Here is a 107873-nt window from a genome sequence, read left to right on the forward strand (position 1 = left end):
CAGCCGATCGCCTGGGCGAGCCGGGTGACCGAGGCGTCGCTCGTCTCGGTGTGGGCGGCCAACTGACCCATCGTCATCGGCACGATGGCCTGCGGGTCGGCCAGCACTGCCCGGCCCACCTGTGCCGGGCCGCGGCTGAGGGTCGGCACGAGCGAACGCAGGCGTCCCAGCAGCGCCGCTGGGGCGGGTGGATGAGCCCGCTCCGACATTGAGGAGTTTTTCTCCACAGAATTGGACATAGACTGAAGTTTTCCACCTGACCTATGCTGTGTCAAAGGTCACAGCGCCATCCGATCGCGTCAGTTCCCGCTGCAGCGGGCTCCGCGGTCTCTGGAATGAGCGGAGCAGCCAGCAGGCGCGCACGTCAGAGGCGAGCAGAATCAGGCGCCAGAGCAGAAATCGGGCGCCAGAGCAGAAGGAGGCAGACATATGCGAGGCATCGGAGCCAGTGAGGGCTGCGCCCTCGGGCCGGTCCATCACGTCGATCGCAGTATCGTCGAACCATCGGCTGAGCAGCGGCCAACCGAATCCGATCCCGCCGCTGAAGTCACCCGCTTCACCGAGGCCACCGGCAGCGTCGCCGCAGCGTTGGAGACCGCCGCTGCCAGCGCCTCCGGGGAGGCCGCCGAGATCCTCTCGGCCACCGCCCAAATGGCCTCCGATCCGGCCCTGGCCACAGCGGCCGCCGGCCTCATCCGCGATGAGAACCTCACCGCCGAGCGCGCCGCCTGGGTGGCAGCCGGGCAGCTGCGCGAGCGGCTCGAGCGGCTCGGCGGCTACCTCGGAGAACGGGCTGCCGACGTCGCCGATGTCCGCGACCGGATCATCGCGTCCCTGCGCGGCGAGCACAGCAGCCTGGAGTCACCTGATGAACCATTCGTCCTCGTCGCCGAATCGCTCTCCCCTGCCGACACCGCTGACCTCGACACGACTCTCGTCCTAGCGCTGGTCACCGTCCAGGGCGGCCCGCAGTCCCATTCGGCGATCCTCGCCCGCGCTCTCGGCATCCCCGCCGTGGTCGGCACCGATCCCGCGATCACCGAGCTGGCAGCCGGAACCGAGGTCTTCGTCGACGGCACAGCCGGAACCATCACCACCGAGCCCGGAGACGAGGAGAAGGACCGGGCGGCACAGTGGCGGGCCAGCCGTGCCGAGACGAGCGCCTTCTCCGGTCGCGGCGCGCTCGCCTGCGGTCACCGGGTGCGGCTGATGGCCAATATCGGTTCAGCCGCCGACGCCGAGGCAGCGGCGCAGGCCGGTGCGGAGGGGATCGGGCTGCTGCGCACCGAGTTCCTCTTCCTCGACCGCGACGATGAGCCCAGTGTCGAGGAGCAGGCCGAGGCCTACGCCGCGATCTTCGCCCACTTCCCCCACCAGCCGGTCGTCATCCGCACTCTCGATGCCGGTTCGGACAAGCCGATGCCCTTCATCACCGCAGCGCGGCGCGGCGATGCCGGCAGCCAGGTGAGCGAGCCGAATCCCGCGTTGGGGATGCGCGGGTTTCGCACTCACTCCTTCGCCCCACAGGTGCTGGAGCGCCAGCTGCAGGCCATCGCCCAGGCCGCGCAGCAATCCGACGCCGAGGTGAAGGTGATGGCCCCGATGATCACGACGGCTGAGGAGGCGGCCCGGTTCGCCCAACTCGTCACCGCCGTCGGACTGCCGACCGCCGGGATCATGGTCGAGACCCCGGCAGCCGCGCTGTGCGCCAACGCGACGCTGGTGCCCGTGGCCTTCGCCTCGATCGGCACGAACGACCTGACCCAATACACATCGGCCTTCGACCGCGAGCTGCCCGACTACGGCGGACTGCAGTCCTCAGCCCACCCGGCCGTCCTCAGCCTCATCAGCGCGACCGTCCGCGGTGCAGAGCAGGCCGAGGCGCAGGCAGCCGACGGCACTCAGCGCACCGTGGGCGTGTGCGGAGAGGCTGCAGCTGACCCGCGCCTGGCCGTCATCCTCGCCGGACTCGGTGTCACGTCACTGTCGATGTCGGCCCCAGCGCTTGGCCGGGTTGCCACGCAGCTGTCCGAGGTCACGCTCGCCGAGGCTCGTGCAGCTGCCGCAGCAGCGCTTGAAGGCTCGGTCGTCACCGCACCCGCCGCCGCTTCAGACAACATCGGCGCAGACAGCAACACCGCAGACAGCAGTGCTGATGCCGAGGCTCCCGCCGCCTCGGGAGCAGAAGCACTCCACGCCCCCACCGCCTCGGGAGCGGAGGAGGCCGAGGTGCGCCGCACCATCGAGGTGACCGCGCCGACCGGTCTGCACGCCCGGCCGGCCGCCGTGCTGGCCAAGGCGCTCAAGGCACTCGACGCCCGCGTGCGGATCACACACGCCGCCAGCGGCAGCACCGCCGACGGCAGCAGCGTCATGGAGATGATGGCACTCGGCGCCGATTCCGGCGACACGATCGAGATCCACGCTACCGGCCCGGCCGCAGCCGAAGCGGTCGACGCCGTCGAGGCCGCAGCCACCGGAGACGCGTGAGCCGGCGCTGAGTTCTCAGCACCGGCTCACGGAAGGGAACAGACAGTGATCAGGGAAGCAGCTCCTTGATGTCGTCGACGAGGATGTCGGCCTCCGGGCCGACGACAACCTGGACGATCTCGCCCTGGGCGACCACGCCGAACGCGCCGGCGGCCTTGAGCGCACCCTCATCGACCTGGCTGCCGTCTCCGACCTCGACGCGCAGGCGGGTGATGCAGGCCTCGATGTCCTCGATGTTGTCTGCACCGCCGAGGCCGACGACGATCTGCTCTGCCTTATCCATCTGTGACTCCTCTGTCGTAGGTGTGGGTGCCCGAATGCGGTCCCCGCCCCGGGCATCGTGTGCTTCAGTCTACGACCGCTGACGTCACCGGCGGCGCAGCCGCGCCTCTGAGCCCAGCGGGTCGCACCACCCGCGTTTCGCCGCTCCCGGCGGGCGCTCACCTCGAAGGGAAGGACACCGATGTCTACCGAAACAGCCTCCGGCGCAGGCAAGAAGAAGCGCCAGATTCCCGGTTTCGCGCAGCTCCAGCGGGTCGGCCGCTCGCTCATGCTGCCGATCGCCGTGCTGCCTGCTGCCGCCCTGCTCATGCGCTTCGGCCAGCCCGACATGCTCGGCGCCGACGGCCTGGCGCAGTACGCCTCCTGGCTGCAGCCGGTCGCCGAGGTGTTCGCCGCCGCCGGCAGCGCCCTGTTCGACAACCTGGCGCTCATCTTCGCCGTCGGTGTGGCGATCGGATTCGCGAAGAGGGCCGATGGGTCGACGGCGCTGGCCGGGGTAGTCGGATACCTCGTCCTCACCAACGTCTTCGATGCCCTGGCACCGTACTTCGGCTCCGATGGCGGGGACGGTGAGAAGGTCATCAACTACGGCGTGCTCGCCGGCATCATCATCGGCATCATCACCGCGGTGCTCTACCAGCGCTACTACCGCATCAAGCTGCCTGACTACCTCGGGTTCTTCGGCGGTCGCCGCTTCGTGCCGATCGTCACCGCCGTGGCCGCGATGGTCACCGGCGTCATCATGGCGATCATCTACCCGATCTTCGACGCCCTCATCAACAAGGGTGTCGGCGGGTTCCTCATGGAGCACGGCTCGAACCCGGCCACCGGGTTCATCTTCGGTACCATCAACCGCTTGCTCATCCCGTTCGGCCTGCACCACCTGCTCAACAACCTGCCATGGTTCCAGCTGGGCTCGTGCAAGAACGCCGCCGGTGAGACGCTGCACGGCGACATCACCTGCTTCTACAGCGGTGTCGACGGCACAGCTGACTGGACCGGTTCGTTCATGACCGGGTTCTTCCCGATCATGATGTTCGCCCTGCCGGCTGCAGCCCTGGCGATCTACCACACCGCGCACAAGTCCCGCCGCAAGCTGGTCGGCGGCATCATGCTCTCGGTGGCCCTGACGGCTTTCGTCACCGGCATCACCGAGCCGCTGGAGTACGCGTTCGCCTACGTGGCGTTCCCGCTCTACGCCGTCCACGCTGTGCTGACCGGCACCTCGCTGGCGCTGGTGAATGCGCTCGGCATCAAATCCGGGTTCGGGTTCTCCGCCGGGGCGATCGACTATCTGCTGAATCTGGGCCGAGCCGCGGAGCTCTCCGGCGGGTTCGGCAAGGTGTTGCTGCTCATCGTCATCGGCCTGGTGTACGCCGCGATCTACTACTTCCTGTTCCGGTGGGCGATCGTGAAGTTCAACCTCCACACGCCCGGCCGTGAAGAAGATGGCGACGCCGGTGAGGGCGCGCCGTCGGTCTTCGATGAGGCACAGGAGGCCGCCGCCGAGTCCACCGGCAAGACTCGGGCGGAGAAAGAAGGCAGGCAATAGGGCCAGAACGGCTCACCCGAGCCGCTCCACTGACCTGCTGAAGAAAAGTTTGCAAAGTTATTCACGGTTCCGGCACTGAAAACCGTGAATAACTTTGCAAACTTTTTCGGCAACCGGCGGGACGAGTTCGGCAACCGGCGGGACGAGGGCAGCAGGTGATCAGCGCCTGCAGGCACCTCAGTCCGCCTCGCGTTCGCGCTGCGTCGCGACCTCCAGCCTGGCTGCCAGGCCATTGTCGCGCGTCTGGGTACGAGAAGAGCCCCCTGTCAGACTCGAACTGACGACCTTCGCTTTACAAGAGCGGTGCTCTACCAACTGAGCTAAGGAGGCGCGCTCACCGCAGTGAGCCTAAGACAGTGTAGAACATCGGCCTGCCGTCCGCCACGCACGCGCGATTCCCCGCCCCGCTCGTCTCGGCACCAGCACGTCCAGACGCACCGGCTGCGACTGACGCCCACCTCACTCCCCCGTCAAAACCAGACGCCCGCCGAATCTCACATTGTGTGACCGACGGGCGTCTTCAGAGCAGAGCGCTCAGGTGATCAGTTGCCGCCGGAGGCGCGCAGCACCTCGAGCGCGAACTTCTGCGGATCCTCTTCACTCCACGACTGCGTCTCCTGACCGTTGATGAGCACACGCGGGGTGCCGGAGAGTCCGCGGTCGTCGAACGCAGCCTGCGTCTCCTTCTCCACGGACTTCGCGAAGGCCTGCTCGGTGATGCAGCTGCGCACGTCCGAGGCGTCGGAGTCTTCGGGAGCCACGGCCGCGCTGACGTCGACGCCAGCTTCCTCAGCGATCGAGATGATCTGGTCGTCCTCCATGCCCTCAGCACCTTCCTGCGGCTGCTGGGCGAACATCGCCATGACGAAGTCCGAGTATCCCTGCACCTGGCCGGAGTCAGCGACGCAGGCTGCGGCGTTGGCAGAGCGAGTGGAGAACTTGTTGCCGCCTGAGGCGTTGTCGAGGAACGCGACCGGCGCGTACTGCAGGGCGATCTTGCCGTCCTCGACGAGCTTGTTCAGGGTTTTGCCGTGGGTGTCCTCGAAGGCTTTGCAGGCCGGGCACTGGAAGTCGAAGTAGACGGTCACCACAGCGGCGTCGGAGCCGAGCGGAGACTCGGCGATCGGGGGCGGCGGGTTCTCGCCGGGCTCCTCGATGCCGGGTGCGGTGTAGGCCTTGAGCTCGTCGCCGTCCTTGACCACGGTCATCGTGCCCTCGGCATAGTTGCGCGGGCCGGCCACCGGCTGCAGGCTCTGGAAGATGAGGAAGCCGACGACGGTGATGAAGGCGACGACGACGATGCCGACCGAGGTGAAGAGGATCGTCTTGGCCTTCTTCTCCCGCCGTGCGTCGTTCTCTGCGATCTGCCGCGCCTTCTCGCGCGCTGCCTGTCGGCGATCGGCGGCCGATGAGTTCTTCGCCATGTTTCCTCACGTGATGTCGGTCGCTGCGCAGGCTTCGGCGCAGCGGCTTACTGGTTCGAGGGTTATCTTAGATCCTCGGCCATCCTACGGGGTTCAGCCGTTCTTCAGGGCATCCGCTCCCGAGGCGGTGGCTGGGTCTCAAAGTTCGGAGGCGCGTGGGATGAGCTCGAGTGGGTTGAAGGTCAGCGGCCACCAGGTGACGCCTGCGGTGGAGAGGATGACGCTGACGGCCATGACGAACAGCAGCGCGAGTACCCCGAACATGATCCATTCGCCGGTGCGGTTGCGGGCGACCGAGGTGAGTGCAGCCCGAGAGCCGACGCGCAGGTTCGCCGCGCCCGGCCCGAACCACAGCACGAGCGCATAGGACAGCCCAGCCGCCCACAGAGTCCATTCGAAGGACCGGCCTGAGGGGATGATCCCGGCGATGTCGAGGCGCATGAGCACAGCCACGGCGACGAAGGCGACGGCTGGCAGGATCATCGAGAACAGCGAGGTGAACAGCGACCGGAACAGCGCGCCGGGCAGACTGGCGATCGAGGACCACACTGACACACCGGAGGGGCCGTCGTTGAACTGCCGCCAGTTGCGCACCTGGGCCATCGAACCGGTGGTGCGGGCGGCGACCTGCCACGCGTAGGAGGCGATGAGCATGATGATCGGTCCGAGCGCTACGAGCGTGACGGCCAGCAGATTGAGCATGAGCAACGGCCAGGCCCCGCCGAGGCGCTGCGGGCCAGGCGGGCCAGGCGGTCGCAGCTGCTGGGGCTGCCAGGGCTGCTCGGCCGGCACCGGGGCGCCGGCATGCTGGTAGCGTTCGACCTGCTGATGCGGCTGGGGCCGCGGGTCGATGCCGAGCGGGCCGTAGGCCGGCGGTGAGCCGACGGCCGCGTGCGCCGGACCCGAGGCGTGTGCCGGACCAGAAACGTGTGCTGAACCTGAACCGGCCGGCTGGCTGCCCGGTATGCGGCCGGGTTGGCTGCCGTAGGGGGCTGCTCCCCCGTAGACGCTGCCACCAGGTGTGCCAGGCGAGGGCTGGACAGGCTGCGGGCGACCGCCGGGAGCGTTGCCGTGGCGGGGAACCCCGTGCTGGTCGGGGCGGTGGCCGGCGAAGCCGCTGGCCTGGAAGCCCTCCATGCCGCCGGGCTCGCCGCCGAGCTGGTAGGCGCCACCGGGTCCGGTGCGTCCCATCGGGCCGGTCGGCGGGGCCAGTGGATCATAGGCTGCCCCGGCTGCAGCACCGGCAGCTCCTGCCGCACCGACGGCAGGCAGGTCGACCCGGGTGCCGCCAATATCGCCGCGGCCGGGTCCGGCTGCGTGGCGGGGGCTGCCGAGTGCAGGCAACTGCCCAGATTCGATGTCGACGAGGGCGTCGAGGATCATAGCCCCCGATGGCCGCCGTTCGGGTTTGGGGTCGAGGCAGGCCTGCAGCAGCGGCACGAACAGCTCCGGTGCCCCTTCGAGGTTGTGCCGCCCGGTGGCCACGCGTCCGAGCACTGCTTCGAGCGGGCCGGAGCCGTACGGGTTGCGGCCGGTGGCCGCAAACGCCATCGTCGCCGCCCAGCCCCACCAGTCGGTTTTCTCGCTGGCTTCGCGGCCGTCGGCGATCTCGGGGCTGAGATAGCCCGGGGTGCCCATGACGAGGCCGGTGGCGGTGACCTTGACCTCGTCGGCGGCCTGGGCGATACCGAAGTCGATGACCATCGGCTCACCGTCCATGATCATGACGTTGGCCGGCTTGAGGTCGCGGTGGATAACGCCGGCTTCGTGCACGGCGTTGAGCGCATCGAGCAGCGCATGGCCGAAGTGGACGAGCTCGTCTTCGGCGAACGGGCCGTTGTCGCGCACATCGTCAGACAGCGTCTGCCCATCGACGAACTCGGTGATGATGAACGGCTGGGCGGTTTCAAGTTCTGCGTCGAGGACTGCTGCGATCCGCGGATGCTTGATCCGCCTCAGTGTCCGCACCTCACGGGCGAGCCGCTTGCGGGCGGTCTCGTCGTTGGCGATGTGTGCGTGCAGCACTTTGACGGCGACCGGGTTGTTCTCAGCATCCACCCCGAGGTGGACGACGCCCATGCCGCCGGAACCGAGTTCATTCAGCAGCCGGTAGCCGCCGAGTTCCTGTACTGCCACTCAACCCAGGTTAGCTGAGGCGGTAGAGTTTCTCATGAGGATCGAGTGCTGATAGGAGTAACGTGATTCACACCTCCGCCCCGTTGGAAGCTCGTTCAACCCTGGTGGCCCCGCCGGAGGATGGGGCCGACTTCATCGTCGTGGCCAACCGGCTCCCAGTGGACCGCGATACCTCAGGTGAGACGCCGTCCTGGCGCACCTCACCTGGAGGTTTGGTCACCGGCGTCGCCCCGGTCATGCAGACCCACAAGGGCGCTTGGATCGGCTGGGCCGGAGTGGCAGATGAGGAATTCGATCCGTTCGACATCGACGGCATGCACCTCGTGCCGGTGCCGCTGAGCTCGGAGGAAGTCCGCCGCTACTACGAAGGCTTCTCCAATGCCACGCTGTGGCCGCTGTACCACGACGTCATCGTGCCCCCGGAGTTCCACCGCACGTGGTGGAACAGCTACCGGACGGTCAACCGGCGCTTCGCCGCGGCGGTGGCGCGCACGGCCTCGGAAGGGGCGACGGTGTGGGTGCACGACTACCAGCTGCAGCTGGTGCCCTATCTGCTGCGCGGCATGCGCCCGGACGTGCGCATCGGCTTCTTCAACCACATCCCGTTCCCGCCGTGGGAGATCTTTGCGCAGCTGCCGTGGCGCGCCCAGATCCTGCGCGGGCTGCTCGGCGCCGACCTCATCGGCTTCCAGCGCCCGGCCGATGCCCAGAACTTCCGCCGAGCCGTGCGGATCTGCTTGGGCCTGCCGAGTTCGGGCAACCTCGTGAAGATCCCGGCTGCGGAGGACCCGGCCAGCGAACTGGGCGATACGACGACGATCACGCGCACCGCCGAAGCCAGCGCGTTTCCGATCTCGATCGACACCGAGCATCTGGCCCAGCTCGCCCGCGATCCGCAGATCCGCGCTCGCGCCAAGGAGATCCGCGCCGAGCTCGGCAACCCGGAGACGATCCTGCTCGGTGTCGATCGGATGGACTACACCAAGGGCATCCGCCACCGGCTCAAGGCCTACGGCGAGCTGTTCAACGACGGTGTGCTCGATCCGGGCACGGTGACTCTTGTGCAGATCGCGACCCCGAGCCGTGAGCGCATCGACCAGTATCAGCAGATCCGCACCGATGTGGAGCTGGCGGTCGGCCGGATCAACGGCGAGCACTCCGGGATGGGGCATCCGGTCATCCACTACTTCCACCACTCCTACCCGCGCGATGAGATGACCGCGCTCTACATCGCCGCCGACGTCATGCTCGTGACCGCCCTGCGCGATGGCATGAATCTGGTGGCCAAGGAATACGTCGCCTGCCAGACTGACGACGACGGAGTGCTCGTGCTCTCCGAGTTCGCCGGTGCCGCCGAGCAGCTGACCCAGGCGGTGATGGTGAATCCGCATGACATCTCCGGGCTCAAGTCCCGCATCGCCGCAGCGGTGACGATGGATCCCGGTGAGAAGCGCGCCCGCATGCGGGCCATGCGCGAAAGCCTCGCCGAGGAGGACGTGCGCGCCTGGTCCGATGCCTTCCTCACCCGCCTCCAGCAGACCGACCGGGCCGGCCTGGCCGAGGCCGCAGCCCACATGCGCACCGACCAGCACCCGACCGACGCTGATGCCCAGCCGGATTCCGCACCCGGGTACTCCTCCCCGGAGGACATCGACATCACCGCACTGGCAGCGGCCGACCGGCTGCTCGTCGGCCTCGACTTCGACGGGGTCATAGCCCCGCTGGTCGACAATCCGATGGACGCCGCGCCGCTGCCGGCCTCGGCTGCCGCGGCCGCGGCGCTGGCTGCTGAGCCGAACACGGTCGTCGGCTACATCTCCGGGCGCAACCTCTCGGTGCTCAAGCAGCTGTCGAACGCACCCGAGGGTGCGATCTTCATCGGCTCGCACGGGGTGGAGAGCGATTTCAGTGCAATCGGCGGGGAGGACATCGGCGCTGCCGACGGTCGCCGCTCGGGCGGCAATCCGGCCGCAGGCACCTACGCGAGCGGGCCGAGCAATGATGAGCAGGCGCTGCTCGATGAGCTTGATGCCGCCTTCACCGACATCCGCACGCGCACCCCCGAGGAGGGCCACGGGCTGCTGCGCATCGAGCGCAAGCCGCTCGGGCGGACCTTCCACACCCGCGGATGCTCGGATAACCGCACCGCCTTCTATGCGACCGAGCTCGAGGCGCTGGCCAAGCGGCTGGGCCAGCTGCGGTTCCTCACCGGGCACGAGATGTTCGAGTTCGCGCTGCGCCACCAGACCAAGGGCAACGGGCTCGAGCGGATGATCCGCCGGACCGGTGCGACTGCCGCGCTCTACATCGGCGATGACCGCACGGATGAGGACGCCTTCAAGAAGCTGCGCACCTATCCGGAGGACTTCCCGCGCCTGTCGATCAAGGTCGGGCCCGCCGGCACCGCCGCCGAGGTGCGCCTCCAGTCCCCCGATGACGTCGCCGTGTTCCTCGGCCGGCTCGCCGCCGCCCGCGCCGGCCGCTGAGTGCAGGCCCGCGCCGAACGCTGACTGCGCCGCCCCGCCGGGCGGTTGCAGGGCGGGTCCGCGCGGGCGGTTGAAGGACAGACCCACCGGGCGGTTGCAGGACGGAGCCGGCATTGCGACGCGCAGGCGCGGCACGCTCGATGCCAGCAGGCTCAGCGCCGGCCGATGGCCCGTTCGGAGGCCCGGAGCACGAGTTCGGGGCTGACGCGGTAGTCCGGCAGCCGGGGCGTGCGCGCACTGCCGGCTCCGGGTCCAGCAGCTGCCGCACCATCGGCGCTGGCGCGCATGAGCCGTTCGAGTTCGCGCAGCGCAGCCTCAGCCAGGGCGGCCCAGTCGAAGGTCACCTGTGACATCGGCGGGTGAATCACCTCGGCGTCGGGCATGTCCCCGACCGTCAGCAGCGAGAAGTCCTGCGGCACCGCCAGGCGCAGCCGGCGGGTCGATTCGAGGAACCCGAAGGTGATCGCCGGGGCACAGCTGATCGCTGCCGAGCACTGCGCCTCCAACAGCTCATCGGCGGCCTGCGAACCGGCGAGGATCCCAGGCCCGGCGACCACAACGGGAGCCTGGTCGCGGGTGGCGGGGATGTGCAGCACATCGGCCATCGCCCGCCGAAACGCACTCACCCGGGTGGAGGCCGCCGAGTCCTCGGGCACGACGAGCCCGATGCGCCGGTGACCGAGGTGGATGAGGTGGCGGACTGCGGTGCGGATGCCCTCCCCGGAGTCGAGGACGAGCTGGGCGAAGCCTGCGTGCCGGGCGTTGGAGACGCGGATGACCGGCACCCCGTGGGCGGCGAGCCGTTGCGCCTCGGGACCGGCCGAACCGCCGCCGAGCACCACCGCGCCGGCGACGCCGAAGGACTCGAGCACCTCGGCGGCCGAGGCGAGGTCCGGGCCGGTCTGGATGCGCACGGCCACCCAGCCGAGGGCGAAGATCCGCTCGACGATCTCCAGGTAGAGGCTTTCGAACGGGTCGACGTCACCAGCGAGCGGGGCGGCGTGCACAACGGCGATGACCGTGCCGGTCCGGGCCGCCTCCTCCCCGTGCCGCACCCCGAGCGTGCCGAGCGCCACGGCGACGGCACGGCGGGCGGCTGCCGAAGTGCCGGGCTGCTCTCTGAGCACCCGGGAGACCGTGGAGACCGACAGCCCGGAGGCCGCCGCGATCTGCTTGAGCGAGATGTCCGAGCGCATCAGGTCCTCGCCGCCGCAGTCGACTGGCGGGCCAGGAGCCTCGGCCGCAGCGTCGGCGGAACCGAAGCAAGCTGCCGGCCGGGCAGGCCGAGCACGCTGCGCACCCCTGCGGCCAGCGCCTCGGCCAGCGCCTGATTGTCAAGCCGGAGCACGGTGGCCGGCGGGTTCGTGTAGCGCATCGTCGAGAAGTCGCCGAACCCCACAACGGACAGGTCGCGCGGGATCGCCAAGCGCCAGCGGCGGACGGCGGCGAAGACGCCGTGCAGCTGCAGAGCGGACTGCACGATGACAGCCGTGCAGGTGGCGTCGCGCAACTGGGTGGCTGCGGCGATGCCGCCGGAATGGGACTTCGGGACGGCAGCGATCCACTCATCGAGCCGGTCGGTGACATCGCGCATCGGATGCTCGCGCCGGAACCGGTTCTTCAGCTGCTCGGCCAGCGCACCGGAGTCGTTGCACACCAGGCCGATGCGCCGGTGGCCGAGCGCATGCAGGTGCTCGAACGCCAGGCTCATCCCACCGGACAGGTCGACCCGGGCGGCGATCCGCTCAGCATCGACAGCCCGGCCGGCCCCCGGCTCGGGGCCGGCGCTGCCCGTGCTCGAGGCGGGACCTGCGCTGCCCGTGCCCGAGGCGGGGCCGGCGCTGCCCGTGCTCGAGGCGGGGCTCACCTCGGGGCCGGCGGTCGCGGCGGGCCAGGCGGCGGTTGCCTCGGCGAAGCGGACGACCGGGACGTCGACATCGAGCGAGGTGAAGGTCGGTGTGACGACGAGGGCGGCGCCGGCGTCGATGCAGGCGCGGACCTCGGCGATGTCCTCATCGAGGAACGGAGTGGCAGCGATGATGCCGGCGTCCTGGAGCTGCCTCGACAGCGAGCGGCACACCTCGATCTGCCAGTGCTCCGGCTGGGCCGGTGCGCACACGGCCACGAGCCGGGCCGCCTGCCGATGCAGCAGGGTCGAGCGGTCGTAGCCGAGGTCCCGGACGGCGTCGAGTACCCGGGTGCGGGTCGCCTCGGCGACAGTGCCGCGGCCGCCGAGCACCCGCGAGACCGTCGTGACCGACACGCCCGCCGCCTCGGCGACATCCTCCAGCCGAACTCTCATAGCGCCAGTCTACGGCGGACGCACCGGCAGCAGCGGCGACGGCAGCGGCAGCCCGGCCTGCGTGCACGGCGGCCCGGTCAGGGGTTTCGCTACGATGGAAGCGCAGCTGCGGTCGCCGCCGCCTGGCGGCCGGCTGGCGTGCGGGAGGACACGTGAGGATCCACGCCGATCAGTTCGCTGAACTCGTCGAGGCGCTGCCGTGGGATGTGCCGCTGGCGCGGTGGAAGCCCGAGCTGCTCATCGGCCTGCCGCGCGGCATCTCCCGGCATGTGGTGCGCTTCGTCGAGTTCGAGGGCACGATCCTGGCAGTCAAGGAGACCCAGGACGCGATCGCGATGCGCGAATACGAACTGCTCACCGCGCTCGCCGATCTCGACGCGCCTGCCGTGCGGCCGCTGGGGTACGTCACCGGGCGAACCGATGCCGACGGCCAGCCGCTGCCCGGGGCGCTGCTGACCCCGCATCTGTCGTATTCGCTGCCGTTTCGCGATCTGTGCGGCAAGTCCGTGCCCCCGCAGATGGCCGACCTGCTCGTCGACGCCCTTGCTGTGCTCATCGTCAGGCTGCACCTCGTGGGGTTCTTCTGGGGTGATGTGTCGCTGTCGAACACGCTGTTCCGCCGCGATGCCGACGCGCTGGCCGCCTATCTCGTCGACGCCGAGACCGGGGAGTTGCACGACTCGCTGTCAGCCGGGCAGCGCAGCCACGACCTCGACCTCGCGCGCACAAACATCGCCGGGGAGTTCCTCGACCTGCAGGCCGGGGGCCTGGCCGACCCGGATGTCGATCCGATGGCGATGAGTAACCGGCTCAGCGAGCGCTATGACGAGCTGTGGGCCGAGCTCACCACCGTTGAGACGTTCAACATGTACGAGCGCTGGCGCGTCGACCAGCGCATCGAACGGCTCAACGAGCTCGGCTTCGACTTAGGCGAACTGACGGTCACGACCGACCTCGACGGCGTCACCACCCGCATCGAACCCAAAGTCGTGGCACCGGGGCACTTCCAGCGCCGGCTCAGGCGGCTGACCGGAATCGAGGCGGAGAAGCAGCAGGCCCGCCGGATGCTCAACGACCTCGATGTCTACCGGGCGGCGAAAGGGCTCGATGATGAGGACGAGGTGATCGTCGCCGAGCGCTGGCTGGCCGATGTCTACCGGCCGGTGCTCGAGGCGATCACCGATGAGTACAGCGGCCGGCTGGAGCCGCCGCAGGTGTTCCACGAGTTCCTCGACCACCGCGCGGAGATGGCCGAGGCCGCTGGCCGGGATGTCTCCACGCCCGAGGCGGTGGCCGCCTACCGCGATGAGAAGCTCGCCCATTACCCGCGCGAGGCCCACCTGCTCCGCGATCCGGACACCGCAGTGCTGCGCCGGCTCGCAGCGGCAGAATTAGCGCAGGCAGACCCTGACCCGGCAGAATCAGCGAAGACAGATCCTGCCCCCGCAGAGTCAGGGCACGTGCAGCCGGAGGCACCGCAACCGCCGGCTGCCGCAGATGAGACGAGAGAAGGACCTCGATGAGCGCATTCCCCCGCATTCCCGACCTGTTCGACCTGACCGGGCGCACCGCCGTCGTCGTCGGTGCCGCCTCGGGCCTGGGCCAGGCCTCGGCAGTCGGGCTGGCCGACGCCGGCGCCCACGTCGTGTGCGCTGACCTCGACCTCACCGGTGCCGAAGCGACCGCCATGATCATCGAGCAGCGCACCGGCAGTGCCGCTGCCTCCGTCGAACTCGATATCACCTCGACTGCAGCTGTCGACGCCCTCGTTGAGCGCTTCCCCGCTGCCGAGGTGCTCGTCATGACCCCGGGCATGAATGTGCGCAAGCGGATGACCGAGACGACCGATGACGAGTTCGACCGGGTCATCGACATCAACCTCAAGGGCACCTACCGGCTCATGCGCGGTTTCGGCCGTGAGATGGCCGGCCGGCAGCGCGGCTCGATCATCACATTCGCCTCCTTCCGCGCGATCGTCGTCGAACCCGGGCAGGGGATCTACGCCGCCGCCAAGGCCGGGGTCGTGCAGCTGACGAAGACGCTGGCCAGCGAGCTCGGCACCGCAGGAGTGCGGGTCAACTCGATCCTGCCCGGGCCGTTCGAGACCCCACTGACCGAGCAGATCAAATCCGATGAGGAGTGGTGGGACGCCTACGCCCAGAAGGCCGCGCTCGGGCGTTGGGGCCTGCTGCACGAGATCGCAGGACCGGTGCTGTTCCTCGCATCGGATGCCTCCAGCTACGTCACCGGGCACTCGCTGCTCGTCGACGGCGGCTGGATGGCCCAGGACGGGCGCTTCACCCCGCGCCTATGACACCTCGGGACCGGCGACTGCGACCGGTGACTATGACCCACGTCTCATTCAGTGGGACACGGGGAGCAGGGGGACGCCGGCGGCGATATACCTGACCGAAGCCACCGCGGACGGCGGGCGAGGGCAGGATCTGCACTCACTGCCGGGCCGCGCACTTCTGCCGACAAGGACCACCCGCCGATGACGATGCCCCCATCCTCCGCCCCGACCGCAGCCGGCGCCGAGCTGCGCAGGCGAACCCTGCGCAAGGTCGCCCTGCGTCTCACCCCGTTCCTCGGTCTGCTGTACTTCATCAACTACCTCGACCGGACGAACATCGGCTTCGCCGGGCCCAACGGCATGAACGAGGAGCTGGGGTTGACCCAGACGATGTTCGGTCTGGCCTCCGGTGTGTTCTTCATCGGTTACCTGCTGCTGGAGGTGCCCTCGAATCTTGCGCTGCACAAGTTCGGGGCGCGACGGTGGATCGCCCGCATCCTCGTCACCTGGGGCATCATCGCCGCGCTCATGGCGTTCGTGCCGACCGGAACGTGGCTGGGGCTCGGCGGCGAGTGGTGGCTCGTCATCCTGCGGGTGCTGCTCGGCATCGCCGAGGCGGGTTTCTTCCCCGGCATCATCCTGTACCTGACATTCTGGTTTCCCAAGCGGGAGCGGGCGAAGGCGATCTCGTTCTTCATGCTGGCCATCCCCGCCTCCTCAGTGCTGGGTGCACCGCTGTCGGCCTGGCTCATCGAACACGGCGACGGCCTGCTGTGGGGCCTGTCCGGCTGGCGCTTCATGTTCCTCATCGAGGGTCTGCCGGCGGTGCTGCTGGGCTTCATCTGCTGGTTCTTCCTCACCGACCGCCCGCACGATGCGAAGTGGCTGGCCGATGACGAACGCGCCTGGCTCAAAGCCGAGATGGACCGCGAGGAGGAGGAGACCGCGGCGACCTACCATGTGCCGCTGCGCACCTCGCTGACCAGCGGACGGGTGTGGGCGCTGGCGTTCGTGTACTTCGGCGTGGTCTACGGCCTGTATGCCATCAGCTTCTTCCTGCCGACGATCATCGGCGGATTCCAGGAGCGCTTCGGCGTCGAGTACTCGCTCATGGAGCGCGGCCTGCTCACCGCCGTGCCGTTCGCCTTCGCCGCAGTTGCCATGGTGTTCTGGGCCCGCCACGGCGACAAGACCGGCGAGCGCGTCTGGCATGTCGCCCTGCCGACCCTCGTGGCTGCCGCCGTCATCCCGGTGACCTCGTTCGTCAACTCGCCGTTCCTGGCGATGGTGTGCGTGTCGATCTTCGCCTGCGGTGTGATGTGCGCACTCGCGACCTTCTGGCCGTTGCCCACCGCGTTCCTCTCCGGTGCCGCCGCAGCTGCCGGTGTCGCCCTGGTGAACTCGATCGGCAACATGTCCGGCTTCTTCGCCCCCTACATCACCGGCTTCCTCGCCGACACGACCGGTTCGCAGTCTGCCGGCATGTGGGCGATCAGTGCAGCGATGGTCATCGCAGCGATCATCACGATCTCGCTCGGCGCGCAGCCGAAGACCGCCACCCACACGAGGGCCCCGGCGGCCGATCCGCGCAACGTCGACGCGGGCTGAGCTGGGGGCTGACCTGGTGCGGGCCGGGCGATCGTCGTTGAGTGCAGAATCCACGACACAGGATCTTGCACGCAGCGCGGTCTGGGGAAGTGGCCGACGGCTGAGCCCTAGCCCCAGCTCTAAGCCCTCAGCCCCCGGCGAGCCCCTCGGCCCGGCGGGCGCGGGCGACCTCGTAGAGACTCACGGCCGCGGCGACTCCGGCATTGAGGGACTCCATCTGCCCGGCCATCGGAATCGACACGATCTGATCGCAGATGTCGCTGATGAGCCGGGACAGCCCCTTGCCCTCGGACCCGACGACGATGCACACCGGCTCCCGGGCGAGCGCGACCTCGGGCAGCTCGACGCCGCCGCCCATATCAAGGCCCAGCACGAACACCCCCTGCTTCTTCAGCGCCTGCAGCGCGCGGGCGAGGTTGACGACCTGGGCGACCTGGATCCGCCCGGCGGCACCGGCAGCGGTCTTCCACGCCGAGGCAGTCATGCCGGCGGAACGGCGCTCGGGGATGATCACCCCGTGGCCCCCGAAGGCCGCGGTTGAGCGCACAATGGCGCCGAGGTTGCGCGGGTCGGTGATCCCGTCGAGAGCGACGAGCAGCGGCGTCTCGACAGCCTCGGCAGCAGCCTCCATGAGGTCGTCGGGGTGCGCGTACTCGTAGGCCGGCACCTGCAGGGCGATGCCCTGGTGGACGGCGCCGCCGGTGAGCCGGTCGAGATCCATCCTGCCGGCTTCGAGCATCGGGATACCGCGGTCGGCGGCCAGGGCGATCGCCTCGCGCACCCGGTCGTCGGAGTCGGCCTTGTGAGAGATGTACAGCGCCGTGGCCGGCACGGTCTCGCGCAGCGCCTCGACGACGGAGTTGCGTCCGGCGATGATGTCCGAACCGGGGTCCTTGCGCCGCCGCTTGGGCTGGGTGGCCTCTCGCCTGAGCTTGGCCTGCTTGGCCTTGTGCGCCTTGTGATAGACGCGGTCCTCGGCTTTGGGGGTCGGTCCCTTGCCAGCCAGCTTGCGGCGGCCGTGGCCACCGGTGCCCTTGGCAGGGCCCTTCTTCGTCGCCATTGCGGCTCCTTCGGTTCGTGTCGGTGGGCTGGGGTCGTGCGGCCGGCCTGTCACCCGCAGCCGGCCTGTCACCACCGCTGGTCTGTTTCTGCGGCTGGTCTGTCTCTGCGGACGGTCTGTCACGGCCGGCCAGCAGCGGCCAGGTTCGGCGCCGGCCGGCGGGCACCTCAGCCTTTGAGGCTGTAGCGGTAGCCGCCGGGGGTGTCCTCCAGCTGCACGCCGGCGCGGGTGAGCAGATCGCGGATCTCATCTGCCCGCGCATAGTCCTTGGCCTGCTTGGCGGCCAGGCGCTCAGACGCCAGCTCCTCGACGAGCACGCGCAGCCCGGTCTCAGCAGCGCTGTCCGCGCCCGAGGTGGCAGTCCAGTTGGCAGCCAGCGGGTTGACGCCGAGCACATCGAGCATGAGCTCGAGTTCGGCCACCGTACGGCTCAGCGCCCCTCGGTCGGGGTCCCCGGACTCCAGCAGCCGGTAGCCCTCGCCGACGGCGCTGAACGCGACTGAAAGCGCCTTGGGCACCGACAGGTCGTCGTCCATCGCGGCGGCGAAGTCAGCGGGCACATCGACGGCGCGACGGCGATAGCCGTCCTCCACCTCGGGAGCCAGCGGAGCGTCTTCGCCGAGGATCTCTCGGGCGCGGGTGAGGAAGTTCTCGAAGCGCTCGAGCGCATTCTCCTGCGTGGCGACCAGTTCTTCGGAGAACTCGAGCACTGAACGGTAGTGCGCGGTCGAGAGCGCATAGCGCACTGCCAGCGGATTGGAGGCGGCGAAGAGCTCGTGGGCGAAGACGGAGTTGCCCAGAGACTTCGACATCTTGTCCCCGCCGACGTTGAGCAGTCCGGAGTGCATCCAGATCCGGGCGAAAGGATCGCCGGCGGCATTCGATTGCGCGCGCTCGTTCTCATGGTGGGGGAAACGCAGGTCGAGCCCGCCGCCGTGAATGTCGAACTCCGCGCCGAGGTACTTCGTCGACATCGCCGAGCACTCGATGTGCCAGCCCGGCCGGCCGCGCCCCCACGGCGACGGCCACGAGGCGGTGAGCGGATCACCGTCCTTGTGCGCCTTCCACAGCGCGAAGTCCCGCGGGTCCTTCTTGCCGCGCAGCGGGGCGTCATCGGCTGCGGTCATGTCGTCGAGCTGCTGGTTCGTCAGCGAACCGTAGTCCGGCCAGGACCGCGCATCGAAGTAGACATCAGCGGAGCCGTCGAGGGCCGGATAGGCGTGGCCGGCTGCGATGAGGCGGTCGATGAGCTCGATCATCTCCGTCATGTGCCCGGTGGCCAGCGGCTCATAGGTCGGGCGCAGCACGCCGAGGGCGTCGTGTGCGGCCGTGAATTCCTGGAAGTAGTGGTAGGCGTGGGCCCACCACGGGCGGGATTCCTCGACCGACTTCGCCAGGATCTTGTCGTCGATGTCGGTGACATTGCGCACAAATGTGACGTCAAAACCGCGGTAGAGCAGCCACCGACGCAGCTGATCGAACACGACGGCGGTGCGCATGTGGCCGATGTGCGGCGAACCCTGCACGGTGGCCCCGCAGACGTAGAGCCCGGCATGCCCGTCGGTGACGGGGGTGAAGGGTTCGAGACGGCGCGTGGCGGTGTTGAAAAGCTTTATAGTCACAGCTCCAGTCTAGCCAGGCGCGCGGGTCTGCGGCGATGCGCTCTCAGATACCCCCGACGCGGCGGTGACCGACGCGTATAACTTTTCGAGCTCAACTCGCAGTGCCCGCCATCTGAGAAGTGACAATCCCCGCCCACCGAGTTAGCTTTAGTGTGAGTTCGATCTCAGCTGTGAATTTCGTGAGCATCCTCGCGGAATCCTGGACTGCGAGGGCCGGGTCTGCTTCAGCCTGCTGGACACAGCGCAGTGTCTGTCCTCGCTCACCACCAGAAAGGACACCATGTCGAATAAGTCGCTACAGCGCGAGGTATTCCCGACCCGGATGGCTTTCATCCTGGCCGCCGTCGGCTCTGCCATCGGCCTGGGAAACATCTGGCGCTTCCCATACGTCGCGTTCGAAAGCGGCGGCGGCGCCTTCCTCATCCCGTATCTCATCGCACTGCTGACAGCAGGCATCCCGATCCTGTTCTTCGACTATGTGCTCGGACATCGTTCGCGGTCTTCGGCTCCGATGTCGTTCCGCGTCATCTCGAAGAAGTTCGAGCCGCTGGGCTGGTTCCAGACCGGCGTCGCCACGGTCATCGCGATCTACTACGCGGTCATCATCGGGTGGGCACTGAGCTACACCATGTTCTCCGTGACCGAGGCCTGGGGCGATGACGCCGGCACGTTCTTCGAGGCCACCTATCTGCATGCCGGTGAGCTCTCGCTGGGCAGCGCCTTCAGCTTCGTGCCCGGTGTGCTCATCCCGCTCATCATCGTGTGGGTCGTGGTGCTGGGCATCCTGTTCCTCGGTGTGCAGGGCGGCATCGCCCGGTTCTCGAAGATCTTCATCCCGGTTCTCGTCGTGCTGTTCCTCGCACTGGTCATCCGCTCGCTGTTCCTGCCCGGCGCCGTTGACGGCCTCAACGCCCTCTTCACCCCGGACTTCGCAGCACTGGCGGATCCGCAGGTGTGGGTCGCCGCCTACGGTCAGATCTTCTTCTCGCTGTCGATCGGCTTCGGCATCATGATCACCTACGCCGCCTATCTGCGCCGGCGGACGAACCTCACCGGTTCCGGCCTTGTCGTGGCGTTTTCGAACTCCAGCTTCGAGATCCTCGCCGGCGTCGGTGTCTTCGCGGCCCTCGGCTTCATGGCCCACTCTGCCGGCACCGGCGTCGAGGACGTCGCCGCCGGCGGTGTCGGACTGGCATTCGTCGGCTTCCCGACGCTCATCTCGCAGATGCCGGGAGGGGCATTGTTCGGCGTGCTGTTCTTCCTCAGCCTGGTGTTCGCCGGCCTGTCCTCGCTCATCTCGATCATCCAGGTGCCGATCCAGGCAGTGGCGGAGAAGCTGGGCATCTCCAACCGCGCCTCGCTCGGCATCGTCGGCGGCGGCATGGCAGTCGTCTCCCTGCTGTCGATGCCGACGGCCACCGGCCTGACCGTGCTCGATGTCGTCGACGCCTTCGCCAACAACATCGGCATCGTCGGCGGCGCGCTGCTGTCGATCATCCTGGTCGTCTGGGCCAAGCGCGCCACCCCGCTGCTGCGCGATCACCTCAATGCGATCTCGTCGTTCCGCATCGGCACGGTGTGGACCGTCTGCCTGGCCGTCATCACCCCGATCGTGCTCGGCTTCATGCTGATCTCGCAGATCATCGCCTTCATCACCGAGGGCTATACCGGCACCTCGGCCGATGCGATCGGCTGGATCGTGCTGGCGGTGCTCGCAGTGGCAGCCGCGGTGTTCACATTCATCCCGTGGCCGAAGGCCTCGCTGGACTTCACCGCACGGGCCGTCGAGGCCAACGACGCCGACACCAAGAAGTATCCGGAGCTCTACACTCCGGCGCGGATGACCGGACACGACGACACCCCCGGCGCCGCCGGCACCACTGACCCGCAGGCGGCCGAGCGCCGCACGGAAGGAGACAACCGATGACACCGGAAGCACTCATCATGATGATCCTGGCGCTGGTCATCGTCTGGGGTGGACTCGTCGCCTCGCTCGTCCATCTCAAGGCACACCCCGACGAGGGCGGCACCGACGACATCATCTGATCGGCTGAATCCGCCGCTCGCCTGCCGCGCTCGGCCCGCCTGAGAGCACGCGGCCAGCGCAACCGCGCTCGAGGCGCCGGGAACCCGCCGCGGTTCCCGGCGCCTCAGCGGTGGTCGGGCCCGTCCCGTGGCGCAGGCTGAGAGCCGGTCGCGCACGACGGGAGCCCGCACGGGAGCCCGACGCCATGGGAGGCGGGCTTCTGCTCCACGCCGCCGAAGGCGGGTTCCTGCCCAGTGAGTTGGAAGGCGGGTTCCTGCCCAACGCCGCGGAAGGCGCGTTCCTGCTCGGTGAGAATGCGACCGGCTTTTCCTGCACCCGCGACAGGGGTTTCGTAGACTGACACATGTACGCATGTGCACCTGCTGATCTCTGCTGAAGGAGGATCCATGCCCACAACCGTCAAGGGCATCGTTGCCACGGCCAAAGGCGAACCGGTCGAGCTGACTGACATCGTCATTCCCGATCCCGGGCCCGGAGAGGTCATCGTCGACGTGAAGTCCTGCGGTGTGTGCCACACCGACTTCCACTACCGCGAAGGCGGGATCGGCGATGACTTCCCGTATCTGCTCGGCCACGAGTCCGCCGGCATCGTCGCCGAGATCGGCGAAGGCGTCACCAATGTCGATGTCGGCGATTTCGTCATCCTCAACTGGCGTGCGATCTGCGGCGAGTGCCGGGCCTGCAAACGCGGCGAGCCGTGGTACTGCTTCGACACCCACAACGCCACCCAGAAGATGACCCTGACCGACGGCACCGAACTCGAGGCGGCGTTGGGAATCGGGTCGTTTGCCGAGAAGACGCTTGTGGCCGCCGGCCAGTGCACGAAGGTCGATGAGGCCGATCCGGCTGTCGTCGGACTGCTCGGCTGCGGCATCATGGCCGGCATCGGCGCGGCCATCAACACCGGCGAGGTCACCCGCGGCGACTCGGTGGCCGTCATCGGCTGCGGCGGCGTCGGCTCGGCTGCCGTCGCAGGCGCCCACCTGGCTGGAGCCAGTCCGATCATCGCCGTCGACTTCGATGAGCGCAAGCTCGATGCCGCACGTGAGCTCGGCGCGACCGACACGATCTGCTCGAAGGGCATGAGCGAAGACGAACTCGTCGCAGCTGTCCAGGAGCTGACCGGCGGATTCGGCGCCGATGTCGTCATCGACGCCGTCGGCCGTCCTGAGACCTGGCGGCAGGCCTTCTACGCCCGCGTCTGGCCGGCACCGTCGTGCTCGTCGGCGTGCCGACCCCGGAGATGGAGCTGAACGTCCCGCTGCTCGACGTGTTCGGCCGCGGCGGCAAGCTCAAGTCCTCCTGGTACGGCGACTGCCTGCCCGAACGCGACTTCCCGATGCTCACCGAGCTGTACAAGCAGGGCCGCCTGCCGCTGGAGAAGTTCGTCTCAGAACGGATCACCGTTGACCAGGTCGAGGAAGCCTTTGACAAGATGGGCCGAGGAGAAGTCCTTCGATCGGTAGTGGAGTTTTCATGAGCGCACGCATTGATCACATCGAGACATCCGGCACGTTCTCGCTTGACGGGGGCACCTGGGATGTCGACAACAATGTCTGGATCGTCGGCGACGACTCCGAGGTCGTCGTCATCGACCCGGCCCACTCGCCAGAGCAGGTCGCCGAGGCCGTCGGTGACCGGAAAGTCAAGGCGATCCTGCTGACCCACGGCCACGACGACCACATCCGCGCGGTCGCTGAGACGCAGAAGCTGCTGGGCAGCCCGCCGGTCCACCTCAACCCCGAGGACATGGTGCTGTGGGAGATGGTCTATCCGGATCGCAAGCCGGAGGAGCAGCTGGCCGATGGCGAGACGATCACCGTCGGCGGTGCGACCCTGACGGCGATCCACACGCCGGGGCACTCGCCTGGGTCGACGTGTTTCTATATTGCTGATGGAGTCGCCGTTCCCGAGGTGGCCGCGGAGGCCGCGGAGAAGGTCGGGGCGGGTGCGACGAACCCGCTCCTGATCTCCGGTGACACCCTGTTCCAGGGCGGACCGGGCGCGACGGGTCGGTCGTATTCGAGCTTCGAGACGATCATCGACTCGATCTCAACCCGGCTGTTCCAGCTGCCGGCCGAGACGGTCGTGCTCACCGGTCACGGGCCGGCTACGGCGATCGGGCTGGAGAAGCCGCATCTGCAGGAGTGGATCGACCGTGGCGAGTGAGCCGCTGACCGGACCGCTGAGATTCTGACAGACCGGCGGGGAGAGCGCAGCAGCGTTCTCCCCGCCGATTCTGTGTCTGGATCCACCGCCGGCGTCCGCGCGGGGGGACATCGGTCACGACGCCCCGCGGGGAGGTCGTTGGCTCAGGGGTTGCGCATGAGCTGGGCTGTGAGATGCCGTTTCATCTCACAGCCCACGGCGGCCATCGAGAAGTTCATTGTCAGGTCGTTGCCTGCGAAGACGAAGCGCCGTTTGGTCATCTCGACGTTCTTGGCCGTCGAGGTGTTGAGCACTCGGCCTGTGAGCTGCAGGACGATGCGCTCGTCGGTCAGATCGATGTGACCTTCGAGCAGTTCGGCCTGGCCGGTCGGCTGGGCGATGGTGAATTCCGCCCAGTCGCCGACCAGCCGCAGGTACCCGGTCTCGACGTGCATCGGCGTGCCGTCAGGTGACCAGGTGCGCTGGGAGTAGGCTAGGAAAGGCTTGCCGACGTCCCCGAACTCCGTCTCCTCCCGGTATTCGAAGTCGTCGATCGTCGGGTATTCGCCGAAGCCGCTGCCGCTCCAGGTGCCGGCGATCCGTTCGAAGGCGGGGTGTGAGGTCATATCAGAATCGTATCTGCGGTCTTGCCCGGCCGGTAGACCGAGGTGCCGGGAGCCCCGGTCTGGGTCCCGGTTTCGGGCATGTGGCGCGGATGGATCCGACCCGCCCGATGGGAAGCAATCGGGTCGTGAAACCGTTGTACCTGACAGCTGCTGTTCATCGTCCCAGCGGCTCCGTCCCCACCGGCGGTGTGCGAGCACCGCTTCGATCGCTAGGAGTGATTCCGTGAGCACCCCGCAGACCCCGCTCAGCCGCAATGAGCAGATGTGGGTCACCGAACGCGTCAACGCCCCCGGCTGGGGTGTGTTCTACGGAATCGTCGCGATCGTCTTGGGCATTGTGCTGGCGATCTCGTCCTGGATGGCCGACATCAGCCAGGTTGCGCTCATCATCTGCCTCATCGCGTGCGCCCTCATCACCGGCCTCGGCGTGTGGATCGCCCTGCGCGCAGCCACCCGGATCACGCCGCTGCAGCGGTTGCGCAAGGGACGCGAACCCGATCACGTCGATGCCGTCGAGATCGTCTCGATCTCCGACCTTCGCGGCATCGTGCTGCGCTACGCCAACGGCGGAGAGGTCACTCTGCGCGGTCCGGCCCCGACCCCGGCCGAGGGAAAGGACACTGTGCCGGTCAGCATCGGTGAGACGGTCAAGCTGAACTCGTGGGTGCCGGCCAACAGCAGTGCCCCGATGATCGGCCGCGTCGACTTCAGCGATGGCGCCCGGGCGATCGGCGAGCTCGAAGAACCCCTCTGAGCGCAGAGCCCCTCTGAGCATCGAGCCGCCCCACCTGCACAGCGGCGGGTTCAGCTGCGCTTGACAACGATGGCGGTCGCGATCGCCGCGACCCCCTCGCCGCGGCCGGTGAGGCCGAGCCCATCGCTCGTCGTGCCGGAGACCGCGACCGGAGCACCGACAGCAGCTGAGAGAACCTGCTGCGCCTCGTCGCGGCGGCTGCCGATCTTAGGCCGGCTGCAGATCGCCTGCACGGCGATGTTGCCGATGGCGAATCCTGCCGCCCGCACGAGCCGGGCGGCCTCCGTCAGGAGCTCCGCTCCCGAGGCGCCGGCGAGTTCCGGACGGTCGACGCCGAAGTGCGCGCCCAGGTCACCGATCCCGGCGGCGGTGAAGAGGGCATCGCAGCAGGCGTGCGCGACAGCATCGGAATCGGAGTGGCCCTCAAGCCCGGTCTCACCCTCCCACAGGAGGCCGGCCAGCCACATCGGCCGGTCGGGATCTTCCGAGTAGGCATGGACGTCGGTGCCGATGCCCACGCGCGGCAGGATAGGGGCGTGCTCGCTCATCGTGTCTGCCCTCCAGCAGTCGCGTCGTCCAGCAGCAGTTCGGCGATGCGCATGTCGAGCGGGTGGGTGATCTTCAGCGCCCGCTCATCGCCGGCAACAGCACGCACCTCGTGGCCGAGGCGCTCGGCGAGCATCGCATCGTCGGTCGCGGTGATCGGGTCGTGGGCCTGCAGCGCGTGGGCCTCTTCGAGTACCTCAACGGCGAATCCCTGCGGAGTCTGCACTCGCCGCAGCTGCTCGCGGTCGACGTTGCCGATGACGCGTTCGCCACCGGCGGCCGCGCATGGGCTTCGCAGCGTCTCGACGCGCTTGATCGTATCGGTCACCGGCATCACCGGCACGACGGCCGGGGCACCTGCGGCCAGGGCATCGCAGACCCGGGTGAAAACGGCAGCCGGTGTCAGGCAGCGGGCGGCGTCGTGGACGAGCACGGCGTCGATGCCGGGGCCGGACTGCTGGGCTGCCGCCAGGGCCTGCCGCACGCTGGCGACGCGATCAGCGCCGCCTGCCACCACCTCGGCGGCGGTGCCGAGGATCTCACGTGCCGCAACGAGGAACGCCTCGGGAACGGCGACCACGATGTGATCGGCGACTCCCGAGGCGAGTGCACCGCGAACGCAGTGCTCAAGCAGGGTCGTTCCGGCCAGTTCGGCGAACGCCTTGGGAATGCCGGCTCCCAGGCGGGTGCCCGAGCCAGCGGCCGGAATGACGATGCAGGTTCTTATGATGCGAGGACCTCGTCGAGCAGGGCCTCGGCTTCTTCCTCTTCCTTCTTCTCAGCCAGGGCGAGCTCGGAGACGAGCACCTGGCGGGCCTTGGCGAGCATGCGCTTCTCGCCGGTGGAGAGCCCACGGTCCTGCTCGCGGCGCCACAGATCGCGGACGACTTCAGCTACCTTGATGACGTCGCCGGACTGGAACTTCTCGAGATTTGCTTTGTAGCGGCGGGACCAGTTGGAGGGCTCTTCCGAAATGTCAGCCCGGAGCACCTGGAAGACCTTCTCCAGCCCCTCTTCACCGACCACATCGCGCACGCCGACGAGATCGCAGTTCTCGGCTGGCACTTCGATGGTCAGATCGCCGTGGGATACCTGAAGCTTCAGATAGAGCTTGTCTTCACCCTTGATCGCCCGAGTCTTGATCTCCTGGATTGTGGCTGCTCCGTGGTGCGGATAAACAACTGTGTCGCCGACCTGAAAACTCATGTTCTTCATTTTCCCCTTTCGCGGACTTCCAGTTTACCACGAACACGCCGTTTCAGACGGTGTGCCGGGGGCGCAATCGTGCTAGGGTGCACGCCTTGCATCGCCCGGATCCAGACGGTACGCGGGCGCGCCTCGGCACACCGGGCCGCAGGCGGCGGGACCGATCGGCCCCTTGCCTGGTCGGCTGCTGGGTCGTCGGCCTGGTCGGCTACCTGATCGGCTGCCCGGCCGTCTGCCTGGTCGGCGTCCACCAGCCCCGTCACCGAGGTGGTGGCCGGCATCCCGTGCGCGACCGCCTCGGGACCGGGGCTGGGATGGGGATTCCGGCGGCGGGTGAGTTCTACGTGCGGTCAAAAAACAGGTAGGATATCCAGTGATTCTGTCATTTCACTCCGTCGTCACTCCAAGGAGCTTGAACGTGAAACGGTCCACTCGTGCGGCACTCGCTGCCGCTGCCGTCGCCCTCGTGATCCCTGCCAGCGGCTGTGCCAGCCTGCTGTCGGCGCAGCAGACCGCGGAGTATCAGTACAACGGCGGCGACGGAGCCTGGAACGTCGAGAACGAGCAGGTCAAGGTCCGCGGACTGCTTCTCATCGCCAATGACGACGATGTCGCACAGGTGTTCTTCACCGTCGTCAACAATTCCGATCAGGACGCCGACGTCGAGATCTCCGTCGGCTCCGCCACCGCTTCAGAGACCGTGCCGGCCGGCGGCCGCTGGGTGCAGAACCCGGAGAACGCCGCTGCTGAGTCCGAGCCGCTGCTGACCGAGAACTACGGCGGCAAGCCCGGCGACAAGGTCGATGTTGAGGTGACGATCAACGGTGAGACCGAGATCGTGCGCGCCCAGGTGCTCAACGGCGCCCACCCTGACTACCAGGATCTCGAGCCCACCGGCGCTCCCGGTGACGATTCCGCCACCGGCGTCGTCGAGACCCCCGGACCGGAGGAGTCGCCGGCTACGGCCCCCTGATCCGCTCAGACACACAAAGGGGCGGCAGAGCAGATGCTCTGCCTCCCCTCTTTCTGTGCCGTGGGCCGGTTCAGCGCCGTGGGCCGGTCCCGGGGCGTGAGTGCGGTTCGGCGCCCTGGGGCCGGTCCGGCGGCTGGGCTCAGCCTTCGAACTTGTACCCGAGGCCGCGGACGGTGACGAGCAGCTGCGGGTGGGACGGTTCGACTTCGACCTTGGCGCGCAGACGCTTGATGTGCACATCGAGGGTCTTGGTGTCACCGACGTAGTCCTGGCCCCAGATCCGGTCGATGAGCTGGCCGCGGGTCATGACGCGGCCGGCATTGCGCACGAGCATCTCCAGGAGTTCGAACTCCTTGAGCGGCAAGGACAGCTCCTCCCCGCGGACGCTTGCGACATGCCGGTCGACGTCGATGCGCACCCCGCCGGCTTCGATGACGGAGTCCATGAGGTCATCGGGTTCGGCATTGCGGCGCAGCACGGCGCGCACGCGGGCGAGCAGCTCACGGGAGGAGTACGGCTTGGTGACGTAGTCATCAGCACCGAGCTCAAGGCCGACGACCTTGTCGATCTCGGAGTCCTTGGCCGTGAGCATGATGATCGGCACGTTCGACTTCGCGCGCAGCTGGCGGCACACCTCGGTCCCGGATGCGCCGGGCAGCATGAGGTCGAGCAGCACGAGGTCGGCGCCCGCCCGGTCGAATTCGGCGATGGCCTCCAGGCCGTCGGCGGCAACGGTGACGTCGAATCCTTCCTTGCCGAGCAGGTACGACAGGGGGTCGGAGAATGACTCTTCGTCTTCGACGAGCAGAATGCGGGTCACGTCGTCTGTTTCCTTTGTTCTTCAGTTGTCTCACGGTCGACCGTGCCGTCCACGGCGCGTCCGTCTTCTTCCTTCGCCGGTGCCGGGCCCGGGCGGGCTTCCGGTTCGTCGGCGATGAGGATGCCGGATTCGGCAGCCTCGGCGATCACCGGATGCTCCTCGGTGTGAGCCAACGGTAGCACCACGGTGAAGGTCGATCCCTGCTTGGGCTTCGACCATACGCGCACTTCGCCGCCGTGGGTGGCGACGATGTGCTTGACGATCGACAGTCCCAAGCCGGTCCCTCCGGTCGCTCGGGAACGTGCCGGGTCGACGCGGTAGAAGCGTTCGAAGACCCGTTCGGTCTCTTCGTCGGTCATGCCGATGCCCTGGTCGCTGACGGCGATGAAGACCCGCTCGTCGCTGACCCTCACCCCGATGCCGACCTGCGTGCCGGCGTTGGAGTAGTTCACGGCATTGTCGACGAGGTTGCGGATCGCGTTGGACAGCAGGTCCGGGTTGCCTTCAACGGCCCAGGCCGATGGGCAGTCGACGGTGAGCGAGATGTTCTTGGCATCAGCGGCGGTGACTGCACGGTCGACGGCATCGTCGATGATGTCGGCGACCGGGATGATCTCACCGGAATGCGCTTCGTGGTCCTGCACGGCTGAGAGATCGATGATCTCCTGGACGAGCTGGGACAGCCGGTGGGATTCGCGCTGCATCCGCCCGCCGAAGCGCTCGACAGCCTCGGGGTCGTCGGAGAAGTCGGTGACCGCCTCGGCTAAGAGCGCGATCGCGCCGATGGGGGTCTTGAGCTCATGGGAGACGTTGGCGACGAAGTCGCGGCGGACCGCCTCCAAACGGTGGGCGTCGGTGTGGTCGTCACACAGGACGAGGACGAAGGCGGCACCGAGCGGGGCGACGCGGGCGTGGAGGTGGCGCCGCGCCTGGCGGGAGCGGCCGCGCTGGGTTTCGAAGTTCATCTCCTCGATGAGCCCGCGGGTGCGGACCCGGTCGATGACTGCGGCCAGTTCGGAGGCGGCAATGCGGTGGCCGCGGACGAGGCCGAAGGTGTAGGCGGCCGGTGAGGCCTTGATGACGTCGTTTCCGGCATCGACGACGATTGCCGCACTCGGCAGCACGGCGAGCACCTCGGCGATGCCGTCGGGGAGCTCGTTGTTCGAGTGCAGATCGGCGGAATCGCGCGTGCGATCGGAGAACCGGAACGCCATGATGGCGACGATGCCGATCGCCAGACCCACGAGGCCGGTCAGTGCAGCTATGAACAACGGATCTTCCACACACACCAGCATAGGGGCCTGCTGAAGACGGGCCGGTCCGATATAATGACGACGGTTCTGACATTAGCGAAGTGTTCACCCGGCCGTCAGTGCTGATTCACTGCAGACTGGGAAGGTGGGAACGATTCTCGGCCCCGTGGCCGCAGCCGCACATGCGCTGCCGCCAGGGGTCTGACGCTTCAATCTGAAAGGAAGCATTCCGAATGCGCGAGGTCTTCAAGGCTGAGCTCGAGAACATCGCCGACGAGCTCGTCGAAATGGCAGCCAAGGTGAGCGAGGCGATGCGCTCAGCGACTGAAGCTCTTGAGAACAACGACCTGGAGCTGGCGGAGAAGGTCATCGACGCCGATACCGAGATCGACAATATGACTGCCGATCTCGACCAGCGCTCTGCTGAGCTGCTGGCGCTGCAGGCACCAGTTGCCGCTGACCTGCGTGTCGTCATCTCCGCACTCAAGATGAGCGTGGCCCTCGAGCGGATGGGCGACCTCGCCCGTCATGTCGCCTCGCTGGTGCGCATCCGCCACCCGCAGCCGGCGCTGCCGGAGGGATTCCGGGACGTGTTCCTGCGCATGGGTGAGGCTGCGATCCGGATCGGTGAGGAGACGGAGCAGCTGCTCGACAACCCGGGCCTGCGCGGCGTGCCGCTCATCAATGCCATCGACGAGGAGCTCGACCAGCTGCACCTGCGAGTCTTCGCGCTCATCGCCGAATCCGACCACGGCATCCTCTCGCCCGCCCAGATCGCTGACATCACCCTGCTCTCGCGCTACTTCGAGCGCTTCGGCGATCAGGCCGTCAACGTCTCCAAGCGGGTCGAGTACCTGCTCACCGGCAGCTGGGTCCCGGATCTGTCCGCCAAGGACTGAGGCTGCCGGCTGAGCTGCGGCTCAGCTGCCCGCCGGCTCGCCACCATCGTCAGGGTCGCACTCGATCTGAGTGCGGCCCTGACGCTTCTGTGTGCGTCGCCGGCCGAGGATCCCGGTGGTCACGGCCACCCCGAGCAGCAGCAGGCCGCCGCCTGCCACCTCGGCGGCGGTCGGCACATCGCCCTTGACCACCCACGCGGAGGTGACCCCGACGACGGGGACGAGAAGGGTGAACGGTGCGACATCGGCGGCAGCGTAGCGGCCGAGCAGCGTGTTCCAGGCGACGTAGCCGATGAGGGATGCACACAGCGCGGTGTAGGCCGTCGATGCGACGACACCCCAGGTGGGGTTCGCCAGCGCGGTGCCGACGGCGACCGGTCCGTCGATGATGAGGGAGAGGACGAACAGCGGAATCGGCACCACGGTCGCCGACCAGATCGTCAGGCTCACCCCACCGACCTCGGCACCGCGGGCGGCGACGTTGCCGATGCCCCAGGACAGCGCCGCGCCTAACACGACGACCACCGCGATGGCCGGGACGCCTGCGGTGCGCCCGGCGATGATGACCGCAAGCCCGGCGACGCCGATGAGGACACCGATGACGGTGCGAGCCCTGGGCCATTCGCGCAACACGATGACGGCGATGACCGTGGTGAACACCGCCTGCATCTGCAGAAGGATCGAGGCCAGGCCCGGTGGCAGGCCCAGGGACATGGCGACGTAGAGCAGTCCGAACTGGCCGGCGGACATGAACAGGCCCACGAGCATCACCCGGGCGAAGCGGCCGCGCGGGAACGGGACGAAGAAGACAGCGGGGAAGATGATGACGAGGAAGCGTACGACGACGAGCAGCAGCGGCGGCCAATCCTGTACGCCGAGGTCGATGAAGAGGAAGTTGATGCCCCACAGCACGACAACGCCGAGGGCGATGAACACATCGCGAACGCTCATGCCCTGAGGCTACACCCGCCTGGTGGGACGCGAAGACGCCATCTCACCTGCGGTTGTGCTCGCGAGGTGAGATGGCGCCAGTACTGCTTGGAGTGGTTCAGCGCCCCTGGTTGGCGACCTGGCCGATCGCCGCTTCTGCGGCCGCGGCGTCAAGGTAGGTGCCGCCGGGGTTGAGCGGCGCGAAGCTCTCGTCGAGCTCGTAGTGCAGCGGGATGCCGGTGGGGATGTTGAGGCTGGGGATGTCAGCGTCGGAGATCCCGTCGAGGTGCTTGACGAGGGCACGCAGGGAGTTTCCGTGGGCGGTGACGAGCACCGTGCGGCCGAGCTGCAGATCCGGCACGATCGAGTCGTACCAGTACGGCAGCATGCGCACGATGACATCGGCGAGGCATTCGGTGCGCGGGATCGAATCCCCGAGGTTCGCATACCGCGGGTCGCCAGCCTGGGACCATTCGGAGGAGTCGTCGAGGACCGGCGGCGGAGTGTCGAAGGACCGGCGCCAGGTCATGAACTGCTCCTCGCCGAACTCGTCGCGGATCTCCTTCTTGTTCTTGCCCTGCAGCGCGCCGTAGTGGCGCTCGTTGAGCCGCCAGGAGCGCTTGACGTCGATCCAGGCGCGGTCGGCGTGCTCGAGGGCGATGTCGGCGGTGATGATCGCACGCTTGAGCCGGGAGGTGTGCAGCACCTCGGGCAGCAGGCTCTTCTCTGCCAGCAGCTCACCGGCGCGAGCGGCCTCGGCGCGGCCCTGTTCGGTCAGCGGCACGTCGACCCAGCCGGTGAAGAGGTTCTTCTGGTTCCATTCGCTCTGCCCGTGGCGCAGCAGCACAAGGTTGTACGTCATACCTCCATTGTGGCACAGCGCCACCGCGCGGATCGGCGGCAGGTCAGGCGGCCCAGCGGTCGGCGGCGGCATGTGTCACGACGCGTCACATCGGCGCGTCTCTGATATCGAAGCTGCTCATCCTGCCCATATCGACGATGGTGACTCCTGGCATATGCTCCAGGACAGATTCCAGAGAAGTTGTCTCGTGCGGCTTCTCCGTCCGCGCCCCTGCATCGCCGAAAACTGCAACAGCTCGGCTCTTGGCTGGTGAGAACCGCGGTTGATACCAGATTGCGGTGAATCAGTGACTCTCACGTCTCCAGGTATTCGTTGCCCTCGGCCAGCAGGTGTTCGAAGGCGGCGAGGTTGCGCGTCGATTCCCCGCGAGTGACCCGCCACGCCCATTCCTTCTTCATCGAGGTGAGGAACCCGATGATGAGCAGTTCATTGAAGCTCTCATCGGCGGCTGAGAGGAACTTCCCGAGGATCTCGTCGATGAGGTCGTCGTCCCAGGCCCGCGGCGGAACCGAGGCGTTGAGATAGACGTCACCGAGCTTGTCGGTGGCGAACGCCAGGCCCTTGAGCCGGGAGTTCTTGTGCAGCAGCCAGGCGTGGAACTCGCCGTGGTTCTCATCGGCATGCCGGATGACGAAGGCCTGCAGGTCAATGCTGCGCGGGCTGCACTTGACCGACACAGTCGTCTTGAGCTTCTTCTCCCCCGGCAGGCTGACGACCGCGTGGGTGTCGGCGAGCCGGTCGACTTCAAGCCCGGATTCCTCAGCCCAGGTCACCAGCCGGTCAGCGGCGGCAAGCGGATCGGTCGTGCGCATCTCAAGCTCCTGCCTCAAACGGTCGACACTGCTGGTCTCAGCCTACGCCGTCACACCCGCACCGGACACCTCAGCAAGCACAGTATCGACACAGCGCTCCCAGGTGAACCGGCTCGCCTGCCCGGCAGCTGCGGCAGCCATCTGCTGCCGGGCGGCATCACCGAGCAGCCTGGCGATCGCCTGTGCCCAGATCTGCGGGTCATGCGAGTGAAGAAGGACACCGGTGCTGTGCGTGACGATGTGGCGCAGCCCGCCGACAGCCGCGGCGATGACCGGCGTACCGCAGGCGGCGGCTTCGGCGGCGGCGAAGCCGAAGGATTCGCTGCGGCTGGGCACGAGCACCGCGTCGGCGGCCCGGTACCAGTCGGCCAGCCGTTCGGCCGGTTCCGGGGGCAGCACGGTGATCGCCGGTTCGGCCGCTGCGGCCTCGGCCATCGCCCCGGCTGCCTGGGCATCGGTGCCGCTGGCGGCTCCGAGCATGTACAGCCGCGCCTCGGGTAGCTCGGTTCGCAGCCGCTGCATCGCTGCGATCGCCACGTCGGTGCCCTTGATGTGCTGCATCCGCCCGACGGCCAGCAGCACGGGTTCTGCTCCGAGCCCGAGGCAGCGGCGGGCGGCGTGCCGGTCTCCGGGTGTGTAGACGGTGTGGTCGATGCCGGGCACGGCTGTGATGACGCGTGCCGGTGGGGCACCGAGCAGGTCGATGATGTCGCCGCGTTCGGCTGGGGTGTTGGCGATGACGAGGTCGGCGACACCGGCGATCCACGGTTCGGCTGCAAGCCGGTCAGCCGGTTCGCGCTGGCTGCCGGTGTCGCGGTCCTTGACCGCGCCGACCGTGTGGAAGGACACTGCGAACGTCGCGGCCGCGCGGTGAGCTGAGCGCATCCGCAGCACCGCAGCCGCAGAGATCCAGTAGTGCGCCCAGATGAGCTGGCAGTCAGCCAGCTCCTGCAGCCCGGCCATCGCCGCAGCGATCGCATCGAGATGGGCCAGCAGGTCCTCTTTGGTCCGGGCCGGGGTGCGCAGCCGGTGGATCCGCACCCCGGGCCCGAGGCGGGAGCTGGCGGCCCAGGCGACCGGTGCCTCGGGGGCGGGGTCCCGGTGCCCGGCTGCCGCGTCGCCTGTGTGGGCGGGGTCGCCTGTGTGGGCGGGGTCGCCTGTGTGGGCGGGGTCGGCGGTGATGATCTCGACCTGGTGGCCGCGGGCGGCCAGTTCGGTGGCGGTGGCGCGGACGTAGACGTTGAGCCCGCCGGCATCGCCCTGCCCGGGCTGGGCGTCGGGGGCGGTGTGCAGGCTGATGAGCGCAATGTTCACGCCGGTGAGGTGTCCTGGTCGTTGAAGAAGCCGGTGAGGATGCGGCGGACTTCTGAGCGGCCCTTCCACAGGATCGAGCCGGCTGGCAGCACGACGAGCTCGGCTGCTGGGAAGGCTTCGGCGTAGCGCTGTGCCATCTCGACGGGGTGGGCGGGGTCGTCTTCGTGCGTGAGGACGAGGACCTCGCCGGTGAACTCAGCGGCAGCTGCCGGGCTGTCGACGGCGATCTCACCGGCTAAGCCGACACCGTCGGACATGTCGGTGTCGAAGAGCGCGTCGACCTTCTGCCGCACCCAGTCCTGGACGGGCCTGTGGACGATGAGGTCATCGGGTTCTGTGGCCAGCAGCGCCTCGTACAGGTCGTCCCGGTGGCCGGCGTCGAGCAGGCCGCGCATGAGCGCCAGGTGTTTGGTGTTGCGTGCGGCGATGCGGTCGGGAAAGCCGTCGAAGGAGGCCGGCAGCACGAAGGCGACCTTCTCCAGACCGGTGGCTGCCGGGTGCCTGCCGGTGATGAGGCGGGCAAGGCCGCCGGCGCTCATCGACACGCCGAGCGCGCGGGTGGCCTGTGTGCGCTCGAGTGCCTCGGCGAGCTGATCGGCGATCGTCTGATACGTCCACGGGCGTCCTGGTGAGGGGCGGCCGCCGTGGCCGCCGAGGTTGACGAGCGCACGCGTGCCCTCGACGCCGGTGGCGAACGGTCGGGTGTCGCGGATCGCGCCGGAGAAGCCGTGACCGAACAGTGTCACCGGACTGCCGTCTCCGAAGGTCGAGACATAGCCGGTCTCAGGGCCGGGACGGTTGCGGTCAGAGGTTCCCGCAGTGCTGGTCATCGGCCGCGGAACCGGGGGTCGACCGAGCGCAGGGCCTTGCGCACATCAGCGAAGTACACGGCCGCCGCGACGAAGCCGAGCAGGGAGAGGAAGAACGGGAAGCGCATGCCGCCACCGAGCGGCAGCGCGAGGAACCCGACGACGGCCGCGATGCCGAGCAGCACCGTCCAGAACACCTTCGACTTCTTGTCCGCAGCACGGTAGACCTCGTCCTTGTAGCGCAGAGAATCGAGGAATGCGGCGATCTCGACGACGAAGGCGACGACGACGATCGCCAGGTAGAGAAGGCTCTGGATATTGGCGAGGACCTGCATGCCCTCAGCCTAGCAAGCCGGAGACCCGCAGCCCGCCGGTCACAGCCATGGCAAGGATCACCGCGATGAGCATCGGCACCCGGCAGATGAGCGCCGCAACACCGGTGCCCACACCGATGAGCCGGGCCGGATCCGCCAGCTCCTGACCGTCGAACACCGCGGTCGTCAGCGCCACGGCGGCGATGAGGACGACGGCAGACCGGTCGAGCCAGATGCGGGCAGGACTCGGGGCAGTCTCGTCAGGCCCGGCGGTGCGGGTCATGCCGCCCAGGCGCACACCGGTCAGGCGCAGCAGATAGGTGCCGCCGGCTAAGCCGGCGAGGCTGATGAGGAAGACGAGCGGGCTCACCGGCGACCACCGCCTGGGGAGCGGAGTGCCACCCAGATGCCGAACGGCACCAGGGCGAGCAGCCCGGAGACCGGGCCGAGGCCCAGTGGCAGCAGCGGGGTGAGCGCGAAGGCGATGGCCATGCCGAACAGAGCGGCCGGGCCGGTGATGCGGTGTCTGAGGTCGGAGGTGATGAGGGCCAGCAGGATGACGGGGAAGGCGGCGTCGACGCCGAGGGCGGCGGCATCGACGATGCGCCCGAGCAGCTGGCCGGTGGCCGCGCCGATCGGCCAGCAGATGAAGATCGCCACACCCATGATGAGGAATCCGCGCCAGCGGGCGCGTTCGGTGGACTGGGCGCGGGAGAAGGCGACGGTCTCATCGTTGACGAGATGGGCGGCGAGCAGCGATCGGCCGTCTCGCGGGATCCACGCGCCCACGGTGAGGCCGAAGGGCAGGTTGCGGGTGTTGACGAGCAGGCCGGCGAGCACAGCGAGCACTGGTGCGCCGCCGGCGGCGACGACGCCGACGAAGGTGAGTTCCGCCGCCCCGCCGAGTGCGAAGACGGCGAGCATGAGGGTCTGCCAGACGGGGAACCCGGCGGCTCCGGAGATCGCGCCGTAGGAGACAGCGACGGCGAAGATCGTCAGGGTGATGACGGCGATGGTGCGGTAGGCGCTGGCGGGCAGTGCGCTGCTGGCAGGAGTCGGGACCATGAGCACATGGTGCACGAGCCCACAGTGTTCGTCAAACCGAACAGGCGTCCATTACACTGGCCGCATGACGTCATCCCCGCTGCCCCAGATCGCTGCCGCCCTGCGCCGTGAGCGCACGCGTCTTGGCCTGAGCCTGTCGGAGGCGGCCAAGCGCGCGGCGGTGTCGAAGTCAACGCTGTCCGGACTCGAAGCAGGCGCCGGAAACCCGAGCATCGAGACGATGTGGGCGCTGGCAACGGCCTACCAGGTGCCGCTGGCCCAGCTGCTCGATCCGCCCGCTCCCGAGGTGTCGGTCATCCGGTTTGGGGAGCTGCCGCAGCTGGCCTCAGGTTCGGCGGACTATGCCGCGGTGCTTCTGAGTTCGTGCCCGCCGCATGCCCGTCGCGACCTCTACCTCATCACCGCGGAGCCGGGCTCCGTCAAGCACTCCGAACCGCATGAGGCCGGCACCGTCGAACACGTCATCATCGGCTCCGGGTCAGCCCGAGCGACAGTGGCGGAGGCGACGATCGAACTGGCCGCCGGTGACTACCTGCGCTTTCCCGGCGATGCCGCCCACAGCTTCGAGGCCCTCGAACCCGGCACGCTGGCTGTTTTCGCCGTGCAGACCGGGTGAGCAGCAGAACCGGGTGCGCAACAGAACCGGCCGAGCAGCAGACCGGGGTGCGCACACGGCACCGGTGACCACCGCCTTGGGCCCGGTTCACTCGACCGGCGGGCCCTCCGAGCTGTCGCCCTCCAGGGTCGGCAGCTGTTCGCGGGCGTGACCGTCGGTCATGCCGGCGGCCTGCAGCAGGTCGGTGGCCAGCGGGCGCAGCAGCAGCACGAGTGTTTCGTCCTGAGAGTCGCGCACGGCCTCGCCCTTGGGGTCGAGCCTGCTGGCCACCTGGGACAGGTACTCCTCGGCCGGAACGCGGGAGGTGCCGCGGCGCAGCGCGACGCGCAGCCGGTTGGCGCCCTCGCCCAGGTCGGCGACGATAGCGGCCATCTCCGGGTGCGGCTGGCCGAGTTTGGCCACCGTGAGGATGCGACGGGCGATGACGCGCACCAGCCGCATCGCCCGGTCGGCGTACTCGCAGGCCTTCGCCAGGCGGGTGACCTCGGCGGCATAGCGGCGGGAGCGGGCGTTGATGCGGGCAGCCTCCTGCGAGATCCGCAGCGAAGAGCGCCAGGAGTCGATCATCGCCTGGGTGTCGCGGGCGCGTGAGAGGGTCCGCTCCGCAGCCTGCGCGTCAGCGCGCTTGAGCGCATCGGCGGCTTCGATGAGCAGTTCGGAGATCTCCTGCAGCAGCGCCGAGGCGCGGTCGCGCGGGGCCTTGCGCGCATCATGAGGCACGATGAGGGCCATGATGATCGCCACGGTCGCACCGACGAGGGCGTCGATGGTGCGGTCGAAGGGCTGGGCGGCCACCGCCGGGGGCACGGTGACGACATAGACGGACTGCACCCCGATCTGGGTGATGAAGATGCCCCCGGAGTTGATCATCGTGCCGATGAGCAGGCCGATGAACAGCACGATCATGAGCTGAATGATCCCCTGGCCGAACAGCTGGACCATCACCTCGCCGGCCAACACGCCGAGGGTGGCCCCGGAGCCGATCTCCACCGCCCGGCGCAATCGGCGATCGACCATCACACCGGTGCCGATGGCTGCGGCGACGGCTGCGAGGAAGGGGTATTCGTGGCCGAGGACGAAGTAGCAGAACGCGTAGGCGGCAGTCGCGCCGAGGGTGACCTGCAGAAGCTGGGACATGTTCGTGCGGATCCGGCGAGCGCCGATGCGCGAGCGGTTCTCGGCGACGCTGCCGAGATGGCGGGGCCAGTTCGACGGGCGGACCCACGACTGCTGCTGCATCAACTCTCCTCCTGCCTTTCGACCCTGGCGAATGCGGCCATCAGCCAGCCGACCAGCGTCAGTCGCCTGGCTGCACATCCTGAGTCTACTCGGGCGGGCAGGACCGGGAGCACGGACTGAGAGTCCTGGCCAAGGGCGATGCAGTGCCCGTTCGAGCTGCTCGCGGCTGGCAGGCGCCGTCTCCGCAGGCTTGGGCAGGGCACGTTGACAGACAGGCCGATGACCTCGGCGGCCTCACCAGCGGTCCCGGCATCCGATGCGACGGTCCCCCTCCGCTGTGCCGCGAATCCCATTGATCAGTCGCGAATCCCATTGATCACCTGCCCGGCACGGTCGGTTATGTGACATGCTGGGACTCGGCGACAGGAGGACAGATGACCACGAATCTCACGCGCGCGCAGGCGCGCTCCCGTTCGGAGCTGCTCAGCGTCGAGCTCTACACCGTCGACCTCGATCTCAGTGCGGCCGCAGATCCTGATGCGGAGACGTTCGCCTCGACGACGATCGTCGATCTCGATGCCGTGCGCGACGGTGAGACCTTCATCGACCTCATCGCCGACTCGGTGTCCTCGCTCACGATCAACAATGAGCCGCTCAACCCGCGCACCGCCTTCGACGGCGCCCGCGTCCACTTCCCCGTCACTGCCGGGGCGAATCGGCTGGAGATCACCGCCGCCTGCCCGTACTCGCGCTCCGGTGAGGGCCTGCACCGCTACTTCGACCCAGCCGATGACAAGGTCTACCTCTACACCCAGTACGAACCCACCGACGCCCGGCGGGTGTTCGCCAACTTCGACCAGCCCGACCTCAAGGCCCGATTCCAGTTCACCGTCACCGCGCCGAAGGACTTCTCCGTCCTCAGCAACTCCCCGGTCGCCAGCGTCTCGGCACCGGCCCAGGGGCTGCTGCGCCACGAGTTCGCCGTCACCGGCGTGCAGTCCTCCTACATCACCTGTGTGACCGCCGGCCACTACGCCTCGGCAACCGACACGTACACGCACCCGCAGACCGGCCAGACGATCGAACTGGGCGTCCACACCCGCGCCTCGGTAGCCGAGCACATGGATGCCGAGTCGATCTTCACCGTCACCAAGCAGGGCCTGGACTTCTTCCACGAGCACTTCGACTACCCCTACCCGTGGGGCAAGTACGACCAGATCTTCGTGCCTGAGTACAACCTCGGCGCGATGGAGAACCCGGGCCTGGTGACCTTCACCGATTCCCTCATCTTCCGTGACAAGGTCACCCGCGCCTCCTATGAGGCGCGCGCCAACGTGATCCTGCATGAGATGGCGCACATGTGGTTCGGCGATCTTGTGACGATGGCGTGGTGGGATGACCTGTGGCTCAAGGAGTCCTTCGCCGACTACATGGGCGGGCTCGCCCTGGCTGAGGCGACCGAGTTCGATGACGGCTGGGTGACTTTTGCGCTGCAGCGCAAGGGCTGGGCGTACCGGCAGGATCAGTATCCGACGACCCATCCGATCGTCGCCGACATCCCCGATGTCGAGGCCGCCAAGCTCAACTTCGACGGCATCACCTACGCCAAGGGCGCCTCGGTGCTCAAGCAGCTCGTCGCCTACGTCGGCCAGGACGCCTTCATGGCCGGCACCCGCCGGTACTTCCGTGCCCACGAGTTCGGCACCGCGACTCTGACCGACTTCCTCACCGCGCTCGAGGCAGCCGCCCCGGACCGCGATTTGGCCGCCTGGGCCGATGCATGGCTGAAGACGACCGGGGTCTCCGAGCTCAGCCTGGAGATCGAGACCGATGACGAGGGCGCCATCACCGCCGCCGAGGTGGTGCAGCAGAACTCCGGGACCGGCGCCTCGGGTGCGGGTGACGCCGACGCCGAGGTGGTGCGCCCGCACCGGCTCCAGCTCGCCGGATTCGTCCGCAAGGGCAGCATGCTCACGCGCACGCAGACGTGGGAGATCGACTTCGACTCCTCGCGTGCCGAGGTCCCGGATCTGGTGGGCGTCGCGCGCCCGGATCTGCTGCTGCTGAACTATGGTGATGACGACTTCGTCAAGGTCCACCTCGATGACACGTCCACGCAGACCGCGCTCAGGCATGTGTCCCGGTTCGCTGATCCGATGGATCGGGCGCTGGTGTGGTCGGCGCTGACGAATGCGATGCGCGACGGGCTGCTGCCGGTCACCGACTTCCTCACCGCCTACAGCCGGTCGCTCAGCCGCGAGACTCATGCCGGGATCTCGGCTGCGCTCATGCGCACGATGCTCACCGCCCTTGATGAATGGCTGCCGGAGCGGTTCGTCGACCCGGCCCTCGACGGGCTGCTCGGTGTCAGCTTCGATGCGCTGGCGGCTTCGAAGCCGGGTTCAGATGAGCAGCTGGCGCTGGCCCGCACGCTGCTCTCACTTGTTCTGCGCAGCGCGCAGGTCCGCACGTCGACTCCGCCGGTGCGTGCCGGCCGGGAACTGGCACAGGCGATGCTCGCCGTCGAAGCCGGCTCCGATATGCGCCCGGACTTCCCGGGCCTGACGATCGACCATGCGCTGCGCTGGCATGCGCTCACCGCGCTGGCGACCCTCGGCTGGGCCGATGTGAGCGATATCGACGAGGCGCTGGCGGTCGACCAGACCGGTTCGGGCCGGCTGCACGCCCTGACCGCCGAGGCCGCCCGGCCGCTGCCGATCGCCAAGCAGCGGGCGTTCACTGCGGCGACGACTGATGAGTCACTGAGCAATGACGTCATCTCCGCGCGCATCGCCGGGTTCACCGTGTCCTCCGGGCTGCCGATCACCGAGCCGTTCGTCGAGGAGTACTTCCGGCTGCTCGAAGGCTTCTGGGATCGGTCGATCGAGATCGCCCGTCGGCTCGTCAACGAGCTCTACCCCAGCTGGTCGATCCGCCCGGATGAGGTGCTTGCGATGACCGATGAGTGGCTGGAAGCGCATGCGGATGCCCCGGCAGCTCAACGCCGGCTGCTCATCGAGCGCCGCGATGACCTCGCCCGTTCGATTCGGCTCCGGGCAGCCGGTGGTGCGGGCAAGCACTGATCTGAGCGGGAGACCCGACCCTATTGTCGGGTTTTCCCCACCGCAGGCCCCGCCGGTGGCGTTCTAGCGTGAAGGCATGGCTCTTCGCTGCCGCATCTGGCCCCAGTTCCACGCTGTCGCGATCGCGCTGACGCTCGGTTTCGCACTCGGCACGGCCGCACTGCCGGCGCTGGCAGGCGAGACCCGCACCCCGCATGGTGGAATCGCCGGGGCTGAGCGTACCGGCGGGATCGACGCGGGTCTTGCCCGGCTGGTCTCCGATCTCGATACGCCCGGCATCGCCGTCGCGGTCGTCGGCCCTGACGGGATCGTGGCCGAGCAGCGGGCCGGTGACCTCGCCGGCGCACCGCCGACAGCACTGCGGTGGGGCTCGCTGTCGAAGGGCATCACCGGGTCGCGCGTCGATGCGCTCATCGCGTCAGGAGATCTGCGCCTGGCTGACATGCTCGGCGGGCATGTGCCGGATCTGCCAGCCGGGTATTCGGAGATCACCATTCGGCAGCTGCTGACGCATACGAGTGGGCTGAGCCACGATATCGCGCTGACCGATGTCGACCGTCCCGACACCAGCGCACGCGAGGTGGTGTCTGAACTTCCGGTTCACGCACCTGCAGTCCGTCATGGCAGCGCGTATGAGTATTCGAGTCTCAACTACCTGCTGCTGCAGGCTGTCGTCGAATCCGTCACCGGTGAGCCGTTCGGCCCACCGGCTGGTGTGCCGGCGCACGGCTGCTCGCTGGAGACCGAGAACGGGTCAGTGCCGTTCTTCGGCATGCGCATGCCCGCCGGGCAGCGCTGCGACTCGGCTGGCCTGGGCTACGGGTACTTCGGCGGGACCTTCGACGAACTGACCGACTGGGCGGCATGGAACCTCTCGGCTCGCGGGAGGATCTTCCACGCCCATTCCCGGGCAGCCGCAACCCCGACTGAGGCAGACGCGCCTGCCTCAGACACGCGCCGCGAAGCGATGTACGGATTCGGCTGGAACTACGACACGGTCGACGCCGGTGGCCGCACCTGGAAGCGCATCCATCATTCAGGAGCAGTCCCCGGTGCCTTCACCCGGATCGAGATCCTGCCCGATGACAATCGCGCCGTGGTGCTCATGGCATCCGCATACGGCGAGCCCGGTTCCGCAGACCTGCCCGAATCGACGCAGTTCCTGTCCTCGCTCCTCGCCGGAGGGCAGCCTGTCCCTGATTCCGGTCCAGCCGAGGGCGCGGACGCCCCGGTCTACCCGATTGCGCTCGGCGCTCTTTCGGTGCTGACAGCCGGTGCCGGTGTATCGCTGCTGCGGCAGCTGCGCGGCCGGCCGCGACGACCGGTGACCGCGCTCGCCGTCTCTGCAACGGGAAGCGCTGCCATGCTCGCCGGTCTCATTCTCGGCATCCCCGCGGTGACAGGTCTGAGCGTTGTGCAGCTGGGCAGGTGGGCGCCGGACATCGTGGTCCTGGCTGTCGCCAGCACCGCGCTGACCGTCGCCTCAGCCTTCACCGCCCTCATCCACTGGAGGCGCATGCCAGGTCAGCCGGCGAACGCCTCGGCGACGAGCTCGAGGGTGCGCACCCGCGCCGGTGCGGCATCGAGCGGATCGGACTCATAGGAGCCGGCGACCGGCTGGAGCATGATCTCGTCGACGCCGAAGCGCTCAGCATCGGCCCGCAGCTTGGCGGCAACCTGTTCGGGCGTGCCGATCGCCCACGGGGCGGTCATCTGCTCGGCGAGCTTCCGATGCCCGTCGGTCATGAGCTCGTCAACGCGGGCACCGACGGTCGGCAGCGGGCGCATCGGGTCGCCGACGCGCAGGTTGGCCATCGTGTACTGGTACGGCCCGGCGAGCTCCCAGGCCTCCTCTTCGGTCTCGGCGGCGATCGTGTTGACGGTGACGAAGGTCTTCGGCGCACTGCCGTATTCGGTGACGGTGAACTCGCTGCGGTAGAGCCCCAGCGCAGTCTCGGTGCCGCGGCCGGCGAAGTGGTGGGCGAAGACGTACGGCAGGCCGAGGGCGGCGGCGAGCTGGGCGGAGTACCCGCTCGATCCCAGCAGCCACACCTCGGGAACGGCATCGAGGTTCGGGGTCGGTGAGAGCCGGTGGACCCTGTCGCCGAACATCGGGATCTCGGCACCACCAGGGCTGAAGAGGCTGAGGATGTCGACGATGTGCTGCGGGAACTGCTCGACCGGATCGAGGGTGTTGCCGGCGCGGTCGACCATCCGGCCTTCGCCGAGGTGTCCGCGCATCGCTGCCGAGGTGATCGGGTCGGTGCCCGGTGCCCGGCCGATGCCCAGGTCGATGCGGTCGCCGTAGGCGCCCGCCAGCAGCGCGAACTGCTCGGCAACCGCCAGCGGAGCATGGTTGGGCAGCATGACGCCGCCGGAGCCCAGCCGGATCTGCTCGGTGTCCTGGCCGAGGTACATAAGCTCGGTGGCAGGTGCCGTAGAGGCGACCGAGGGCATGTTGTGGTGCTCGGCGACCCAGTAGCGGGTGAAGCCGAGGCGGTCGGCGGTGTCGACGAGCTGCTTGGAGGCGCGCAGGGCCTGACCGGTCGTCTGGCCTTCGCGCACAGAGATGAGATCGAGAACTGAGAGCTTCATATCCGAACGAACAGTGTGCGCACGCCGATCATTCCCGCTCACAGTGCGGACAGCACTGGCCTGATGGTGAGACGCGTGGCACCCTCGGGGACTATGACGAAGCCGCACGATTCCACTGCCTCAGACCCTGCGACCGCGCAGCCGCCGATCGCCCGCGACCCGCGCCAGGACCGCAATGCCCGCATCGCGGTGACGGTATTCCCGCTGCTCGTCCTTGCCGGCGGCATCATCGGCTTCGTCGCCCCCGGTGCCTTCACCCCGATGGCCGCGGCGGTGCCGTGGCTGCTCGGCGGTGTCATGTTCTTCATGGGCCTGACGCTGACCCTGCCGGACTTCACCCGGATTGCCAAGCGGCCGTGGGTCGTGGCGATCGGGCTGGGCGCCCAGTACATCATCATGCCGCTGGCCGGCTGGCTCGTGGCCACCGCCCTCGGCCTGCCGCCGGAGCTGGCCGTCGGCGTCATCCTCGTCGGCTGCGCCCCCGGCGGCACCGCCTCGAACGTCGTGACCTACCTCGGCCGCGGTGATGTCGCCCTGTCGGTGACGATCACCACCTGCTCGACGCTGCTCGCCCCGCTGCTGACCCCGATCCTGACGCTGTGGCTGGCCGGTCAGTTCATGGAGGTCAGCGCCGCGGCGATGATGATGTCGATCGTCAAGACCGTCTTCGTCCCGGTCGTCGCCGGTGTCCTCATCCGCGCCCTGGCCGGTCGCCTCGTCGATAAGACCATGCCGGTGCTGCCGTGGCTGTCGACCCTGGCGATCACATTCATTGTGGCGATCGTCGTCGCAGGCTCCGCCGGCGCCCTCGTCTCGGCCGGTCTGCTCGTCATCGCCGCGGTCATCCTGCACAACAGCTTCGGCCTCGGCATGGGCTATGCCGTCGGCCGGCTCACCGGCCTGAGCGCACCGGAGCGCCGCGCACTGACATTCGAAGTCGGGCTGCAGAACTCCGGCCTGGCCGCCACCCTGGCTTCGACCTACTTCTCACCGCTGGCCGCCCTGCCGGGTGCGGTGTTCTCCGTCTGGCACAACGTCTCCGGCGCGGTCATGGCCGCATTCTTCGCCCGCCGCGCCGACTGAGGGCAGAGACGCGATACCGCCGCGCACCGGCCCCAAGCCCACTGACCTTTTCGAGCACCTGGTGCGCGCCTGCGTACGGGCAGGACACCATGCGAAGGCGGCCGCCGGGATTCCTCCCAGCGGCCGCCTCGTCAGTGTGTCGGCTCAGCAGAGCTCAGCTCACTGAGTTGCCTCGTCGAAGGCGGCTTCGAGCACATCGAAGGCGTCGGCGAGCAGCTCATCGGAGATCGACAGCGGCGGCAGGAACCGCAGCACGTTGCCGAAGGTTCCGGTGACGAGGACGAGCACGCCGTTCTTCGCGGCGTAGTCGGCCACGGCCTTGGCCAGCTCCGGCTTCGGCTCGGAGGTCTCGGCGTCGACGAGCTCGACGGCCTGCATGGCTCCGCGGCCGCGGATATCGCCGATCTCGGGGTGGGCGGACTGGATCTTCGTCATCCGGTCGACGATCGTCTCACCGATCGCCGTGGCGCGCTCGACGAGGCCGTCCTGCGCATAGGCCTCGATCGCACCGAGGGCTGCGGCCACGGCGGTCGGGTTGCCGCCGTAGGTGCCGCCGAGTCCACCGGCGCCCACAGCGTCCATGATCTCCGCACGGCCGGTGACAGCCGAAAGCGGCAGACCACCGGCGATGCCCTTGGCGGTGGTGATGAGGTCGGGCTCGATGCCGTCCCATTCGCTGGCGAACATCTTGCCGGTGCGGCCGAATCCGGCCTGCACCTCGTCGGCGATGAAGACGATGCCGTTCTTCTGCGCATACTCGACCAGGGCCGGAAGGAATCCCTCGGCCGGGACGATGAAGCCGCCCTCACCCTGGATCGGCTCGATGAGGATCGCGGCGACGTTCTCGGCACCGATCTGCTTGTCGATCATCGTCATGACGCGCTTGGCGGCGTCCTCACCGGAGACCTTCGTGCCGTAGGTGAGGTTGTCGCGGTACGGATACGACACCGGCGCGCGGTAGACCTCGCCGGCCAGCGGGCCGAAGCCTGCCTTGTACGGGTGGGCCTTGGCGGTCAGTGCCATCGTGAGGTTGGTGCGGCCGTGGTAGGCGTGGTCGAAGGCGACGACGGCGTTGCGCTTCGTGTGGGCGCGGGCGATCTTGATCGCGTTCTCCACGGCCTCGGCACCGGAGTTGAACAGCGCCGTGCGCTTCTCAAAGTCACCCGGGGTCAGACGGTTGAGCGCCTCGGCGACCTCGACGTAGCCCTCGTAGGGGTTGACCATGAAGCAGGTGTGGGTGAAGGCGCCGAGCTGCTCGGTGGCGCGCTCGACGACGCGCTCATTGGAGTTGCCGACGGTGGTCACGGCGATGCCGGAGCCGAGGTCGATGATCTGGTTTCCGTCGATGTCCTTGAGGATGCCGCCGCCGGCCGCGACGATGTAGGCCGGGAGGCTGACGCCGACGCCGCCTGCCACGGAGGCCCTGCGACGCGACTCGAGCTCCTGGGACTTCGGCCCGGGGATCTCAGTGACAAGTTTGCGTTCCTGCGGCAGCGCTGCGCCGCCCTTTTCCAAAGTGGTCATATCCGCATCGTAGACCCCGCACGCCGATCGGGGCACCTCAGGTACCAGCACGCGAAACGCCGCGGGTCACGTGAGATCGGCGCCCGGGGCGCAGGTCGCGTTTCCGCGCCCCACAGGTCACATTCCCGTGCCCGAGGTGTCAGCGGGCGCCGGGCAGGCGGCGCGGGTCGACGGCGGGGTTGCGGGGGATCCGCGGCGGGGCCTGGCGGGTGCGGGTAGGGGTGACGATGACCTCGGCGTTGGCGGCGATCCGCTCCTCGGCCTCCTCCCCTGTCTCGTCTGCTTCGGTGACGCTGGTGGCCACGCTCAGCGCGGCGTCGACGGGCAGGCTGCGTTTGACCAGCGCCAGTGCGATCGGGCCGAGCTCCCAGTGCACCGCCGCCGAGGTGACGGCGCCGACAGCACGCTCGGCGCCGCGGACTTCGGCATAGATCGGTGAGCCGGGTTCGGGCAGGGTGTGGGCGGAGCCGTCGAGGTGAAGGAACACGAGCCGACGCGGAGGCTGTCCGAGGTTGTGGACGCGGGCGACGGCCTCCTGGCCGCGGTAACACCCCTTGGCCAAGTGGACGGCAGAGCGCAGCACGTCGAGTTCGCCGACGAGTGCCTTATGGTCGGCATCGGCCGGCCCGGGCCGCCACGCTTCGATGCGCAGCGCTTCGAACGCGTCGCGGCCGACGACCTCGACGCCGGCTGCTGCCGGATCCCAGTTGAGGAGTTCCTTGACCGGCACGACGGCGATGCGCATGTCGATCAGGTGACCGGGATGTTCGGGGCTGGGGGTGGCCTGCTGCGGAGTCTGCGAGAGTTCGGCGTCGAGCGCGGCATAGGAGGCCGAACCGGATCCGATGGTCGGCCACGGGTCGTCGAAGACGAAGGCGGCCGGCAGTGAGGCAGGCGGGGCACCGATCGTCCCGAGGCACTGGAAGTCGCTGCTGCGGTCGGTGAGTTCGATACGCATCATGAACTTCATCGATTCGAGGAACGCGATCGTTTCAGCCGGGTCGGTCTCGCTCAGCAGCCACAGGGTCTCGCCGTCTTCGTAGAGCTTGAGCCAGTGCTCGATGTGTCCTGTCGGTGAGAGCACGAGCGTCTCACTCGACTGCCCGGCGGCCAGTGTGTCGATCTTCTGGGTGGTGAGCGTGTTGAGCCAGGTGAGCCGGTCGGGGCCGGTGAGGGAGAGGACGCTGACAGACGACAGGTCGGCCACTGCCCTGCCGTCGGCCAGATGGCGCTGTTCGCGCAGCGGGCTGCCGAGGTGGGCGACCTCGCTCTCCCGGTGCCCGGTTCCGAACACGGCGGCTGAGCGGTTGAAGCGCAGGGCGTTCACGGCGTTCTCCTCTTGGCTGGCGGCGGTCCTCCCAGCTCCACCGTACGCCACTTGGGCGGGTGTGGCACTCTGCGGCGAGATGGCAGCGGCGAGGCGGGGTTCAGCCGCCGCGGCCGATGGGTGTGCGGACCTTCTTGAGCTGCTCTTCGAGCTCCCGGAACATGCCGTCGAGGTCGATCCTGCCGACCGCATCGCCGATCCCCTCGATCGCCCCGGACAGCAGCCGGTAGAGGTCGCTGTCGGCGAGCGTGCGCATGACCTCCAGCAGCGGGCGCAGTTCCTCGGCAGCCTCGGTCAGTGTGGTGTCGAGCTCGTCGATGGCGTCGCGGACCGGGGGCAGCAGGCCTGCGGTGTCGATATCGTGGATCTTCTGCTGGGCGGCGTCGAAGGCCTCGATCGCGGCTGGGGCGTCGCGGATGACGTCGGTGGCCTTGTCGATGGCCTGCCCGGCGTCATCGACGGACGCGAACCAGGTGCCGGAGTCCCGCAGTGGCCTGAGCTTCTGGGCCCGGAAGTCGACGACCTCGGTGGCGGTTGAGAGGACCGGGCCGGCGTCGCTGAGCAGTGTGTGCATCTCGTCGGTGACGGTGCGCACGGCGGCGACGTTGTCGCCGAGCTTCGGGGTCTGCGACAGTCCGGTCAGCGTCCAGGTGTCGAGCCCGTGTTGGGCGGATTCGAGTTCGTCGATCGCGGCCTGCAGGTGCCTGGGAGCTGCCTCGGGTTCGTCGTAGAGCGCGGCGACGTACCTGTCGGAGGTCTCCGCGGCGTCCTGCAGGTCCTGGGCGACGGCGCTGATGCGCACATAGGCGAATGCTGCCAGCGCCGCGATGGCGAGCAGGATGACGATGAGGGTGAGGCTGATGCCCAGCGTGCGGCGACGCACGTCTGCTCAGCTCACCTTCTTCAGCCGGGCGGAGGCGTGGCTGGTGAGTTCGGTGCCGAGGGCGGCCATGTCCCAGGCCCACATGAGCTCACCGTTGACGAGCCCGTACATGCGGGTCGAGGCGGTGTACTCCTTGGCGCTGCGGGTGCGGGCGACAACGTCGGTGCTCAGGTCGATGCGCGGGCCGTTGACCCGGCCGGCGTAGAGCTCCATGATGCCGTTGGGGTGGACGATCGAGACGTCGAGGTCGAAGTCGCCGTTGTCGTTGCGCAGCCCTTCGACCGCCTCGGCGGTGGTGTAGGGCGACTCGCCGGTGGGCACCATGAGGCCGGGCCCGGCGTCGAAGTCCTGCCGGTCGCGCACGAGCTGCCAGATCCCGGTCTCGATCGAGAGCGTGTCAGCAGGCGCGCCGTCCTTATCGAGCGTCCACGCGTGTGCGGAGTACGCCAGGTAGGGCACGTCGCCGGGCACGGTGAAGTCGACGCGCTGGCCGAACTGCTTCTCCGGGGTGCCGGGGTAGCCGACGACGCCCACGCCTTCCCAGGAGCCGATCAGCCAGGACAGCGGGACGAGCTCGCGGTTGAGGTTCGCGTCGATCTCAAGCGGCATGAGCGCAGATCAGCGGTTGGTCTTGAACAGGTTGGTGATGACCTTGACGGCCACGCCGAGCGTGCCGAGGGCGGCGAGGCCGACGAGTCCGGTGTAGACGATTTCCAAAGCAGCAATGTTGTCCATGCGCTCGATTGTACCCACCGGTCAGCGGCACTGCACTCGCGGCTCAGCGGTAGAGCAGGATCCGCTCGAGCAGGTAGACGACGGTGCCGCCGAGGGCGACCGGGGTGGCGCCGACGGCCAGCTGCACAGCGAACCGGCGGGCCTTGTCGCGGCGGCGTTCGCGCTGGATCCGCACGGCCTGGAACTTCGCGACGGCCATGATCGACAGCATCCGGTCGACGGCTGCCACGAGTAAACCCATCGCCCCGCCGAGCACGAGAGAGACGAGGAGCGTGACCGACCCTGAGTTCATGAGCGCTGCGACGACACCAGCGCCGAGGACCGCGACTGCGAGGGCCAGAGGAGAGGTGTAACGGGCCGGGAACGGCAGTGCGGTCGCAGCTTGCGCGAGGATGGTTGCTACGAGTGCGACGACCACAGGCTCCCGGTCGCCGGGGACGCTGAGCGCTGCGATCCAGCTGGCGGCGGAGAGCACGATGACAAGTCCTGCGACCTGCGCGGAGACGTTGGCGACAGCGTGCGAGGCGCCGACGCCGCGGGCGAGGTTCTGCACGAACGCCCACAAAAGTCCGATGCCGGTGATCGTCGGCAGCCATTCCACATAGGGCGCCGAGCTCTGCGCCCAGACGGCGGCCATCCCGCCGAGTCCGAAGATCAGCAGCATGATGCCGGTGGCCCGCGGCTGCGGTGAGTCGGTCAGCCTCGGCCAGCCGTAGGCGAGTGCGGCGACGAGCACGGCAGCGGCAGCAGCCAGCGGCCCATAGCCGAAGAAGCTGGTGACACCCAGCCCGACGGCCAGGCCCAGCGCCACGGCAACACGTATCCATCTCATCAGCTTCATTGTGCCGTACACCGCTTCGATCCGACACTCAGGCACTGGCCTCACCGGTGCGCCCACCTCGTTATACTGACGCCAAAGCGTCTCCCGCCGCCGAGTCCGGCCATGGCCGGCCCGCAGTGTCCGGGGAGGCAGGGAATGCGTCGCGTGGAGGAGATTGCCCATGGTTCCATCCGCTCCCGAGGCGGTTCTCACCGAAGCCGCGGAGCTCACCGATGACGTGCGTGCGCTGCTGTCGCAGGCCGCTGCCGCTGACGGCATCGCCCCGATCTCCGATGGGCTGTTGGAGGCCGCCGGTGACGACCCGTGGATCATGCTCGAAGCCCGGGCCGGTGATGAGCTCATCGGCTTCGGCATCGCCGCAGCCCAAGGCGAGCGAGGTGCGCTCGAAGCCGTCATCGCCCCGTCCGCCCGCGGCAACGGCTACGGCCGCACGCTCGTCGATGCGCTCATCGCACGTGCCGGCCGCCCGGTGTGGATGTGGTCGCACGGTGACCACCCGGCTGCTGCGACGATCGCGACGACCCACGGCTTCTCCCGCGCCCGTGAGCTGCTGCAGCTGCAGACCGGACCAGTGGGAGAGCTCGCTCTGCCCGACCGCCCTGCCCCGGACGGGGTGACGCTGCGCTCCTTCGCCCCCGGGGATGAGGCCGGCTGGCTGGCGGTCAACAACGCCGCCTTCGACTGGCACCCTGAACAGGGCCACCAGGAGCTTGCCGACATCGAGGCGATCGTCACCGCCCCCGGCTTCGACCCGGATTCGGTCATCATCGCCACCACTGCTGGCGAGGATGGCCGCGAGCAGATCATCGGGTTCCACCAGACGAAGCTCTCCGACGACCACCCATCTGGCCAGCGGGTCGGGGAGGTCTACGTCATCGCCACCGACCCCGCCGTCCATGCCCGCGGCGTCGGCCAGGCGCTCACGGTGGCCGGGATGCGCTATCTCATCGACGCCGGTGCTGAGTTCATCCAGCTCTACGTCGAATCCGACAACGACCCGGCCCGCCGGCTCTACGCCCGGCTGGGCTTCGACCGGGAGATCATGCACGTCAGCTACGCCCCACCGCAGGAGTCCTGACATGTACGACGTCTCCGCCTTCGGCGCCACCCACGACCTGCCGGCACCGGCCGACCGCTTCCTCGACCGCGAGCTGTCGTGGCTGGCGTTCAACGAACGCGTCCTCGCCCTGGCCGCCGATGAGACGATCCCGCTGCTGGAGCGGGTGAACTTCCTCTCGATCTTCGCCTCGAACCTCGATGAGTTCTTCATGGTCCGCGTCGCCGGGCTCAAGCGCCGCATCGCCACCGGTTTGGCCGTCCCCTCGGTCACCGGCGCGCAGCCACGGGCGGTCATGCGCTCACTGGGCAAGCACACCCACGCGCTGATGGAGCGCCACGCCGCCCTCTTCACCGAGGACATCGAACCAGCCCTCAGCCGGGAGGGCATCCGGCTCGTGCGAATGGACGAGCTCACCGGTGAGGAGCAGACGATCATCGACGAGATGTTCGACACCCAGGTGTTCCCGGTCCTCACCCCGCTGGCCGTCGACCCGGCGCATCCGTTCCCCTACATCTCCGGACTCTCACTCAACCTCGGCGTACTGCTGCGCCACCCGCAGAGCGGCAATGAGGTCTTCGCCCGCGCCAAGGTCCCGCAGTCGCTTCCGCGTTTCGTCGACGTCGCCGCCTCCAACCGCACCCAAGGCGTCTCGCACGAGGCGCCGGCCCGGTTCGTGGCGATGGAGGACATCATCGCCGCCAACCTCGACCGTCTCTTCGAGGGCATGGACGTCATCGGCCATTCGCTGTTCCGCGTCACCCGCAACGAGGACCTCGAAGTCGAAGAGGACGACGCCGAGAACCTCCTCAAGGCCCTGGAGAAGGAGCTGACCCGCCGCCGCTTCGGCCCGGCTGTCAGACTCGAAGTCACCGAGGAGCTGCACCCGCGGGTGCGCCGCATCCTCGTCCAGGAACTCGAGATCGACGAATCAGAGATCTACGAGCTGCCGCGCCCGCTCGACATGCGCGGGCTGAGCGAATTGGCGAAGATCTCCCGGGAGGACCTGCACTTCCCGCAGGCGGTGCCGGCGATGAACCGCTACCTGTCCCAGGCGGAGACGTCTGACCAAGTCGACATCTTCGAAGCGGTCAAAGAACGCGACATCCTCCTGCACCACCCCTACGATTCGTTCTCCACGAGCGTGCAGGCCTTCATCGAGCAGGCGGCCAACGACCCGAATGTGCTGGCGATCAAGCAGACGCTCTACCGCACCTCTGGCGACTCTCCCATCGTCGATGCGCTCGTCGACGCCGCACAGGCCGGCAAGCAGGTGCTCGCCGTCGTCGAGATCAAGGCCCGCTTCGATGAGGAGGCCAACATCACGTGGGCGCGCAAGCTCGAACGCGCCGGCGTGCACGTCGTCTACGGCATCGTCGGGCTCAAAACGCACGCCAAGCTGTGCCTCGTCGTCCGGCAGGAGGCCACCGGGCTGGCCCGCTACTGCCATGTGGGCATCGGCAACTACCATCCGAAGACCGCCCGCCTGTATGAGGACTTCGGGCTGCTCACGTGCGATCCGGAGGTCGGGCAGGACCTGACGAAGCTGTTCAACCAGCTCTCCGGCTACGCCCCGCAGTCCGAATACGCCCGCCTGCTCGTCGCCCCGACCCGGGTACGCGAGGGACTGCTCGAGCTCATCCGCGCCGAGACCGCCCATGCCGAGGCCGGCCGGGAGGCCTCGATCCGGCTGAAGGTCAACTCGATCGTCGACGAGCGGATCATCGATGCCCTCTACCTCGCCAGCCGGGCCGGCGTGCGCATCCAGCTGTTCGTACGCGGCATCTGCGCGATCCGCCCCGGCATCCCGGGCCTGAGCGAGAACATCGAGGTCCGTTCGATCCTCGGCCGCTACCTGGAGCACTCTCGGGTGTTCGTGTTCTCCGGCGGCGGAGAGACGGTGGCCTATATCGGCTCCTCCGACCTCATGCACCGCAACCTCGACCGCCGCGTCGAGGCGCTCGTCCGGCTGCGCGATCCCGAGCACATCGCCGAAGTCGACGGCCTGTTCGACCTCGCCTTCGACGATCGCACCGGCTCCTTCCACCTCGGCTCCGGGGGAGTCTGGACGCGTGAGGCCAACGGCGATGACCCGATCGACTACCAGGCCGAGCTCATCCGCCGGCACCACCGCAAGCGCGCGACCGCGCAGCCGTGAGCGCACCGTCATGAGAGGAGTGCTGTGAGCCCGACACCTGTCTCCACCGCCGGCGAATCCGCCCGGCTCAATGCCGATGTGCTGGCCGCGGGCGCGGTGTGCTGGAGGGAGACGAGCGCTGGGCTGGAAGTGCTGCTCGTCCACCGACCGAAGTACAACGACTGGTCATGGCCCAAGGGCAAGGTCGAGAAGGGTGAGACGCTGCCCGAATGCGCTGTGCGCGAAGTCGAGGAGGAGACCGGACTCAAGATCCACCTCGGGCTGCCGCTGCCTGCTGCCCGCTATACGGTCGGCAAGAACCTGCAGAAGCACGTCGCCTACTGGGCCGCAGAGGTGACCGGAGAGGCGAAGCTCAAGCCGGCTGATCCGAAGGAGATCGACGACATCGGCTGGTTCTCCGTCGAACGGGCCCGGCAGCTGCTGACACTGTTCGCCGACCGGGAGCAGCTCGACAAGGTCGAGCACGCCCGCCAAACCGGGTCGCTGCGCGCCTGGCCGCTCATCATCGTCCGCCACGGGAAGGCCTTCCCACGCGCCAAGTGGCATGAGACCGAGCATGTGCGCCCGCTGCTGGCTGTCGGAACCCGACAGGCGATGGCGTTGACGAACCTGCTGGGAGCCTGGAACCTCCAGAAGCTCGTCTCCAGTCCGTGGAAGCGGTGTGTTGCCACCCTCAAGCCGGTCGCAGCGGCAACGGGCCTTCGAATCAAGGAGGTTGCCGCACTGTCGGAGAAAGGCAATGCGGACTCACCGAAGAAGACCGTCAAGGCGCTGACGAAGCTGCTGCACAAGGGCAGGCCGGTGGCAGTGTGCACGCACCGGCCGGTGCTGCCGACGGTGCTGGACTTCATCGCCGATCACGCCCCGAAGGGCCTGGCTGCGCACCTGCCCGATAAGGATCCGTACATGAATCCCGGTGAGATCCTCGTCGCCTATGTGCGCCCAGGTGAGGTGCCGCGCATCGTCGAAGTCGAACGCTACCGTCCGATCGACACGTGAGAAGACCACTGACCGTCGGCAGCGGCGTGTGTGTCAGCCGGTCGAGTCAGGAGTACCCGCCTTCGTCCTCCCAATCGTTGAGCCGCATGAGCTTCTCGCGCGTGTAGCGCCGGCGCACCCCGTAGCCCGCGAGATCGTCCTCCGGGATGAACAGCGCACCGTAGAATTCGAGTGAGGCGTGCACCCGGCTCTTCTCGTCATCGGAGAGGTTGCCTCGTCCCCTCTCGAACTCCTTCACCTGCTCGCGGGTCAGCCCCGCCTTCTTAGCGATCGTCGCCGCCGACACCTTCGTGAACGCGCGCGCAGCACGGGCGAGATCGCTGGTGAGAAATACCTTCTCAGTCATATCCCTCTCCTTTCGCCAGGGTTGGCTCTCAACTCTAGGCCACCGGTCTGTAAGCCGTGCGGGAGTCACAAGCCAGCCACCTGCCCCGCTGGGCGCAGACGTGGCACCCGGTGAGGTGCAGACGCGGCACAGCACAGCCTCCGGCGGCGCCGTGTGAAGCGCGTCACTTCCTTTATCAAACTGTGAGCAAATAAGGACTGACTTCTGGGCGCGTTAACCACTTGTTCACCTTCGGACCGCCTTGCCGTCACAGATCACTCTTAGCTTTGGAGCGTACGCGGGGCGAGATGATGTCGAACGCCCTCCACTCTCAACGAAAGGCAACCCTGTGAAACTCAACCGCTTTGCCCCTGCGGCCATCCTCGCAGCCGGTGCGCTCACCCTCTCGGCCTGTGGCGGCTCCTCGGCAACCGGCGAAGAAGGCAACGGCGGCGGTGGCGGCGAGGGCAGCAACCTCTCAGGCACCCTCACCGGAATCGGCGCTTCCTCCCAGAAGGCCGCCATGGACGCCTGGATCGCTGACTTCACCAGCGAGAACTCCGACGCTCAGGTGCAGTACTCGCCGGATGGCTCCGGTGCCGGCCGCGAGCAGTTCCTCGGCGGCAATGCCCAGTTCGCCGGCTCGGACTCCTACCTCGATGAGGATGAGATCGAGACAGCCAAGGATGTCTGCGGACCCGACGGCGCCTACGAGTTCCCCGTCTACATCTCCCCGATCGCTGTCGCCTACAACCTCGAAGGTGTCGACGAGGTGAAGCTCTCGGCTGAGACCATCGCCAAGATCTTCAAGGGCGAGATCACCAAGTGGAACGATGAGGCGATCGCCTCGGAGAACGAGGGTGTCGAGCTGCCGGACGAGCAGATCACCCCAGTGCACCGCTCCGATGACTCGGGCACCACCGAGAACTTCACCGAGTACCTTGCCGACGCCGCCGGCGACACCTGGGACGAAGAGCCTGCTGACGCCTTCCCGTCGGCCTTCGGCGGCGAAGCCGCGCAGGGCACTGACGGCGTCGTCCAGACCGTCAGCGACACCCCGGGCGCCATCGGCTACGCCGACGCCTCGGCGGTCGGCGACCTGGGCACCGTCCACGTCAAGGTCGGCGAAGAGTACGTCGAGTACACCCCGGAAGCCGCTGCCAAGGTCGTTGACGCCTCGGAGCCGGTTGAAGGACGCGGCGAAGGCGACCTCGCCATCGACCTCAAGCGCGACACCACCGAGTCCGGCGCCTACCCGATCGTCCTCGTGTCGTACCACCTCGTGTGCTCGACCTACCAGGACCAGGAGACCATCGACCTCGTCAAGGCCTGGGAGAGCTTCGTCGTCTCCGAGGAAGGCCAGCAGTCGGCTGCAGAGTCGGCCGGTTCGGCCCCGATCTCGGAGGATCTGCGCTCGCAGATCACCGAAATCCTCGACACCATCGAGGTCAAGTCCTGACCTGGTCGGGAAGCTGCGGCTGCGCAGCTGACGTATCCTGAGGCGGTGTGCTGCTGACGCTTTTCGGCAGCACACCGCTTCGGCGGGTTATTGAGACCCACACTATCGCCCACCTCACAGTTTCTGACCGAGGAGACCTTCTTGGCCACCACCGCCCCGGAGAAGACACCCCCGGCGTCACAGCCGAAGGCCGTTGTCCGCGTCGGCGATGCCGTGTTCTCAACGGCAACCCTGGCCGCCGGCATCCTGATCCTGCTGATCCTCGCCGGCGTCGCGCTGTTCCTTCTGTTCCAGTCTTGGCCGGTCCTCAAGGCGCAGGCAACCGACCCGGAGTCGATCACCGGCGGTGGATTCTTCGCCTACGTCTGGCCGCTCATCATCGGCACCCTGGTCTCCGCTTTCATCGCACTCCTCGTGGCCACGCCGTTCTCATTGGGCATTGCCCTGTTCACCACGCACATGGCCCCGCGCAAGCTCGCCCCGATCCTCGGCTACACCATCGACCTGCTCGCAGCGATCCCGTCGGTTGTCTACGGCCTGTGGGGCCTCATGCTCGCCAGCTACCTCGTGCCGATCTACGCGTGGCTGGCCAAGTATTTCGGCTGGATCCCGATCTTCGCCCCGACTGAGGACGGCGGCATCTCACAGACCGGGCGCACCATGCTCACCGCGTCACTGGTTCTGGCCATCATGATCCTGCCGATCATCACCTCCCTCATCCGCGAAGTGTTCCTGCAGACCCCGCGCCTGCAAGAAGAGGCCGCCCTGGCTCTGGGCGCGACCCGCTGGGAGATGATCCGGATGGCCGTGCTGCCCTTCGGCACCTCCGGCATCGCCTCGGCCATCATGCTCGGCCTCGGCCGCGCGCTCGGCGAGACCATGGCTGTGGCCATGATCCTGTCCTCTGGCCTGCTGACCGCCTCGCTCGTGCAGGCCGGCAACCAGACGATCGCCTCGGAGATCGCGCAGAACTTCCCGGAGGCCGCAGGTCTGCGCCTGTCCGAACTCATCTCGATCGGCCTCGTGCTGTTCATCATCACGCTCATCGTCAATATGGCCGCCCGCGCCATCGTGGCCAAGACCTCGGTGAAGGGAAGCTGACATGCAGAAGTCGAACACCTCGCTGCAGCCTCAGACGCAACAGCCAGCAGACACCGGCACCCCGGCACCCCGGCAGAAGAAGAAGCAGACCGCCATCGAGCTGAAGTCCAAGCAGCTGCCCAAATGGGCACCCTGGGGCGTCGCCGCGGCCGCGATCATCGCCGCCATCGTGCTGTCGTTCATCTTCACCGGAGGTTTCAACGTCGCCCTGGCCGCCCTGCTCGCCGGCCTCATCAACCTCGCCGTCATCTTCGCCTGGTCGTTCGCCGTCGAAGGTCAGCGCAAGGCCACCGACCGGGTGGCGACAACCCTGGTGACCTCGGCCTTCGCGATCGCCTGCATTCCGCTCATCTCGCTGCTGTGGACGGCGCTTGAGCGCGGCGGCCCGGTGCTGCTCGAACACCCCTCCGTGCTCAACCGCACGATGCAGGGCATGAAGGGTGTGCTCGACCAGGAGTACGTCGCCGGTGAGGCGAGCCTGGCTGGCGGCTTCTACCACGCAATCGCCGGCACCGTCCTCATCACCCTGGCCTCGTGTGTCATCTCGATCCCGATCGGTGTGCTCACCGCGATCTACCTCGTCGAGTACGGCGGCCGGAACCCGCTGGCTCGCGGCATCACCTTCCTCGTCGACGTCATGACCGGCATTCCGTCGATCGTCGCCGGCCTGTTCGCGTTCTCGCTGTTCGGCACGATCGCTGCGATCGTCAATCCCGGTGCGGTCGGCTCTGCCAAGACCGGTATCGCCGCAGCGGTCGCACTCTCGGTGCTCATGATCCCGATCGTGGTGCGCAACACGGAGGAGATCCTCCGGCTCGTGCCGATGGATCTGCGTGAAGCGACCTACGCGCTCGGTGTGCCGAAATGGAAGACGATCGTGCGAATCGTCCTGCCGACGGCGATCTCGGGCATCCTGTCCGGCATCACCATCGCCATCGCGCGTGTCATCGGCGAGACCGCGCCGATCATGGTGACCGCTGGCTTCGCCAAGAACCTCAACTGGGATATGTTCTCCGGCTGGATGTCGACTCTGCCCACCTACATCTACGACTCGCAGATGCGCCCGGTCTCACCCGGTGTGGCAGCAGCGGCCTCCAGTGAGCGCGCCTGGGCGGCAGCCCTTGTGCTCATCATCATCGTCATGCTGCTCAACCTCATCGCACGGCTCATCGCCAAAGCCCTCGCCCCCAAGGCCGGACGCTGACGGCTGCCTGGCAGCTGAAGAAAGGGAAATACTCACTCATGTCCAAGCAGATCGACATCGAAGATCTCAATATCTACTACGGCGACTTCCTCGCCGTCGAGGGCATCAGCATGCACATCGAGCCGCGCTCGGTGACGGCCTTCATCGGACCGTCCGGTTGCGGCAAGTCGACTGTGCTGCGCACCCTCAACCGCATGCACGAGGTCATCCCCGGCGCATACACGCAGGGCAAGGTGCTCATGGACGGCCAGGACATCTACGGCCCCGGCGTCGACCCGGTCAACGTCCGCCGCGAGGTCGGCATGGTCTTCCAGCGCGCCAATCCGTTCCCGACGATGAGCATCAAGGAGAACGTGCTGGCCGGCGTGCGGCTGAACAACCGGCGCCTGTCGAAGTCCGATGCCGACGATCTCGCCGAGCGCGCCCTGCGCGGAGCGAACCTGTGGAACGAGGTCAAGGACCGTCTCAACCTGCCCGGCTCGGGCCTGTCAGGTGGTCAGCAGCAGCGTCTGTGCATCGCCCGTGCGATCGCCGTCCAGCCCGAGGTGGTGCTGATGGACGAGCCGTGCTCGGCGCTCGACCCGATCTCGACGCTGGCGATCGAGGACCTCATCAACGAGCTCAAGGATGAGTACACCGTCGTCATCGTCACCCACAACATGCAGCAGGCCGCCCGCGTGTCCAACCGCACGGCGTTCTTCAACATCGCCGGCACCGGTAAGCCCGGCAAGCTCATCGAGTTCAACGACACCAACCAGATCTTCTCCAACCCGGACAAGGAGGAGACGCAGAACTACGTCTCCGGCCGCTTCGGCTGAGCCACCCGTCTGCTCCCCCGCACACAGACGACCGTTCCCGCGGGGGGGCCCCCCCCCTCGGGAACGGTCGTCTCTGCGTGTGGTCTGCAGGTGGCCGGTGCCTGCGGATCAGTGCAGCAGGTACAGCGGCAGGGCGACTGCCGCGCCGAGCAGGCCGGTGATGAACAAGGCGGTGGCGGCGACGGCGACGACCGGGATGAGGAATCGGCCGCGCACATGCGGACGGGGTGTGCCGAGCTCGGTGCCGATGTTGGAGGCGATGACGAGGTAGCTCATCGAGACCGGCAACCGCAGCAGGGCCGCGGCGACGAAGAGGAAGCCGGCGGAGACGGCGTCGGCGACAGTGGCCTTGACCGGCTCACTCATGGTGACCATGCGGACACTGACGGTGCGCACCATCCGCCAGCCGCTGAAGAAGGTGCCCAAACCGAGGGCGACGGCGATGAGGATGCGAACCGGCCAGGCGATGCCGAGCACATCGTGGCTGATGCCGACCGGGTCGGTGTGGGCGAGGATCGCGATCATCATGACGACGCCGACCTTCTGCGCGTCCTGCATGCCGTGGGCCAGGCCGAGGAAGGCCGAGAGCACGTTGTTGGCGAACCGGCTGTGGCGAAACAGCGGCTTGGGCGCGTGGCTGGCCAGTACGCGGGTGGTGGCGCGGCTGGCGGCGTAGGCGATGATGAGCGCGACGACCGGGAGCAGGAAGACCGGCGCGATGAGCGTCCAGAACACCAGACCGGCATCGGTGACGATCCCGAATACCAAGGCTGCCCCGATGATCCCGCCGAACAGACAGTGAGTCGAGGACACCGGCACTGCGACCAGGTAGGTGGTGATGTTCCAGACCAGGGCGGCGAAGATCCCGGCCGCAAGCACAAGCAGGACGGTGTTCTCCACCGGCGGGAACTCGACGAGGGCCACGGCGACGCTTTCAGCCACGCCCTGGCCGAGCAGAGCCCCGATGAAATTGAACACCGCTGCGATGATGAGTGCCAGGCGCGGGTGGACGGACCTGGAGGCCACGGCATTGCCGACGGACAGGCCGGCGTCGTGGAAGCCGTTGACGAAGGCGTAGCCGATGGTGAGGACGATGACGACGGTGAACAGCACGTCGGAGGAGACGAAATCCACTTCCGGCCTAGGATTCCTTGAGGGCGATGGCGGCAGCGATGCGGCCGACGTTCTTGAAGGATGCCGAGGCCTGGGTGAAGGCGGACGCCAGCTGCATCGAGGCTGCGGTGTAGGTCAGGCCCCGGCGCGACAGCGGCACGGCGTCGGCGATCGATTGGCTCAACGAGATGGCGCGCAGGTGCAGGCGGTCCATCGTCTCGACGTAATCCCACTGGTCATAGCGGCCCTGCAGCCGGCGAGTCATGCGCAGCGTCTGGTCTGACTGGTGCGACAGCACTGCCAGCATCTCCGGCACGCCGGCCGGCAGCTCGTCGAAGACCTGGGACGTCATGGCGAAGCTGACGGACTCCAGTTGGTAGCAGACCTCGCGTAGGCGATCGGCGAGGGCGAAGAAGTCGCCGCGGTCGAGCGGGGTGATGTAGTTCTCGCGCAGCTGCCGGGTGATCGCCCCGAGTGCGGCGTCAGCCTGGTCGGTCAGCTCCTGCATGCGGGCACCGGCCTGCTGGCGGGCGTCTGCTGGGATGCCGGAGAGTTCGGCGAGGACGAGGTTGCAGCCCTGGATGAGCTCGGCGAGCTCGGTGCAGCGGGCGAAGAGCTGGGTATCCTGCGGTGTCCGTCTCAGGCGCACGCCGTCCTCCGTGGTTCGGACTGCTCATGATCGTCACGGCAGTGGATCTGCTTGGACTGGGACGTCGGGAGTCTGGCGGCTGAGCGCTGCGCAGGCTGCGGGAGGGGGTGCCCGAGTCCGCTCGTCCGCAATGAGGTGTGGCGGTGCCGGACCGAGAGCGCCTCTCGGCGTGTGGCCGCTCGAAGCGGCAGGTGTTGGAGCCCGGGGCTTCAGCGATCCGGCACCGTGAAGCCAGGATACAAGCTCGTCTTGAATTGCCCAACCGGGGCAGATCCCGGCACGGACCCCGGCGCGACACGAGACCGGCTGGAGGCTGGCCGTCTGCTCTGCAGAAGGCCGCCGGCAGAGTCCCTGGTGAGAGGATCGCAGGCGTTCTCTGCAATACTCGGCGCTCTCGATGTGGCACTCAACGTCGATCAGTCGAGGCGGCCCTGGGTGTAGGCCCGCGCGGCGGCGGCGAGGTCGTCTGCGAGGCGTTCGAAATCCCCCGCGCCCGAGGTGTCGGCTGGGCTCTCGACCCGACGACCCCGGGCGGTGACGGTGATGAAGGCTGCGGCCCGGGCCAGTGCGATGGCGTAGTCGCCGCGGAAAGCGCCGGCGAGGATCTCATCGGCGGCCCGGGCAACCTCGTCGGGACCCGGCGGGGAGGCGATGCCGGCGATTACCTCGGGTGCGGTGCGGCCGTCCCGGCCGGACGAGAACCAGTCCGCGACCTGGCGCGGCGAACGGCGGATCCACTCGCGGATGGCGTACAGGCGCCACAGGGAACCGGGCAGGCTCACCGCCGGGGCGCTGGCCCACACCTCGGCGATGGCCTCCAGACCGAACTCCTCGGCCAGGTGGACGAAACGGGCGGTGGCGGCGTCGTCGCGGTCAGGATCGGTGCTCGAGTCGCGGTGCGGGGAGATGAGCAGGGCAGCCGTCGAGTGCGCGAGCTCGGTGCGCGCGGCCGGGTCGGGGGCGGTGTCGAGCGGATCCATGTCCGGCATCGGCAGGGGCTTGTGAAAACGAGGCTGTGACACGCCGCCCAGTCTACGCGGGCTGGCAAGGCGCCCAGTCTACGCGGGCTGGCAAGGCGCCCTGCCGGGAATCCTACACCTGTCTCTCAGCCAACGGCGCTACCGTATGGCTATGACCAACAGTGCGAAGGTCCAGACGGGTCTCAAGACTGCTACGAAGTTCGCGTTCACGAAGGACGGCGAGCTCAAGCCGCATGCGGAGGGCACAGTGCGCAGGCTGCTGGCCGTGCAGCGCCCTGCGGTGCTGGCGTACCTGCGAATGCTGCGGCGGAAGAACCCCGAGGCCTCGCCTGCGGAGATCGCCGACATCGTCCGCAAGCACTACCTATGGGCAGCCACCGGTGGAGGTGCTGCAGTCGGCGCGACTGCCGTGGTGCCAGGGCTCGGGACGCTGGCTGCCGCTGGTGTCGCGGCTGTGGAGACGGCCGGATTCTTAGAAGCCTCAGCACTGTACGCGCAGGCGGTCACCGAACTGCACGGGCTGCCGGTGCGCGATCCGCAGCGGGCGAACGCGCTGGTGATGGGTCTGATGCTCGGCAACGCAGGCAAGGACCTGGTGAAGAAGTTCTCCGCCCAGGCTGCCGGTGAGGGTCCGGCACTGACCTCGCATTGGGGCCCGATGGTCGCCAAGCAGATCCCGGCACAGATGATGGACACGCTGACCAAGCGGATGCGCAAGACGATGATGCGCAAGTACGCTGCGCGCACCGGCGGGTCGATGGTCGGCCGCCTCATGCCTTTCGGCATCGGTGCGGTGATCGGCGGTGTCGTCAACCATCAGATGGCGCGCACCGTCGTCCGGCATTCGCGCAGCGCTTTCGACCCGTACCCCGGCACCTTCCCCCACGACCTCGACCCGAAGATCAGCACGCCGAAGGCCGACGCCGACCTCATGGGCGGGCTCAAGCACCTCATCCGGCTGCTGCAGCTGCGCAAATCCAAGGGTCAGGTGATCCCCGGCGAGGTCATCGACCCGGTGACCGCTGACAGCCAGATCCTCGTCCACGAGGGTGCGGAGGACTTCGACCCCGCGGCGCCGCGTACCTATCAGACCGGCAGCAGTGAGGCTGGCGGCAGAGGCAGCCGGTGGTGGGGACGCAAGAAGGGCCAGCCTGCAGACGCTTCCGGTCCCAGGAAGCGCGAGATCAGTCCGTGGAGCGTTGATTGGCGGCTGTGAAACCGCAGCTCGGGCTGTCGAGTTGGGCGCCGTGGGACCAGCGGTCTACAATCAGTCTGCGGGCCTCTAGCTCAGTTGGTAGAGCAACGGACTTTTAATCCGTGGGTCGTGGGTTCGATCCCCACGGGGCCCACTTTTCGTACCTGCATGGTTATCCGAGTTTGTCTTGTTTTCGCGGTTTTCTGGTGTGGTCTGGTGGGTGTAGGTGGGGGTGCGAGTGGGCAGACGGTGGGCGAAAAGTGGTCACCGGCCGCCGACCTTTGCAGTCCTTTAGAGTCCTTGCATATGTGATGTAGATCACTTCCACCAGGGTTGCACGATACCCAATCTGGGTCTATTCTGGAGGTATAGAAAGCAAGGGAGACAAGCTCCCGGCACCGATCACAAGGAGATCGACCAATGACCGCAAACCTCGCCTTCGCCCCACAGCAGACCACCAGCCTCTACCCTACCCTCGGAGTCGACTTCCTCATCGACCGCGACCTCGCTGAAACTGGCGAAACCCAGGGCGCGGCCGATCATGTGGAGTGGATCGAAGCCACCAACCCCACGGTCGAGGACGACATGTGGGACCTCGCTGAGGCCGACGAGATCATCGCCGCGCAGGGCTACCAGCGCACGACTGAATGGGAGGACGCTGGCGACTACCTGGTCGCTCACATCGCGCGCGCCTAACCCCACTGCCCCAGCCGGCACCGGCTGGGGCACATCTCTTGGGAAGGACATCATGGAGACGATGACCGCCGCGCACTTCCGCGCACTTCGCACCTACCTCGGCTACTCGGTTGCCGGCATCGCTGACTACCTCGGTGTGTCCATCAACTCTGCCCGCGCCTGGGACAAGGGCGCATACTCGCCACCGGCCGGTGTGGTCGCTGAGCTTGGCAAGCTGCAAGCAGCGACCGAGCTAGCCGTCACCTGCCTGTCCGACCACTACGGCCGCAACCGCGCCGAGTGGCCGATGGAGATCCCCCGCACCGCTGAGCAGATCAACGACATGCGACCCCAGGTCACCATGCCCGGCCCGGTCACCGTTGACTGGTGGAAGCACGTCGGCATCCGCGTCTGCGCGAAGGTGCCGGGACTCACCCTGGAGTGGGTGTGAGCCGCCGCCGCGCCCGCAGGTGGGCCGCGGCGGGGATGCCGTGGGTGCGTGACCTACTGGCCTCCAGCTTGCTCTCCCATGCAACAGAAGCGACTCAGCAGGCTGAGCGCTACCACGCACAGGACCGAGCCGGTGATGCGGAAGGCTATGAGTTCGATGCGGCCTCGGATCGGTCGTTAGCTAACCGTCTGGGGGCTGCCGCTCTGTGGTGGGTGACGAAAGACATGAGCCTCGCCGCCCTCGATGCGGCACGGGACATCCCTGTCATATCGACGGAGGACTGCCCAGCCGATACGGGCTTGATCGGCTTCGCCCATCCGCTGCCGCTGCTAGACACGACTGAAACCGGTGGCTTTCCTGTCCGGCTCAGCGACGGCACCCAACATCAGCTCACTCACGCGCACGTTGATGCGCTAGTGTGGACGCGGCACGGCGTTGACATCGAAGTCAGAGCGTGCGTGCAAGCTCACCGACTGCCAGGCCCGCTGCCGGGTCATACAGGCCCGCTGCAACCGTTCATCGCTATCGGGGGGACGCTGCCGCTGGACTTCGAGGCCCTTGATGCCAGAGGGCGCATGGACGGCCCTGCTGGCTCCACGCGGATCAGTCCGGGCAGTCCGATCATCTCGCTCATGGCGATGCTCGCCGCGACCTGGATCCTGGCTGCGACGCCGACGGTTTCTGACCGGAAGCAGATCGATAAGCCGCGCCACATCTCTAGCCAACCGCGTGACCCTGGCCCACCGTATGACGAGCATGTGACGTTGATCGACTTGCGCGCACCACGCCACATCGCCACTCCAGGCGATGACCGCGGCAGGAGTGGGCGTGAGTATCGTCAGCGCTGGATCGTGCGTGGCCACTGGCGGCAGCAGGCCTACGGGCCGAAGAAAAGCAAGCGGCGCGCAACCTGGATTCCCTCACACATTAAGGGGCCTGAGGGTGCGCCGCTGAAGACGACAGAACACGTGTACGTGTGGCGACGGTGAATGCTAAAAAGCGCCCCACACCGGGATGGTGTGGGGCGCTTAGTGCCCTCCCTGCAAAGCAGTAGAGGAACTCACGTCGGGAAACAGATAGACCGAGTGTATCACTCGGTGTTCGTTGGGTCGGCGCGTTCTATCGTCACCGCTCCCTCCGCGACCTCCAGCCGCCCGACCTTGAACGGCTCCTCTAACGCATCAGCACACTCAGCCTGCACCCGGTCCACATGCTCAGCGAGATCGCGTTCGACAGCCCTGCGGGTTTTGCGGACGGCGAGTTGTTGCTGCAGCCGCTCAATTTCGGCGGCGAGTTCTTCGTCAGTCATCTCGTCCATGATCAGTGCTCTGCCCGGTAGTCGTCGGGGTCGATGGTGTCGATCACGCCGAGGTCGGTCGGCTCGTCGGCGGGCTCCTGTGCCAGGTCGTCCACGTCAGCCTCAACCTCGTCGCCGTCCCAGGTGCCGAAGTCCGGCTCAGTCGGCGCAGCACCAAGGCCGATCGACCGCAGCGCTTTCTCTACGGCCGGGATAGCCATGATGCGGGCGACGATCGCGGCGATGAGCGCCGTACCGACCGACAGGCCAGTCAACGCCGCGTACAGCCAGCCAGGCAGTTCCAGGCCGGCCTTGCCGACCTCATCGAGGATGATGTCGACGACCGGCGGAACGGCGAGGATGAACAGCGCCGCTGCCGGGATGAACGCCTGAATGAACGTCCGCACCGCAGCGCGGGCGGGATGTTCGGTCTGAGTCGCTGAGGCGTTGTCGATGGTGACGATGCGCATTTCAATCTCCCTCCACCACGAAATCGGTAACACGGATGTCGATGGGGTTTTTGCTCTTGTTGGTGACGAGGAGCTGCAGGCGCAGACTCCCGCCCTTGCGCGGGGTCTGGCTGACCTTGTACGCCTGGCCGGTGTATACGTGGTCGGACCAACCGCCGCCGGTGGCGCCCTTGAAGTCGGAGGTGAAGAAGTTGCCGACGATCTTGTCTTGCGGGTTGCTCTTCGGCGCGTAGTCCACGATCTTGGCCGACACGGCGAGTACGTCCTCCTCGTGTGCTCCGTGGAGGGCGAGGCGGACGGTGGGGCGGACAGTCTGCCCCTTCTTCACGGTGGCGAGCGAGAAATATTTTCCGACGGGGATGCGGGCGGTCTGCCCCGGCTTGATGGTGCGCTTGTTCGTGTTTTTTCCGGTGGCGATGATGCTCATTCCGAACAGTCCCTTCTTTTCAGGTGCGGGTGTAGGTGATTTCTTCAGTGAAAGGTTGTCGACAGCACGGCGGAACGCCGGACCGCTGAAGCTCGCGTCCGGCTTGCGGCCGGGCGGCGAGCAGGTCTCAGCGTGCCGCAGTGCACGGGACACGGGCAGGTTGAACTCATCGAGCAGGGCGCGGACGAGCCGGACATAGGCGTCGTACTGCTGCTTCGGCCACGGCTCCATCGCACCCTCAGCCTCGATGCCGATGGCGTGCTTATTGGTCATGGACGTTGCCCGCGACCGACCGGCGTGATTGGCGATGCCGGCAGCGAACAGATAGACGTGCCCCGATCGACCGAGGCCGAGCTGGGCGAGGGGGCCGGGGAGTCCCGGCCTGCCGTTCTTGACGACGTTGTAGGTCGGGTAGTCGGTGCCCCGGCGGTAGCTGCGGGGCGTGGCGGTGTGATGTGCAGTGATGGTGGCTATGTGGCCCATCGTTCCCCGGCCGCGCGAGGCAGCGTCGCCGACGACCGTGTACGGCAGCCCGGACGCTTTCACCGCCCTTAACAGGCGGTCATACAGCTTGTAGGACATGTCGTCTCCTTGAATTAGAAAACCCCCGCGTTAGTGCGGGGGTTTGTTTACATCGTCCGGCCAGGGTGGTGCTGGCGGGCCGAGTTCTCTCTCAATGTGCATACGGAGCTGGTGCGCGTAGTCGCGAAGCACCTTTTCGCGTGCTTCGAGGCAGGACAGTCTGCGCCGTAGGTCAGCTATCGCCTCATCTTGGGCAGCGATCTTCTGGTTGACTTTCTGTTCGATCCGGTCGGCGCGTTCCTCCGCCTCGTCAGCGAACGTCTTCCACCGGTCAATAAGCCCCAGCTCCCGTTCGGTTGCCGCCTGTGATGCTTGTGCCCGTGCGCTCCGCCGCACCCCGAGGTAGGTGAAGACGGCGGTGATGAGGGCTGCCCCGAGCACACCGATAGTGCCGAGTAGGGTACCTGTCATGTGCGTTCACTCCCGCCCTCCACATCGTGATACCGGGACGGGTTAGGCCAGGATGAGCAGTGCCAGATGATAGTCGCGAAAAGCCCGTAGGCGATGGACGAAATCCAGCCGGTCGGATGCTCACCGATGATCGTCGCCCACGCAAAAATCACCACCCACAAAACGGGCGGGATCGTGACCGCCCCGAACGCCCAGTTTTCCCGGCGCGGGTATCTGCGTGAGGTGAGCGCGGCGACGATAGCGACTATTGCTGCGGCGACCCATAGCCAGCCCAACTCGTTCGCGTCCAGCCACTGCGGCAGCCACGAGAACCCCCTGGCCCGCGACTGTGTGGTTGGCCCGAGCGCGTAGGACAGGCCGATAGCGAGCCAGCCGATACCGACGATGAGGAGGAAGCCGCCACGTTTGCCGTCGAGTGTGTGGATGATCCGTTCAGGCATCACGTCACCTCAGTGGGATGCGGACGCCGTCCAGCCAGATCGACCGGATGCCGGGCTCTGGCGTGTCCACGGCGAGGTTGTCATACCCGGCTGACCCTTGTCGGCTGGACAGGCCTGCCCACCGGCCCCGGTTCGTGCCGACGATGGTCCTGAACTCCGGTAGTGTGTCGCCGCCGGTCAGCCAGCCGATCACCGAGGACTGCGACGTGGGGAAATCAGAGCTGCTGGTGACCCACCCTCGCAGCTCCAGGTATCCGTTGGCGAACCTGTACTCGGCCGGACGGCCACCATGACTGAGCGAGTTAGGGAGACCGATCCGCGTCCAGGCCGGGCTGGTGAGATTGATCCAGCCTGACGAGTCGGCACGCCACCACTCCATCCTGTCCAGACAAAGGACGCGAGTACCCCAGATGACGTGCTCGAACGCTGGCAGCGCGTCCTTGTTCCCCGCGATCTGGGCAGGGGACACCATGCGGCGCTTGTTCTTTCTGTTCGCCCAGGCTGCCGACAGTAGCTGCGACGGATTGCGTGGGATCTCGTAGAACTCTAGCGGTCGCCGCCCCGACGAAAAGTTTCCGGCACCCTTCCACACCTCAAGCCGGATCGGGCCGCCCGGCTCTTTATGCCGGAGTGGATCATACACGAGACCGACATGATAGACGGTAGGGGACGAGACCGGTGGGAGCGACAGCGTGACCGGCTTCCGCAGCTCATGATAGAAGCCCTTCAAGATCGCCCTAGCACGGCCAGACTCACTTGATGGGCGGATCGTGATCGTGTCCGTCGTGTCAGACACGCTCGCATAGTATGGGCCGCCGTCATCATCCAGAATGCCGTCCCCGATACCGAGAGTGACCTGCTGCCACATCTCATCATCCATCGGCTGATGCACGACAGGATAACTGAACTCCGGCCCCTGAAACGGCTGGTAGCTGGTCTGTACTAGATCCTCGACGCCCTTAATGCGGGTGTCCTGTGTCAGGTCGTAGGCGGTTGGCTCACTCATGATGTTCTCCTATCGGGTTGCTGTCTCACGCAGCTGCCTGGACAGCTCACGCACACGGGCATTCAGTCGTCCTGTCGCCTGGTTGAGTTGGGTCTCGTCTGCGGTCGGACCGATCTGGAACCGCATATCGGTCTTCTTCGCGTCCCACGTGATTTCGGCGATCTGCAGGGTGTCGGCGATGGTCTGCCCGTCCAGGTCGGCGGTGATCCGGTCACCGAGCTGATAATCCGCGCCGAACCGGCGGTGAGGGATCGGGTGAGCGTCGAACGTAACCAAGCTCTTCGCTTGACCGTCTTCGAGTTCCTTATCCGCGGCTTGCTTCAGCTCGTTGCTGTCGGTGGTGGACTGCCTGTCAACGAACTGTGTGACGTGGATGCCCCAGTGCGGGTCGGGGCGGGTGGCGCGCCAGAGTTTCCGTGTAGCACCAGTACCCACACCACCGACGATCACCTCAGTCACCTCGGGGGCCTGCTGTGAGAGTGTGTACCCGCCGATGCCGCCGTTGGCGCGGGTCAGGCGGACAGCGCGGGTCAGGTCACGCGGCTCCCGCATCCGGAAGAACACCTTGGTGTTGGCGGTGTCGAAGAACGTCACCAGCCCGCCCGTCTCGGCTTGTGCTTTGACAACGTCGAGGAGGTTCGTGAACCGCTCCCCCACCTGCACGACGTCCTTACCCTTCACAGTGCTGTCGGGGACACGCAGATACGGCACCTTGTAGTCTGCCGGTGCGGAGGGTCCGATCTGCTCGCGGACGAGCCTACGGATCACATCACCTGCTGCGCCTTGCCCTTTCCACATGTCCTGTGCGGGCAGCTGCCCCTTCACCGTAGGCGGGTTCGGGATGACGAGCGCGTTAGCGAGGAGCGCGTGATAGGACACACCGGCGATGGAGATGGTCCGCGTGTGGTTGTCAGGTGAGGCCGTCTCGGTGAACTCGGTGATGATCCCAGCGACCAGTGGTGCGCCGTGGTCGGTGATGCGGACATGCCAGCCGGGCCGGGCGCGCCGCCAGCGGGGGTCGTTGCCGTTCGCCTCCACAGACCAGGTCGAAACGCTGTTGTTTCTGAGGACGGCTTTCCCAGACAGGGACGGCAGCACACCACGCGGGGCGAGGCTATGGTCGCGGATCTCCACTTGCATCAGAAGCCCGCCATCCACTGCTCGACATACTTGAGGGTCACGGTGGATTCGGGTTTGCCGTTCACCATACTCATGCGGACCCTGTTGACGCCCGGCTGGAGTGGGAAGAACACCGAGTCGTCAGAGACGCGCTCCCATAGGCTGCCGTCCATCACCGAAGCAGACACCACGTCCTGCTCTTGCGGGCGGGTCGTGATCGTGACCTTTTCCCCGAACTGCCCCTCGATGAAGATCCGGTCGCCGGTGTCGTCGTTTTGGATCAGCAGGTCCTCACCCGGCCCGGTCACCTCCCAGACCGGCCACGCATCAGCGTCGCCCTGAATGTTGAGCACATACGCGCCCTGCACCGTCGAATCGGACAGCAGGACCGGGAAGAACGCGTATGCGTGCGCCACGCCACGCCCGTCCGCGATGGACGGCGACCTGCCCGGTACGCCCTCCCACCGATACTCGGTATCGCTCGTGTCTGGCGTGTCACCGTCGAAGAACTCGCCTATCGTGTCCGTCTGCTCGATGAGCACGTCCGTGATGTCGAGCGACGAGCCGACAGGCACAGCAGTGCCGCCAGGTCCATAGAAGAACAGATGAAAGCTATTTCTTCGGCTGCCTAATACCCCGAACGCGCTCACGCGGGTACGCTCCCCCGGCTCCAGATCAAACTCATGCCGAGTCCCGCCGATGAGATACCTCACACGACCCACACCATCGCCGGGGAGCACATCGAACGACACCGTGACAGGACCGGAAATGTAGTCAGACATCGACAGTACGACTGCCTGAGTGTCTTCCTTGACCGCTGTCGCAGATACCCAGGAGGCTCCGCCTTTCATCGACGTGTGCACGTCAGCGAAAGAGTAGCCGAATGTTGTGCCAATACCCTGGAAGCCTGCAACGCCATATGCGCCGCGAGGATTCGGGTGCAGATTCCTGCGCTCAACCCTCGGAGCCGAACCCGTGATAAACGCCTTCCTGGCCGCCGCCACACGCCGCTCATCCACCCGCGTCTGACCGAACCACAGCGGATCCAGGGCGAGGAGTTTCACTGCGCAGTGCCGCCACCACACATGCGAATCCTGCCCACCCAGGCCTCCTTGCAGGCCGTCAACGTAATAGCACCAGCGGCGGCGCACCGTCCCCAGCTCGGGGGCACGGACAATCAGCTCGACCGGCTCAGACGATGCCGGGACGAGGACACGCTCAAACTCCCGCACCCTCAGCGCCACCCGCGACTGGTTCTCGTCGCGGAACGCTATCGGCAGCATCATCTCCGACTCGCCGAAACGGGTAGACCGGAACACGCTGCCGTGCACGGCAGGCAGCGGCGTGGACTCAATCTCCCGTTCCGGCAGGCCGAAGCCGCGCACACCGTCCAGCAGGAACACACCGGACGCACCACCGACAGTAGACAGTTCGATTTCCCCTGCCGACGATTTGAGAGTGACTTCCAGCCACATCAGAAACCACCCCCATAGAGTGCTTGCGTGTCCGCGAACTCCTGGACGGTCTTCTTCGCGATCCGCGTCTCGATCAGTCCCGCGTTGTCGTTGTTGACCACGAGCGACGGCGGCAGATTATCCACAACCGCCTTAGCCAACCGGTCGTAATCAATCGACCCGGCCCCCGCCGTCGAGGTGGTGTTGGCCAGGCGTAGCGACGACATAACCTCCGGGGTCAGCTGGTCGTGCGGGATGACCTGCTCCCCGCCATGGAAGTTCACGAGCTCGGGACCCTGCTCACCGACGAGCGCCCAACCGCGAGTGGCGGCCTCGGTGCCGTCCTCGTAGCCGTGGCCCTTACCGATGAAGCTGAGCATCGACCTGCCGCGGCGGTTCGCCTTGTACTTGGCCCAGTTCATGCCAGCAACAAGGTTGGCCAGCGGGTGCGTCCTGTCATTCGGCAGCGACTTGTCACGGAACGCCGCGAAAGTTCCGGGGATCACCTGCACCAGGCCCATCGCCTCGTTGCCACCGGAGTTGACGTCCCGCACCTGCTGCCGGATGGACGGGTTGCCACCGGACTCAGTCTTGATCTGCCGGAGCCAGGCGTTGACGTAGTCGTCAGTGGTGGGCAAACCAGCACGCTGCAGGGCCTGGATGACGGTGTCCCGCCAGCGGGCCACACCACTGCCGCCCGGCATAGCGAACGTATTCTGTTTGCCGTATGCGGCGGCCTTATCTGTCAGTCCTACGGCGGCCTTGTCCATGATCCCGCGGGCCATCTGCGCCATGGTGGGGTTCAGGCCGTCGAGGGAGATGTTCTTGCGGATACGGGTGAGGTGCTTCGCCGCTGCGTCCCGGTACGCCTTTTCCAGGTTCGTGCCAGCGGACACGCCGACCTTGTCGAGGAACGGGTACATCGGGCCGTCGAATCCACCGAAGCCCGGAAGTCCGCCAGCCATCGCCTCCGAGAGTGCCTTCACCGCAGCGATATGAACATGGTTATAGTGCATGGACCGGACAGCGCCGGTGTACATGTAGTTGCGGCCGTTCTTGATCTGCTTACCGTTGGCAGGCGAGTAGATCAGCTCAGCGAGCTGAGCGCCGTAGTTGTTGCGCCACCAGTTGAAGATGTCCATCGACGGGGACACGTCAATCGCCATGCCGCGGCCGTGATACGACCGGTTGCCGGAGGCGGTGATCGAGCCCGGGCGATAGGCGGAGGTGAGGCGGGCGTTCGGGAACTGCGCCTTCGTCATCGCCCACAGGTTGCGCCACACGCCACCATCGGCGAACCGTTGGGTCTGCATGTGGAGCAGGTCGTCCAGACGTCCCTGGCGGGCGGCACGGTTCTGTTCCTTGATCGCGGCTGGCCCGCCCATGGCGCGTGTCCATTCGGGCACCATGAACGACTCGCCACCGGAGGCTTCAATGATGCCACCGGTCGGTGAGTAGAACGTGTGCACGTCCCGGCGGGGCGTGTAGCCGGGGAGGGTGCCGCCTTCGCGGAACGCCAGCGGTTTCGGTGCGTTGAGTTTCACGCCGACGTCACCGAACGCGCTGTTCACTTCCTTGGTGAACTTCCCGAGCACATCAATGAGCCGGTTGAGGTCGCTGCCGAGGACGGGGCGGGCGGCCTGCATCTGCCCGTGCATCCCATCCCTGAGTCCACGGAATGCCGTGATGCCGGTGTCGCGCATCGAGTGGAAACCCTGACGGTTGACGTCACGCATGACGCCCATGTGGGCGGAGTGGTCGGCGCGCATCCCCGACTGGGTTGCAGCGTTCACGCTGCGCAGTGTCTGCGTCTCCGTGATACCGGTCTGCCGCATCTGAGCAAACGAGGCGCGGGTACCGGTCAGCATCTCCGACTGGCGCAGCCTGGTGTCAGCCAACATACCGGCCTGGTTCGTGCGCACGGCCGTGAGCATCGTCGCCTGCTCCGCCGCAGTGGCCTGCCGGGCCTGCGCCTGTGAGGTCTGAGTGGCGACACCCATCGCCTGCTGGGCGAGCTGAGTCGCTGTCGTCATGCCCTGCTGTGCCAGCTGGGTCGTGGTGCCCATCGTCTGCTGGGCCAGCTGCGTTGCGGTCGCCATGCCCTGCTGGGACGTCTCGGTCTGCGTCTGCTGCTCCGTCATCGACAGGGAGACAGCGTCACGCATCGACTGCATCGCCGTGAGAGTCTGCGCCGACATGTCAGCCATGACCGTCGAGGCCTCCGGCAGGGCATCGACCGTCACCGGGATAGCACCCATGGCGGGGATAGCCGCTTCGGCCATTGCCGTGGCTGCCGCCTGGACGCCGCCCAGCTGGGACATGATGCCGACGGTGAGACCCTCGGCCGTGTTCGCCCCGAGTTCTGCCATGACGGTGGATGGTGAGCGGATGCCGAGCACGTTCTTGAACGTCGCCTCCATCTGGCGGGCCAGGGATGCGATCTGGTTCTCGACGTTTTTCTTCTGCGACTCGATACCCTTGACGACACCCTGCGCGGCGTTCACGCCACCCTTGTGGAAGCCCTCCGTGACGATCTGACCGATCCTGTTGGCCTGCTTCTCGTAGTCGCTCCACAGTCCGATGTACGATTTGCGTTCCGCGCCCGAGGCGTCGAGGAACGCGTCCGCCAGCGTGATGCCCTCGGCGGGGCCTGCAGCGGCGATCTCCTGCAGGATCGCACCCGGCACGCCAGCTTTGCGGAGGGCGGTGAGCTTGTCGGCGAACTGGCGCAGCTGACCCACATCAGCACTCATGCGGCGGGTGGCACCTGCCACGCCGGTGTGGGTGTTCCACTGTCCGCCGGAGAACGTCTGGTAGTCGCCCATGTCCAGCGTGCGGCCCGACATCAGCCCGGAGGCGACGGACTTCTGGATGCCCTCCAGCTCGGAGGCCTTGTCCTTGGCATCCTTGAGCCGCTCGTCCAGTTTTTCAGCCTGCCCGTAGAGTCGGCGGAGGTTCGCCTCGAAACGCCGAGCCGAGCTGGTCGCGGTCGAACGTGCCCGCTTGGAGAGGTCTTCGTTCTTCCCCAGCCCGAACATCCGATCCACAGCCGAGTAGGCGCCAGAGAGTCCACCAGTGACCTGATCCCTCAGCGACCCACGACGCACGTCCGTGCGGAAGTCCGACCGCAGCTCGTTGACACGCGCACGGCGTTCCTGCTCAGCCTTGCGGCGTTCAGCGGCAAGCTTCGCGGCCCGCTCCTCTTCCTGCGCCCTCTTCTTCGCTGCAGCCAGGGACCGCTTCGCCGCATCGAGTTCATCCTGGGCGACCCGGACCCTGCGTTCCGCCGCCTGCTTCGCCGCCTTGGACTTCGCGTCGGACTTCTGCCGGCGAGCACGAGTCAACGCGCTCTGCGCATCATCCACCCTCGACTGGGCAGACGCGACACCACCACGAGCCATGGGCATCACACCAGGCATCCGCCGCATCGACTCGGCAAGGATCCGCCACGACCTGCGAGACCCGTCCAGTGGGATGAACGCCTCATCGACATCCATCCGATCACCGACGACCCGCCAGGTGTTCGGTGGCACCATCTGGGCGATAGGCTGCATCGAAGTCAGGGCACCTGCGGCCATAGGAATGGCCAGGCCGCCGTCATGCCACAGGTCAGACCGGCGCGTTGTTACTTTGCGGTTAGGCTTCTGAGACTTAGATGCAGGTGCGCCCGACGTCGGAGGAGCAGGTATCCGCGCACCGGGGTACTTCTTCTGGAGGTCGCTCAGCCTCGACTTGTCTTCGTAATAAGTTAGAACTGCCGTAATGTTAACGTTCTTCGGAATGTCGTTTACGGCATCCTTAGTGTTCTTCGCCTGCTCCTCAGCGGCGTCATCCATCCACGTCTTCACGTCGACGTTGTCAGGGATGCCCATGACTTCGCGGGCCATGTCCTCAGCCGCCTTGCCAGTGATCCCGAACTGGCCGGCCGCAGCAATCAGGTCGTCGTAGGTGCGCTGCAGATGCCCCTGAACATCTTCCTGAGAAGCGCCAGCCTCAGCCATTGACTGTGCGACGCGGAACCCCTTGTCAGCGATCGCATCGAGAGCTTCCTGGTTGGCGCGGCCCTTCTCGGTCGTGATGTCGAGGCTGGTGCCGTTCTCCTTGATCGACTCCGAGATCCCGTCGATCGCCTCTTCGTACTGGCGCATCGCATCACGTTCAGACAGGGTGGCAAGGCCGAGAGCGAGCAGCCCGTCCAGCATCTTCGACAGCGACTCAGCAGTGGTCTCGGCCGCGTCGCCCATCCCGCCGATAGCGTCACTGGCGCCCTGAGCGTTCGGCTGGATCTCACCCATCGCCAGCTTCACCAGGGTCGTGTCATCTGCGGCGAGACCCATCTCTGTCGCCATGCCCACCAGGTGGTCACGGAACGTTGGGAACCTGTCCAGCACCTCAGCGGGGAGCATGTCTGGCGACTGCTCCGCGATAGCGCGGAAGCCCGCTGCGGCCTTGTCGAATGAGCCACTATCGGCAAGAGAGGTGAGCGCGACGTCAGTCTCAGCGATCGTGTCGTTCAAGATCGAAACGTCACTACGGACGCCCATCATCTTGTCGAGCCATCCGGTAGCTTCGTCACTGCTGCGCTTGAACGCGTCACCCCAGGTCTCGATATTTTCGGCCCCGATTCCCTTGACCCAGAAGCTGTTGGCCTCCTCCCAGATCGCAGGATCCAGCAGAGACCCCTTGGTGTCTGGTCGGGTTGCCTCATCGAGTAGGGCGAGCTTGTTGATCATCTCGGACGATGTACGAGAGGTTGTGTCCAGTGTCGCGTTGAGGATCGCCCCTGCCGCCTGGGCAGTGACGAATCCGACAGCTACGAGGCCAGCGCCCTTGGCGACCTTGCCGAGGACTGGCGCAGCCTTTCTGCCCGCAGCGGTCACACTACCCATCACCGAATCGGTGACGATGCCGGCCTTGTTCAGCGTCTGGAACGCAGTGAAGACTTCGGTGAGGCGCGGGATGAGGATGAGTGCGCCACCTGCAAGTAGGGCGAGAGTTCCGACGACTGCCGCGCCGGCAGATGCGATCTGAAGTAGCGGTGCCGGAACTTGGCCGACGATGTCGGCAAAGCCAGCCACAGCCTCCATGCCGGTGGCGAGCATCGGCAGGAACGTCCCGCCGATGGTGATTGCGGTGTCCTTGATGGAGTTGCCGGCCATCTTCATCTTGGACTCGGCGTTCTCGTAGCGCTTCGCCGCCTCCTCGGCCAGCGCGGTGCCCCGCTCGAACTCATCGTTACCGGTCTTGAACGCCTTTTCCAGCAGCTCAGCGTTAGACGACAGACGCAGCAGGGCATCCGACTCACGGATACCGGTGACGCCGAGCGCTGAAAGGGTTTCGTTGACGTTCTGGCCAGCGGCGTCAGCCTTGCCGAGCCCATCCACGAACGACGTCATCGCCGCAGACGGGCTCTCAGCCCACGCCTTAGAGAACTGCTCCGATGTCATGCCCGCCGTCTTCGCGAACAGCGCGAGCCGGTCGTCCCCAGCAGCGACGGAGTTGGTGATCTTCTTCATCACCAGGGAGATAGCCGTACCACCGGCCTCAGCCTCAATACCGACCGACGACAGCGCCGTGGCGAGGCCAAGGACGTCGCCCTCAGTGAGGCCTGCCTGCTTACCGGCACCGGCGATACGCATCGACATCCCGAGGATCTCAGCCTCAGTCGTCGCGAAATTGTTGCCGAGCCCAACGATAGCCGCGCCGAGCTTACCGACGTCGCGCTGCTGGGTGCGCATGATGTTGGAGAACCGCGCCAGCCCCGTCGCCGCTTCTTCAGCGGAGAGGTTGGTGGACTCGCCCATGTCGATCATGGTCTTCGTGAACGCCACGACATTGTCGGTCTTGATGCCCAGCTGCCCGGCAGCTTCCGCGACGGCAGCGATCTCTTCATGCGTAGCCGGCAGCGTCTTCGCGAGACCGCGCAGCCCCTCTTCGACGGCGGCGAGTTGCTTCGGGGTGCCGTCAACGGTTTTCAGCACACCAGTCCAGGCGGACTCCCACGACATCGCAGCCTTGGTTGCGAGGCCGAGGGAACCGACGACGACCGTGCCGAACCCCGCGAGCACGGTACCGGCGGTGGTCATCTCACCGGAGTGCTGCTGGATGGCCTGTGTGGCGCGGCCGAGGGATGAGGTGGACTTGTCCCAGGCAGTCTCGGTCTTCCGGGCGGCCTCGGATGCGACCTGGCCGGCGGTCTGCATGTCGGCGCGGAACTTGCCGATTTCGGCGCGGAGGATGACTGAGACTGTGCGTGCTGAAACCAATGTCCGACCTCCCGTCTATGCTGTTGTCAGGTGTTGTCTGAATGAGGAGTCGAGATGCGACCGTCGCCTGCTTCGCTGCTGGTGTTACTGCTAGTACTGCTCTTCTGGGCAGTAGTCATCACCGGGATCGTCATGCTGATCCGGTGGGCGCTGCGTACTTCCCGCCGTCGGCGCGTCGAGCGAGAAGAGGAACTGGAACTGCTCCGCCGTCTCGCTGAGAAGGACGACCAGTGATCTAGTCGTCTTCGGGTACGACGTACTTCCGCTCTCCCGGCTGTAGTTCCTTCGTCCACGTTTCTAGCTCGTTACAGCCGACACACGAGATGGTTCTCACCTCGTAGTTGCGGGGGTGGTCGCCAGTCGAGTGCACGAGCGGCTGACCACAGCCAGGGCACAGACTCGCCTCGTAGGTGGTGAGCGCCAGCGCGGTCACCTGGTCGTTGTATGTCCACTTCTCCCCTGGTGGCCGCTGCCCGCGCACGACGGACAGCGGCACACCCCAGGCGCGGGCCGTGCGCGCCTCTAGGAGAGTGCGTTGCCCCCCGCCGTGCTGCCAGGCCTCCACGATTTTGGGAGCGTCGCCTGCGGATCACGGCTCGTCAGCTCATAGAACGCGGACTGGATCTTCTGCATCTGCGGGGCACCCATAGCGTCAGCCAGGCGGCGCGCCTGCTCCACGGTGCATTTCGGCGACGTCATGGCCTCCGCCATGGTGTGGATGCCCACCTCATGACGGATGACAGCACCGCTGGCTTCTGCAGCGGCACGGCGGAGCATCTCGTTGATCTCCTTCGGATCCTTGACCTCTTCACGGCGGGCCTGGTCGCGTGCCCACTCGCGGGCCTTCTTCGCGGCCTCGTCAGCGCGCTCCTTAGCGGTCTTCTGCGCACGCTCCGCCAGCGCCTCAACCTCATCAGTTTCCAGAGCCTGCAGAGTGATACGGACGGCGGACGCCTCCAGCTCAGCCATGAGGGCATCGCGCTGCTCTGTCAGCTGCTCGATGTCGGACTGTTCACCGAGTACCCGGTCGTCGCCGTCATCGTTCTGCTGTTCGGCTTTGAGGATGCTGATCTGCTCATCGAGCTCGTCGAGCACGGAAGCGAGGTCGGGGCGCTGGAAGATGGTGACGGTGGTAGTGGCGCGCTGGAAGCCGGCGATCAGGGCGTCAACGTCGAGAATGTCAGGGGTAGTCATGGTGTCCTCGTTTCAGTGGTGGTGGGGGTCTGTCGGGGCCGGAGCGGGCCGACCCCGACAGACGGTTAGGGGTGCGTGGTTCAGCCGCCGGTGCCAGCGGCGACTTCGCCGTTGAGCCAGAGATCCTGGAACGCGCCCTTGATCTTGCGCTTGATGTAGCCCGTGCGGTCGAGCTGCTGTGGGTTGTCGGTGATGAACTCGTAGCCGTCAACCTCATCGCCGGCCTCCCACGGTGCAGTCGAGAGCTTCGAGGTCTCCCGGACGTAAATCCACAGGCGGGTGCCCTTGTGCTTGGTCGCCTGGAACACGGCGTCGCCGATTTCAGCTTCGGCAGTGCCGGTCTCGGCCTTGCCGGTCTCAGGGTCGAAGTAGCGGAACGGCGTGAACTCGATGGTCGCGTTCGACGGGCCGAGCGCAACAGCGTTGCCCTCGACGCACAGCTCCTTCTCGTCGATGGTCTCCGAGTCGGTCGCACCGACGTTGAAGTCAGACGAGTTCAGTCGGCAGGACGCGTCGATACCGGCTTCAAGCTCGGCGACGGTCGGCTTCTTCGGGTCGGCGGGCTTGACGGTGAGCAGGGCGACCTTAGTGCGGCCGTCTGCGAGTGACTTAGGCATGGTCACTTTCCTTTCTTTGTGGCCTGGACGGCCTGGTCGGGGGTGTTTCCCTCAGCCGCCTGCTTGGTGGCGGCCTTGGATGTGGGGGTCTTCCGCAGGTGTGGGAAGGCGTCGAAATGTGATTCGGGGACGAGGTACGGGAGTTTTTTCCCGGTGCGGGAGTCGTAGGCCTCGCGGAACATGGAGAAGTCGTCAGACATCAGGGCTGTCCTTTCGGGTGGTTTCGGGCATGAAAAAAGCCCCGGTGAAGGGGCTTTCGGTTGTGTGACTGTGACGGAGTTAGTGGGCGGTGAGGAGGCGGAATCGGAGCGGCTGGTAGTAGCGGGCCGGGCTGACCTGTATGTCGATCTGGATTGGGACGTGCGGTTCAGCGTGGATGTACTCGCCGGCACCGGGAGTCGGTTTGCGGTGGATGGCCGCGATGACGGCGTCTGAGATTTCTCGGACGTTCGCGGCAGTGTCAGCGGCGACGGTCAGGGTGACGTCTCCGGCACGTCCGGCCTGCGTGTGGTCGAGGGTCGTCTCGTCTGGCTCCCGGTTGGGTGTCGTCCAGATGGCGATGTAGGGCTTTATCCGTTGGGTGCCTGGGTAGAGCGGCACGCTGTCGGGGACTGCACCGTCGTACACGGCGAGGCCTGGCAGGGCGGTGATCCTGGTTTTCAGCCAGGCGACCAGTGCGCTGGTCTTGGTCATGGCAGGCCCTGGGTGAGGAGCCGCGTGAGCGCCGTTTCGAGGACTGGCACGTGCCGGTCTGCCGCCGGACCGAGATACGGTTGGGGTGCTTGTTTCGATGTCCCGAACTCCACGTACGCGCCGTACTCGGCTGTCGGGCCGACCTCAGCGGAGACGACAGCCGGATAGTCGGTGATGTCGGCGGTGATGGAGTTGCGGAGGTTGCCAGTACGCACCGGCGCGGCGATCTGGGCGTCACGGATGATGTCGGCGGCGGTCTTGCGCACCGCAGCAGACGCGACCGGCTGCACGTTCTTTGCAGCTTTGGTGAGGTCGGTGGCAAGGCTGGTGAGCTGGCGGGTGTCGGCGGTCATGTGGCTTCACCTCCGATAGTCACGTTGAGCTCCTGGCAGAGGAGATCTCTAGTCCAGTTAGTGGTGCCGGTCTCGACGGCCAGGATCGTGAACGTCCTGTCGTTCAGGTGAGGGTCGTCGGGGTTGGACAGGACGGTGATGGTCACACCCGGTTGCAGCCACGGCGCTGTGAGCGGGATGGACACGCGGTGCGTTACGACGGTCTGTACACTGTCCACCACGATCACGGGGCGGGCAGACTGGGACAGGTGCTGCGCCGAGCATCGGCCAGCCCACACTCGCTTGCCTTGCGTAGGCGGGTCAGGCCACACGGCCTCGGTGCCAGGCTCGTGTGCTTCGGCCTCACCGGTCAGGAACCCCTCAGCCGCGGGGCGGTGGTGGTCAGACCAGCCGTCAGGCAGCACACGCATACCGGGGATCGGGGTCATCGGTACTCTTCACCCTCGTTACGTCCCGAGCTGGACGGAATGAGCATGAAGAACGGCTCATCCGCTACGTCCTCAGCGTCGGCGCGAGCACGAAGGGTGGCGGCGTGCTTGCGTAGCTCAGCGGCCACAGCCGGACCATCCGACTCCCGATCCTGCGTGCGGATTTTCTTAGACAGCAGCACCTCAGAAGAAGCGATCGCGTCGAGTGCTTCGGCGGCGGCACGACGGAGGTTGCCGTCTTCGAGGGTGAGGTAGCCCGCGATCATGTCGTCGGTGAGGACGAGTTTCGCGGGGTCGAGGTCGGAGATGAGCAACCGGACCTGCCCGACGTCAGAGGTGTAGTCGATGGTCACGGCGGGCCTCCTCACGCTAGCGGTGGTGGCCGCTGTCCCTCACCCGAGAGCAGCCTTGCGTGGCTGGTGGGGTGAGGGACGCGGCAGGGTTATTCGGTTGTCGATATTCAGTTATGGGTGGCGGCCAGGGGCGAGGACGGACCCTGGCCGCCGGCTTGTCACGCGCCCTTGGACGCGTAGGCGGCGTAGGCGAACGCTTTCGCGGCACCGAAGACGTGACGTCCACGGAACCAGACCGTGTCGTCCTTGAAGCTACCCTCTTCGGCCGGGATGAGTCCGCCACCAGGGCGCTCACCCTGGTCGCGCTTCACGCGGATGTCAACGGCCTCGTGGCCCTGCAGACCCGCGGCGATGACAGACGGGTTGCTGGTGTCGCGGCCCGGCAGCAGGAACCACGCGGTAGCGCGGCTGTCGTCCTTGTTGACCTTGGTCAGCCAGCGGGACACGCTGACTTCGACCAGACCCGAGAACGGGTTCTGGATGCGGGTCTTGGTCTTCCGGCTGCCGTCAGTGACTTCCATCTCCAGCTCAGCAGCACCGACGATACGGCGGGCCTGCACAGCCAGAGTCGGCGGCACGACGAGGATCATCTTCGACGTGTCCACCAGGTCGCCGCGGTGGTCTTCCTTCAGGGCCAGGCCGTTAATGGCGGCATCCAGGCTCTCCGGGGTGAGCGGCTTCGTATCGACGCTGTCGAAGAAGTCGGACTTGGGTCCATTAGCGCCCACGAGCTGCTCGAAGACGAGACGGTTCTCGGTCTCCACAGCACCGTTGCCGAGTCGGCGCGGGAAGTCAGCCATCTCGGTGAAGTCGCCGGAGATGGCCAGCTCCCAGGTGTAGCCGAACGCCCGACCGTACTTGGAGACCTTGTACTCGATCTCGGTCTCGGCCAGTGCGTCGCCCTTGTACTCTTCGCCCTCGGCGACCGGGTCGAAATCGGTCTGTCCGAAGAGGTCGCGGAGCTTCTTCGGTCGGAAATCCGGCACGGTCTTGCGGGCGGCGAACGGCTCGTACTCGCGCACGGCGTCCTTCTGCGCCTGCATCGCCTCGACCTCGAAAGCCTTGGACAGCAGGTGCGGGAAGTCCGACGTGGTCATGGCCTCCTTGAGGCGGTAGACCGCGTGGTTGGACTTGGCTGCAGCGCCGTCGTTGAACAGGCGCGATGCTTCGATGATCTTGGCCTTGAGTGACGGAGCGGTGCGGAACGATTCCTGAGCCAGGATGTCCGCAGTGTTAAGGGTTGTCATGGGTTCATTCCTTTCTCAGGTCAGGCACCGGCGGGCGCGGGTGCGACGATTCCGGCGGGGGCCACTTCGAGGTCTCCGTCGCCGGAGCCCTTGGTGCCGTTGGACACGCCGAAGAACTGGTTGCCGGTGGCGGTAGCGGTGAGCTTGCCGGCGCTGGTGACGTAGATGGGGTCGCCCTCCTTGGCTGCACCGCTGGTGGGCAGCATGTACGAGCCGTTGAGCCACACGGTGACCCGCTCTCCCTTTTCGGCGGAGGTCTGTGCGACGCCGCGGTACGCGCCGATGGCTACCGGGTCGCCGGACTTGTAGGCCTTGTCGGCGGTGAGGGCGATGTGGTCGTTGTGGGTGTAACGCTGGTTGAGTGCCATGGTCATGCTCCCTTGATCGCGGCGAGCTCGTCCCAGGTGGGGAGCTCATCATCAGCTTCGGTGACCCCGGCGGGGGCCGTGTTGCCCAGGCCTCGCACCTGCCCTGCACCGGCAGATGCCTGGTGCTCGGCGGCGGCTTCCTTGGCAGTGGAGGTGATCGCGTCGTCGTCCTTGTCGCTGCCGGTCAGTGACTCGATGAGCAGCTGCTTCGTGACTGGCGCATCGACACCGGTGAACTCGGCTTCAACCAGGCTGGTGACGTGCTGGCGGCGATCAGCTTCGGCCTGCGCGGCTTCGAGCGCGGCGATCTTCTGCTGGGTTTCGGTCAGCTGGGCTTCGAGGGTCTTAGCCCGGCTGGCCTCTTCGACGAGGGCCGCATGTGCGCTTTCCTCAATCTCGATCTTCGGCATGATGCCGTCCTTTCTTGTGGGGGTGTTTCCCTGTCCAGCCGGGGGCTGGGAGGTAGTGGGGGCCGGCTGTTGGAACAGCTCGGTGATCTCGGTGAGAGTGGTGGGGCGTTCAGCTTCGAGGACTTCGAGGACACGACCGCCGCGGCCTGCCTTTGTCACGAAGTCAATTGACCGGCCCTCGACGATGCGCTTGATTACGCGCCCGCCGTCAGACTCTTCGACCTCGGCAGAAGCGCGGATACTCATCCCGATGTCGTCTTTGAGGGATTCGAGAATGGGACGCCAGTGCTCGAAAATCTTCGCCTCGGCGACGAGAGCGCCGTACTGGTCGTCCCAGCGGGCATCCTCGGTCAGTACACCGGCGAGGTCTCGGATGGAGCCTTCGGGGCGTGACCATTCCTGCTCGTCGGTGGCGTGATCGACCATGAGCATGGTGCCTGCCGGGAATACGCGGTCTTTGGCGGCTTCCTGCAGGGTCTCTTTAGGGTAGGAGCCAGACGACCCCTTGCCGGGGCTGATGGCTTGGATGAGCCAGCGGCCTCCGGACTTGGTGAGAGTGCCGGCTTCGCGGATGGTCGTCATGTCCGTGCTTTCCTTTCGAGGTCGCGGATGGGGGTGGCGTGCCATGAGTCGCGCCAGCCGGTGTTGTGGCGTTTGGTGGCGAGATCGTTGAGGGTGATGTCGCCTGCGGTGAGCATGTCGTAGCGGGTTTTGCCGAGCGCACGCTGAGCAGCTGCCGGGTTGTCGTCTATCCACTGCGACGCATCTGGCAGGGCGTCTGCCGGTTCGTCGAGCTCGGGGAACCCGAGCTCAGCCCAGGACTTCGTTTTCGGGATGCCGGTGCAGCGGCAGTTCTGGTGCCCCTCCGGGCCGGGGGTCTCTACGCTGTGCTCGGTGCCGTGCATGGCGATACAGGCAGGGCAGGTGCGGGCGTCGAGGTGGGCGGTCCACACCCAGGACTGGATGACATCCTTGTTGGCTGTGTACAGCTGGCCAGCAGCCGATCTGTGAGCATCGAGCATCTCGGTGCGGGCAATGGTCATCGCCCTAGACAGCCCGCCGTTGAACTCCGTCTGTGTGCGTTCGAGCATCTCCCCAGCGGCACGGCCTGGTGCCCATCCGGACGGGACGGCGCGGATGAGGGTCGTTTTCATGGCAGAGATCGCGTCATCGGTGAGCGGCCATGAGGCGGCATGCACTTGGTTCATGGTGCGTTCGATGATGGCGTTCATCGCGGGTTTCGACACGAGCGCGAAGCCAGGTCGGAGGGTGGCTGGCAGTTGCGCGGCAACGATCTGCCGGGTTGCAGCTGTTGTGTCGGCGAGGATCTCGTTGAGTGGCCCGTCGATCGCGTCTGGAATCCCGTCGGTGAGGGTGACGAGCTGCTCTGCTGTGGCGGTGAGGGCGCGGGTGACGCGTTCGAGTTGGGCGATCTGCCCAGCATGGAGGGTTTCACCGGCGGTCTGGGTGGCGATGATCTGGCTGATCGCCGTCTCCCACTCGGTGGAGAGTTCCCGCCAGGCTGTGGCCCAGCGTGCGGTGAGTGTGCGGGTGGTGTGGTCTACGAGCCGGTTGGTGTTGATGGTGAGGCGCTCATGGGTGTGCAGACTCTCAGGCGTTATCGCCATCAGAATCACCATCATCATCCGTTACGGGCGGCTGGTTCGTGTAAGAGCCCTGCCCGGCCATGAACGCACGCACCGCGTGGTCGCCAGCGTTAGCGTTCGGGTCGATGAATTCGCCGTCGTCGTCGGTGTACCGGTCGAGGATCTCATCCACGTCGCGCACTTTGAGTGCCCGCAGCAGCAGCCGGAGTGTCACGAGTGGTGGGACGCGGCGGGTGGAGTCAGCGTCGCTAATCGCCTTGACGAGCACGTCTACCGGGGTGTCGTCCAGGTCAGGCCAAGTAATGTCCAGAGTGCGGTCGTCCCCACCGGCGAGCACGATCTCGCGCTGCCCTGTGTAGGCGTCTACCGTGGCTCCGCCGCTCAGCGGTCCTTGCGGGGCGATGACCGCCTGGTCGATGACGTGCCCGATGACGGCGCGCAGCATCTCGGTGTGCACTTCGCGGCGGGCCTGCATTTCGAGGCGGGTAGGCAGGTTGAGGGTCTCAGCGACGGCCCGTGCGCCAGTCTGGCCAGGGTCGGACATGAGAGTCGTGACTGGCAGGCCGAGTCCAGCAGCGATCATCACCGCCAGCGGCCGGCCCGACTCAGCGTCGATAGTCGCACCGGACTTCGGCACGGCCTCCAGCTGTGTACCGGGGTCCATGGCGGCGGTCTGGCCGGCTGGCCCATCCAGGAACGCCTGCGCCTGCTGCATGGCCCTTCTCGCGTCTTGGGCGGCGTTCCTCTTACCAGACAGCCGCCAGGCGATACGAGAGAGGGCTTTCATCATGGTGGCCCAGTCTTCGAGAAACTCCTTATGCGCCCGCGCCCACGGCACGGAAGCGAGGGCATCGGGGATGCCCCACTGGCCCTGTTCGTTGACGCGGATGTGGTAGACCGGCGCGTCCCACATGACGGGGTGCCCGTCGATCATCGGTGGTTTACGTGCCGGGTCGTGGCCCAGCGCGGGGTACCAGACAGTGCGCTGAAACGACTGCAGGCGGGTGGTGCGTTCCCCGATGACTTGTTCGGTGTAGTCGCGGCGGTAGAACCACGTCTCGGACTTGTCGTTCGGGTTTGCGACCTGGTCAGTGATCTCATCAGTGTCGATGGTGCGCACGCTCACGAAGCCGGTCTTCGGGTTAGTGAAGCAGGCAATGAACACGTTGCCGTCGGTGCCGAGCTGGTTCTCGATCCGGACGTGGGCTTGCGCGCCGGTGACGTTACGTCTGTTTCCGGTGTCGTCCAGGAACGCCTGCACGATCTCGTTGACATCCTGTGCACCCTCGGTGCCGTTAGCACGGGCTGTCACACCGACACCCTGCCCCCACACGTATGCGGCGCGGAGTGCAAGGCCCCGCTTGATGAGCGGGGAGAGCACATGCATGGCCCGGCAGGTGTCAGAGATCTGCCGAAGTCCGTCGCGGCTGATAGTCTGGTCGGCCTGCTGGGTGAGCTGCATCCAGCCTCGGTCTTCGCGTTGCAGTGAGGCGAGGGTATGCAGCGCGTGCTGGCTCTCCTCGATGAGATGTGAGAGTGTCTCGCGCTCGCCGGTGGTGTCGGCGGCGGCTTCCCTGAGGCCAAGCCATGTGCGGATTCCCATATGGTGGCCTCCTTTGGGCTAGTAGGGCGAGATGGTCCAGCCGCGTTCGTCGAGCAGGTCGTATTCGTCGGGCTGGTAGGTTGATTCGTCGGGGAGCTGGTGGAGCAGCAGGTAGGTGAGTGCCTGCGAGAGGGAGTCCACTGCGTCATCGTTCGGGCTGTTGGGGAAGTGGCGGGCTTCCTCGATCAGCTCAGTCACGTTCGGGAGCAGGGCGGGGTCTGGCAGGTGCACGTTTTTCGCGAACACGAACGGCGAGATCGCGGAGGCGCGGGCGTATTTCGAGCCCTCCGGCTCCACCGGGATCAGGCCTGGCACTGTCTGCCCGAGCTGCGAGATGACGGCAGGGCCGTTGGCCTTGTCCTCAACCAGCTTGGCAACGGATTCCGGCCACTTCGCGGTCATGGTCTTGACGGCGTCGATGGTGGCGTTGAAGTTCAGGCGGGCGCGCACCATGTCGAGCAGGTAGGCGTGCACGCCGACCCGCAACCAGATTTGGCCGACGACGTAGTCGCTGCCCTTCGTGTCCTTGAACGCGAGGTCCCAGGACTGGATGAGTTCGTGATCGCCGCGGTGTATGCCGGGCACGCGGCGCGTGCCGTCGGCCTGTTCGATCCAGAGGGGCTGGCTGTATCGCGCCCATTCGTCCGCAGGCGGGAACACGCCACCCTCATCTGGGCTAGGCCGGCCTTGGTACAGGCTGGCCCACGTTTTCGGGCCTGACCGGCGTTTCCGGTCCTCCCACTGCTCACGGGTGCGGCCACGAGCGGAGAGCATGTACTCCCCCGGCTCACGGCCGAGGATGTCGGCTTCGCCCTTTTCGGGTCGGTGCTCAGCTTGGGCGGGGATGTTGATGACTGTCCAGTCGCTGTCGGCTTCTGCGATGAGTCGGCCTGCGAGGTCGTCTGCGTGCCAGCGGGTGAGGATCAGGATGACTGGCGCGCCGGGGGCTAGGCGGGAGAGGGCGGTGTCTGTCCACCATTCCCACACCTTGTCGCGGATGGTCTCGCTGTCAGCCTGCTCGCGGCCTTTAACTGGGTCGTCGATGAGAAGCAGGTCTACTGGCCGGCCGGTCATTGCGCCGCCGACGCCAGTGGAGAACATGCCGCCGTCGTGGCCGTCGAGCTGCCATTCGCGTTGGGCTGAGACATCGTCGCGGATGGTGAGGCCGAGGTCGGGGTGTTGCCGGATGTCGTCTCTGACTGTGCGGCCCCACCGTTCGGCGATGCGGCTTTCGTAGGAGGCCATGGCGATGCGGAGGTCAGGGTTCTGGTGGAGTGCCCAGAGTGGGAAGCGGCGGGAAGCCCGCTGTGACTTTCCCTCCTGGGGGCTCATCGAGATGATGAGCCGGCTGTCGGGGGTGTTGAACGCTTCGACGAGGTGCCGGTCGATGAGTTCGAGGGCTGGGGTTTGGATGGTGCGGGGGTCGAGGTGCGTGGCGAGGTCGCCGGGGGTGGCCCATTTTGGTGTGGTGCCGTGGAGTTGCTCGTCGAGCATGGCGGATGCTCGGGCGATGGTGGCGGGGTCGAAGATCAAAGTGTGGCCTCCCTCCGGCGTGTGGGTCGGGAGACGCTGTTGGGGCGGTAGTTACATGGGTGTAATTCGCCCTCACGCGTCAGCGTACCATACGTTGTTTCATCTGTCTGCGCGCATCGCAGGGTTGCGCTCATATTCGTGTGCGGAGGCGTCTTGCAGGTCGCCAGCATGGTAGAGGACTGGCCCGTCGTGGTGGCGTTGCTTAGAGCGGATGATGTGACGCTTCCGCCATCGCCACCAGGTTGTGCGGGAGATGTTGAAGCGGGAGCGGGCCTCGTGCTCGGTTATCCAGGTGTCGTCGTTCATCGTGCGCGTTTCTTTCGGGCTCGGAGTTCACGTTGCCGTGCTGCGCGGCGTTCGATGGTCTCGGTTTCGGTGTGCCACTTGTGGCAGGAGGCGCATCGGTAGGTTTGGTCGTCGCCGGGTTTCTCGGGTGGGTGTTGGTGGAGGGTGAGTTTGTGGCAGCGTCCGCACCTGGCGTCGATGCGTTCGGGTGAGGGCGTGTCTGGGTAGCGGCGGTCGAGTCGCCCGTACGTGCGGGTGATGTCGTCTTGGATGTCGAAGATCAGGTCGGCGTCGGCGACCATGGGGAGTTGGTGGGCGATGAAGCGTGCGAGGGTGCGGGCGTGCCGGCGAGCGACGTCGGCCTTGGTGTTTGCGGGTAGGCCGAGGACACGCGCGTGGTTGCGGTAAACGGGCACGCGGGGTGGTCGGGTGTCGAGGATGTCAGCGATCGCGTGCGCGTGGTCGTGGAGGCGGGCGTAGGCGTCGTCGGCGTCGCAGATGGGTGCGAGTCTGGCGGCTGCGGCACGGTGGGGGCCGGGGGCACGTCGTTCGCGGTCGCCAGCCGCGCCGGGCATGGTTTGGGTGCGGAGTTCGGCGATGAGGTCGGGGAGGCGTCTTATCGCAACGAGGTATGCCGATGGCGTGGTCATGGCGTGTCCTTTCCGGTGAGGCGGTGGAGTGCTGACGTGGTGAGGGAGATGAAGTGGTAGAAGGGTTGCCCGGTGACGGTAGCGGCTGTGGCGGCGCGGGTGAGGGCGTTCTCTTCGATGCTGTCGGCGAGGTCTGGCCTGCCGACATGGTTGGCGTAGGTTTCTGCGGCGGCACGGAGCTGTTTCCGTGCTTCCTCGGTTTTCTGGTCGCGCTCGTGGATGCGGTCGGTCATGTGAGTTCGTTTCCCCGGCTGGTCGTCTTGGTCATCTCGGCGAGAACGCTTTGCACCGTCTCGACGTACGCGGCCCGATCGGTGATGCCGAGACGGTCAGCGATCATGTTCGCGAACGTGACGAGTTGGGTGGCGGCGCGTTCTTCGAGCTTCACGCGGCGTTCATCGACACCGGCATCGAGGGCGATTTTGGCGAACTGGACGAGCTGGTTTTCAGCGTCGTGATACAGGCGCAGCCACAGGTTGATGGTCGCCTCCTCGATGACCTCATTGGAGCCACCGAACGCGTTGGAGGTGTCTTTCGTTTTGGTGGTGCCCCACACGAGATCCCGGTCGGAGGTGAGTTGTTCGATCTGCTGCCGGTACCAGGCGACTTCGGCGGCTTTGGCGTGGATGCGGTCGAGGATCGCGGTGATCGGATCCACTGTGATGGGTTCGCCGAGGCGGCGGAGTTGTTTTTGGATGCGGTCGGTGGTGAGGCGGCGTTTAGCGGCGGCCTTGACCTGGGGTGCTCGACCTCCGTGGCTTGGGCACACTGTGGAGCCTTTGACGGGCCAGCGTTCGCATGGTTTTCCGTCGCTTCGTTTTGCAGCGCATTTGTGTGGCTGGTTCATGGGTTATGCGATTTCCTGTGTTTTGATGGGTCGGTGCCGGGTTCGCTCGTGTTCTTCGGGGTTAGTCGCCTGTGACGGTGTGGGTGATGGTGATGGGCATGGTGTTGCGGACGATGATGTGGTGACCGGCGAGTTCGATGCGGATCATGTTGTCGCGTCCGTGGTGGATGCCGGTGAGCTGGCCGGTGCGGTGCTTGCCGGGTAGGTGGATGGTGATGTGTTGTCCGATGTTTTCTGGGTCGAGGGCACCAGCTGTGGTGGTGGTCATGAGCGTCCCTTGAGCGTGTATCCGGGTGCGACGCCACCCTCGGTTGACGGGGTGGCGGTGGGTTTGATGACGCGGGCCGTCCATCCGCGGGCGAGGAGCTTCACGTACTCGTCCGGCGTGATGATCGCGTTGCCGAATAGCCTCTTGCTGAGGCCTTTGCGGTAGTGGGCGATCTTTTTCTGGTAGCCGGCTTCGCCGTCTGTGCCGATGGTGAGTTCGATGAGGTCGCCGTTGTTGGGGAGCGTGATGTGGGTGGTGATCATGCTGGCTCCCATCGGGCTGTCTGGCCTACGCTGATGCGGCTGCCGGCGATGGTGAGGTCGAGTTCATACCAGGGGCCTGGGAAGGCTCGTGACCGGCCGGCCCAGTTGCCTTCGTGGATAAGCTCGCGTTCGGCTTCGATCCGGTAGAGGGTGCCGGTCACGTCGATGTCCTGGTCGGTGACGTGGATGGTCTTACCGACGTGCCCGATGGTCAGTTCGGTGATGGGTTTCATCGCTCGATCACCACCGCGTCGAACTGTGGCAGGGCGGGGTCTGCGGTCTCGATGTCTTCGTAGCGTCCACTCCACCAGCAGCGCTCTTTCTCGTCCGCCCCCTTGTCGGCAACGCGCACTATCTTGCTGTTGGTAATTGCGTCGTAGTCGTCCTCGTACCCGTACACGAGAACCGGCAGGTTTCCACGCTTGTCTTTGATCGCTTCAAGCTCGGTTATGAGTTGGCTGACTGTCTTCATGATTGGTCTCCTGTCGCTGCTGTGAGTGCGGTGCGGGCTAGGGCGAGGCAGATGCCCCGGCAGTAGTGGCAGTCGTCGTAGCGCCCAGGCTCGTGCGTGGCGTCCATGCACGTCCATCCGGCCTTGTTGAGTACTCTGGCCGCCCGTTCGACCGACTCATCGGCGGGGAGCTGTTCCCGCTGCCACGCCGCACCCTCCCGAAACCCGTACCACACATCCTCTGGGTCGGTAGCCTCGATGGCCTCCATGTCCAGCGCCTCAGCAGCACGATGTGCTCTCTCGCCCCATGTGCTCATCGCTTGTCTCCTTCCAACGCTCGGGTAAGGGCCTGCATGACGTCACACGCGCTGCACACGCACTCAGACTCCGTGCCGCCACTCCTCTGGGCGCGAGCCACCTGACGCTGATAGTGCGGGCCCAGCTTCTCCACCACCGCTCCCACAGCATCGGACAGACGGGGCAGCAGCCGTGCGGCCTCTATCAGCTCATCGAACCGCTCCGGGATCACCGGCACCGTCCTGCGGGACAGCATGGGCTGCCCGCCCAGATCGACGGCGCTCCCGGCGTAGTGCACGGTCACGGCCCCGCTGCTGATGCGTTCAGCCGCCTCGACATTGCCCCGCACGCGAGCGCTAATCTCACTGCTCATCGTCGTCTCCTTCCAGCCCGAGGGTGGCCTCGGCTAGGCGTCTCGTCAGGCAGGGCCAGGGTCGCTCGCATTCTCGGCATGGCGTCCAGCCGTAAGCGTCGTGGCAGGGCCGATGCAGCTCAACGACCTCTCGGAGTGCGGCGACGGCTTGCGGGAACCGCGTGCGCGCTTCGGCGATGAACTCGGCGTTCTTGCGGCCGTCCGCCTCAATCAAGGGCGGAAGATCGTCATCGTGCTCGTCCACGCCGCCGGTGACGACATCGCACCAGACGGGATCGTGCTCAAACGGCGAGATGAACCACGGCCCCGCTGTGGCATCGTCTGCGAGCCGCTGGGACTCGTCCAGCCACGCGGTAATCCGGTCAGTCATCGTTCGCTCCATTCGTGCCGCCGCTCGGGCGCGCCGCAATATGTGTCATCCGTCCCGTCTACTCGGTGAGTACACTCATCGTCGTCAGGGTGTCCTGCCACCGGCAGGAACGCATGATCCGCAATTCGGTCACTCATAATCCCTCACCTCCCACGGGCTCACAGCCCGCCGAACGATGCGCGGGTTGCGGTAGATGCCCTGGGTGGCGTCGCAGAAGTTGCGCCAGCGCTGGCGTGCGTCATCAAACGACACCATCTCCCCATACACGAGCGGCACCCAGCAGTCCTCGCCGTCGCTGCCGTCGTTCCGCTCGACATAGACCCCCCACTCCCAGGGCGACTCGTCCCATTCCTCCAGGCCGAGCCTGATCTGTACTTCCTCTGACTCACTCATCGTCACTCCTAGACTGCGCATCGACAGAGGCGAGCATTTCAAGGGCGAAATCGTGAACGTGCTGCGGGTTGAGTCCCATGCGCGCCGCAGCCTCATCCGCAATGCAGATACCCGCCGCTCGCACTCCGGGCTTCATCGTGAACGCGACCATGTACAAGTCAACGGCAACCGAAAGAGCTGCCTGCTCCGGCACATGTGGTTCCGTGGTCGCACGCTCGTCCGCTGGGACGAGAACCTGCGCCGCAGCGGCCCGGACGCGTCGCATATCCTCCCGGACCAGACGCTGTTCTTGTTGATGCTGGCTTTCACTCATCGTCTTGTCCTTTCAGTTCCTTGTCATCCGGGTGGATAGGCCCGATGACCGTCCTCCACGGGCGGGTGAGGAGGTCGTAGTGCTCTTGTGTGAAGTTGCGCTGCCCGATGAGGTCACGCATAACCAACGCCCCGGCTGCGGCCCAGGCTGCGTCCCCGGCTGCGTACCTGGCTGCGCCCCTGGCTGCGGCCCTGGCCGCGTCCCTGGCTGACCAGAGAGACTCTGCCTCCCGGCGATCCAGCCGCCCCGCATGATCGATCAGTGCCGCCACACGCTCACCCTGCGGGCCGAACGCGAGATGCGCGTCCACCTCCCGGATGACGGTCAGTGAGAAGAAACCCCGCTTGCGCCCCTCTTTGGCGACGGGGGTTCCGGTCACCTCGAATAACCGGCACGGCCACGACCCGCCGATCAACGTCTCCGTCGGGGCAGTGGAGGCGTGCAGAACAGTGCCGGTGCAACAGCGCGGGTCGTCTGCTTCATGGATCGTGACTGGCTGGCCGCTGGTGAGTGCGGCAGCGTAGTCGATGGTGCCGCTGTAGAAGTCCGTCCCGTCTGGCCTGGTTGCCTTCCAGAATGTCTGGTCACTCATCGTCTTGTCCTTTCAGGTGGACTGCGATCTGCTCCAGGATGCCGCCCGCGTGCCACTCCCCGCCCTCATCGCAAACCCATTCCATGACCTTGTCGGCCAGCTCCTTCGGGATCAGCACGGCCTCGGTGAAATCCTCGACAGCGCCCGGGCGTGGCTTGGTCACGAGTGCGCCGTCCTTGTTGTACGCCTCCCACTGGCCGAACACTCCTAGCCGGACGAATCGCCTAATGCCGTTCACATTCGCCCAACCGAGAGTGTTCGGCCTCGTCGGCAGGGGCGGTGCCGGGCGTTCGATCAGCTCGACCGTCCAGTCACCGTCCTCGAACGCCCTAAGCCTGGACAATCTGATCTTCTTCGTGCTCGGAACGCCGGAGGTCACCTCCCGCACCCAGACTTCATACCCCGGCTTGTAGGGCTCGCCTTTGATCATGCGCACAATGTCGCCTGGCTTGAACTCAGTCATCGCGTTTCCTTTCCTGCCCGCAGTTTTGCGCGGCGCATCTCTTTGAGCTTTCGCCGGCTGTCCAGCCAGTGTGCTGTGAGGACGTATGCGTAGGCGGGTAGTGCCATGAGCTTGTCAATGAGCCACATGATCGTTCCTTTCGTTTGTTTCGAGTGTTTCGTGGGTGTCGGGACAAGTCCCAAACATGGGTTTCTGTGAGGTCGTTGGTACGGTGCGCTGGTGTGTGAGGTTCATGCCGCGCCGAGCTGCTTCTGAGCCATCCAGTCGGTGAGTGGCTGACCCGATTCCTGGTAGGTGCGGTAGTCGTTGGGTGTGAGGCGTCCGTCTGCGATGAGCTGAGTGAGGCGGCGACGAGCCTCTAGCTCGGCCGCGGTGGTGGCACAGTCAGTTGAGTTCGGGGTGATCGTGCCGATCGTGCTGATCCTCTGTTTGCGGATGGTTTTGACGTGGTGGAGGATCCGGTCGATGGTCAGCCATTCGCCGGGGCTGGTGTGGAAGTGGGTGACGACGGCTTGCTTGGCATCAGGGAGGCTGATGTCTTTGAGGACGTCGTTCCAGGCTTCGACAGTCGCGTCAGTGATGGTGCGGCCGTCGAGCTCGCCGATGTAGGCGAGCAGGGCGGCGGTCTCGGTGAGGTTCATTGCGCGATTTCTCCTCGGGCTTGTTCACGTTCTTGGAATCGTGCGACGACGGCTGCGTTGTTGTTCCAGCGTTGTTGTGCGCGGCTGGGTTGGTGGTTGTTGTGCCTGGGAGGGAGAGGCTCGTCTTCCCACCCGTTGGCGTTGAGCCATGAGGCTGCGAGCGGCGTGTATTGGTCGATGCGGTTGGGGTCGTCTCGGAGTTGTTCGGCTCCGGCGATGATCGCTGGCAGTGTGGCTCTCTTTTTCGCGTTGGTGAATGCTTTGAGTGCGTCGCGTTTTTTCTGGCGTCTGGGGTAGGTGTTCCAGAAGTCTTCGAAGTCGGCGGGGTAGTCGGTGGTTGGTTCAGTGGTGGTGTGGTCTCGTTCAATCGGCGCGTCAGCGGCGTTGAACAAGGTAGTTACTTCCCCTGTTCCTTGTTCCCCTGTTCCCCTGTTCCCCTGTTCCGTACTTGAGTTTTCCTTGTTTCGGCTAGGAACTTCCTTGCCGAGGCTAGGAAGTCCATGTATTGCCTGGTCAGGGGTCGATTCCGGGTCGTCATGGGCTGGGAATCGGCGTTTTGCGCGACGTTGGGTGACTTGGTGGTCATCCCATGTTGGGATCTGGAAATATGGGCGTCCTCGGTGGGTGTAGAACATGACCCCGTAGTTGTCTGCAACTTCCTTGCAGAGGCTAGGAAGTTCCTTGCTGGTCCATTCGTCGTCGTTTGGGAAGGCGTTGGCCGACATCTCTTTGAGGTTCGCTGACCCGACTCCCCAGTCGTCTGCCATGCACCACATGGCGATGTAGAGCAGGCGTGCCCAGGGGCTGCTGTCGGCGGTTGATGGGCTGTCGAAGAACTCGGGTTTGATTGATCTGATTCTCATCTGCGGTACCTCCGTTCGCGTTCACGGCATCGACACCACTCACTTGTGTGCGTGTACACGGTCATCACTGGGCTGCCTCGATCTCCTCGGCGCGGGCTTCTAGGTAGTCGGCGTACCAGCCGTCGATGACCTTCTCGTCGTTGCCCCAGTCGTCTGAGCACATCCCCGATCCCTGCTCGTAGATGGCACAGGGCGCCTTCCTGATGCTCTCTGCTGCGTCGCGGAGCGCCTGCGCTTGGGCTTGTCGGATCGCGTCGGCCATGCCTGGGGCAGCTTCCTCGTTGACCGCTTTGATGGCGTCCATCCACCCGTCCCGGTACGCCCGGTTAGTGAAGTCAGTCATCTCTGCTCCTAAACTCCGCGTGGGGTGACGCGTACTCGAAGTGCCCGCAGAGTGGCCAGAGGGCGTGGCAGAGCGAGCAGATGGGGCCGTCCCCGTCGAGCGTGAAGACGGGCTCCACGTGATAGGCGGCGTAGCGCTCCATCAGGTTCAGCACCCAATCGGCGACAGCAAACATCTCGTCGTCGGTCACGGTGCACGGGATGTTGTCGCGGACGGTCATGGCGAACTTGCGGGTGGCCTGCAGCTTGCCGGGAAGCCACGATGCAGGGTCTTCTGCGGCTCCGGACAGGATCCCGATGTCCTTGAACTCGTGCTCTTGGCGTACCTCACTCATCGGTGATCTCCTCAGCCGTGACGCGGAAGCAGCGGCGGCGTACCTTGACTGAGCCGCCCACGTCTACGGCGTAGCCATGATCGTTTCGCATGAACTGGTCCACGCACAGCACGCCGTCTTGGAGGGTGATGTTCTCGACGGAGATTTCGTCTGGGTCGAGTCCGATCGCTCGGGTGAGCGTCATCGCAGCTTCCTGGACAAGGTCGGAGGTCTTGGTCATGGTGGTCTCCTTAGAACGGGATGGTTTGCGGGATGAAGGTCAGGGTGATGCGGTGCCATCCCTGCTGGTCGGTCTTCGAGCCGCGCCGGTATGTGACCGCGGGGACATGCTCGCTGTCGTCATCCACCCACACGCTGGCATCGGTGAGACCGTCGAGGATCGGTTTCACCGCATCGGATGCGTTCGCAGGATCCGCACGTCCACCTCGCGGGTAGCAGATCTCGGCGACGACAATGCAGGGTGTCGCCACTGTCAGGCGGGCTTGCCTGGCGAGCATGGCGGCGCGGTGCCGGAGTGCCTTTGTCCTGCGGGCTTTGTCGGCCCAATGCCGGCGGTCATTCGCTGACAGCCACTCGTTGGCGGGCACATCGATCACAAGCTGTTTCATGCCGCCTCCAATGTCTCGGCGACGGCGGCGACGAGGTCTCGGGCGGCAGGCGGGGTGACGGCGTTGCCGGACATGCGCACCTGATCACGTTTTGTGCCGAGGATCTGGTAGTCGGCGGGGAACGCCATCGCCTGCTTGATCTCGTCGGGTGTGAGCATCCGGAACATGCAGTCTTCGATCTGCGGTACTCCCCCGGAGATGAGGGACTGGTGTCCGGCCGTTGTGACGGTGCGCATCGGCTCTGAGGCTGGTGTGCTCATGTAGCCGAGGTCGCCGCGGCCGTTGTTGTTGCGCATGATGAGCGCGTGGTGGTTCCCGGACGCGGTCACCGTGGAGAGCGGGTCGTCTGCGGGCCTGGCATCGGATGAGCCGCCACGCAGCTCAGCGAGGAACGGCGGGAACACCGCACCCTTCGATGCTGTCGCATGGACGGTACGGACCGGCTCGGCGTCCGGCCAGATGCGGTAGTAGTCACCGCCGCGACGCGGGTCGGCCGAGTCGTAGGTGTTGCCGGCTGCTTCAAGGTGCATCGCCATGACGACACCAGTCTCGTTGCGGGCAGTCTGCGTCCGATACGGCAGTGCAGCCGGCACTGCCACCTTACCCTCCCTGCCCTCCACTGGGACGAGCAGTGATGCGTGGGTGCCTCCTGCGACCATCGTCGGCGCGACCTCCGACACCGACGTAGAGCGCGACGCGCACGCCCCGGAGACGTGGTTAACGAGCAGCGGGTCGAGCTCAGCGCCAGACCAGTACCGGTCTATGCCGGCCTGGATCCGCTTCATCGTCTTCTCCGCCAGCGGGCGGGCACGGTCACCGATCCTGGTGCCGAGGTTTGACCAGTCGATGATCGACGCCGCCGGTATCCACGCCGGTTCCACAGCGCGTCCCCGGCACGACGTGTGCGGGCAGCGGAAGTAGTACTGCTGCCTGTACCGTCCGGCGCGGCGTTCGTTCTTCCACGTCTTGATCGCCTCGACCCTGCCGTGCTCCGGGCACATCGCCGGTGGCCGCTGGATCGCCTGCAGGTCCGGCTGCCGGTTTCCTTTGCGCCAGAAAACGGCGTAGAAGCGGTCACGGGACTGCGGTGCTGGAGCGCCGTGCGCCCATGCGTGCATCGAGTTGATGAACACGACCTCGTGCGCGTAGCCGAGGGAGTCCATCGCTTCGAGCCACGCCCGATACGGTGCCCAGCGGGCGACATCGACGACGTTCTCGACGATCACAGCCTGATACTTGTGCACCTCGGTGAAGCGTGGCACGTCCCACATCGTCGCCCTCGATCGTTCGACAGCCTCGTCTGGGATCGGATTGAACAGATCCGGCTGCCGCACGGTGCGGGCACCGCGAGCAATGGAATGCGTAGTGCACTCCGGGGACGCCCACAGAATGTCGGTGCTCGGGTAGAAGCGCGGGTCGATCTGCGACAGATCAGCGCACACGTGTCCGGTGTCCGGGTGGTTCGCCTCGTGCGTGTCGACGGCGAGCTGCCAGTGGTTCGAGGCGACTCGAACCGACACGCCTGGCACTTGGACGGCACCGGTGGATGAGCCACCGGCCCCGCAAAATAGGTCAGTCAACGTCAGCATGGCTTTCCTCTTCTTCTGGTTGTGGGTAGTGGGTCATGAGCCTGTCAGCGAGGTCGGCCCGGCCCGCCGCGTCGAGTACCGCGCAGCACGCCAGCCACAGGCCTCGGGCGGTCATGCCGCGTCCTCCCTCTTGGCCCGGCGTTCTTCATCGATGAGTGCTTGCAAACGTGCTGACCCTTCCGGGTCCGGGCGGTAGCGTTCCTTAGCGGCAGCGATCCGAGCTTCACGCTCCACCCGCTGCGTGTACTCGGCCGCAGCTGCCGCTAGGAGCGGTGTCGGCAGTCGGCGCAGTTCGGCCTCGGACATGATCGGCATCGACGACAGACCCATCACGGCACCTCCCTCAACGCCGCGGCCAGCTCCCTGGCGCGCCAGTCAGCCTCAGCAATCGCCTCCTTAAACGACAAGCGAAAAACGCGCTCACTGGCTCCACCTTCGATCTGCCAAATCCGATCACTGCTGTAGACGTAGCGGTCATCCCAACTCGAAACCACAAAGAACACAGATTTGACCTTGATGCGCATCACTCCACCTCCACGAGGCCGAGCATGGCGAGCACCTCGGACGGGTCACCATCGATATGGTCGATCACGACCCGACGCGCAGCCTCTACCTCACCCGGTGCCGTCTCACGCTCTAGCTGGATCAGCTCGATGTTGTTCGGCGACAGGCGTCCAACGCGTTTCATGCCGCCACCTCCGGACGCCACGCCCGCTTCGACTCACGCCGATACACGGCCTGACACGGCTCGCACCGTTTCCGGCCCACAGCCTCACCGGCCAGCGACTGCCCGCAGTCGGCACAAGCCCGCGTGGTACGCCACAACGCGGTACGCTCCTCCGGTGTCAACCCGCCGAAGACGCCGAAGCGCAGCGATGGACGCTCCACTGACATTGCCTCAGCCAGGCACTGCTCACGGATCGGGCACTGCTCACACACACGGATCGCGGCCTGCTCGTAGCCTGGGGTGAAGAACAGCTCCACGTCACGGCTCACACACGCTGGCGTTTCGTCAAAACGGCGGCTCATCGTCGGCACCTCCCCACCCCGGCTGAGACGACGCCCACGGATCCTGCTGCGGCGCCTGCTGCTGGCCTGGACCCTGACCCCAACTGCCGCCCTGTGGCTGGCCTGAACCGCCGCCGGAGAACTCCTTCTTCGCCACGTTGGCCGTGGCGTAGCGCAGGGACGGGCCAACCTCGTCAACGTCGAGCTCAAAGACCGTCCGCTTCTGCCCCTCCTTAGTCTCGAAGCTGCGGGACTTCAGCCGGCCCTGCACGATCGTGCGGGTGCCACGCTGCAGGGTCTCGGTGACGTTCTCAGCGAGATCCCGCCACGCGTTGCAGCGCAGGAACAGAGTCTCGCCGTCCTGCCAGTCATTCGTGTTCCGGTTGAACGTCCGCGGTGTTGAAGCGACGGTGAAGTTCGCGACCGCGGCCCCGTTCTGCGTGTACCGCAGCTCCGGGTCTGCGGTGAGGTTTCCGACTACTGTGATGATGGTGTCGCCGGCCATGTCAGACCACCTCGGCATCGAGGATCTCGCCGTTCTCATCGACGGTCACCTCGTCGTAGAGCAGTTCTTCACCCTCAGCGAGGCCAGACTGATTCTGCGTGGCAGGCTCCGGTCCCCTCACCTCAGAGTCAGTTGGTGCTGGTGCGGGCGCAGGCGAGGCCGGTCGAGGTTCCTCAGCGGCCACGTCGCGGGCGGCGCGCAGCTGTTCGCGCACATACTCGGCAGACGTTGGCACCCACTTGGCGAGATCATGCGCCGCTGTCTTCATCCACATCGCGACCGTGTCGTTCTGCCACGGCGAGTACTTGCTGTCCGCGCCCTGCGATGCAGACTTGGCGCGCCGGATCCGGTCCTCGTTGACGATAACGACCTTGGACGTGGCACCGTCCTTCATCACGGCGTAGGCGTAGGCGAGCTTCAAGCTGCCGCGATCGTTGAACCAGTCAATCTCATGGATCGGCTTATCGTGGCGTCCCGGCACGTACTCGAACCTGTCGTTTTCGTGAACGGTCTCAACGATGACCGATGAGACTGCGCCGGCCCGGTACATCAGCTCAACCTCGCCTTGGTATCCGGTAATGCCGAGGATCTCGTTGCGGCCCTTGTTCTTCCGGGGCGTCAGGTAGTACTCTGCCGTGCCTGGGTTGAGGCCCTTCTGCGCGGCCTCGGAGAGCGCGTTGATGAGCGTCTCCGGGGCACTGACAGCCGCCTGCACCAGCTGGTCGTTGCGACGGATCGCGGCGAGTGCTGATGACAGCCAGCCCACGCCCTTGTCCTGCAGGTGGCTCGGCAGGGTGGCGACTAGCTCGCCCTTGTATGCCTTGATCGTGTTCTGGACGAAGTGCACCATCTCGGTGTTGTTCTGCTTGGCGTTCATGCTGCTGTGTCCTCCTCGAGAATCAGCTCGGCGCGCTTCAGGCCGGGCTGGATGATGATGTATGGGTTGCCGTCGCCTTTCGCCTGGCGGCGGGCGACCTTCACGCCGTTGAACTCGGCGTCTTTCGCTGTGCCCATCAGCTCGGTGAGCTGGGATTTCAGGGCGTTCATTTCCTTGTCGTTGCGTTCCTTGTCGATGACGGCGCACTGCACCTGCATCGCCAGGGATTGCGGCACTTCGACCGTTTCGATTTCGATGTCCGGGTGCAGGTAGCGGACAGCCCGGTAGGTGTCCATGTGCCCGTCGAGCGGGTCGATGCTCGGCTTCTCCCCGGCGCGCACCTGGCGCATGAATTCGGTAGCTTCCGTGACCATCTCCGCGAAGTAGTCGGCGTTGAACGCGACCTCGTACTCGCGGAACGTCAGCGATGACAGCAGCACAGCGACATGGCAGGTGGTCAGGCCGGTCACTCCGAGCTGCCAGATAACCTGGTCGTAGTAGTACGGCGGGATCTCGTCGGTGCCCTCCGCACCCCACTCCCATGCGTTGTTCGCTGTTTTCGCTTCGAGAAGACGGGGTTCTTCACCGGTGCCGTACCGGATGATCCGGTCAGGTGTCGCCGCGGCGAAGTCGATGTTCGGGTGGCGGTACATGCCAGTCCGGTACAGCTTCACGTCTGGGTGCTGGTCTTGCCACCATGCGCAGATTGCCGGCTCTAGCAGGTTCCCGCGGCTCATCTCTTCGGTCTGCGGTTTCGGTGGGACTGTCCCGGCCATCGTGTGCCACAGCGAGAACCGCGACTCGTAGGGGCTGTGTCCCATCACGGCGGCGATCTTGGAGGCGGTCATGTACTTCCGCCATTCGTCGCTACCGGGTGGGATGTAGCCCAGGCGCACGCCGGTGATGCCGCGTGGCTGTCTGGTTTTCGTGGTCATGGTTGTGTCCTGTCGTGGTCGAGGGCGAGGGCGAGTGTCCCGGCGGCGGTGATCGTGAGGCCGGCGAGGGTGAGGCCGTTCGCGGTGAGTGTGAGCGTGTAGCTGTAGGCGTTGAGTCCGGCGCCGGCCGCGATAGCGGGTAGCCACAGCCAGCAGGCGCGCCGCGCCTGGTACCGGGTCATCACGTCTCCCTATCCGGGTGTTCTTCGTCGATCTGGTTGAGGTGTGAGCGCAGCTGGTCGATGAGGTCTTCGACCTCGACCGGCCACAGCTCAGCGGTCACATGCCCGATGTGGACGTAGGTCATCTCGCCGACGTGGGTCACGTCCACGTCTTGCGTGGCGATGGTCTGGGTGGTCATGCGACGGCTCCTTTCACGAGGTTGCGGGTGATCCACGCATCCACCTCCGCCTGCGGGGTACCCAGGCAGCGGGGTGCGTGAGCAGGACGGCCCGGTGCATCCACCCACCTGGGGATGAGATCTGCTGGCTTCCCCCGTTCCTTGTACCTGCGCGATTTCACGGTCTCTGCGGCCATCCCGATCTGACGGCCCACTTCTTCGTCATTGAGCAGCCGGTTCACGGTTCCTCACCCCCGGCTTCTCCCTCAGTAGGCTGAGGGTCACCACAACCACCTACTGAGGGAGAAGAATCATGGGAATGCTCATCTACGGCAGCGGCAGCACCCGAGTCGAAATCACACTCGCCGATGCTGATGTAAAGACTGTTGAGGCTGTTCTGGCAGTCGCGTACAGCCTTCGCAATCCGTTCAGGATCAAGGTTGGGACCGACGATGGAAATACCACCCTGTTTGTTTCCGACGGCGTTCCCCTCATCACCCGCTCCCATACGGACGTTAAGGCTGATCCGCGTATCTTCAATGCCCTGATGACCGGCCTCCGATTGAACGGCGTTATTGATATCACCGGGGACTCGCCCGAAGTCAATGACGATCCGGAATCCTGACTCCGCATCTGCGACGGGCAGGGCAGCTGTCACTGTTAACGTGACCTGCCCTGTCTCCGCAGGATCGCTGATGGGCGGCCGGAGGTGCTCGGCGATGCTGGCACCTAACCGCTGATAGTCGATACTCATGACCTGGTTCCTTTCGTGAGTTTGGTGAGCGCGTCACCGGAGATCCCGTAGTCGCCGGTGCCGTCATCGAGGTAGGCGACCTCGGAGGCGTTAGCGGTGACCTCAGCGAGCGGGGAGTGCATGTCGAAACGGGTCGCCGTCTCCGTCAGCTCGTGTTCCGTCTTCAAGCGGAGGAAATCCCATCGGTTCATCACTGCCCCCTGCACTCGTCAGCAGCATCAGCGAACGCGACACGAGCGATCTGCACATCAGGCGTGATCGACTCGATGAACTCGGTCTCCTCCTCGATGGATGCCGCATCCAGGCGGGACGCGAAACCAATCGACCGGCCAGCAGAATCCAGCGCGTCACCCATCAGGGAGTCGAGCTCTTCTGCATAGTCGAGGGCGTCGAGACACGCCTGAGGTGTCACCGGCTCAGCTGGAGCGCTGCACCCTGTCAGGAACAGGGGCACGGACACGGCCACGGCGGCGAGGGTGGGTTTCATGCCGACTCCTTCACCTGGACGAGTCCGCACGCCTTAGCGAGATCAATCGCGTGAGCCTGCCGCACGTAGAGGGTCTGGCGAACCTGCCCGTTGTACATGCGGGACACCTTGTGGTGAGGGCGCTGCTCGAAGTACGCATACGTCTGCCGGCCCTGCCGTGCCCGGTACTCGTATTCCTCGACCTGCTTCTGCTGCGAGTTCGACCAGTACCAGCCGTAGGAGTGCTTGAAGATGATGTTCTTGTCGCGCAGCAGCTTGAACGTCTCCATCTTTCGGAGCTGGTACTGCCGGCCCCAGTCTTCGATCTTCACGACGTCACCGTCTGAGACGTATCGGTCGTGGTACTCGATTGCGGGTGCTGCGGATTCGAGTGCCGCTTCGAGAACCTTCTTCTCTTCTTCGGCTTCGAGCACCATGCGAGCGAGGTCTGCACGTGACACCAGTTCCGGCGTTGGCGCGAGACGCTGTTTCTCCACGGCGATGAAGTACTGCCGAATCTCCTTGCCCTTGGGGGTGCGCTGGATCATGCCCAGCTCTTTGGCCATGTCGATGGTCACGGCGTGGTCGACTTTGTTGCTGCCGCCGTGAACTTGCTTTCCAGAATTGGAATGCAAGACGAGGAAGTCCTGACCCTCGACGAACCCGTAATCGACCATGCGAGCGAACCACGTTGTGTAGTTCGACTGCACGCCGAGGTAGGCGTGGATGGCGCGGCCGCTGGCGACCCGCTGGCCCTCGTGGTCCCGAATCGGGATGAGCTGTTCGATGCTGGTAGAATCGTTCATAGTTCTTGTCCTTTCTGGGACTCCGCCCTCAGCCGCTAGACCCGGCTGGGGGCATTTTTCATGCGGCGTAGTCGATGGTTTCGAGAGTGAAGAGGTCTTCGGTTTCGAGACCGAGTGCCTTGGCGATCTTTCCGGCGGTCTCCGGGTTGCAGGTCTCGCGCTTGCCGAGAATGTTGCCGACGGTGCCGTTGGAGACCTTGGCCTTGAATGCCAGGTCGGCGTTCGTCCACTGCTTGAACTTCATCGCCAGCCGGATCTGCTCCTTGTGTGGGCGTGCCGTGTATCCGCGTCGGCTGCGGTTGTATGCGGGGCTCATGCCACCTCCTTCCGCGTCGTCGCGATCGGTCGGATGGCGGGCTTGCCGATGTAGCGCACCCACACTTGGCCGCGTCGGGTGATGGCCTCGAAGTCACCCTTCGGGAAGTCCTGGAGACCTCCGGAAGTGATCATGGTGGAGTACTTCGCTCGGGTTGCTGGCTTCAGATGGTCGAGGTTGAGGAGTGCCCATTCGCCGGGGTGTGCGCGCAGGGTATCTGCGTCGTCCTTGTATCGCCCAGCGGCAGTCTTCTTGGGTGGCGGTGTGCCGAACTTGACGGTCATTGGAGTCCTCCATGGTTTGATGTGGGTATGGGATGGTTGGTTTCTGCCGTTTTTGTCGTGGTTGCGGTCGCAGTTCTCGTGTGGCTCCGAACTCGCAGACGCTCTCGGCCGGGTGGTCTGAACGAAGTTGAAGCGGGAGGTGACTCTGCGCCCGGCCCATCCGGGGAACGCGAGTGCCAAGCTTCGGAGACTTGCTTTGAGCAGATGGAGCGTGCTCGGCGAGCCGGGTTCGTCGACGGGCGTCATTACACTGAGTGGCTCCCGGAGCTGGATGAGCTGCGCAGCCAGAAACGTGACGAGGAAGCTCTGCCGTTGCTCCTGAGATGCATCCTCGCGACCGAGCGTGAGGCTGACGTCTGGAATGATCTCGTTGAACCCGATGAAGCCCACATGTGGTTCCCCGCCCCGGCCTACTACGAGCGCGTTGCGGTCATCTGCCGGAGACGGAAGGACTATGTCGCCGAGATCGAGATCATTGACAGGTGGGAAGAACGTGCCACCAGTGATCGCGCCAAGGCCAGCGTCATGGGTAGGCGTCTGTCCGAACGGAAGGCTCGGGCGATCGACCTGATGAACTCCCGCTGACCGAACTGCCACTTCAAACACCTCACTTCCAGCCGTCACGTTTGTTTTGTTGTTGTACATTTTGAACCCTACAGCATGTGACTATCGCCGTGCAACTCGTTCTTGAACTTTTTGCACAAAACAGCGCGCTGGCGCTAATTACAGGGGTGTTCTTTTTAGATGCGGCAGTCACAGTAGACTTGCTGTAGTCATGCCCCTGCTCGAAAGTGGTCATCGTGAGCCGACTGTCCGACCGTTTGAACGAACTGAACAGCCAGAACTTGCCACTCCGTGAAATCGCGGACCGTGCAGCAGGTCGGGGCTGGAAGATCTCGTTCACGACTGTGCGGACGTACATGCGAGGTGAGCACCCAGACCCGCCGTCACCACGAGCGCTCAAAGCGCTAGCTGCGGCATTCGGGGTGCCGGTCTCAGAGTTGGAGGAAGCAGCCGCCTACACCGGCCGCGAACCCTTCAACCCCGACCCGACATCGGATCAGCTCACACAACCACAACGGAACGCCGTGAACGAGATCATCCGACTCTTAGCGGCAGGCAACCAGGGAGCAGATCATGACAACGTCACCCCACTATCAGCTCGCTCACGCGAGGGCACCACGACCGAAACGACGCCCCAGAAGATGAAACCCCTCCCCGCCCAGTACGCGGCCGACCAAGGTGACAGCGCAGGCGAGGAGGGATGGGCGCAAGCCCAGGAACTCGGAGAAGAGAGTCAGGACCCAGACGATAGCTGATGGATGCCACACCCCAACTTGAGTTCGCATACGTCGACGACTCTGGCGACCCCGGGATGAAGAATGGCTCCACGCGCACCATGGCATTGGGATGCATGCTGATCTCAAGCCACCGCTGGACTGGGGCATTGGACGCTACCCAAGCACTCCGCCGCGGAATCCACGAGGACTACAAGATCCGCATCCGTGACGAAGTGAAGGCGGAGTGGATCGTCGGAGTCAAGAAACACTTCCGAGCCGCCGGCCTTGGAGACGGGCAGCTCCGAGACATCTACACACGGCACATGAGATTTGCATCCGCGATCTCATCTGGCATTTTCGCCGTAGTGATCGACAAGCATCTGATCCAGAAAAGTGACTTCGATATCGAGGACATGGCATGGCTGATGCTTTTCCAGCGACTTCGACTCCGCAGCGTGAAGACCGGAGCTCCGATCATGCTGATCCACGACCAAACCAGCGACTACAAGGCTCTCCGTGCGCGATGGCGGAAGTTCAGGAGGTTCAACATCGGACCCGACCGCAAACCTGCGACCGCCCCACTGCTTATTGAGGACCCCACTAGCCGGGACTCTCAGCAGTCATACTTCATTCAGCTCGCAGATCTCATCGCATATGCAGCGAGTCGACGCGTAATCCCAGCAACAGGTAGGCGCGTTAGCATATGTTCGCCGAACATGTGGATGGAGGCGAAGCCAGCACATATGACGGAGGTGGCTAGTAACCGTTCGGATGCGATCGTCGTCTGGCCGCGGAGATAGAAAGGGACGGCCCCGAAGGGCCGTCCTTGACGGCGGACCCATTGACCTCCAGGAGGGAGGGTGGGACCGCACCTCCAGTATCCCATAACGGCCATCGGCGGCCAAGAATCCACCCGCGTGTCCGTGCCGTTTGTCATGATGCTGGTGTGCATCATCCGTGGCGTGATCTCAGAGGACGGGAGCACCTCACTGTCGAGTGGGGACACCTCCCGCCAGGCCTACGTGGAGCCACGGCCGGGGACACCATCTGGATGGAATCGAGGCTCCTCCAAGTCGAGCGCCGCTGCACGTTGACACATGAGCTGGTGCATATTGATTTCGGGCATGAGGGATGCCAGTCGGAGAAAGAAGAAGAACGGGTCCGCAAAGTCACTGCGGAGCGCCTCATTCGCCGCGATCATCTGATCCACGCGTTCCGGTGGGCGCTGTCCCTCGAAGAAGCCGCCGACGAACTCTGGGTCACCCCGGAAGTGCTGATGGACAGGATCCGTTTCATGCACCCGTCCGAACGGCTAATGGTCGCTGGTGCAGTGCAGGCAGGGAGGGAACATCATGCTGACTGACGAGGATAAGGCGATCATTGATCTTGCTCGGGAGCACCCGGTCTGGTCAGGGACGCTGGAGGGCCGGATCCGGGACGAGCTCGACATGAGTCCGGTGGCGTTCCTGCAGCGCCTCAACTATCTGGCCGACGACCGGGACGCAAACGAGTACGCGCCGGCCGTGCTGAGGAGGATCCGGGAATGGCGTCCATAACCGCATACCAGACCAAGGCTGGGAGGCGGTGGCGGGTCCGATACAGGAAACCTGACCGCAGCCAGACCGACAAGCGGGGGTTCCGCACGAAGCGCGACGCCGAGGTGTTCGCCGCGACCGTCGAAACCTCGAAGCACACCGGCACCTTTATCGACCCCACCGCCGGGAAGATCACCATCGGCGAGCTCGGCCCGGCATGGATGGCCCGCCAAACTGACTGGAAGCCCTCCTACCGGCGCAGC

The 107873-nt window shown here is 66.2% G+C and carries 126 protein-coding genes, 2 tRNA genes and 2 pseudogenes (1 of these 130 running past the window's edge); 38 read left to right on the forward strand and 92 right to left on the reverse strand.

Features of this window, described 5'->3' with window-relative positions; all coding sequences use genetic code 11:
• Positions 1-209: pseudogene (locus M3B11_RS02265) on the reverse strand (hypothetical protein); the annotation flags it as partial.
• A gap of 220 nt (positions 210-429) precedes the next feature.
• Between M3B11_RS02265 and ptsP the strand changes: the two are divergent.
• Positions 430-2490, forward strand: coding sequence for a phosphoenolpyruvate--protein phosphotransferase (gene ptsP, locus M3B11_RS02270; RefSeq protein ID WP_259875112.1), 2061 nt, complete (start codon positions 430-432; stop codon positions 2488-2490).
• 49 nt (positions 2491-2539) lie between these two features.
• Here the strand turns inward: ptsP and M3B11_RS02275 are convergent, their stop codons facing one another.
• Positions 2540-2809 (reverse strand): PTS glucose/sucrose transporter subunit IIB, encoded by a 270-nt coding sequence (locus M3B11_RS02275; protein WP_259875292.1) that lies wholly within the window; start codon positions 2807-2809, stop codon positions 2540-2542.
• Positions 2810-2953: 144 nt separating this feature from the next.
• Between M3B11_RS02275 and M3B11_RS02280 the strand changes: the two genes are divergently transcribed.
• Positions 2954-4324 (forward strand): PTS transporter subunit EIIC, encoded by a 1371-nt coding sequence (locus tag M3B11_RS02280; protein ID WP_259875114.1) that lies wholly within the window; start codon positions 2954-2956, stop codon positions 4322-4324.
• 257 nt (positions 4325-4581) lie between these two features.
• On the opposite strand, the gene M3B11_RS02285 is transcribed toward M3B11_RS02280, so the two are convergent.
• The 3 genes from M3B11_RS02285 to M3B11_RS02295 form a co-directional block, all read right to left on the reverse strand.
• Positions 4582-4654, reverse strand: a tRNA-Thr gene (locus M3B11_RS02285).
• A gap of 212 nt (positions 4655-4866) precedes the next feature.
• The gene (locus M3B11_RS02290) at positions 4867-5748 is read right to left on the reverse strand and encodes a DsbA family protein (RefSeq protein WP_259875116.1); all 882 of its coding nucleotides are present in this window, start codon (positions 5746-5748) and stop codon (positions 4867-4869) included.
• A 138-nt stretch (positions 5749-5886) separates the two neighbouring features.
• Complete coding sequence (locus M3B11_RS02295) at positions 5887-7884, reverse strand: serine/threonine-protein kinase (protein ID WP_259875118.1); 1998 nt, start codon at positions 7882-7884, stop codon at positions 5887-5889.
• Between the two features lie 62 nt (positions 7885-7946).
• On the opposite strand from M3B11_RS02295, the gene M3B11_RS02300 reads away from it, so the two are divergent.
• Positions 7947-10370: a trehalose-6-phosphate synthase gene (locus M3B11_RS02300; RefSeq protein WP_259875120.1), complete on the forward strand. Its 2424-nt coding sequence runs from the start codon at positions 7947-7949 to the stop codon at positions 10368-10370.
• Between the two features lie 152 nt (positions 10371-10522).
• Here M3B11_RS02300 and M3B11_RS02305 read toward each other — a convergent pair whose 3' ends face one another.
• Positions 10523-11566: a LacI family DNA-binding transcriptional regulator gene (locus M3B11_RS02305; RefSeq protein WP_259875122.1), complete on the reverse strand. Its 1044-nt coding sequence runs from the start codon at positions 11564-11566 to the stop codon at positions 10523-10525.
• Entirely contained in the window at positions 11566-12672 is a 1107-nt protein-coding gene (locus M3B11_RS02310; protein WP_259875124.1) for a LacI family DNA-binding transcriptional regulator, read from the reverse strand. The genes M3B11_RS02305 and M3B11_RS02310 overlap by 1 nt, the downstream gene beginning before the upstream one ends.
• 152 nt (positions 12673-12824) lie before the next feature.
• Here M3B11_RS02310 and M3B11_RS02315 point away from each other — a divergent pair, with 152 nt between their 5' ends.
• The 3 genes from M3B11_RS02315 to M3B11_RS02325 all read left to right on the forward strand — a co-directional run bounded on the left by M3B11_RS02315 (position 12825) and on the right by M3B11_RS02325 (position 16573).
• Positions 12825-14195, forward strand: a complete 1371-nt coding sequence (locus tag M3B11_RS02315) for a DUF4032 domain-containing protein (RefSeq protein WP_259875126.1) — start codon at positions 12825-12827, stop codon at positions 14193-14195.
• The gene (locus M3B11_RS02320) at positions 14192-14986 is read left to right on the forward strand and encodes an SDR family NAD(P)-dependent oxidoreductase (RefSeq protein ID WP_259875129.1); all 795 of its coding nucleotides are present in this window, start codon (positions 14192-14194) and stop codon (positions 14984-14986) included. Before M3B11_RS02315 ends, M3B11_RS02320 begins: the two co-directional genes overlap by 4 nt.
• A 180-nt stretch (positions 14987-15166) precedes the next feature.
• Positions 15167-16573, forward strand: a complete 1407-nt coding sequence (locus tag M3B11_RS02325; protein WP_259875131.1) for an MFS transporter — start codon at positions 15167-15169, stop codon at positions 16571-16573.
• A 127-nt stretch (positions 16574-16700) separates the two neighbouring features.
• On the opposite strand, the gene rlmB is transcribed toward M3B11_RS02325, so the two are convergent.
• Both rlmB and cysS read right to left on the reverse strand, forming a co-directional pair.
• Positions 16701-17633 (reverse strand): 23S rRNA (guanosine(2251)-2'-O)-methyltransferase RlmB, encoded by a 933-nt coding sequence (gene rlmB / locus M3B11_RS02330; protein WP_259875133.1) that lies wholly within the window; start codon positions 17631-17633, stop codon positions 16701-16703.
• A 167-nt stretch (positions 17634-17800) separates the two neighbouring features.
• A complete protein-coding gene (gene cysS / locus M3B11_RS02335) occupies positions 17801-19255 on the reverse strand; it encodes a cysteine--tRNA ligase (protein ID WP_259875135.1) in 1455 nt (484 codons plus the stop codon).
• Positions 19256-19535: 280 nt separating this feature from the next.
• Between cysS and M3B11_RS02340 the strand changes: the two genes are divergently transcribed.
• From M3B11_RS02340 to M3B11_RS02360, 5 genes and pseudogenes are all read left to right on the forward strand, one after another.
• Positions 19536-21182, forward strand: coding sequence for a sodium-dependent transporter (locus M3B11_RS02340; protein ID WP_259875137.1), 1647 nt, complete (start codon positions 19536-19538; stop codon positions 21180-21182).
• Complete coding sequence (locus tag M3B11_RS02345) at positions 21179-21301, forward strand: methionine/alanine import family NSS transporter small subunit (RefSeq protein WP_259875139.1); 123 nt, start codon at positions 21179-21181, stop codon at positions 21299-21301. The genes M3B11_RS02340 and M3B11_RS02345 overlap by 4 nt, the downstream gene beginning before the upstream one ends.
• A gap of 185 nt (positions 21302-21486) precedes the next feature.
• A complete protein-coding gene (locus tag M3B11_RS02350) occupies positions 21487-21642 on the forward strand; it encodes a hypothetical protein (RefSeq protein ID WP_259875141.1) in 156 nt (51 codons plus the stop codon).
• A gap of 46 nt (positions 21643-21688) precedes the next feature.
• Positions 21689-22782: pseudogene (locus M3B11_RS02355) on the forward strand (S-(hydroxymethyl)mycothiol dehydrogenase).
• Positions 22779-23471, forward strand: a complete 693-nt coding sequence (locus tag M3B11_RS02360) for an MBL fold metallo-hydrolase (RefSeq protein ID WP_259875142.1) — start codon at positions 22779-22781, stop codon at positions 23469-23471. Before M3B11_RS02355 ends, M3B11_RS02360 begins: the two are co-directional and overlap by 4 nt.
• 143 nt (positions 23472-23614) lie before the next feature.
• Here M3B11_RS02360 and M3B11_RS02365 read toward each other — a convergent pair whose 3' ends face one another.
• Positions 23615-24076, reverse strand: coding sequence for an FABP family protein (locus M3B11_RS02365; protein ID WP_259875144.1), 462 nt, complete (start codon positions 24074-24076; stop codon positions 23615-23617).
• Between the two features lie 223 nt (positions 24077-24299).
• Here M3B11_RS02365 and M3B11_RS02370 point away from each other — a divergent pair, with 223 nt between their 5' ends.
• Entirely contained in the window at positions 24300-24830 is a 531-nt protein-coding gene (locus M3B11_RS02370) for a hypothetical protein (RefSeq protein WP_259875145.1), read from the forward strand.
• A 50-nt stretch (positions 24831-24880) separates the two neighbouring features.
• On the opposite strand, the gene ispF is transcribed toward M3B11_RS02370, so the two are convergent.
• The 3 genes from ispF to M3B11_RS02385 are packed head-to-tail and all read right to left on the reverse strand — an operon-like array spanning position 24881 to position 26582.
• Entirely contained in the window at positions 24881-25378 is a 498-nt protein-coding gene (gene ispF / locus M3B11_RS02375; RefSeq protein ID WP_259875147.1) for a 2-C-methyl-D-erythritol 2,4-cyclodiphosphate synthase, read from the reverse strand.
• Complete coding sequence (gene ispD / locus M3B11_RS02380; RefSeq protein WP_259875293.1) at positions 25375-26106, reverse strand: 2-C-methyl-D-erythritol 4-phosphate cytidylyltransferase; 732 nt, start codon at positions 26104-26106, stop codon at positions 25375-25377. The genes ispF and ispD overlap by 4 nt, the downstream gene beginning before the upstream one ends.
• Positions 26100-26582, reverse strand: coding sequence for a CarD family transcriptional regulator (locus M3B11_RS02385; protein ID WP_217006329.1), 483 nt, complete (start codon positions 26580-26582; stop codon positions 26100-26102). The genes ispD and M3B11_RS02385 overlap by 7 nt, the downstream gene beginning before the upstream one ends.
• A 418-nt stretch (positions 26583-27000) precedes the next feature.
• Here M3B11_RS02385 and M3B11_RS02390 point away from each other — a divergent pair, with 418 nt between their 5' ends.
• Positions 27001-27555 carry a hypothetical protein gene (locus tag M3B11_RS02390; protein ID WP_259875150.1) on the forward strand — a complete coding sequence of 185 codons (555 nt, stop codon included), beginning with the start codon at positions 27001-27003 and terminating at the stop codon, positions 27553-27555.
• Positions 27556-27694: 139 nt separating this feature from the next.
• Here the strand turns inward: M3B11_RS02390 and M3B11_RS02395 are convergent, their stop codons facing one another.
• Both M3B11_RS02395 and M3B11_RS02400 read right to left on the reverse strand, forming a co-directional pair.
• Positions 27695-28375, reverse strand: coding sequence for a response regulator transcription factor (locus M3B11_RS02395; protein WP_259875152.1), 681 nt, complete (start codon positions 28373-28375; stop codon positions 27695-27697).
• On the reverse strand, positions 28372-29658 hold the full coding sequence (locus M3B11_RS02400) for a cell wall metabolism sensor histidine kinase WalK (protein WP_259875154.1): 1287 nt from the start codon (positions 29656-29658) through the stop codon (positions 28372-28374). Before M3B11_RS02400 ends, M3B11_RS02395 begins: the two co-directional genes overlap by 4 nt.
• Before the next feature lie 203 nt (positions 29659-29861).
• Between M3B11_RS02400 and phoU the strand changes: the two genes are divergently transcribed.
• Complete coding sequence (gene phoU, locus M3B11_RS02405) at positions 29862-30527, forward strand: phosphate signaling complex protein PhoU (protein ID WP_165883654.1); 666 nt, start codon at positions 29862-29864, stop codon at positions 30525-30527.
• Between the two features lie 21 nt (positions 30528-30548).
• On the opposite strand, the gene M3B11_RS02410 is transcribed toward phoU, so the two are convergent.
• The 8 genes from M3B11_RS02410 to M3B11_RS02445 all read right to left on the reverse strand — a co-directional run bounded on the left by M3B11_RS02410 (position 30549) and on the right by M3B11_RS02445 (position 36633).
• Complete coding sequence (locus tag M3B11_RS02410) at positions 30549-31478, reverse strand: EamA family transporter (RefSeq protein WP_259875156.1); 930 nt, start codon at positions 31476-31478, stop codon at positions 30549-30551.
• Positions 31479-31575: 97 nt separating this feature from the next.
• A complete protein-coding gene (locus tag M3B11_RS02415; RefSeq protein ID WP_217006324.1) occupies positions 31576-32319 on the reverse strand; it encodes a phosphoglyceromutase in 744 nt (247 codons plus the stop codon).
• A 293-nt stretch (positions 32320-32612) separates the two neighbouring features.
• A complete protein-coding gene (locus M3B11_RS02420) occupies positions 32613-33131 on the reverse strand; it encodes a YbjN domain-containing protein (protein ID WP_259875158.1) in 519 nt (172 codons plus the stop codon).
• A 42-nt stretch (positions 33132-33173) separates the two neighbouring features.
• Complete coding sequence (locus M3B11_RS02425; RefSeq protein ID WP_259875160.1) at positions 33174-34445, reverse strand: glycosyltransferase; 1272 nt, start codon at positions 34443-34445, stop codon at positions 33174-33176.
• Positions 34442-35275, reverse strand: coding sequence for an alpha/beta fold hydrolase (locus M3B11_RS02430; protein ID WP_259875162.1), 834 nt, complete (start codon positions 35273-35275; stop codon positions 34442-34444). Before M3B11_RS02430 ends, M3B11_RS02425 begins: the two co-directional genes overlap by 4 nt.
• The gene (locus tag M3B11_RS02435) at positions 35272-35589 is read right to left on the reverse strand and encodes a DUF2516 family protein (protein ID WP_175293843.1); all 318 of its coding nucleotides are present in this window, start codon (positions 35587-35589) and stop codon (positions 35272-35274) included. Before M3B11_RS02435 ends, M3B11_RS02430 begins: the two co-directional genes overlap by 4 nt.
• Before the next feature lie 4 nt (positions 35590-35593).
• Complete coding sequence (locus M3B11_RS02440; RefSeq protein ID WP_191726417.1) at positions 35594-35938, reverse strand: AzlD domain-containing protein; 345 nt, start codon at positions 35936-35938, stop codon at positions 35594-35596.
• Positions 35935-36633 (reverse strand): AzlC family ABC transporter permease, encoded by a 699-nt coding sequence (locus tag M3B11_RS02445; protein WP_259875165.1) that lies wholly within the window; start codon positions 36631-36633, stop codon positions 35935-35937. Before M3B11_RS02445 ends, M3B11_RS02440 begins: the two co-directional genes overlap by 4 nt.
• A 64-nt stretch (positions 36634-36697) precedes the next feature.
• On the opposite strand from M3B11_RS02445, the gene M3B11_RS02450 reads away from it, so the two are divergent.
• Entirely contained in the window at positions 36698-37249 is a 552-nt protein-coding gene (locus M3B11_RS02450) for a helix-turn-helix domain-containing protein (RefSeq protein WP_259875167.1), read from the forward strand.
• An 87-nt stretch (positions 37250-37336) separates the two neighbouring features.
• Here M3B11_RS02450 and M3B11_RS02455 read toward each other — a convergent pair whose 3' ends face one another.
• On the reverse strand, positions 37337-38488 hold the full coding sequence (locus M3B11_RS02455; RefSeq protein WP_259875169.1) for an aromatic acid exporter family protein: 1152 nt from the start codon (positions 38486-38488) through the stop codon (positions 37337-37339).
• A gap of 374 nt (positions 38489-38862) precedes the next feature.
• Here M3B11_RS02455 and pepN point away from each other — a divergent pair, with 374 nt between their 5' ends.
• Together pepN and M3B11_RS02465 are read left to right on the forward strand one after the other, a co-directional pair.
• Positions 38863-41511 (forward strand): aminopeptidase N, encoded by a 2649-nt coding sequence (pepN, locus tag M3B11_RS02460; protein WP_259875171.1) that lies wholly within the window; start codon positions 38863-38865, stop codon positions 41509-41511.
• A 76-nt stretch (positions 41512-41587) separates the two neighbouring features.
• Positions 41588-43114, forward strand: a complete 1527-nt coding sequence (locus M3B11_RS02465; RefSeq protein ID WP_259875173.1) for a serine hydrolase — start codon at positions 41588-41590, stop codon at positions 43112-43114.
• On the opposite strand, the gene M3B11_RS02470 is transcribed toward M3B11_RS02465, so the two are convergent.
• Positions 43036-44106, reverse strand: coding sequence for an LLM class flavin-dependent oxidoreductase (locus M3B11_RS02470; RefSeq protein WP_259875175.1), 1071 nt, complete (start codon positions 44104-44106; stop codon positions 43036-43038). The two genes, M3B11_RS02465 and M3B11_RS02470, sit on opposite strands and share 79 nt — an antisense overlap.
• A 93-nt stretch (positions 44107-44199) precedes the next feature.
• Here M3B11_RS02470 and M3B11_RS02475 point away from each other — a divergent pair, with 93 nt between their 5' ends.
• Positions 44200-45189: a bile acid:sodium symporter family protein gene (locus M3B11_RS02475; RefSeq protein ID WP_259875176.1), complete on the forward strand. Its 990-nt coding sequence runs from the start codon at positions 44200-44202 to the stop codon at positions 45187-45189.
• A 159-nt stretch (positions 45190-45348) separates the two neighbouring features.
• On the opposite strand, the gene gabT is transcribed toward M3B11_RS02475, so the two are convergent.
• From gabT to M3B11_RS02500, 5 genes are all read right to left on the reverse strand, one after another.
• On the reverse strand, positions 45349-46713 hold the full coding sequence (gene gabT, locus M3B11_RS02480) for a 4-aminobutyrate--2-oxoglutarate transaminase (RefSeq protein WP_259875179.1): 1365 nt from the start codon (positions 46711-46713) through the stop codon (positions 45349-45351).
• Positions 46714-46852: 139 nt separating this feature from the next.
• On the reverse strand, positions 46853-48040 hold the full coding sequence (locus tag M3B11_RS02485) for a folate-binding protein YgfZ (protein WP_259875180.1): 1188 nt from the start codon (positions 48038-48040) through the stop codon (positions 46853-46855).
• 100 nt (positions 48041-48140) lie between these two features.
• A complete protein-coding gene (locus M3B11_RS02490) occupies positions 48141-48923 on the reverse strand; it encodes a hypothetical protein (protein ID WP_259875182.1) in 783 nt (260 codons plus the stop codon).
• Positions 48924-48929: 6 nt separating this feature from the next.
• Positions 48930-49532, reverse strand: coding sequence for an FABP family protein (locus M3B11_RS02495; RefSeq protein ID WP_259844649.1), 603 nt, complete (start codon positions 49530-49532; stop codon positions 48930-48932).
• A 169-nt stretch (positions 49533-49701) separates the two neighbouring features.
• Positions 49702-50490: an ammonia permease gene (locus M3B11_RS02500; RefSeq protein WP_259875184.1), complete on the reverse strand. Its 789-nt coding sequence runs from the start codon at positions 50488-50490 to the stop codon at positions 49702-49704.
• Positions 50491-50659: 169 nt separating this feature from the next.
• On the opposite strand from M3B11_RS02500, the gene mshD reads away from it, so the two are divergent.
• The 3 genes from mshD to M3B11_RS02515 are packed head-to-tail and all read left to right on the forward strand — an operon-like array spanning position 50660 to position 54713.
• A complete protein-coding gene (mshD, locus tag M3B11_RS02505; protein ID WP_259875186.1) occupies positions 50660-51577 on the forward strand; it encodes a mycothiol synthase in 918 nt (305 codons plus the stop codon).
• A gap of 1 nt (position 51578) precedes the next feature.
• Positions 51579-53714 carry an RNA degradosome polyphosphate kinase gene (locus tag M3B11_RS02510; RefSeq protein WP_259875188.1) on the forward strand — a complete coding sequence of 712 codons (2136 nt, stop codon included), beginning with the start codon at positions 51579-51581 and terminating at the stop codon, positions 53712-53714.
• Positions 53715-53738: 24 nt separating this feature from the next.
• A complete protein-coding gene (locus M3B11_RS02515; RefSeq protein WP_259875189.1) occupies positions 53739-54713 on the forward strand; it encodes an NUDIX hydrolase in 975 nt (324 codons plus the stop codon).
• A gap of 46 nt (positions 54714-54759) precedes the next feature.
• Here M3B11_RS02515 and M3B11_RS02520 read toward each other — a convergent pair whose 3' ends face one another.
• Positions 54760-55059 (reverse strand): XRE family transcriptional regulator, encoded by a 300-nt coding sequence (locus tag M3B11_RS02520; protein ID WP_259875191.1) that lies wholly within the window; start codon positions 55057-55059, stop codon positions 54760-54762.
• 328 nt (positions 55060-55387) lie between these two features.
• Here M3B11_RS02520 and pstS point away from each other — a divergent pair, with 328 nt between their 5' ends.
• The 4 genes from pstS to pstB all read left to right on the forward strand — a co-directional run bounded on the left by pstS (position 55388) and on the right by pstB (position 59620).
• Positions 55388-56497: a phosphate ABC transporter substrate-binding protein PstS gene (gene pstS / locus M3B11_RS02525; RefSeq protein WP_259875193.1), complete on the forward strand. Its 1110-nt coding sequence runs from the start codon at positions 55388-55390 to the stop codon at positions 56495-56497.
• 141 nt (positions 56498-56638) lie between these two features.
• Positions 56639-57598: a phosphate ABC transporter permease subunit PstC gene (gene pstC / locus M3B11_RS02530; RefSeq protein ID WP_396121518.1), complete on the forward strand. Its 960-nt coding sequence runs from the start codon at positions 56639-56641 to the stop codon at positions 57596-57598.
• Position 57599: 1 nt separating this feature from the next.
• Positions 57600-58802, forward strand: coding sequence for a phosphate ABC transporter permease PstA (pstA, locus tag M3B11_RS02535; RefSeq protein ID WP_259875195.1), 1203 nt, complete (start codon positions 57600-57602; stop codon positions 58800-58802).
• A 38-nt stretch (positions 58803-58840) separates the two neighbouring features.
• A complete protein-coding gene (pstB, locus tag M3B11_RS02540) occupies positions 58841-59620 on the forward strand; it encodes a phosphate ABC transporter ATP-binding protein PstB (protein ID WP_259875196.1) in 780 nt (259 codons plus the stop codon).
• Positions 59621-59728: 108 nt separating this feature from the next.
• Here the strand turns inward: pstB and M3B11_RS02545 are convergent, their stop codons facing one another.
• The 3 genes from M3B11_RS02545 to M3B11_RS02555 all read right to left on the reverse strand — a co-directional run bounded on the left by M3B11_RS02545 (position 59729) and on the right by M3B11_RS02555 (position 62404).
• Positions 59729-60754 carry an inorganic phosphate transporter gene (locus M3B11_RS02545; protein WP_217006275.1) on the reverse strand — a complete coding sequence of 342 codons (1026 nt, stop codon included), beginning with the start codon at positions 60752-60754 and terminating at the stop codon, positions 59729-59731.
• 7 nt (positions 60755-60761) lie between these two features.
• Entirely contained in the window at positions 60762-61382 is a 621-nt protein-coding gene (locus tag M3B11_RS02550; protein ID WP_259875198.1) for a DUF47 domain-containing protein, read from the reverse strand.
• Between the two features lie 416 nt (positions 61383-61798).
• Positions 61799-62404: a hypothetical protein gene (locus M3B11_RS02555; protein ID WP_259875199.1), complete on the reverse strand. Its 606-nt coding sequence runs from the start codon at positions 62402-62404 to the stop codon at positions 61799-61801.
• A 109-nt stretch (positions 62405-62513) separates the two neighbouring features.
• Here M3B11_RS02555 and M3B11_RS02560 point away from each other — a divergent pair, with 109 nt between their 5' ends.
• From M3B11_RS02560 to M3B11_RS02580, 5 genes are all read left to right on the forward strand, one after another.
• Positions 62514-63578, forward strand: a complete 1065-nt coding sequence (locus tag M3B11_RS02560; RefSeq protein WP_259875200.1) for a hypothetical protein — start codon at positions 62514-62516, stop codon at positions 63576-63578.
• Between the two features lie 60 nt (positions 63579-63638).
• Positions 63639-63711 (forward strand) — tRNA-Lys (locus M3B11_RS02565).
• 266 nt (positions 63712-63977) lie between these two features.
• Positions 63978-64253 (forward strand): hypothetical protein, encoded by a 276-nt coding sequence (locus M3B11_RS02570; protein ID WP_259875202.1) that lies wholly within the window; start codon positions 63978-63980, stop codon positions 64251-64253.
• 52 nt (positions 64254-64305) lie between these two features.
• Complete coding sequence (locus tag M3B11_RS02575) at positions 64306-64683, forward strand: DNA-binding transcriptional regulator (RefSeq protein WP_259875204.1); 378 nt, start codon at positions 64306-64308, stop codon at positions 64681-64683.
• 44 nt (positions 64684-64727) lie between these two features.
• Positions 64728-65672, forward strand: coding sequence for a hypothetical protein (locus M3B11_RS02580; RefSeq protein ID WP_259875207.1), 945 nt, complete (start codon positions 64728-64730; stop codon positions 65670-65672).
• Positions 65673-65773: 101 nt separating this feature from the next.
• Here the strand turns inward: M3B11_RS02580 and M3B11_RS02585 are convergent, their stop codons facing one another.
• From M3B11_RS02585 to M3B11_RS02625, 9 genes are read right to left on the reverse strand one after another with little or no spacing between them, the layout of a single operon-like run.
• Entirely contained in the window at positions 65774-66001 is a 228-nt protein-coding gene (locus tag M3B11_RS02585) for a hypothetical protein (RefSeq protein WP_259875209.1), read from the reverse strand.
• A gap of 2 nt (positions 66002-66003) precedes the next feature.
• Complete coding sequence (locus M3B11_RS02590) at positions 66004-66450, reverse strand: hypothetical protein (RefSeq protein WP_259875211.1); 447 nt, start codon at positions 66448-66450, stop codon at positions 66004-66006.
• 1 nt (position 66451) lies between these two features.
• A complete protein-coding gene (locus M3B11_RS02595; protein ID WP_259875213.1) occupies positions 66452-67459 on the reverse strand; it encodes an N-acetylmuramoyl-L-alanine amidase in 1008 nt (335 codons plus the stop codon).
• Positions 67460-67489: 30 nt separating this feature from the next.
• On the reverse strand, positions 67490-67870 hold the full coding sequence (locus M3B11_RS02600) for a hypothetical protein (protein ID WP_259875215.1): 381 nt from the start codon (positions 67868-67870) through the stop codon (positions 67490-67492).
• Positions 67867-68310 carry a hypothetical protein gene (locus M3B11_RS02605; protein ID WP_259875216.1) on the reverse strand — a complete coding sequence of 148 codons (444 nt, stop codon included), beginning with the start codon at positions 68308-68310 and terminating at the stop codon, positions 67867-67869. Before M3B11_RS02605 ends, M3B11_RS02600 begins: the two co-directional genes overlap by 4 nt.
• A 4-nt stretch (positions 68311-68314) precedes the next feature.
• Entirely contained in the window at positions 68315-69316 is a 1002-nt protein-coding gene (locus M3B11_RS02610; RefSeq protein WP_259875218.1) for a hypothetical protein, read from the reverse strand.
• Positions 69317-69325: 9 nt separating this feature from the next.
• The gene (locus M3B11_RS02615) at positions 69326-70456 is read right to left on the reverse strand and encodes a siphovirus ReqiPepy6 Gp37-like family protein (RefSeq protein WP_259875220.1); all 1131 of its coding nucleotides are present in this window, start codon (positions 70454-70456) and stop codon (positions 69326-69328) included.
• The gene (locus tag M3B11_RS02620) at positions 70456-71910 is read right to left on the reverse strand and encodes a phage tail family protein (protein ID WP_259875222.1); all 1455 of its coding nucleotides are present in this window, start codon (positions 71908-71910) and stop codon (positions 70456-70458) included. The genes M3B11_RS02615 and M3B11_RS02620 overlap by 1 nt, the downstream gene beginning before the upstream one ends.
• Positions 71910-78155 (reverse strand): phage tail tape measure protein, encoded by a 6246-nt coding sequence (locus M3B11_RS02625; RefSeq protein WP_259875223.1) that lies wholly within the window; start codon positions 78153-78155, stop codon positions 71910-71912. Before M3B11_RS02625 ends, M3B11_RS02620 begins: the two co-directional genes overlap by 1 nt.
• Before the next feature lie 54 nt (positions 78156-78209).
• Between M3B11_RS02625 and M3B11_RS02630 the strand changes: the two genes are divergently transcribed.
• Complete coding sequence (locus M3B11_RS02630; RefSeq protein WP_259875225.1) at positions 78210-78389, forward strand: hypothetical protein; 180 nt, start codon at positions 78210-78212, stop codon at positions 78387-78389.
• Between the two features lie 288 nt (positions 78390-78677).
• Here M3B11_RS02630 and M3B11_RS02635 read toward each other — a convergent pair whose 3' ends face one another.
• From M3B11_RS02635 to M3B11_RS02845, 44 genes are all read right to left on the reverse strand, one after another.
• Positions 78678-79349 (reverse strand): hypothetical protein, encoded by a 672-nt coding sequence (locus M3B11_RS02635; RefSeq protein ID WP_259875227.1) that lies wholly within the window; start codon positions 79347-79349, stop codon positions 78678-78680.
• A gap of 80 nt (positions 79350-79429) precedes the next feature.
• Positions 79430-79966, reverse strand: coding sequence for a hypothetical protein (locus M3B11_RS02640; RefSeq protein ID WP_259875229.1), 537 nt, complete (start codon positions 79964-79966; stop codon positions 79430-79432).
• Positions 79967-79968: 2 nt separating this feature from the next.
• On the reverse strand, positions 79969-80166 hold the full coding sequence (locus tag M3B11_RS02645) for a hypothetical protein (protein WP_259875231.1): 198 nt from the start codon (positions 80164-80166) through the stop codon (positions 79969-79971).
• A gap of 79 nt (positions 80167-80245) precedes the next feature.
• Entirely contained in the window at positions 80246-80659 is a 414-nt protein-coding gene (locus M3B11_RS02650) for a DUF3168 domain-containing protein (protein ID WP_259875233.1), read from the reverse strand.
• Positions 80656-81012, reverse strand: a complete 357-nt coding sequence (locus tag M3B11_RS02655; protein WP_259875235.1) for an HK97-gp10 family putative phage morphogenesis protein — start codon at positions 81010-81012, stop codon at positions 80656-80658. The genes M3B11_RS02650 and M3B11_RS02655 overlap by 4 nt, the downstream gene beginning before the upstream one ends.
• On the reverse strand, positions 81009-81440 hold the full coding sequence (locus M3B11_RS02660) for a DUF6093 family protein (protein ID WP_259875236.1): 432 nt from the start codon (positions 81438-81440) through the stop codon (positions 81009-81011). The genes M3B11_RS02655 and M3B11_RS02660 overlap by 4 nt, the downstream gene beginning before the upstream one ends.
• A complete protein-coding gene (locus tag M3B11_RS02665; protein WP_259875237.1) occupies positions 81437-81793 on the reverse strand; it encodes a hypothetical protein in 357 nt (118 codons plus the stop codon). Before M3B11_RS02665 ends, M3B11_RS02660 begins: the two co-directional genes overlap by 4 nt.
• Before the next feature lie 158 nt (positions 81794-81951).
• Entirely contained in the window at positions 81952-83040 is a 1089-nt protein-coding gene (locus M3B11_RS02670; protein WP_259875238.1) for a hypothetical protein, read from the reverse strand.
• Between the two features lie 20 nt (positions 83041-83060).
• Positions 83061-83408, reverse strand: a complete 348-nt coding sequence (locus M3B11_RS02675) for a DUF2190 family protein (RefSeq protein WP_259875240.1) — start codon at positions 83406-83408, stop codon at positions 83061-83063.
• A gap of 2 nt (positions 83409-83410) precedes the next feature.
• Positions 83411-84400, reverse strand: a complete 990-nt coding sequence (locus M3B11_RS02680) for a hypothetical protein (protein WP_259875241.1) — start codon at positions 84398-84400, stop codon at positions 83411-83413.
• On the reverse strand, positions 84397-85446 hold the full coding sequence (locus M3B11_RS02685; protein ID WP_259875242.1) for a minor capsid protein: 1050 nt from the start codon (positions 85444-85446) through the stop codon (positions 84397-84399). Before M3B11_RS02685 ends, M3B11_RS02680 begins: the two co-directional genes overlap by 4 nt.
• Positions 85430-87028, reverse strand: a complete 1599-nt coding sequence (locus tag M3B11_RS02690) for a hypothetical protein (protein ID WP_259875243.1) — start codon at positions 87026-87028, stop codon at positions 85430-85432. The genes M3B11_RS02685 and M3B11_RS02690 overlap by 17 nt, the downstream gene beginning before the upstream one ends.
• Before the next feature lie 18 nt (positions 87029-87046).
• The gene (gene terL / locus M3B11_RS02695) at positions 87047-88561 is read right to left on the reverse strand and encodes a phage terminase large subunit (protein WP_259875245.1); all 1515 of its coding nucleotides are present in this window, start codon (positions 88559-88561) and stop codon (positions 87047-87049) included.
• A gap of 99 nt (positions 88562-88660) precedes the next feature.
• A complete protein-coding gene (locus M3B11_RS02700; protein ID WP_259875247.1) occupies positions 88661-88867 on the reverse strand; it encodes a hypothetical protein in 207 nt (68 codons plus the stop codon).
• Positions 88864-89496: a hypothetical protein gene (locus M3B11_RS02705; protein WP_259875249.1), complete on the reverse strand. Its 633-nt coding sequence runs from the start codon at positions 89494-89496 to the stop codon at positions 88864-88866. The genes M3B11_RS02700 and M3B11_RS02705 overlap by 4 nt, the downstream gene beginning before the upstream one ends.
• Positions 89493-89729: a hypothetical protein gene (locus tag M3B11_RS02710; protein WP_259875250.1), complete on the reverse strand. Its 237-nt coding sequence runs from the start codon at positions 89727-89729 to the stop codon at positions 89493-89495. The genes M3B11_RS02705 and M3B11_RS02710 overlap by 4 nt, the downstream gene beginning before the upstream one ends.
• Positions 89726-90343, reverse strand: a complete 618-nt coding sequence (locus M3B11_RS02715) for an HGGxSTG domain-containing protein (RefSeq protein ID WP_259875251.1) — start codon at positions 90341-90343, stop codon at positions 89726-89728. Before M3B11_RS02715 ends, M3B11_RS02710 begins: the two co-directional genes overlap by 4 nt.
• 61 nt (positions 90344-90404) lie before the next feature.
• On the reverse strand, positions 90405-90611 hold the full coding sequence (locus M3B11_RS02720) for a hypothetical protein (RefSeq protein ID WP_259875252.1): 207 nt from the start codon (positions 90609-90611) through the stop codon (positions 90405-90407).
• On the reverse strand, positions 90608-90874 hold the full coding sequence (locus tag M3B11_RS02725; protein WP_259875253.1) for a hypothetical protein: 267 nt from the start codon (positions 90872-90874) through the stop codon (positions 90608-90610). Before M3B11_RS02725 ends, M3B11_RS02720 begins: the two co-directional genes overlap by 4 nt.
• Positions 90871-91107, reverse strand: coding sequence for a hypothetical protein (locus M3B11_RS02730; RefSeq protein WP_259875254.1), 237 nt, complete (start codon positions 91105-91107; stop codon positions 90871-90873). The genes M3B11_RS02725 and M3B11_RS02730 overlap by 4 nt, the downstream gene beginning before the upstream one ends.
• Complete coding sequence (locus M3B11_RS02735) at positions 91104-91346, reverse strand: hypothetical protein (RefSeq protein WP_259875255.1); 243 nt, start codon at positions 91344-91346, stop codon at positions 91104-91106. The genes M3B11_RS02730 and M3B11_RS02735 overlap by 4 nt, the downstream gene beginning before the upstream one ends.
• Entirely contained in the window at positions 91343-91642 is a 300-nt protein-coding gene (locus M3B11_RS02740) for a hypothetical protein (RefSeq protein WP_259875256.1), read from the reverse strand. Before M3B11_RS02740 ends, M3B11_RS02735 begins: the two co-directional genes overlap by 4 nt.
• Entirely contained in the window at positions 91639-91995 is a 357-nt protein-coding gene (locus M3B11_RS02745; protein ID WP_259875257.1) for a hypothetical protein, read from the reverse strand. The genes M3B11_RS02740 and M3B11_RS02745 overlap by 4 nt, the downstream gene beginning before the upstream one ends.
• Positions 91985-92365 (reverse strand): hypothetical protein, encoded by a 381-nt coding sequence (locus M3B11_RS02750; RefSeq protein ID WP_259875259.1) that lies wholly within the window; start codon positions 92363-92365, stop codon positions 91985-91987. The genes M3B11_RS02745 and M3B11_RS02750 overlap by 11 nt, the downstream gene beginning before the upstream one ends.
• A 129-nt stretch (positions 92366-92494) precedes the next feature.
• Entirely contained in the window at positions 92495-92758 is a 264-nt protein-coding gene (locus M3B11_RS02755) for a hypothetical protein (protein ID WP_259875261.1), read from the reverse strand.
• Positions 92751-93071 carry a hypothetical protein gene (locus tag M3B11_RS02760; RefSeq protein WP_259875262.1) on the reverse strand — a complete coding sequence of 107 codons (321 nt, stop codon included), beginning with the start codon at positions 93069-93071 and terminating at the stop codon, positions 92751-92753. The genes M3B11_RS02755 and M3B11_RS02760 overlap by 8 nt, the downstream gene beginning before the upstream one ends.
• On the reverse strand, positions 93064-93663 hold the full coding sequence (locus M3B11_RS02765) for a hypothetical protein (RefSeq protein ID WP_259875263.1): 600 nt from the start codon (positions 93661-93663) through the stop codon (positions 93064-93066). The genes M3B11_RS02760 and M3B11_RS02765 overlap by 8 nt, the downstream gene beginning before the upstream one ends.
• On the reverse strand, positions 93656-94126 hold the full coding sequence (locus M3B11_RS02770; protein WP_259875264.1) for a hypothetical protein: 471 nt from the start codon (positions 94124-94126) through the stop codon (positions 93656-93658). Before M3B11_RS02770 ends, M3B11_RS02765 begins: the two co-directional genes overlap by 8 nt.
• Positions 94127-94356: 230 nt before the next feature.
• A complete protein-coding gene (locus M3B11_RS02775) occupies positions 94357-94767 on the reverse strand; it encodes a hypothetical protein (protein WP_259875265.1) in 411 nt (136 codons plus the stop codon).
• Positions 94764-95630, reverse strand: coding sequence for a hypothetical protein (locus M3B11_RS02780; protein WP_259875266.1), 867 nt, complete (start codon positions 95628-95630; stop codon positions 94764-94766). The genes M3B11_RS02775 and M3B11_RS02780 overlap by 4 nt, the downstream gene beginning before the upstream one ends.
• 64 nt (positions 95631-95694) lie before the next feature.
• Entirely contained in the window at positions 95695-95973 is a 279-nt protein-coding gene (locus M3B11_RS02785) for a hypothetical protein (RefSeq protein ID WP_259875267.1), read from the reverse strand.
• Positions 95966-96307: a hypothetical protein gene (locus M3B11_RS02790; protein WP_259875268.1), complete on the reverse strand. Its 342-nt coding sequence runs from the start codon at positions 96305-96307 to the stop codon at positions 95966-95968. Before M3B11_RS02790 ends, M3B11_RS02785 begins: the two co-directional genes overlap by 8 nt.
• Positions 96300-96527, reverse strand: a complete 228-nt coding sequence (locus tag M3B11_RS02795; RefSeq protein WP_259875269.1) for a hypothetical protein — start codon at positions 96525-96527, stop codon at positions 96300-96302. Before M3B11_RS02795 ends, M3B11_RS02790 begins: the two co-directional genes overlap by 8 nt.
• 10 nt (positions 96528-96537) lie before the next feature.
• Entirely contained in the window at positions 96538-96915 is a 378-nt protein-coding gene (locus tag M3B11_RS02800) for a hypothetical protein (protein ID WP_259875270.1), read from the reverse strand.
• On the reverse strand, positions 96912-98504 hold the full coding sequence (locus tag M3B11_RS02805) for a DNA cytosine methyltransferase (protein WP_259875271.1): 1593 nt from the start codon (positions 98502-98504) through the stop codon (positions 96912-96914). Before M3B11_RS02805 ends, M3B11_RS02800 begins: the two co-directional genes overlap by 4 nt.
• Positions 98505-98615: 111 nt before the next feature.
• The gene (locus M3B11_RS02810; RefSeq protein ID WP_259875272.1) at positions 98616-98837 is read right to left on the reverse strand and encodes a hypothetical protein; all 222 of its coding nucleotides are present in this window, start codon (positions 98835-98837) and stop codon (positions 98616-98618) included.
• On the reverse strand, positions 98834-99028 hold the full coding sequence (locus tag M3B11_RS02815) for a hypothetical protein (RefSeq protein ID WP_259875273.1): 195 nt from the start codon (positions 99026-99028) through the stop codon (positions 98834-98836). The genes M3B11_RS02810 and M3B11_RS02815 overlap by 4 nt, the downstream gene beginning before the upstream one ends.
• On the reverse strand, positions 99028-99192 hold the full coding sequence (locus tag M3B11_RS02820; protein WP_259875274.1) for a hypothetical protein: 165 nt from the start codon (positions 99190-99192) through the stop codon (positions 99028-99030). The genes M3B11_RS02815 and M3B11_RS02820 overlap by 1 nt, the downstream gene beginning before the upstream one ends.
• The gene (locus M3B11_RS13365; protein WP_396121519.1) at positions 99189-99533 is read right to left on the reverse strand and encodes a WhiB family transcriptional regulator; all 345 of its coding nucleotides are present in this window, start codon (positions 99531-99533) and stop codon (positions 99189-99191) included. The genes M3B11_RS02820 and M3B11_RS13365 overlap by 4 nt, the downstream gene beginning before the upstream one ends.
• The gene (locus M3B11_RS02825; protein ID WP_259875275.1) at positions 99517-100017 is read right to left on the reverse strand and encodes a single-stranded DNA-binding protein; all 501 of its coding nucleotides are present in this window, start codon (positions 100015-100017) and stop codon (positions 99517-99519) included. The genes M3B11_RS13365 and M3B11_RS02825 overlap by 17 nt, the downstream gene beginning before the upstream one ends.
• A 1-nt stretch (position 100018) precedes the next feature.
• Positions 100019-100894: a recombinase RecT gene (locus M3B11_RS02830; protein WP_259875276.1), complete on the reverse strand. Its 876-nt coding sequence runs from the start codon at positions 100892-100894 to the stop codon at positions 100019-100021.
• The gene (locus M3B11_RS02835; RefSeq protein WP_259875277.1) at positions 100891-101829 is read right to left on the reverse strand and encodes a YqaJ viral recombinase family protein; all 939 of its coding nucleotides are present in this window, start codon (positions 101827-101829) and stop codon (positions 100891-100893) included. Before M3B11_RS02835 ends, M3B11_RS02830 begins: the two co-directional genes overlap by 4 nt.
• Positions 101826-102011, reverse strand: coding sequence for a hypothetical protein (locus M3B11_RS02840; RefSeq protein ID WP_259875278.1), 186 nt, complete (start codon positions 102009-102011; stop codon positions 101826-101828). Before M3B11_RS02840 ends, M3B11_RS02835 begins: the two co-directional genes overlap by 4 nt.
• Positions 102011-102190, reverse strand: a complete 180-nt coding sequence (locus M3B11_RS02845; protein ID WP_259875279.1) for a hypothetical protein — start codon at positions 102188-102190, stop codon at positions 102011-102013. The genes M3B11_RS02840 and M3B11_RS02845 overlap by 1 nt, the downstream gene beginning before the upstream one ends.
• Positions 102191-102482: 292 nt before the next feature.
• On the opposite strand from M3B11_RS02845, the gene M3B11_RS02850 reads away from it, so the two are divergent.
• A complete protein-coding gene (locus M3B11_RS02850) occupies positions 102483-102794 on the forward strand; it encodes a hypothetical protein (RefSeq protein WP_259875280.1) in 312 nt (103 codons plus the stop codon).
• A gap of 125 nt (positions 102795-102919) precedes the next feature.
• Here the strand turns inward: M3B11_RS02850 and M3B11_RS02855 are convergent, their stop codons facing one another.
• Genes M3B11_RS02855 through M3B11_RS02875 form a run of 5 tightly spaced genes read right to left on the reverse strand, consistent with a single transcriptional unit; the run spans position 102920 to position 104795 of the window.
• On the reverse strand, positions 102920-103114 hold the full coding sequence (locus tag M3B11_RS02855; protein ID WP_259875281.1) for a hypothetical protein: 195 nt from the start codon (positions 103112-103114) through the stop codon (positions 102920-102922).
• On the reverse strand, positions 103114-103410 hold the full coding sequence (locus M3B11_RS02860; protein WP_259875282.1) for a hypothetical protein: 297 nt from the start codon (positions 103408-103410) through the stop codon (positions 103114-103116). The genes M3B11_RS02855 and M3B11_RS02860 overlap by 1 nt, the downstream gene beginning before the upstream one ends.
• Complete coding sequence (locus tag M3B11_RS02865) at positions 103407-104195, reverse strand: antA/AntB antirepressor family protein (protein WP_259875283.1); 789 nt, start codon at positions 104193-104195, stop codon at positions 103407-103409. The genes M3B11_RS02860 and M3B11_RS02865 overlap by 4 nt, the downstream gene beginning before the upstream one ends.
• A gap of 58 nt (positions 104196-104253) precedes the next feature.
• Positions 104254-104511 (reverse strand): helix-turn-helix transcriptional regulator, encoded by a 258-nt coding sequence (locus M3B11_RS02870; protein ID WP_259875284.1) that lies wholly within the window; start codon positions 104509-104511, stop codon positions 104254-104256.
• The gene (locus tag M3B11_RS02875) at positions 104508-104795 is read right to left on the reverse strand and encodes a hypothetical protein (RefSeq protein WP_259875285.1); all 288 of its coding nucleotides are present in this window, start codon (positions 104793-104795) and stop codon (positions 104508-104510) included. The genes M3B11_RS02870 and M3B11_RS02875 overlap by 4 nt, the downstream gene beginning before the upstream one ends.
• A 312-nt stretch (positions 104796-105107) precedes the next feature.
• Between M3B11_RS02875 and M3B11_RS02880 the strand changes: the two genes are divergently transcribed.
• The 6 genes from M3B11_RS02880 to M3B11_RS02905 all read left to right on the forward strand — a co-directional run.
• The gene (locus M3B11_RS02880; RefSeq protein ID WP_259875286.1) at positions 105108-105380 is read left to right on the forward strand and encodes a hypothetical protein; all 273 of its coding nucleotides are present in this window, start codon (positions 105108-105110) and stop codon (positions 105378-105380) included.
• Between the two features lie 215 nt (positions 105381-105595).
• Positions 105596-106114 (forward strand): helix-turn-helix domain-containing protein, encoded by a 519-nt coding sequence (locus M3B11_RS02885; protein WP_259875287.1) that lies wholly within the window; start codon positions 105596-105598, stop codon positions 106112-106114.
• Positions 106114-106875 carry a DUF3800 domain-containing protein gene (locus tag M3B11_RS02890; RefSeq protein WP_259875288.1) on the forward strand — a complete coding sequence of 254 codons (762 nt, stop codon included), beginning with the start codon at positions 106114-106116 and terminating at the stop codon, positions 106873-106875. Before M3B11_RS02885 ends, M3B11_RS02890 begins: the two co-directional genes overlap by 1 nt.
• 251 nt (positions 106876-107126) lie before the next feature.
• Positions 107127-107438, forward strand: coding sequence for a hypothetical protein (locus M3B11_RS02895; protein ID WP_259875289.1), 312 nt, complete (start codon positions 107127-107129; stop codon positions 107436-107438).
• Complete coding sequence (locus M3B11_RS02900; RefSeq protein ID WP_259875290.1) at positions 107428-107631, forward strand: DUF3263 domain-containing protein; 204 nt, start codon at positions 107428-107430, stop codon at positions 107629-107631. The genes M3B11_RS02895 and M3B11_RS02900 overlap by 11 nt, the downstream gene beginning before the upstream one ends.
• Positions 107619-107873, forward strand: partial view of a site-specific integrase gene (locus tag M3B11_RS02905; RefSeq protein ID WP_259875291.1) — the beginning only. Its footprint extends 825 nt past the window's final position; 255 of the gene's 1080 nt are visible here — the first part of the coding sequence; the start codon lies at positions 107619-107621; the stop codon falls past the right edge of the window. Before M3B11_RS02900 ends, M3B11_RS02905 begins: the two co-directional genes overlap by 13 nt.

This window comes from Brevibacterium sp. p3-SID960, from assembly GCF_025144725.1.
GTDB lineage: Bacteria > Actinomycetota > Actinomycetes > Actinomycetales > Brevibacteriaceae > Brevibacterium.

Bases quoted from the DNA above. Each gene is read 5' to 3' on its own strand.
- ptsP (WP_259875112.1), top strand. From the start codon at position 430: ATGCGAGGCATCGGAGCCAGTGAGGGCTGCGCCCTCGGGCCGGTCCAT.
- M3B11_RS02280 (WP_259875114.1), top strand. From the start codon at position 2,954: ATGTCTACCGAAACAGCCTCCGGCGCAGGCAAGAAGAAGCGCCAGATT.
- M3B11_RS02290 (WP_259875116.1), bottom strand. From the start codon at position 5,748: ATGGCGAAGAACTCATCGGCCGCCGATCGCCGACAGGCAGCGCGCGAG.
- M3B11_RS02305 (WP_259875122.1), bottom strand. From the start codon at position 11,566: ATGCGCTCGGACATCTCGCTCAAGCAGATCGCGGCGGCCTCCGGGCTG.
- M3B11_RS02310 (WP_259875124.1), bottom strand. From the start codon at position 12,672: ATGAGAGTTCGGCTGGAGGATGTCGCCGAGGCGGCGGGCGTGTCGGTC.
- M3B11_RS02320 (WP_259875129.1), top strand. From the start codon at position 14,192: ATGAGCGCATTCCCCCGCATTCCCGACCTGTTCGACCTGACCGGGCGC.
- M3B11_RS02325 (WP_259875131.1), top strand. From the start codon at position 15,167: ATGACGATGCCCCCATCCTCCGCCCCGACCGCAGCCGGCGCCGAGCTG.
- rlmB (WP_259875133.1), bottom strand. From the start codon at position 17,633: ATGGCGACGAAGAAGGGCCCTGCCAAGGGCACCGGTGGCCACGGCCGC.
- M3B11_RS02340 (WP_259875137.1), top strand. From the start codon at position 19,536: ATGTCGAATAAGTCGCTACAGCGCGAGGTATTCCCGACCCGGATGGCT.
- M3B11_RS02345 (WP_259875139.1), top strand. From the start codon at position 21,179: ATGACACCGGAAGCACTCATCATGATGATCCTGGCGCTGGTCATCGTC.
- M3B11_RS02350 (WP_259875141.1), top strand. From the start codon at position 21,487: ATGGGAGGCGGGCTTCTGCTCCACGCCGCCGAAGGCGGGTTCCTGCCC.
- M3B11_RS02360 (WP_259875142.1), top strand. From the start codon at position 22,779: ATGAGCGCACGCATTGATCACATCGAGACATCCGGCACGTTCTCGCTT.
- M3B11_RS02365 (WP_259875144.1), bottom strand. From the start codon at position 24,076: ATGACCTCACACCCCGCCTTCGAACGGATCGCCGGCACCTGGAGCGGC.
- ispF (WP_259875147.1), bottom strand. From the start codon at position 25,378: ATGAGCGAGCACGCCCCTATCCTGCCGCGCGTGGGCATCGGCACCGAC.
- M3B11_RS02385 (WP_217006329.1), bottom strand. From the start codon at position 26,582: ATGAGTTTTCAGGTCGGCGACACAGTTGTTTATCCGCACCACGGAGCA.
- phoU (WP_165883654.1), top strand. From the start codon at position 29,862: ATGCGCGAGGTCTTCAAGGCTGAGCTCGAGAACATCGCCGACGAGCTC.
- M3B11_RS02410 (WP_259875156.1), bottom strand. From the start codon at position 31,478: ATGAGCGTTCGCGATGTGTTCATCGCCCTCGGCGTTGTCGTGCTGTGG.
- M3B11_RS02415 (WP_217006324.1), bottom strand. From the start codon at position 32,319: ATGACGTACAACCTTGTGCTGCTGCGCCACGGGCAGAGCGAATGGAAC.
- M3B11_RS02420 (WP_259875158.1), bottom strand. From the start codon at position 33,131: ATGCGCACGACCGATCCGCTTGCCGCCGCTGACCGGCTGGTGACCTGG.
- M3B11_RS02430 (WP_259875162.1), bottom strand. From the start codon at position 35,275: ATGACCAGCACTGCGGGAACCTCTGACCGCAACCGTCCCGGCCCTGAG.
- M3B11_RS02435 (WP_175293843.1), bottom strand. From the start codon at position 35,589: ATGCAGGTCCTCGCCAATATCCAGAGCCTTCTCTACCTGGCGATCGTC.
- M3B11_RS02445 (WP_259875165.1), bottom strand. From the start codon at position 36,633: ATGGTCCCGACTCCTGCCAGCAGCGCACTGCCCGCCAGCGCCTACCGC.
- M3B11_RS02450 (WP_259875167.1), top strand. From the start codon at position 36,698: ATGACGTCATCCCCGCTGCCCCAGATCGCTGCCGCCCTGCGCCGTGAG.
- M3B11_RS02455 (WP_259875169.1), bottom strand. From the start codon at position 38,488: ATGCAGCAGCAGTCGTGGGTCCGCCCGTCGAACTGGCCCCGCCATCTC.
- pepN (WP_259875171.1), top strand. From the start codon at position 38,863: ATGACCACGAATCTCACGCGCGCGCAGGCGCGCTCCCGTTCGGAGCTG.
- M3B11_RS02465 (WP_259875173.1), top strand. From the start codon at position 41,588: ATGGCTCTTCGCTGCCGCATCTGGCCCCAGTTCCACGCTGTCGCGATC.
- M3B11_RS02470 (WP_259875175.1), bottom strand. From the start codon at position 44,106: ATGAAGCTCTCAGTTCTCGATCTCATCTCTGTGCGCGAAGGCCAGACG.
- M3B11_RS02475 (WP_259875176.1), top strand. From the start codon at position 44,200: ATGACGAAGCCGCACGATTCCACTGCCTCAGACCCTGCGACCGCGCAG.
- gabT (WP_259875179.1), bottom strand. From the start codon at position 46,713: ATGACCACTTTGGAAAAGGGCGGCGCAGCGCTGCCGCAGGAACGCAAA.
- M3B11_RS02495 (WP_259844649.1), bottom strand. From the start codon at position 49,532: ATGCCGCTTGAGATCGACGCGAACCTCAACCGCGAGCTCGTCCCGCTG.
- M3B11_RS02500 (WP_259875184.1), bottom strand. From the start codon at position 50,490: ATGAGATGGATACGTGTTGCCGTGGCGCTGGGCCTGGCCGTCGGGCTG.
- mshD (WP_259875186.1), top strand. From the start codon at position 50,660: ATGGTTCCATCCGCTCCCGAGGCGGTTCTCACCGAAGCCGCGGAGCTC.
- M3B11_RS02510 (WP_259875188.1), top strand. From the start codon at position 51,579: ATGTACGACGTCTCCGCCTTCGGCGCCACCCACGACCTGCCGGCACCG.
- M3B11_RS02520 (WP_259875191.1), bottom strand. From the start codon at position 55,059: ATGACTGAGAAGGTATTTCTCACCAGCGATCTCGCCCGTGCTGCGCGC.
- pstA (WP_259875195.1), top strand. From the start codon at position 57,600: ATGCAGAAGTCGAACACCTCGCTGCAGCCTCAGACGCAACAGCCAGCA.
- pstB (WP_259875196.1), top strand. From the start codon at position 58,841: ATGTCCAAGCAGATCGACATCGAAGATCTCAATATCTACTACGGCGAC.
- M3B11_RS02560 (WP_259875200.1), top strand. From the start codon at position 62,514: ATGACCAACAGTGCGAAGGTCCAGACGGGTCTCAAGACTGCTACGAAG.
- M3B11_RS02570 (WP_259875202.1), top strand. From the start codon at position 63,978: ATGACCGCAAACCTCGCCTTCGCCCCACAGCAGACCACCAGCCTCTAC.
- M3B11_RS02575 (WP_259875204.1), top strand. From the start codon at position 64,306: ATGGAGACGATGACCGCCGCGCACTTCCGCGCACTTCGCACCTACCTC.
- M3B11_RS02585 (WP_259875209.1), bottom strand. From the start codon at position 66,001: ATGGACGAGATGACTGACGAAGAACTCGCCGCCGAAATTGAGCGGCTG.
- M3B11_RS02590 (WP_259875211.1), bottom strand. From the start codon at position 66,450: ATGCGCATCGTCACCATCGACAACGCCTCAGCGACTCAGACCGAACAT.
- M3B11_RS02595 (WP_259875213.1), bottom strand. From the start codon at position 67,459: ATGTCCTACAAGCTGTATGACCGCCTGTTAAGGGCGGTGAAAGCGTCC.
- M3B11_RS02600 (WP_259875215.1), bottom strand. From the start codon at position 67,870: ATGACAGGTACCCTACTCGGCACTATCGGTGTGCTCGGGGCAGCCCTC.
- M3B11_RS02605 (WP_259875216.1), bottom strand. From the start codon at position 68,310: ATGCCTGAACGGATCATCCACACACTCGACGGCAAACGTGGCGGCTTC.
- M3B11_RS02610 (WP_259875218.1), bottom strand. From the start codon at position 69,316: ATGAGTGAGCCAACCGCCTACGACCTGACACAGGACACCCGCATTAAG.
- M3B11_RS02615 (WP_259875220.1), bottom strand. From the start codon at position 70,456: ATGCAAGTGGAGATCCGCGACCATAGCCTCGCCCCGCGTGGTGTGCTG.
- M3B11_RS02620 (WP_259875222.1), bottom strand. From the start codon at position 71,910: ATGTGGCTGGAAGTCACTCTCAAATCGTCGGCAGGGGAAATCGAACTG.
- M3B11_RS02630 (WP_259875225.1), top strand. From the start codon at position 78,210: ATGCGACCGTCGCCTGCTTCGCTGCTGGTGTTACTGCTAGTACTGCTC.
- M3B11_RS02635 (WP_259875227.1), bottom strand. From the start codon at position 79,349: ATGACTACCCCTGACATTCTCGACGTTGACGCCCTGATCGCCGGCTTC.
- M3B11_RS02640 (WP_259875229.1), bottom strand. From the start codon at position 79,966: ATGCCTAAGTCACTCGCAGACGGCCGCACTAAGGTCGCCCTGCTCACC.
- M3B11_RS02645 (WP_259875231.1), bottom strand. From the start codon at position 80,166: ATGTCTGACGACTTCTCCATGTTCCGCGAGGCCTACGACTCCCGCACC.
- M3B11_RS02650 (WP_259875233.1), bottom strand. From the start codon at position 80,659: ATGACCAAGACCAGCGCACTGGTCGCCTGGCTGAAAACCAGGATCACC.
- M3B11_RS02655 (WP_259875235.1), bottom strand. From the start codon at position 81,012: ATGACCGCCGACACCCGCCAGCTCACCAGCCTTGCCACCGACCTCACC.
- M3B11_RS02660 (WP_259875236.1), bottom strand. From the start codon at position 81,440: ATGACCCCGATCCCCGGTATGCGTGTGCTGCCTGACGGCTGGTCTGAC.
- M3B11_RS02670 (WP_259875238.1), bottom strand. From the start codon at position 83,040: ATGACAACCCTTAACACTGCGGACATCCTGGCTCAGGAATCGTTCCGC.
- M3B11_RS02675 (WP_259875240.1), bottom strand. From the start codon at position 83,408: ATGGCACTCAACCAGCGTTACACCCACAACGACCACATCGCCCTCACC.
- M3B11_RS02680 (WP_259875241.1), bottom strand. From the start codon at position 84,400: ATGACGACCATCCGCGAAGCCGGCACTCTCACCAAGTCCGGAGGCCGC.
- M3B11_RS02685 (WP_259875242.1), bottom strand. From the start codon at position 85,446: ATGGCGATAACGCCTGAGAGTCTGCACACCCATGAGCGCCTCACCATC.
- M3B11_RS02690 (WP_259875243.1), bottom strand. From the start codon at position 87,028: ATGGGAATCCGCACATGGCTTGGCCTCAGGGAAGCCGCCGCCGACACC.
- M3B11_RS02700 (WP_259875247.1), bottom strand. From the start codon at position 88,867: ATGAACGACGACACCTGGATAACCGAGCACGAGGCCCGCTCCCGCTTC.
- M3B11_RS02705 (WP_259875249.1), bottom strand. From the start codon at position 89,496: ATGACCACGCCATCGGCATACCTCGTTGCGATAAGACGCCTCCCCGAC.
- M3B11_RS02710 (WP_259875250.1), bottom strand. From the start codon at position 89,729: ATGACCGACCGCATCCACGAGCGCGACCAGAAAACCGAGGAAGCACGG.
- M3B11_RS02715 (WP_259875251.1), bottom strand. From the start codon at position 90,343: ATGAACCAGCCACACAAATGCGCTGCAAAACGAAGCGACGGAAAACCA.
- M3B11_RS02720 (WP_259875252.1), bottom strand. From the start codon at position 90,611: ATGACCACCACCACAGCTGGTGCCCTCGACCCAGAAAACATCGGACAA.
- M3B11_RS02725 (WP_259875253.1), bottom strand. From the start codon at position 90,874: ATGATCACCACCCACATCACGCTCCCCAACAACGGCGACCTCATCGAA.
- M3B11_RS02730 (WP_259875254.1), bottom strand. From the start codon at position 91,107: ATGAAACCCATCACCGAACTGACCATCGGGCACGTCGGTAAGACCATC.
- M3B11_RS02735 (WP_259875255.1), bottom strand. From the start codon at position 91,346: ATGAAGACAGTCAGCCAACTCATAACCGAGCTTGAAGCGATCAAAGAC.
- M3B11_RS02740 (WP_259875256.1), bottom strand. From the start codon at position 91,642: ATGAGCACATGGGGCGAGAGAGCACATCGTGCTGCTGAGGCGCTGGAC.
- M3B11_RS02745 (WP_259875257.1), bottom strand. From the start codon at position 91,995: ATGAGCAGTGAGATTAGCGCTCGCGTGCGGGGCAATGTCGAGGCGGCT.
- M3B11_RS02750 (WP_259875259.1), bottom strand. From the start codon at position 92,365: ATGACTGACCGGATTACCGCGTGGCTGGACGAGTCCCAGCGGCTCGCA.
- M3B11_RS02755 (WP_259875261.1), bottom strand. From the start codon at position 92,758: ATGAGTGAGTCAGAGGAAGTACAGATCAGGCTCGGCCTGGAGGAATGG.
- M3B11_RS02760 (WP_259875262.1), bottom strand. From the start codon at position 93,071: ATGAGTGAAAGCCAGCATCAACAAGAACAGCGTCTGGTCCGGGAGGAT.
- M3B11_RS02765 (WP_259875263.1), bottom strand. From the start codon at position 93,663: ATGAGTGACCAGACATTCTGGAAGGCAACCAGGCCAGACGGGACGGAC.
- M3B11_RS02770 (WP_259875264.1), bottom strand. From the start codon at position 94,126: ATGACTGAGTTCAAGCCAGGCGACATTGTGCGCATGATCAAAGGCGAG.
- M3B11_RS02775 (WP_259875265.1), bottom strand. From the start codon at position 94,767: ATGAACCTCACCGAGACCGCCGCCCTGCTCGCCTACATCGGCGAGCTC.
- M3B11_RS02780 (WP_259875266.1), bottom strand. From the start codon at position 95,630: ATGAGAATCAGATCAATCAAACCCGAGTTCTTCGACAGCCCATCAACC.
- M3B11_RS02785 (WP_259875267.1), bottom strand. From the start codon at position 95,973: ATGACTGACTTCACTAACCGGGCGTACCGGGACGGGTGGATGGACGCC.
- M3B11_RS02790 (WP_259875268.1), bottom strand. From the start codon at position 96,307: ATGAGTGAGGTACGCCAAGAGCACGAGTTCAAGGACATCGGGATCCTG.
- M3B11_RS02795 (WP_259875269.1), bottom strand. From the start codon at position 96,527: ATGACCAAGACCTCCGACCTTGTCCAGGAAGCTGCGATGACGCTCACC.
- M3B11_RS02800 (WP_259875270.1), bottom strand. From the start codon at position 96,915: ATGAAACAGCTTGTGATCGATGTGCCCGCCAACGAGTGGCTGTCAGCG.
- M3B11_RS02805 (WP_259875271.1), bottom strand. From the start codon at position 98,504: ATGCTGACGTTGACTGACCTATTTTGCGGGGCCGGTGGCTCATCCACC.
- M3B11_RS02815 (WP_259875273.1), bottom strand. From the start codon at position 99,028: ATGCGCATCAAGGTCAAATCTGTGTTCTTTGTGGTTTCGAGTTGGGAT.
- M3B11_RS02820 (WP_259875274.1), bottom strand. From the start codon at position 99,192: ATGAAACGCGTTGGACGCCTGTCGCCGAACAACATCGAGCTGATCCAG.
- M3B11_RS13365 (WP_396121519.1), bottom strand. From the start codon at position 99,533: ATGAGCCGCCGTTTTGACGAAACGCCAGCGTGTGTGAGCCGTGACGTG.
- M3B11_RS02825 (WP_259875275.1), bottom strand. From the start codon at position 100,017: ATGGCCGGCGACACCATCATCACAGTAGTCGGAAACCTCACCGCAGAC.
- M3B11_RS02830 (WP_259875276.1), bottom strand. From the start codon at position 100,894: ATGAACGCCAAGCAGAACAACACCGAGATGGTGCACTTCGTCCAGAAC.
- M3B11_RS02835 (WP_259875277.1), bottom strand. From the start codon at position 101,829: ATGACCACGAAAACCAGACAGCCACGCGGCATCACCGGCGTGCGCCTG.
- M3B11_RS02840 (WP_259875278.1), bottom strand. From the start codon at position 102,011: ATGACCCGGTACCAGGCGCGGCGCGCCTGCTGGCTGTGGCTACCCGCT.
- M3B11_RS02845 (WP_259875279.1), bottom strand. From the start codon at position 102,190: ATGACCACCCAGACCATCGCCACGCAAGACGTGGACGTGACCCACGTC.
- M3B11_RS02850 (WP_259875280.1), top strand. From the start codon at position 102,483: ATGGGAATGCTCATCTACGGCAGCGGCAGCACCCGAGTCGAAATCACA.
- M3B11_RS02855 (WP_259875281.1), bottom strand. From the start codon at position 103,114: ATGAACCGATGGGATTTCCTCCGCTTGAAGACGGAACACGAGCTGACG.
- M3B11_RS02860 (WP_259875282.1), bottom strand. From the start codon at position 103,410: ATGAAACCCACCCTCGCCGCCGTGGCCGTGTCCGTGCCCCTGTTCCTG.
- M3B11_RS02865 (WP_259875283.1), bottom strand. From the start codon at position 104,195: ATGAACGATTCTACCAGCATCGAACAGCTCATCCCGATTCGGGACCAC.
- M3B11_RS02870 (WP_259875284.1), bottom strand. From the start codon at position 104,511: ATGAGCCCCGCATACAACCGCAGCCGACGCGGATACACGGCACGCCCA.
- M3B11_RS02875 (WP_259875285.1), bottom strand. From the start codon at position 104,795: ATGACCGTCAAGTTCGGCACACCGCCACCCAAGAAGACTGCCGCTGGG.
- M3B11_RS02890 (WP_259875288.1), top strand. From the start codon at position 106,114: ATGGATGCCACACCCCAACTTGAGTTCGCATACGTCGACGACTCTGGC.
- M3B11_RS02895 (WP_259875289.1), top strand. From the start codon at position 107,127: ATGGAATCGAGGCTCCTCCAAGTCGAGCGCCGCTGCACGTTGACACAT.
- M3B11_RS02900 (WP_259875290.1), top strand. From the start codon at position 107,428: ATGCTGACTGACGAGGATAAGGCGATCATTGATCTTGCTCGGGAGCAC.